The following is a 115,343-nucleotide window of genomic DNA, read 5'->3' as shown; positions in this document are numbered from 1 at the left end:
AAGGACAACAAGCAGTACCGACTGATAGGGTTGTTGATCGTGATCATCTTTTTCACCTCATCTGTATTGTTCAACTCGATCAAACAACCGCTCATCGTTATCTTTATCATCCCGATTTCCTTTATCGGCATCTTCCTCACCTTTTACTGGTTCAAACTGAACTTCGACCAGGGCGGCTTCGCCTCGTTTATCCTTCTTGCAGGCATAACGATCAACGCTGCCATTTATATCCTGAACGAGTATAACCTGATAAAGAAACGCAGACCCCTCCTCTCTCCACTGCGCACTTACCTGAAGGCGTGGAACGCGAAAATCATCCCGATCTTCCTGACCATCATCTCCACCGTGCTCGGCTTTATCCCGTTTCTGGTCGGCACGCAGAAAGAAGGCTTCTGGTTCCCGCTGGCAGCCGGCACTATTGGCGGGTTGATCATGTCCTTTATCGGCATCTTTATTTTTCTACCGTTGCTGATGGTGAAGGGGAAGCGATTAAAGTAACTGTATCTGTATCATTAACCTCAGTATCTTCTTGCATATATTTCAGTACATAATAATCATCCCCTTTTTTTGTGATGATACTGAATGCACATCCAACGTCCTTCAGATAATTTCTTAGTTTATTGATAGTACTCATTAAACTCTTATTGGCTGTATAAGGATGATCAGACCAAAGTGTTTCTTTAAGTAGTCGATCCTTAAAATAGGCATAATTATCTGATGAGCAGCAAAATAACGTTAGTATTTCTTGTGTGTTTTTGCCGTTTTTTGTATCTTTACGGTATGAAACCCTGCAAATTATGATAGGAAAATTACCGGAAAAAGGACAGCGCGATTTATTCCGTCCTATGCTGAAAGACTTTATCGACAGCAAGCACGAACTTGTTTTGCTTGCAGACAAAATAGATTGGGAATACTTCGAAAACGAGTTTTCCCCGCTGTATTCAGAAAAAGGGGCTCCAAGCGTTCCCATTCGTCTGATGGTGGGTTGTTTGATGCTGAAGCATCTGTACAATCTCGGCGATGAACGTATACCCGAGTTTTGGGTTCGAGACGTTTACTTCCAGTATTTTTGTGGCGGAGAATTTTTCGAACACAAGTTTCCTTTCGATCCGAGTGATTTTGTTCACTTCCGTAATCGTGTGGGAAAAGAAGGCACAGGCAAAATATTCGCCTACAGCGTGCATCTTCACGGAAAAGAAGTACCCAGGCAATCCAAGTTTGTTCTTTCGGACACCACAGTCCAGGAAAACAACACCACTTTTCCCACCGATGCCAAATTGTGTAAAAAGGTTATCGACAAATGCAATAAAATAGCCGAAGAATCGGGTATTAAGCAGCGTCAGCGTTATACACGGGAGAGCAAGCAGTTGGTTCGCGACACTTACAACGGCAAGCATCCCAAGCGGGCAAAAAAAGCCGGAAAAGCAAAGCGACGGTTGAAAACCATAGCAGGGGCCCTGTTGCGAGAACTTGAACGCAAAATGAGCGATGAGCAAAAAGCGCTTTACCGGAAAGAGCTGTCGCTTTACAAGCGTGTTATCAATCAACAGAAAGATGACAAAGACAAGATTTACAGCCTTCACAAGCCTTTTACACGCTGTATCTCCAAGGGCAAAACGCACAAACAATATGAGTTCGGCAATAAGGTCGGACTGATAACTACGGGAAAAAGAGGTCGAAAAGTTATCACGGCGATAAAAGCTTTTTTGGATACGCCTTATGACGGAGACACCATCGATCCTTTATTGGAACAAATGCAGCAGAACAAGCTGAAACTACCCCAAGAGCTGGCATACGATCGTGGCGGGAAAGGCAGAAAGCAGATTAAGGGAGTAACCATCATTACCCCCGACAAACCCAAAGCATCGGATACGGTTTATCAAAAACGGTGCAAACGCAACAAATGTAGAGCCAGAGCAGCCATCGAACCCATTATCGGACATCTGAAAAAAGACTTTCGTATGGAACAAAACTACTTGTGGGGCGAAAAAGGCATACAAATCAATGCTTTTATGGCTGCAACGGCTTGGAACTTGAAGAAAATGATGGAAAAACTCGTAAGAGAGTTTTTGGATTTTGTTCTCAGAATATTTTTCAAGCAGAGATTACAACTTGCGACCTGATAAAAGTGATTTATTAAGGAGAGACTAAGTACACTTTTTTCGACTACATGATCAGCACTTTTGAGAAACATTAAAAGCATTTCAGTAGGTTTCCTGGTAACAGGGATAACTTCACTCCTTTGTCCGATCAATTCATTTTTTCGGATGTCAAATACCGTCACACCGATATAATAATATCGCCCCCGTTTCGCTATTTTATCAGGTTTAATCTCACTTTTCTTTAAAAACAAATAAAAAATCGCAATCAACATCAATATTTCCAGCGTTAAAAGGACAATAATCTCACTTTTAGCCATCGACCGAAATACAGTAAAAGGAGAATAATCAATTAATCCTTCATAAGTAATTTCTCCGTATACTCCACCCCTTACAGCCGGTATACGATAATCAACATGGATTTGCGTAGTATCACCACTTGTCTGCACATTATGGTCGTACCGTACAAGGATTACTGATGCTATTTTTAGTCCATTCTCGTTCAATTTGGAATCGAATAGTTGTTGTAAGGTATCTGGCTGGATTCGCCTTCGAAGTAATAGATAGGATTGTGAACTTTTAAGTAATTCCAAATCCAAATCGTCACTTACCTCAGCTTCTTTCGTAATGGTAGTATCTGCTGTTACTATTGTCTGATTTTTTATTGTCTTTTTTTCTAAAGTTAAATCACTTCCCTTATGAATAAATACAAATTCTTCTGACATCTTTAATTTGATCTCCTCGTAGATTGACTGTTCAAATAAAGACGAAATTTTCTGCCGCAATTTATATTCGGATTGCCTATATTCAATGACTCCCAGAATTGACGACAGGAATAAAATAGAACCTGCAGCAACCATAAGATATAAATTTATCTTGGAATATGTCGAATTTATGAAAATCATAGCCTCCTAATTTAGTAACAAAGGTAGACAAAAACGGATAGTATACAAAATCTATCATATTTCAAGGTGATTATTGTATCATATATTGCGCTCATTATATGATAATTAATAAAAATGAGTTATAAATGAGTCAAGATAGATGTATAATATTTCATGAAATTATATTTTTACGAGAAATAATAAAAGATTCAAAGAAAGTATGAAAAAGAAAAAGATAATTACGATTTTTTTTACGGCTGTAATATTGCTATGTATTATCAATTTGAAAAGACAGCATATCTGTATAAATAACGAGTTGGCATTTTCAAATATTGAAGCATTGGCATCGGGGGAAAATTCCGGGTATTATCATTGTCTTGGAACAGGAAGTCTTGATTGTCCAAAAAGTTTAACTAAAGTTGCTTTCATTCGTGAAATTTAATGGATATGTATAAGCCACTTAGCCAATTTTTAGTGATACTTTTTTTGTTTATCGGCACCATAGGATGCAATAAACAAAAAAACAAAATCTTTTACGACTCGTTTTCAACTAATATTTCTCTATTAGGAGAAACGATGAAAACAGATTCTGTCATGCTTCGTTATCCATTCAGGGTTAGACATCAAGATAGCCTAGCCGTAATAATGGATCTACATCATCCTGAGTATTTCTATCACGCATTTACCTATCCTCACTTTAGACCTCTCTTCTCTTTTGGTAAGAGAGGCCAGGCTCCTAATGAAATTCTTTCGGCAGAGAATTTCAGGTTGATCAATGGCAGGATGTGGGGATTGGATGCCAATAAGCATCTAATAACGAATATATCAATGCAAGATATGTGTCACCCGGAGAATGCAAAAGAGACACAATTGGATAAAGAAATTATCCGTGCACTGGATTTTACCTTGTACGATGATTCTTGTTTTATTATTCCGGATTATTCGGGTAAATATCGATTCCATGTTATAGATAAGAATGGGAATATAAGATCCAGCCACGGCAAAATACCTACTTTTAAACGTAAGAATGAAAACATTGCATTGGCACAGGCGTGGAGAAGTTTTATTGATTATAATCCCAATAACCAAACACTTGCAATGGTAACCCAATTGGGTGAAGTACTTGAAATCTATAATTTAAAAGATAGTACCCATATTGTAAAGATAGGACCACATGGAGAACCGGAATTTAATGAATCAGGAGATATGGCAATTCCCTCGGGAATAATGGGATTCAGCGACATACAAGTAACAGATAAATATATTTACACCGTTTTTCATGGAAGAAGCTTTAAAGAGATCGCACAACAGCAACAACCTATAATTGACGGAGGACAGTATATCTATATTTTTTCGTTGAAAGGGGAACCGCTTTATAAATACACATTGGATCATTATATCTACGGTATAGACGTAAATGAGAAAACAAGGGAAATATATGCTCTTGACGTAAATTCCAATCAACCTATTGTGAACTTTAAATTGAAACATTGATAATATGAGATTACATTTCTTTATATTATTGCTTGGTACATACTTTCTTCTATTCTCCTGTAAAGAAGATTCGCAAAAGGAGATTGCTAAAATTGTCACAGAATGGCAGAACAAAGAGATCATTTTCCCGGAGGATATGGTTTTTACACGCTATGGGCAAGATACTATACAGTATGGGATACCAGGATCGGATTATAAAATTCTACTGTATGTAGATTCCGTGGGATGCACGGGTTGCAAATTACAGCTCCACAAATGGAGCGAGTTTATTGCAGAAGTGGACTCCCTGACATCCGGAAACGTACCGGTGTTGTTCTTTTTCCATCCGAAGGACATGCGGGAATTAACCTACCTGCTTAAACGGGATGCAATCACAATTCCGGTATGCATCGACGATAAAGACCAGCTAAATGCTATCAATCGTTTTCCATCTCGTGATGATTTTCAATGCTTCTTGCTGGACAAAGACAATAAAGTTGTCTATATCGGTAACCCAATTCATAATCCACGTATTAAGGAGATGTACTTGTCACGGGTCGCTCCGGAAGCCCATACCGTAACATACCCTTCACAAAATACAATCGTTCAGGCAGATCAAACGGAATTCAACTTGGGAACGCTGAAACGAGGTAATCCTACAAAAGTAACCGCATTGATCCGCAATGTAGGAGAAGTGCCTTTTGTTGTATATGATACCAAGGCATCCTGTGGTTGTACAAGTGTAAGGTATAAAAAAGAACCCACTGTACCCGGTTCGTCAATGGAAATAGAAATAACCTATAATGCCGAAGATTCAGGTTATTTTAACAGAACTATTTCCATTTATGGAAACATGGATAATTCGCCCTTGATCATAAGGCTAAAAGGAAATACAAATTAAACTCTCTGCAAAGAGATTGTTATCAATCAATTTATTCACTAATTTTATTTTTCAAAGTATGAAGAAAAAATTATTATCGGGCATATTTGCCCTTGCACTCTTGGTAGCCACAGGCTATGGAGTGAGTCAGAGCATGAAAAGTGATGCGAATCTTTCGGATTTGGCATTGAGTAATGTGGAGGCGTTAGCGCAGGATGAAAGTGGAGGAGGGACATTGTGGACCAGGACAGATGGTGACTGCACATATACTTTTACAGGCAGGGCAGGCTCAACAATTAGTATCACGATCGCCGGTATATCAGTCACTTTGACTATCGGAGCTGATGGAACAGCTACCTATACTTATGGTGATGGGAAAACGGATTGTGCATCAGGGGGAAATCAACAATGCACAGCCAGGTATTGTCCATCTATAACCTGAGGTCTTTATCTCATAAGGTAGGAGAAATCCTACCTTTTAACAAATAAATATTACGATATGAATAAAAATATTTTTTATTTGATAATGATCGTTTTTTTTCTGCCATATGGCTGTAAAAATAAATCAATAAAGAATGATCCTGAAGAAACCACATCTATCAAGTTTGATATTCAAAGAGAGCTAAAAAGTATTCACGATATAGGTTTAATAAAAGATGTCGAGATAATAAACCTTGATTGTGAGGAAGTCATCATTGGTAATATCGATGAAGTGATTAAATTCGACACGATCATCTACCTGATGGATAAGACCCAAAATATGAGTATTTATATATTTAATCTTGACGGTGATTTGATTCATTCTATCTCCAATTATGGAAATGGCCCAAGAGAATATATCCAATTGACAGATATGTTTGTCGATCCGGCGGATTCTTCCTTCAATATTGTAAGCAGGGTAGATAAAAAATTATTTAAATATGACTTGAGAGGGGAAGAATTGCGGGCAATAGAAAAAAATCCGAAATCTTTCACATCCATGAGAAAAATGGACGAAGGATATTTGGCTTATATGGGTAATTATAGTGAAGACAGGACAAAACCATACAATTTATGGTTATTAAACGAAAATTTAAAAACCGTAGATCATTATTTTGAAATAGATAAAATATGGGAAGGCCAATATTCCACAGACGGTGCAGTTTTTTCCGTTTATAGAAATATGTACTACTATATTACTCCTAGGAATTACAATATCTATTTGGTCGAAAACAACAAAATGACAACAAAATATAATTTCAATTTTGGCAAGCTGTCATTACCGAAGATAAATGAAACCGATGTGGTTAATGAAAAAAGGTTATTTGAATTGAAAAATGAATATATATATCGTTTTTATAACTTTCAGGAAACGGAGAATTACCTTATTGTAAAATTATTACATAAAGGACAATATCTATTAGGTGTTTATAATAAAAATAATAAACAAGCAAATATTGTGACATTAGATCCTTATGAAGGAAAATATTTTTTCTCTTTTGGTAATATCATTGGATTCGATGAAAAGACTATTTATACAATAATTGATGCGGCCGAGATTAAAAGATTTTGGGATGGAAAAGACCAATACAACAACTTTGAAGAAAAATATCCGCTCCAAATTGATCATTTGAGAAAAAGATTCAAGACAATCAGGGAAGACGGAAATCCTTTCTTAGTGATGTACACCCTTAATTAACTTTCAAGATTTAAATTCATAAACATTGGATATAAAATTTCCGAATGGGACAAATTAAAATTCTCTCTCTTTAATGATTGGAATAGGAAAGGGCAAAATTATACAATTATAAAATCTACAGAACTTATGAATACAAAGTATTTTTATATTGCAGGGTGCGTTGCGTTATTTTCTCTTACGTCTCCCAGATGTGCAAGTAGTACTCAAGAGAATACGAATAATATTATTATCAACCTTCCTTCTGGTCATAATCAGGAGTTAATATCTGACCATCTTCAATTATCTGATATTATATACCTGGAAACAATAGACTCGTCTTTGATCAAAAGTATTAGACGGTTAATCATACATAAAGATACAATCATCATTTTAAATGACAGGGAAGAAGTCTTATTTTTTGACATGAAAGGTAAATTTTTAAATAAAATACGCAATAGAGGGGCAGGTCCAGGCGAATATAATCATATTATCGACATAGCCATTGACTACGATAGAGACGATATTATTCTATATACCGATAATTTCAGCTTATTCATTTATAGTTTAGACGGAACATTTATCTCCAAAACAGACAACATTGATACCAACAATCTCTATGAGAAAATAATATATAATAATAATATTTTATTTTTTTACAATCCATTGAATACTAAAGATAAAAGCATTATTAGGAGTTTTGATCTTAATAATAGTAAATATATAAATAATAAATTCATTGGTAAAACAGCAGATTTTATTCTCAGACAAAGAGGAGTACCTATCGTTAAAAGCAAATCTATTTGGTATGTTGTCCCTCTCGGAAATTCCTTATTAAACTTAGACGAAACAGTTACTTATCAGATTAATTGTGATAACTTTGGCATTACTGATGCTATACTTGAAAAACAGTATACGGAACCGAGAAAACTTGTCAACGAAATAAATGAAAAACAAATATGTTATGGTTTTTCTTCGATAAGAGAAACAAACAGATTTATCTATTTTAAGTCAAATGTTCATGATTTTATCAGATTAGATAAAACAAATAATGAAGCAAAATGGTGTCAGTACGCCAGAGACTTAAAAAATGGTATTTCTGATATGAGTTATTTTCCTCATGATGCAGATGATCAGCAAATAATGTTTATTGTGGATTTCAATAGTTTAGAAAATTCAGATATACAAAAAAAACATACTGAAAAAATGGATGACACACATGATAAAGAACTAAACCCTGTTTTAATTTTCTATAAAGAGAAATAGTAAACAGCAAGCATTCAATATTATGCCCCTATAATCGTTTACGGCATTTACAAACACTAAATACTATTTGGGTAGATTGGCTGGATCAACATAAAATATTCAAACTCGTATTATCTGATACATATTCCATGCAACCTCACAAAAGAACTAATAATTATGAATTTTATTAGATGTATTTTCCTTATTTTAATTTGCAGTTGCACTGTAAAAGGGCCAAGCGAGTTGCAACAGGCCTTACTTTTTGCAAGAGACAACAGAGCCGAATTGGAAAAAGTCCTGAAGCGTTATTCCATTGATCCCGCCGACAGCCTAAAATACAGGGCCGCTTGTTTCCTTATAGAAAATATGCCGGGGTATCATTATTATGAAGGAGAAGCGTTGGAAAAATATGCAGACTATTTCAAATTACTGGGAGAAGACAAAAAAACGCCCGATCAAATCCTCGATTCGTTACACGGAAATAAATGGAACAACACCAGTATAGAACAAACAGCGGATCGGGCAAGCATGTTATATTTAAAAAAGTACCGAAAAGCGCCCTGTTCCTGTTAAAACATCAAAATTTCAATAACTCTCCCGGAGCCAGACTTTTTGTTTACCGGGAGAACGAAGTGTTGTGGTATTAAAACAATCCTGATTATGGATAAATTATAAAAAATGAGTTATAAATGAGTTATAAAAATTGGTTATAATGATCAGTTTCGGCATCTTTATGTTCACGATAATGACAAAAACAATTGATGAAAACTAAAGAACAAAATAAGGTAAGGTTAAAACTATTTCATTAAAAGTTGCGCCCGACACGTATTAGGGAAAATATTATGAAAAAGAAATTATTTTTTATCTGTGCGATAGCACTGGTTGTCTTAGCTGCTGTAAATGTGAATCTCGCATTCAATAGCAACTCTAATATTTATTTGTCTTTGACAAGTATAGAGGCTCTAGCAAGAGGAGAAACCCTTTATTGTTCGGTTTGTGGTGAGCAAGTTGACGCCTGTCGATGTTCACCTACTATAACATGCGACTATGGCAGTTGTCATGGAAAGGAGTGTCATGATTTCACAGGTAATTTGCTTTGTCCATGTAGCCCAAATGGGAATCCATTATCTATTTGTCCATTATAACAGCAATGCTAAAGATGTCCGGTTCAAAACCGCCGGACATCTTTTTAGAATTTTTAATAAATTAAAAAATGAAGAAAGTATTTATGCTACTGATTGTGATATGTTTCACAATGTGTAAACAAAAAGCACAAATTGAGGGTGCTATTTTCGTCGATATGGATCGACCGGAGAAAGTTTCTCTTTTCAATTACTTTCGTTCCATTGAATTAATTCCATTGGAAACTTCGCCTGATGCTCTTATTGTAGGTATCTCGAAAATGATTGTTCACCAAGATAAATATTATACGTTGGATAAAAATCAATGTATTATTTTTGTGTTTGATAAAACGGGAAAATTCCTTTTTAAAATAGGAAAAAAGGGGCAAGGTGCCGGAGAATATGTATTTATCCAGGATTTCAATATCAACCCTTTTTCAGGCAACCTTGAAATACTTGAACCTTATGGCAAGGTGCATATTTATGATTTATCGGGCAACCATATCGAAACAAAACAGATTACCTTCCCCGGTTTTCGGGCGGTACACACTCTTGCTGCTGTAAATAGCCACACACATGTATTTCATACGATGTTTGAACCTAGAAAAATTATTTATTTCAACCTTGATGAGCAAAAGTTGTTACATGAAGAATTTGAAGAAAACACGCGTCTTGGTAGTTTCTCAAATAATCCTTACCAGTACCAGGGTGACTGGTTCTTTTTTCGGCCTATCCATCCTGTAGTTTACAAAATGGGAAAGGAACAGCTTGAAGTTGCTTTTCGATTCGATTTTGGAACATATACCCGGGAAGGCACGACTGCCGTTTTCTCGAAAGAAGCAGATTATTCCTTATATAGATGTGTAGAAGAACTGTTTGATCAATTTCCTTACCTGATACACTCTGTGAGACACAACAGTAAATATGTATTTGTTTCGCTTTCAAGGAATGATCTGGATCACAAGGCAAATATAATATATGACAAATCCACCGGAGAATCAAAATATATCCTTGATTTTACCGAAAATGTACAGTTTAATTCGTATCGTGGGGAAGAAATAATTGTTACGGACAAATACGTTTTGATGCCTTCCCAGTGGATTGATTTAGAAAAACGTATTACAAAAGAAATGCTGGATGACAGACAAAAAGAAGTTTTTGATGAATTATTGCAGTCCGAAATGGAAGAAAATCCAATATTAATTAAATACTGGTTCAAATGAAACGAGCATGTAAACCATTTTCACCCAAGAATATGATTATAGTGAGTTCCATACACCTTGATGTAAAAAAATAATATAATCGTATGAAATATAAATCAACACAAATAGTTTTAATATGTATTGCAGTATGTTTTCTGCTATTTAATATCGGGTTACTATTTTTGCTCCAAATGCATAAATATGAGCTAAATAGTACAAAGCACAGGTTAGAACACTTGGAGAACGTTGAATTCATGTTTAAAGCATCCAAGGAAATAACCGTCACCAGATTCAAATATGAACAATACAGCATAGGTAACTCATATATTTATTCAGGCTCGGATAAGAGTGAGCTTATCCCTGTCCATTTTATTACAAATCAGCCAAAATTGGTACTAGGCTTGAATCAGAATATGTGCCGACCATGTGTCGAAGGAGTATTTGCTGATGTTAAGGAGATCTTTCCTGATTTTGAATCCAATCCAAACATTATATGTATTGCTGATATTGAACAACGATTTAAAGACGATTATTACGGTAAGAAAGTAATAAGTTTTCAACAAAAAGATGATTTTCTTTTGTATGAAATAGTAGCGATGCCATACTTTTTTATCCTTGATAAAGACTTATGTGTAAAACAATTGTTTATAACTGATAAAACAAGCCCTGAATTAACAAAAGAGTATCTGAAAACCATCAAAGAACGTTATATGGAAATTTGAAAATCAAACAATTATAAATCTGGAATTTCATGGAGAAACAACAAATTTCTAGCCTGAAGATGATGGAGTGAAACCTATTTCGATGGCCGTAAGCAAAAATTCAAGAATGAAATTCGTTGATTCATATTGCACCCGAAATATATACGATGCGTATCTTACGAATACGGTACTTGTTTGCCATAATATCCATGACAGGTCAGGGGGACAGACTTCTCATTTATAAGAATAATGAAGTAATTAGGGTACTAAAATAATTCTGATAACAAATGAAATATATTATTCGCTTTTCAGTCTTTTCTCTTATTCTGCTTTGTAGTTGCATTGGTAAAAAACAAAGTGAACTGGAGCAAGCCCTACTGTTGGCAGGAGACAACAGGGCCGAATTAGAAAAAGTCCTGAAGCGTTATTCAACTGACCCGGCCGACAGCCTAAAATACAGGGCCGCTTGTTTCCTTATAGAAAATATGCCGGGGTATCATTATTATGAAGGAGAAGCGTTGGAAAAATATGCAGACTATTTCAAATTACTGGGAGAAGACAAAAAAACGCCCGATCAAATCCTCGATTCGTTACACGGTGTATATGGTCCTTTTGATACATCAACCCTAACATTAAAGTTTGATATCAAAGAGATCGACTCTACCTTTTTATGCGAAAATATTGATCTGGCCTTTAAAGTATGGACTGAAAAACCATGGGGGAAAAATGTGACTTTCGACGATTTTTGCGAATATATTTTACCCTATCGTACAGGTAACGAAAAATTGACGAACTGGAGAAAAAACTACCTGGAAGAATATGGCACTTTCGCAGAAGGTATCACCACAGAGGATCCGGTTGAGGCTGCTATTATACTACGGCGTAATATCATAAAAAAGATGCGTCCGGAAAGATTCACCATGACGGAACCCGGTGGTTACCCGAGTCTCGATGCCATTACCGCCAAATACCTGACAGGATCTTGCGATAACATCAATCAGTTTGTCCTGTTCCTGTTAAGGGCAAATGGAATTCCTTGTGCTACGGATTATATGCCCCTCAAGAGTTATGTGAACGTAGGGCATTCATGGGTATCATTGAAGAACAAAAAAAACGAATATTATGCAATTGATTATTTTGGAGACATTACCTATATCTCCGGCACTGAACTCAACCGGAGGACAGCCAAACCCAAAGTATACCGCAAAACCTTTTCTATGAATACCTCCCGGTTTAATCTACTTAGTAGAAAATCAAAAGCAGTCCCCAGGGAATTCTCCAAATACAATTATAGATTTTATGATGTCACGGGTTTATATTCAAACCACTTGACAGACTTATCCATTCCCAAGAACCTTATATACAAGGATAAGTCGAAGAATACCAAGGTTTTTTATCTATGCATACTGTCAAAAATGAATTGGGTTCCGATAGACTGGACAGATGCATATAAGAAGGGAGTTGTCACATTCAAAAATATCGATGCTGGGGATATTTTCAGGGTTGCGGTCTATGAAAACGATAAATTTGTATTTATTACAGATCCGTTCAAATTGCATAACCAGACTTATAAAATTAATCTGCTCGAAAATTATGAAAGTGGCAGTGATAAGCCTTTTATTTTATATTCAAAGTATTCGCTGGAAGGAGAAATCCATTTCAGGGACCGGATGGTAGGAGGTGTTTTTGAAGGTTCGGACAATCCCAACTTCAAAAATCCGGATACGCTCCATATCATCAAGGACAGGCCGTTTCGTTTGTTCCATCATGTCACGCTATCTTCCGAAAACAGATACAGATATGTACGATATAAAGGACCTGAAGAGAGTTTCTGTAATGTTGCCGAGATTCAATTTCTCTCGGATACCCTGCTTTTACGGGGAAAAATTATCGGAACGCCGGGAAGCTGGCAAAATGACGGCTCGCATGAATATACCAATGCTTTTGACGGTTCAACCGAAACATCTTTTGATCATAACACCCCAAGTGACGGATGGACCGGTCTGGATCTCGGACAACCTCAGAGAATAACAGAAATCGTATATTCACCGCGGAATCACGATAATTACATCAAAAAAGGAGATATATATGAACTGTTTATGAGTGATCGGACGGGATGGAGTTCCATGTGGGTTCAGATTGCGTCTTCGGATTCTTTGCGATATGAAAATATTCCTGAGGGATGTCTTTTTTATCTGAAAAATCATTCGGGGGGAGTCCAGGAAAGACCTTTTGTAATAGAAGATGGCAAGACGGTCTTTCTGTGAATATAGTTTTAAGAGGGTAAATTGTAATTGTATTACACTGTTGTCCGATAAAAACTTTTTGAAAGAAGTACGAGGGCAAATTTAAGTTTGCCCGTCGTACTAATAATTGTAGCTTTGTATTCATCACAAAACAAGACTACAATGAACAAAAGTACACATTTTTTCGGACAGTCGGTTTTCGGACAGCTCATCTCTATGATCGATACAAGAATAATTTCCCGAAACAGCCAAAAGCATAAAGCGGACCACTACGTGAAGCGTTTTACAGCCAAGGATCACCTGATCAGCATGCTGTTTTGCGTGTTCGCCAAATGCTCCTCGCTACGCGAAGTGGCCGGCGCAATGCTCGGGTTATCAGGCAAGACCGGACATTTCCAGCTGACGCATATTCCTTACCGGAGCACCTTGTCGGACGCGAACAAGCGCAGGAGCGTGGATTTCTTCGCCGGTGTATACCACGATTTGCTCCGGGAGTACGAGCGCGTGATCTCGGACACCCGGTTTAAACAGGTGATAAACAAACAAATCGAGATCTTTGAAAGCACGGTTATCAGCCTGTTCCAAGATATTTTAAAGTGCGTGGGCAGAACTCCCTCCAATGGCAAACGCAAGGGGGGCATCAAGGTGCACACCGTGATTAATGTCGATGAGGCGGCACCCAAGATGGTTTGGTTTTCATCCGCCGCCACCCATGACCACATGTTGCTGGACAAGCTCTCCCCGAGCGACAATACTATTTACGTCTTTGACAAGGGATACAACGATTATAAAGCATTCAAACTCTTTGGCGAGAAAGGTGCCGGCTTCGTTACCCGCATCAAGGATAATGCCGTGTATAAACTGCGGGAAGAACTCCATATTGACGAGTGCATTCACAGCGGCGTGCTGGAGGACACTATCATTGAAGTGACCGTCAAGGAGGAGAATGGAGTTGAAAGCAAGCTCAGGCTGCGCAAGGTTGTCTTCTATGACAGGAAACTCAAGCGCGAGTTCGAGTTCCTCACTAACCTGTTCGAGATGCGTGCCGACTTGGTAGCGGCAATTTATAAAATAAGGTGGCAGATCGAACTGCTTTACAAGCAGCTGAAAGGCAATTTCCCGCTCAAGTACTTCTTGGGAGATAACGAGAACGCGATAAAAATACAGATATATTGCGTCTTGATCGTGAACTTGTTACTCACGGTCATCCAAAAGCGACTGGATCGACCCTGGGCGTTCTCTAACTTGGTCTCTTTTTGCAGGATACACCTGTTCAATTACCTGCACTTGATGAAATTCTTGGAAAACCCGGGGAGAGATTGGCGACGGGATGACCAAAAATTGGAGATGCTAACCCTTTTCAGGGGGGCTTACTTTTGAAAATGATGAAAATATAGAAAATAAACTCTGGTAATAAACCCGTTACAAAGAAATAAAATCAAAATGGGTTTTTATCGGACAGTAATGATTGTATTAAATTATTCCCGACACAACTTTAATGTATCTACAAAATAAAATAAACAGATCTATAATAAGTGATATAATAATATTGTTATTCACCGGTATAGTATTGGCAACTTATCAATATGAAAAAAATCTTTCCCCTGAGTTTTTCCTGTTTTTTATTCAGATAGTGCTCCTTTGGTTTATCCTAAAAATCATATACCGTTTCTTCCCCAAATGCAAGATGTTGGTGTTGGCCGCACTACTGATCTGGGGAGCAGTTGAAGCTATATGGGGACTGGGACAGTTATACGATTATTTTCCTTCAAGACATTCTCTTTTTAAAACCACCGGTTCTTTTTATAATCCAGGACCATACGGAGGATTCATTGCATTAATGTTTCCCTTAGTACTACATTATTGGTTGACATATAGATATAAAAACAAATATATCGGTTATCTTTTTCTACTTGTCGGGACTATTTGCCTGATAGTATTTCCCGCTACATTGAGCCGCACTGCCTGGATCGCAGCCATGGCTGGATGCCTGTTCGTACTGCTGTCAGACAAACGGTTTATTGCAAGGTTACGATTGCTCTGGAAGCGTCATAAAGGAAAATGCATCATTGCCATAACTATTTTAACTCTGTTTCTGGGGGTAATCATCTTTAGTATTTACCATCTTAAGAAAGACTCGGCGGACGGACGCCTGTTTATGTGGAAGATCACCGCCCTGTCCATACAGGAATCCCCGGTGAAAGGACCCGGAATAGGAGGCTTCCCTGCCGCCTATGCTAAAGCGCAAATGGAATATTTCAAGAATGGCAATGGATCCGATACAGAAAAATTAGTGGCGGGGAGTCCGGAATATGCTTTCAATGAATATTTGCAGATATTTCTGGAACAAGGGCTGTTGGGCTTTATCCTGTTTCTGATACTTTCCTATCTGATCATCAAATCAGGCATACAAAACAAACTGATCGGAGCGGCCGGTAGTTTTGTAACCCTATCGGTATTTGCTTTTGCCTCCTATCCCTATCAGTTGTGGCAATTTCCGGTTGTTTGGGTATTGTTGGGAACTGCTTGCACAGGAGAAACAGACAGTAATAATCGAATTTACCGGCACGGTTGGAAAAAAATAGTCGTTTTCATTCTACTGTTGGGAGCTTTGTGCTCTGTTTCTGTTATCACGGCCTCCAGGCAAAAGATATTCTATCAGGCAAAAAAGGAGTGGAAGAAACTTCAGCCTTTTTACGCCATGAAAGCATACGAAAACATGGCAAACAATTATGAACAGTTATATCCGGTACTGAATTACGAGCCGAAATTCGTCTTTGAATGTGGAATAATACTGAACGCCATAGGTCAACGGGAAGATGCTGACAGCATTTTCAACCGGGGGCTTGAGAAAAGTTGTGATCCAATGTTTTACAATGTAAAAGGACGTAATTACCAGGAAATGGGAGAGTATAGTAAAGCTGAAGATTGCTACATAAACTCTATATGGCTGCTTCCAGAACGAATTTATCCTTACTACTTACTCACAAAATTGTATGCTGATTCGCTCAACTATCAACCGGAAAAGATGCAGCGGTCTGCCTTTGCTGTCCTTGAAAAGGAACCCAAAGTCCACTCCATGGCTATCAGGGAAATGCGCGATGAAGTAAAAAAGATATTGAAAGAAAAGGAGGCAATGAATGAACAATAAAAATAAAATAATCCGCAAGATCGGAAATACCGTCCTCAATCTGTTTTATTATACTTCCATTGTAGTATTCGGTTTTATATTATTACGTGTGTTTGTCTTTGGCTCCTATAAGATACCCACGGATTCTATGGAACCCGCCATTGTACCGGGTGATTATGTGTTGGTAAACAAATTAGCATACGGGGCAAGGTTGTTCAACCTGTTCGATGCGGTGGAAGGAAAGCAGGTAAAAATTAAACGCATGCCGGGTTACACCCATATTAAGAATAACGATGTGGTCGTTTTTCATATCCCCCATCCCAATACATGGGATAAGATCGAGATGAACATGTCAAAATACTTTATCAAACGCTGTATCGGCCTTCCCGGGGATACCCTACGGATTGTGAACGGCATCTATACCCTGAACTCCGATACGTCGAAGCGGCTGGGGAACTATCAGGAGCAATTGGCTTTAAGCGGCAAGCCGAAAGACGCATTTCCGGAAGGCGTGTACAATACTTTACCCTGGGACACTATATTGAATTGGAATATCAAAGATTTCGGACCGATATATATTCCTAAGAAAGGAGACCATATTATACTGGACAAGGCAAACGCGTTGCTCTATAAAAAAATCATCGAGTGGGAAAAAGGCTATTCCCTTCCGTTCGAAAACGACTCGTTACGGGATAACGGAAAGCCTTTGCAGGTCTATACATTCTCCCACAATTATTATTTTATGGGAGGCGATAAGGTGGAAAATTCGCAGGATTCCCGTTACTGGGGACTGCTTCCCGACGACCTGATCGTGGGAAAAGCATCACTGGTATGGAAATCGATGAGTCCCTATTCTAATACATTCAGATGGAATCGGTTCATGAAGAGTATAGAATAAGCACGAAACAGAATTGAGGCAGAATCTTAACAATTTATTCTGAGTTGAGTAACTATTTTCCTGTTTACTTGTTAGTTAAATTCTGAGTGAAGTGTATCCAATTGAAACTTTTTTTTAGTTGGGCAATGTAGATCAATACAATCAATTCATCCTCAAATAAATACAAAAAATGAGTTATAAATGAGTTAGGAAAGTAGGATATTTCAATATATTTTGGCATCTTACATGAATCTTAAAGAGATAAGTAATAAAACCAAGAGAAGACATGAAAGAAAATTCCTTATGAGAGAGGAATCACAAATAACTATTTATTAAAACATTTAATCATGAGAAAGAAATTTTTATCGGGTATATTTGCCCTTGCACTTCTTCTAACCGCAGGTTATGGAGTGAACCAAAGTATGAAAAGTGACACTGGTCTTTCGGATTTAGCATTAGCCAATGTGGAAGCATTGGCACAGAATGAAAACCCTGGAGGACCGATTACTATTAGTTGTCGTTATGCAGATATCGCAAGTGATGTTTGGAGTGGGACTTTTCTTTGGCGTTGCCAAGGTTGTTCTTATTCTATCTGCAATAACATAAGTAGCAGCTCAACTTGTACTCGTTATTAGTAGAGAATCAACTAATTAATTATTCTTAATTGATAAGGGTGTCGCAAAATAAGAGCCCAGTATCTGTCTTTAAAAGATTTTAGTTCTCGGATTATTAATCTATAAAGAATTTCCTTTTCTACCGAGCTATTTTCAACAAAGGCGGAAACCCCTTTGTTTCATAGTTGGAAGCATAAACGGAACTGAGTCCTATTTTGAGATACTCTTATCTTGTTAAATACAAATTTATTATGAAATTAAATATCCTATCTATAATATTTCTCATCCTTTTTTGTTTTGTCTTTTCCTGTAAAGATAAAAAAGAAATGCCCAGTCATTTAATTCAGATAATAGACGAAAAAGAAACGGAATTAAGTACAGGGAAATTGGTTTTCGAAGAAGATATGCAGCAATTTTTTGATATGCATATCACGGACTCTCTCGTCTTTCTTACATCCCAGAGAAATAATAGTCCAGTCACAGTTTTATCATCAAAAAACTTCGAACGAGTTGCAGAATTGGGAGATAGGGGCCAAGGGCCCGAGAGCGTGGATTTTCCGCTTTTTCTGAAGGGTCTTTCGAAAAAAGGTGATGTAGAACTTCTCGATCTGAACAGGAGAAGCCTTATATATATTGGTTATAATTCTGAGAAGAAAAGGTATATAATAGAAAAAGAAATGATGCCGGATTCTCTTTGGCCAAGTATCAATCTGAATAAAATCTCAGACACTCTTTATTTCGCAAATAGTCTTGTACCTTTTAATAAAGGTCTTTATTTTAAATGGGATAAACAAACATCCACTAAAGAATGGATACAATATTATCCTGTGACCAAGAGAAAATATGATGAGGATGTTACTCATCTATACAGAAATACCATTCTGGCCAATAAAGAGAAAGCCATAGTGGTTTGCGCGTTGACATATTTCAATAGAATAGCCATATTCGATCTTAACGGTAATATCCTTAAAGATATACAAATCGGAAAAGAATTTATAGAACCGGTTCTTGAGAATGCAGAACTACAGAAATTTTCGGATGGTGCAGAGTTGTTCTTTCTAAACGTGGTGGGATCTGATAATTATTTCTATTGCTTGTGGAACCGAAGTGAAATAGGTCTTGATAAAGACAAAAGAAAAAATTCAAAAATATTTGTTTTTGATTGGGATTTGAACCATGTCTCAACAATTCAGGCAGACCAGCCACTTGTTGCTTTTGATGTTGATCCTTATGACAGATACTTTTTGGGACTTTTTTCAGATGATGAAGCAGATACAAGTATCTATAAATTCGCTATAGAATTGTAGTTTACAATCGAAAATTAAATAAATATTGATAATTAAACACGACAACCAGAACTTTAGAATACAAGAATTTGTCGATACTCCATTCTTCAAATCAACATTCTCCTATTGTTTTGGTGCTTATTCGAGAAAAGAAAGAAAGGATATTGATAAGTCGAGGTTTGATAGTTAAATGAAATGTTGCAAGGCTTTTTTACTATTTTCTCTTTTATTTATTTTCTGGACATCCGTGATGAATGGTCAGGAAATAAAAGATATACTCAAAGAGCGAATACGGAAGTCGATTATAACTTCTGGTATGCCACCTATTCAGAACCAACCGTTTCTAATAGAACAACAAAGGCATAAAGAAGATATACTGTAAGCCGTCGGTCATAGGCGTATTGGATTGCTTCGATTAAACCGTGATCTTTGTCAAAAAAAGATGAACACTAACAAAATGAATCGTCGTTTTACTCAACACGAAGCGTTTTCCCTGATCGAAGAGTACTTTCAAAGTGGTCAGCGGGCCACGGATTTTTACCGGTCCAAAAACATGAGTGAATGGCAGTTTTACAAATGGAGAAAATTGTATCTTGAAGTCCATCCGGAACATGAAGCCTCAAAAACACCCCCTGCAAAGGAGCCATCCCTCTTGCAGCCGGTAACTGTTATCGGCAAGCCGTCCTCCCGGCGGATGCCCCGGTTCGAGATCGCCTATCCCGGCGGGGTAACTCTTCGCGTGGACGAGGGGGTAACCGACATCACGCTACTCGGGGAACTGCTCACTTTTTAATTTCCCGGACGATGTTCTCACTTAACGAATCCCAGCGTTTTTACCTCTGCCTCTCACCCACCGACCTGCGTAAAGGATTTGACAGTTTATGCGGGCTTGTCTCATCGGAATTGGGACGCGACCCGTTAGGCGGGGAAGTGTTCATCTTTGTCAACAGGTCCAGGACGACCATCAAGCTGCTCCATTGGGAACGGGGCGGGCTCGTGCTGTACCACAAGCGCCTGGAAAGCGGCCGCTTTTCCCTTCCCCGCGTCCATTCTTCCGGCAAGGGATGCAGTATTCTTTGGCGCGATTTGGTCATGATGGTCGAGGGTATTTCCATGGAAAAAACCACCCGCCGGAAAAGATTCAATATTGCTCCAAAAACCGCGTGAATAAAGACTTTCGTGCTTGTTCATCTCATTGATAAGTTGTATCTTTACACCATGAAAACAAGCAATACGGAATTGAATGACCAGGTTGTTATTTCCCGCGGGGAATATAACGAATTGCTGTCCATCAAGTCCGATTGCGAATACCTGAGGTTTCAACTCTCCGAGCTAAAACGGATGCTTTACGGTGTGAGAAGTGAACGCTTCAGGTCGGAAAAAACCGATGACGGGCAATTGGACCTCTTTGCCGGCACGCGGGATTCACTTCGCGATATTCAGCCAAAAGCGGAAGCGAACAAGGAAACCATCACTTACGAACGCGAAAAGACACGCGAAAAGCCTGTCCGGAGCCGTCTTCCCGAGCACCTGCGACGGGAAGAGGAGGTGATTGAACCTGACCTTATCCCCGATGGAGCCGTCAAGATAGGGGAGTCTGTCACCGAGCTGCTGGAGTACAAGCCCGCCGACGTTTACGTGCGGGTTATTATCCGTCCCAAGTACGTGGTGCCGGGCACGGAAGGTGAAGGCTGCGTTACTGTAGCCCCCATGCCCTCGTTGCCCATCGTGAAAGGAAATGCCGGGGCGGGCATTCTCTCCCATATCTGCGCGAGCAAATTCATCGATCACCTCCCGTTCTATCGCCAGGCCGAGATATTCAAGCGGCAAAAGATACCGGTTGCCGAGTCGACGCTCAAGGGCTGGTACGCCGCCGTCTGCCGCTTGCTTGAGCCGTTACACGATACACTGATCCATGAAATAATGAAACGCGACTACCTTCAGGTGGACGAGCCCCCGATACCTGTTCTTACCTCGGATAAGCCCGGTGCCACGCACAAGGGGTACATGTGGGTGTTTCATGCCCCCGTGGAAGGCATGGCGTGCTTCAGGTACGGAAAATCCCGCTCGGGGGATGTCGCCGCCGGATTTCTTGACGGGTACCGCGGCGCGCTCCAAACTGACGCGTACGCGGGGTATGACCAGTATAAGGACGCGGAGCACATCACACTTTTGGCATGCATGGCCCATAGCCGGCGTTATCACAACTTTAATTAAATCAAAAGTAGCCTAAGGAAGTAAATTAACAATCAGTATTATCCAATCGCTACTTTCTAAAACTACTTCTGATAATATTTCAATCCAAACTTTTTAAAAAAGCTTTAAGCTTGGGATCTTTTTCCCAACTTTTCACATCCGGTTCAGTAATTCCAAGATCACTAAAAGCATTTTCTAAGGCTTCTCTCTTCAACTTCGAGTCCGCCCTTGCATAAATCTCGGTCGTCTGTATTGACACATGCCCCAAAAGATCCCTGATATATACCAGATTTACACCGGCCTGTAGCAGGTGCATTGCCCTTGAGTGCCTCAGCGTATGCGGAGTTGGTGTTGACGGGACCAGATCGGGATATGCAATATGTGCCAATGAAGCATATTTTTGCAAAATATAGGTAATCCCGGGATTGGTAAGCTTAGCCCTCCGGCTATTGAAGAAGAGGGGATGATGACCCATCCCGGGTCTGTCCAAGCCGTATTCCTTCAAGTAATTTCCAAGTAAATTCATCATATTGTCATCAATCGGCACCAATCGTTTTTTGGCTCCTTTACCAAACAACTCGATGACATAGGGCTTGCTTGTTCTTATCGATAGCGGTGTGAGATCTATAATTTCCTGTACCCTGGCTCCAAGATTATACATCAAGGACAATAGGGTCAGGTTTCTTCTTCCTTCACGGGTATTTGTATCTATCTGTTCGAAAACGGCTTTTACCCCGTCAACAGTCAGATATTTGACACTATTTCGCACCTCTCGTTTTATACGTATTGAGCATATTGATTTCCAGTGTGATAAATGGACGGGATCTTCATACATCATGTATTCATAGAAAGATCTTATTGTAGCGTATCTCTGGTTCCGCGTGGAAACGGCGTTGCGCTTGACATCCTGAAGCCAGTCCAGGAAGGAAAGTACCACACTCCTGTCTATGTCATCCAGTCCTAACTTGTCCGCCGGGATCTTCTTCTCTTTATTCATATATTCAAGAAGCAGAATGAAAGTGTCTCGGTATGAACGCACTGTATGGGCGCTGACGCCGCGCTCTTTTACCAGGTAATCGGTAAAATACTTTTCAATACACCCTGCAATATCTTTATATGTTCCCATGATCATCAACTTTAAGGAGTGATTTTGCAATAAGATTTCCAAGTCCGGCAGTTACGGATGCATCCATTTGGATAATTTCCGGATACATGTTTTGTGTAAGACGGAGATAATGCTCGGTGTCCATGACTTTTACATGTCCCATAAATGTAGAGAGTATAGGAAGGCAACAGTATATATCCCTGCCTTGCCTATGCATGCGGACGAGAGAGTGCACACAAGCGGTATGTCTTAGATTATGAAGGCTTGGGCCTTCTTCGTGTCCCTTATACGGGATGTTTGCCTCCTGCAGTAGTTTCCTAAAATATCTGCCTATACCCCTTTTTGACAGTTTATGCCCCAGCCCATTGACAAAAAGGTGACTCTCAGGAGCCATTACACCTTCGACGGGTAACATGTTTCTATAACGGATGTATTGCCTCAAAACTTTTTCTAAAGATTCATTTAAAGGGGCAAGTCTTTGACGGCCATTCTTTGTGTTATCCAAAACAATGACATGTTTTTCAAAATCTATGTCCTTGTTCCGAAGATTTATTGCTTCACCAATTCGTATTGCAGTGCTATACAAAGTCCTTAGCAAAACAGGTACAACCATCATTAATGAATTGGCATGATGCTCCTTTACCCTGAGATTATCGGCTGCGGCAAACAAGCCTTTGATTTCGTTTTCAGTAAAAATGTATGGCACATATTCAGATTTATGCTTCCTTGGCAATCTAGGGACATAACATTCAAGCCCCATATTGCCCATATATATCAAAAAACGTCTCATTACGGATACTTTTTGATATACGGTTGATACTTGTTTGTTGCCACAAGTTGCATGATACCAACTATCATAGGATATCCTGTCAATATAACAAGCCTGATGCCCCTTTTCTGCCAGATGTCGATCCAACTCGTAAAGGATCCACTTTATATCTTCTCCTTTTATCCCTTTTCTGGTTTTTGATTCTACGAAAGAGCTTATGTAGGGAGCCATGACACTTCTATAATTAAGATAATTAGGCATACAGCATGCCTCCTTTCTGCGAATAAAAATCCTCGGGGACATCCGGCACATTCTGGGAACATTCCAGTAGTGATTTGATATTAACACCAAGATAATACATGGTCGACCCTGTCGAACCATGCCCAAGCACTTCAGATATAACAGGCAAAGCCGTGCCATTTTCCAAAAGATTAGTCGCCAGGCTATGCCGTAAAGAGTGGGTGCCATGATGTCTTCCTTTGGGTGATACTCCTGCCGCATAAATATAATTAGTAACAATAGTACACAATGTCGATACTCTTATAGGTCTATAAGGTTGAATAAGTGACAAAAACAGATTCTTGGAATCATTATCTGGCCTGCCATTTTTTATATAATCAATAATGGCGTCTCCTATATCGGAAAGAAGCGGCAGTATAATCTCTCTTTTGGTCTTGTGCTGTTTGAGGATAATGACATTGTTATCCCAATTCAAACTAGCAAACTGGAGTCTTGTAATATCAGAAGCACGTAGCCCGAGTCTGGATGCAAGCAGTATCATCGCATAATCCCTTTTGCCTTTCCCCCCGGTTCTATCTATCACCCCTTCTATTTTCATTACTTCATCCCTGGTATAAAAGGAGGGTAATTTCTCACCCCGACGACACTTAAACCCCTCGAGTTCTTTACTCAGGTCTTCTTTTGTAAAGCCGGATTCGAAGAGATATTTTAAGAATATTCTGACAGGACCGCATTTGTATGGTGATTGATTTTGGGATGAAGCGAGAAAATAATTAATATCAGTACTGACCGACTAAAAAATGAAGAAAATATAGGGACTTAACCGAAGTCTCGTCCCTAAGTTGTAAATTTGGATTGTCAAAAACTAAATTTCCAACCATGGGCAAAGTTAGCGAAAATAAATTTGTCGGTCAGCCGATCTTAAGACAAATAGTGAATATTATCCCGAGGGAAAAGTTCGATGAGCTGGTAATAAGGCTCGGCAGTGATAAATATTACAAGGCGTTTTTTTCCTGGGATCAATTGATCGTGATGCTCTTTGGCATTTTTTCCCGTTGCGACTCGATGGGTGAAGTCTGTGACGGCATGCGTGCCTTGGGTGGCAAGTTGAATTACCTGGGCATGGAGAGTTCGCCTGCAAAAAGCACTGCCGGAGATGCATTGCGTGACAGGGACGAGGAGCTGTTCCGTCTGTTCTACTTTGCACTGATCGCCCATTTTTCCCCGCTTTTGTCGGTCAGCCGCAAAAAAAAGTGCCGGAAGCAGGGTGTCAGTTTCGAGGAGTTCTATGCCTTTGATTCGAGTACGGTGACGCTGTTTTCCGACGTGATGAAAGGCGTGGGCCGGAACCCTAAAGGCGACGGGAAAAAGAAAGGCGGCCTGAAAGTCCACATGCTGACCGACGTCCATGCTGACACGCCGCGATTCGTGAAGATAAGCGAGGCGAAAATGCACGACAAGAACTTCTTGCAATACCTGAATTTAAGTGAAGGCAGCATGGTGGTCTTCGACAAGGCATACAATTACTACCTGCAGTTCGCCAAATGGACGCGACAAGGCGTGAATTTCGTTTGTCGGCTGAAAGACAATGCAAGGTACGAGGTTCAGGAAGTCCTTCACGAGAAGAAGCTGGAAAAAGGGGAACATGCCGTTTACAAGGTGGAACATATCCACGTTCAATATATCGAGAAGGTCGAGACGGGGACCGAAGGCAAGAAAAAAAGGAAGAAAGTCAGACAGACGAGGACCTTATGCCTTCGTTTAGTTTGGTACAGGGATGAACAGGGGCGTAAATACAAGTTCATCACCAATAATTGGGAAATAACAGACGAGGAAGTTGCCTTGATTTATAAAAATAGGTGGTCTATCGAAACGGGATTCAAAAAATTGAAGCAAAACTTCCAACTCACCTATTTTTATTCCGACACTGAAAACGGGATAAAGACCCAAGTATGGTGTACCCTGATCGCGTATTTGCTTTTACAGGTGATTCAGACCAAGTCGGAAAGCGAAAAGGCGTTTTCAACCATAGCCGCGTTGTTGAGGATGCATTTGATAAGCCATCTGGATTTGACGTGGGTGGTGACCGAAGGCAGGCGCACTTATCCCAGACGACTGAAAAGTCGCAATAAAAGTCCCACGGCCGCCCAATTATCACTGTTTTGAGGGGGGGAGCACTTTTTGGAAATGAAAGACAGGAGCTGTAATGATCTACTTGTCAGGTGTTTAAAAATAAGAACCGATTGATTTTGATTTTAGTGGATAAAACGGTTTGATATGTGCCAGTGATTTCGGTCTATGTGGGTTCTTCGTCAAATTTGGTGCAGGTTATCCTGAGTTGGAAAGCACTACCTTTCGTCTTAACAGTTCAAATCCAGCCCTGCCATACATCTCTCTTTTCTTGTTTTTTAATCTGTTTACGTGACCCTCTACAACTCCATTACTCCAAGGGTATTTAATGGCGTTTTTTACTGCTTCCAAATCATGATTAATACCATTTATAAAACTTCTAATCCTCATTATTTTAGTCGATTTATACTTCTCGAGCCATTGGTCTAACCTAAGCTCATCTTTACTGTTTAAAATCTCTCTAAAAGTGTTGTATGCTTCTCTCATGTTTTTTAATAGAATAGAGGAGTTAATAATCTCTTCTGCCAGTATGTGAGACTTGCTACACTCGCCTGTTTCCTTTGAAACACCCCATTCACTATTTGTTAAATGAATGGCAAGTCTGTTGGGTGACATTCCGCTAAATCGAGTTACCTCATAAACTATCGGGGGAGGAACTTGGTAATCTTTTCTTACTCTGATATTCCGGGAAGTGCCTGTTGAACCACTGATAAAAGGATGTTTGATTACCCTTGAATCCCCGTTTTTTTATAGAGACAAATATAGTTCTTACATTTAACCCCTGATTACAACACTCCTTAATCAGATCCATAAAATCTCCATAATTATTGAAATAGATGATTGCGCGTGGCAACAACTCTTCCATTTCAAAATAATATTTTACAGTTTTACGATTAATATTTAAAGCCTTTGCAATTGCTCTTTGAGAGTAGTTGCTTTTTTTAAGCTCATGAATCCTATTAAACAACTCCTGTTTTCTATGGTTAACACTATTGGTGTGTTTGTTATATTGTGAATCGCTGGTATTTTCGTTATCTCCACTATTTAAACAGCTGTTATTTTCTTTGCTTTTATAAAGACTCTTCCTGTGAGACAACCAACTGCTTTTAATGGTTTTATACTCCATTCGTATTTCATGTGCTATGTGATCTCCCAGATTTTTCACCAAATGAAACCTGTCGGCTATTTGTGACGCCTTGGATGCCCCAGACTTTATAGCATTAGAATAGCTGCTTGATCGATCCCTGGTTACATACAGTATGGAGTTGTGTTTTTTAAGCCAATCTGCAACCTCCTCTTTGTCTCTACTCTTTAGTAGTTCCACGGGACGGTGGTTAAGTGCATTTACAATAATAGTACCATATGATTTGCCTTTCCTGTATGCCCAGTCATCTATACCGATGGTAGTCAGCTCCTGATAATCGGGCATTTCTATAGACTTAACGATTCTAAGACAGGTGGAACTGCTCTGCTTTATTGAGAAGAGATCGCTTATATACTCACCTTTACGGGATGAGACCTCAATGAGCAGCCTTTGCAAATAATGACTTGTGCGATCTGTTAGTCGTGAGTACTTCTGAGTTAAGGGCAGATGTTGCTCGGAGAAAACTGTTTGAGAACAACGACTGTTACGGCATCTAAACTTTCTGACTTTCAGTATAATTTTCACAGCCCTGCCGATTACTGAAAGATCGGTTAATTTGCGCGTATAGGATGAGTGAACGCTTTTACTCCTTTTACCGCAACAGGTACATTTTGCTGTCTTGCCTTTAAGACGGGCAGACAGTAGAATCAAATTATCACTTATAACGGAATCATAGAATACAACACCCGGGATTCCAAAAATAGCTTGGAGCGAATGTTTGTTTATAGAAAAGTTATTATCTTTGGGTTGGCTAGTGTAGTCAATCATCTTTAAAACCTTTAGTGTCAGAACCTTAAAGATAATAAAAATGATTCGATTATACTAGCTTTTTACTATTTATTTGCCTGTAAATCAGCACAATAAGTTTATTTTCTTAGGCGATTTAAGAACTATTACTTTGCACCAAATTTGACGAAGAACCACTTTTAAATTGAAATGTGGGGTACTTTTTAATTAATATATACATCTGCGCATATAATGACTTTATATCGATTTCCTGAACATCTCCTAATTTAAGTAGTGTTTCTTCTCTGGAGAAAAAGCTGTCTATCTCTTTTAGTCTAGCGTTTATTGTCTTGGCCGTTTCTCCTTTAGCATTCGTGCTGCCATTCTTTACTTTGCCATCATTCCACTTCTCAGTATTTACACTAAAACCTGTTGAAGTAACATAACGATTGCCGTTAATTGATATACTAACACGAATGGGGTGATCACCGTTTTTGTTTGGTCTATTGTCAAGGTAGAAACTTACTGCCATAATTGTGCGTATTAAAATTTACGCACGAATTTACGCACACTTTTTTGTTTATCCTAACATATCCAAATATATTTAATTAAATTTGTATACTTGAAAAACAGATAGTTATGTAGGAGGACTAAATTGAGACAAACTTCATTAAACCTATTGGGTAGAGCCTCTTCAACCGCCCTGTTGTGGATGGTGAGGTTGATGTTGAGACGGTCGATCAGCAACACGGAGATATTGCGGGCCGTACCCTTGAAGCTTTCGTAATACTTGATCATGAAGAGCACTTTCAGCACCCTTACGGCCATGGGATTGGAGGCACCGAGGTTGTTGTTGGCAACCAGTATCGCGTTCTGTGCTTCGGTGCGCAGGGTGCCGGCGATCCCTTCGAACATCTGGTCGAAGCTTACGAGTGAGTGGGTATTGGTCAGGTCCATCTCCTTGAGGATATGCTGGAACACACCCAGCATAGAGCGTTCGCCGACCGACTGGTGCTGCCCCTGGAATACGTTGTGGCGGGAGAGCGACTTGATGCACTGCTGGAAGAGGTCGAACTGGTAAGGGAGGAAGGGGTACTTGTTGACGAAGTCATGCTCATCCTTGTATCCCCTGAACTGGATGCCGCTGTTGGAGAATGAGATCAGCGTCCGGATATTCTCCTCTTCCCTTTTGAAGAGTCGGGTGAGCACAGGAACACCATCATCGCTTTTCTCCAGCAGACGTTTTTCAATCACCTCATCCACGCTGGAGGAGGTCAATGGCATGCGTACCTTGAACCGTCCCTGGATCTTGGAGAAGTCGTCGGACTGCACCTTGGAGTCATCTCCCACAAGGTTCTCAAGATCTTCCTGCGAGGTGACCATCACCCAGCTGTTGCCGTTGCATTTGGTGTAGAGGGTCTCGGCGAGGGTCTGCAGGTTGAGCATCAGCTTCGTCCTTTCGGCGATGAACTGTCCCACTTCATCCACGAAGAAGTTGAGCCGGAAGTTCTTACCCCGGGCATTGATGTAATCGCTTACCTTCATGGCGAAGTCCTCGATGGACTGTTTGTGCTGTGACTGCCACTTGAAGAGGTAGTTCTTGTATTGCTCGGGATCGGCGCTATAGACGACTGCACAACTCTGTGCGATGGCATCGTTGATCTGCGGCTTGATATAATCCTTACGGGCTTCCGTCCAGGGTTGGCCGTACACCTTCTCAAACTCCTGCTTGAAGGCTTCATACTTACTGTCCCTGACAAGACTCTCCTCAAAGGCTGCCACGTGGGGCTGGAAGCCGTAAAAGCCCTGGTGGTCGTAGAATACCTTGTAGAACACCTTCAGGATGGCGTTCTCATCGCTCTTGGTGGTGATCTGTGCCTGTTGGTCGATATTGAAAAGGATGCTTTCCGAGTTGATTTTTCTCAGACTGCTTTGTATATCACCCTTGAGCTTGATATCGTCGGTGATCTTCTCCGCGAATAGCTCACCCAGGTGATAACCGTTGTACTTCTTGTTCTCCAGCACATAGCTGAGGATCTTGAGCAGGTGGGATTTACCCGAGCCGAAGAAGCCGGAGATCCAGACTCCGTTGGTGATCCCGTTTTCGTTATAATACTCAAAGAAGTCTGCTAGCTTGTTGGATATCTCCCGGGTGACGACATACTCATCCACCTCCTGGAAGATGTTGGCCTGGTCGTCGGCCTTGATAACGGTATCGATTTTTCTGTTAACATCTTTGCGAAAAAGATTGACTGGCGTGATCATGATTTATATCTTTTGTGAGAAAATATTGTTGGCTCTGTAATAGTTATCGTCCTCCAGCAGATTGAACAGCTTCAGTGACTTGCCGGAATACTCACCGGGGAAGAACATCAGCGTGGGGATGTTCTTCACGGCACTCTGCAGGTTGTTGAGCACGATGTGGGAGCGGATGAAGGGGAAGACTTTCCCTACACCCTTGATGAACAGCATGGAGGGTTTCTCTGCCTCTATTCGTTCACTGATGGCGGGTATGAACCGCTCGTGGATGTTGATGGTGGACTGGAGCGCATCGATGAAGAATAGCTTCTCCATGCCCTGCTCGATTGCAAACATATCCTCCAGGCCGATGTTTTGTTCTACCAGCGCGCAACTCAGCTCAAACAGGTCGATACAAAGTGCCTTGATTCCTTCGTTGTGGAGCTTCCTGACCAGGTTGCCGATCTCGGTGTTGACCTGGTTCTCGGCTTTCACCTCGTAAGGGGCTATCCAGAAAGGGATCTCGCCCGAGAGCCCCTCCATCTTGATGAACCGTTCCTGCGATACTACCTTGCGGATGAAAGTGAATTTTTCATATATAGATTCTTCTAAGGTCATACCCTTTTCAGTTTAGTAATAGTCTTAAATCCTGTGGCCTGGTGGCCGAAATAAGTGAGGTGAACGCAATGCTCAACTGTGGCACCTGAATGATGCGCTCCTTCACGTTGTTGATAAGGCCTGCCTGCTCCAGCACCTTGAATGTATATTGTCGTACTTTTTTTTGCGTGAGAGATGTGAGCTTATCTGCCTCGGGATGGTCGGCAGCGACACGGCTGAAGAAGACGTTGTAGTCCAAATCGGTCAGCGTAATGTCGAAGAGCGCCACTTTCTCGACCACCACATCGATCACGAAATCGTAGAAGAACCGGTAGGCCCTGGCGAAAGCGACCATCGAGAGTAGTCGCTGCTCCTCATAGGAAGCCCTGGCGAGGTGGTTGATCTCATCATCCGACAAGGTGGCCAGACGTTTCTTCATTTCAATGAACTGCCTCTTATTGGTCTTCGCACGCTCCTTTCCGACATCCTCCGGCTTCAGCTCATCGAGGGAGAGCCCCTCGTTCACCATCTTCTCCGCAAGGCTGGTCATCACCGGCACCTGCAACGAGGCGGCGGTGAAGGAAAATTTATACCTCTCTATCTTCTCTTTATTCATCCGGATCAATCAGTTGTTGCATCTCTACGACAAAAAAGATAACCGGCAGGACCTGTGTCTCAACATCAATGGCAGCGGAACCACCAACATGTTACGACCGGTCTGCCAGGTATCCTTTTAGGCAGTTTTATTCACTTATATGTTCATTTCAGGCACTCATGGCTGTTGCATCACAAATATAGGAATTAAAACGGTTAAACGGCGAAAAAAGCTTGTAAAAAACAAGGTAAATTTTTATGCTTGCCAAATCGTCGTCGTTCCAATTCTGAGAACATCAGTGCTTCATTCCATTTTGGCTCTTTAAATACATGATATAAAATCGGTCAGGTGATTTGATCTTGAAGAAGTTGTATTTCTCCTCACTTTTCTCCCCACAGAACTCATCAGACTCATAATCCACGACCTCTTTCTCCGGGTAGTTGGTGATTTCCGAGACGTAAAACTGGTTCTCAAACTGAACCGGTTCTGCCGATTCCCCCACCCGGTAAGTAATCCGGTTACTGAAGACGAAGGGACTCTCCTCTTTCATGAAATGTAAAGTTTTCACCTGTTTTCTTCTTGGGTACTTCAATAGGTCGCAGTCGCGGTACAGACTTTCGTTGATGTTGTATTCCGAGATGAACTTGAGCGTGCCCGGAGGGATGGTGATGATCTTCTTCTCCTTAACCGATATAGATGAGCCAGAAGAAGTTATCAATGATTCACTCACCTCTGCTGCTGCTTGGTTGCTTTGGATCAGTCCCAGGAAATTGAGGCCGGTAAGTGCAACCGATGCTCCTTTCTTACGTGAACTTTTGGAACCCACATTGGATGTTTGGGTGAACTCCCGGTCGAGGTAATAGTCGTTCGCCACATCGTTTCTCACGAAGAAACACTCGTCAAGATTCAGGTAGATGTTCTCTTTCGTCTTGTTGAAGAAGCCGAACCCCATATTACCGCCGTGACTCCAGAGGTTGTAGGTAACTTCGCAATTTTCATCTTCATAGACCAGTGCCTCTCTATTGGCCATCGACCTGTCTGATGGTACGGCACGGTAAACCTGGTAATAAGTAGTCTTGCAGGAGGAGAGTGTTAATACTGACAAAGCGATGATAATCAGATAATTTAAAGTTTTCATAGATTTTAATTTATAATGAATGGTTCAAAAGTACAAGGTGGGTTTGACAATTTGTGTCACGATTAAAAAATCGATTGAAAGATACTAAACGCAGCCCAATCAAACTTTCTCAAAATTAAGATACCGGTCGTGGAACCAGTCGATCCATTTCAGATATTTGCCTGGACAATGCACCCGAATAGCGGTGGAGAATTCTTCAAGACTCAAAACAAAGACTCTTTTCAAGGCTTCTTCATTGAGTCGTGCCTGAAGTGATTTAATCTCTTTTTGGGTGGTGGGATGATCTGCGGGTGCCATCACAACAGAATAGACTCCTTTCAAGTCGTGAACCTTTCCATATTTTTCCGCAAGTATGAAATTGCGGAAGATCTGACTGATTACTATCTCACCTTCATTGATGCTATTAATGAACTCTGGTGTAAATATGTTTAGCTCACGCATTACTTCCAATTGATATTGTTGTACTTTACCTGATGCAGCATTCGTTCCCAGGCTGTCGGTATATTTCGTCTCTATCGCAATCAAATAGTTGTTGCCCCCCCTGTCCTGATACCGGATAAATGCATCCATAGCCGATTTGTCATGGGTATAGTTCTCTTTAGGTGTTGGAATAAACTCCAGTCCGATTTCCTGCACCCTGTAAATGGATGGGATTGTTGGAAAAGCACTTCTGATCATCAGATCGACCAGCGCAGGTTTCTCCGCTTTAAGCATCATCAGCGGATGAAACAGGTTAAACGCCATCGGCATGCTCGAAAGGAGGTTGTTAAACAGCCGATAAGCATCAATAGTTTCATCTTTAAGTCTGTTCTGAACCCTCCATTTTGCATATTCAAACGTTTCGGGGAAATAGAAATTCTTGCCACTTATCTCACCGTCGGTAATTATATTTCCGAATTTGGTTGGAATGCCTTTATTATTTGATTTCTTATTGGGTCCTACACCAATTTCTAAACCATTTACAACTCTCCACAACGATTGAAGTTTTCGTGCCTTGGCTGTAAATGGGTTGTCGGATTCAGATTGTGGGCCTAAATCAATTTCATCAAATACGTCTTTATTCAAATGTAAACCTGTCCTTTCATTGCCTACCTCAGAATGATAAGGCTTTTCGCTAACTTTATTTTTCATGGATGTGTATTTAGAAAGAATGATCAAACATCATCAAACTTGTCAATGATTTTTTTTGCTGTAATTGGATTTCCGAAACTGATGAGGCTTTCTATTACTGTTCCCAGGCTCAACCGGTTTTTTGTTTTAAATGCGAGCAAGTACAACAATGCCTCTGAAGTTAACAAAATGAATCGTTTGATGTCGGTATCCCAGGTAATGCTATTTACGAAATCATCAAAATTATCCCTGAAATCATTGCTTACTATTATAAATCCGATTTTCTTGTATCCATTTCTAAGTAGCTTTGGACAATGGTAATTAATATATTCCCTGATAGCTCTATCACTTGTCCCAAGTGAAAATCCACCATTGTATGCTTTCGCATCAACGATAAATGCAGTGTTTTCTTCTCTGAATTTTAGAATAGCGTCAGGATTTCTACCGGTACCCTGACCCAATGACTCCACTTCAAAATCTAATTGCCCGAATACTTCTGCCACTAATTTTTCATATTCATATCCTTTCTGAGTTGAGGATTTATCTGTTGCATTTCCCAGTTCAACAAGTTTTGATACCCTGGGTATGATGTAGTCTGAGAGATCAAAGCTTGCAGATACTAAAACATCATCCACTTCATCAATAGTATCAGGTCTTTCAATAATTTTTCTTGTAATCTTCTTGTCTCCCACCTTTTTGTTTGGATTGCCTCTGAAAAGCCAAAAAGCATGCTCAACATCCCAATTCGATATAGTTGATTTCGTTTGTTTACTTAGTATTTCTTTAATCTCTTCGTTCAGTTCATAGAATCGCTCGTAATTTTCACGTTGTGATAATTTTGCTTCCCACAATCCAATTTGTTCAAAAGATTGTAGGGTTGCTGTATAATAAATGGGCCATTGTGTATTATCGGCAATTTGCCAGAAGTATGAGAGAAAATAAGCAACCGATTTTGGATTTGCAACCAGCCTCTTGTCATTCGCTTTTGAGTAAATATTCAGACAATGCTTTTCCAGTTTATCAATTTTGGTTAAAGCATCTTTTAAATCTTTTGGTTCTGATATCGTATCTTTAAGCAGTAACTCGATTCTCCTTATTCCCTCATCATCCAGATTTTTAGTTAACTGATTGAAGAAAAACTGACCTTTAATTGCCGTGAAACCCCATAAATTATTTTTCTTGTTGTAACTATCAATACTTGTTTTGAATTCTCCGAGAGACAATGTTCGATTTTTGAATTGAGTAATGATCTTGGAAAGGTCCTTTATTGCTTCTTGACGAAGTTCATCGATGTTGGGTAGTTCATTACCTTTGGTATCGAGAACCATTTGGTTTGCACCCTGAAAATTATTCCAGATCTCCTTTATCTTTTCTGATTTATCGTTTGAAATCATGAGTATTATTGTTAATCAAGCATATAAGAAAATGCTAAGAACATTTTCATTACAATTCCGCAAATTAACATAATTTTCCTCAATAATAAAATTTTTTCATTACAAATTTATTCTCCTACTGTTTCATCTTCAGAAGTAAGAATTTACCCACCTTATACTATAAACTATAATAGCAGAAATTATCTATTTATAACCCTGATAATCAAAGTGATGATTTTTCATCCGCATTATTATTAACAGCGTTATGCTCTTTCATCATTTTCGATAATCTGGCTTCAAGAGAGTTCTCCGTATCGATTTCGGGTTTGAAGTCTACGGATCTCCTTTTGGGAATAACAAACTCCATTAACTTGATAAAGGTGTTTACCTTTTGATATGGATCTTCTATTTCTTCCCAGGCCTGGACCGCAGCTGCAAACTTCTCATTGATGAACAAACGGATAGCATTTTCCATCCCTACATTCTCCACCCGGGTCATCCTACCTTTAGTGGTAAACCCTTTTGGTCTACCAGCTTTAGTTGTATTGACTACATCATTGTCATTCTCTTTCATCTTTTTTTAAAATTAATTAATGAGCCAAAATTAAACAGTAACTTTTAGAGAAACATGCTAAATATTAACCCATATTTAAAATGGAGTCCATATTTTTTTAATTTCTACTTCAAACCCTCTGCAGCTGTATATAATAGTGATCTCGTGATCTGAAAATTTCAATTGTTCTCTACATACGTAAATCATTGCTTCAATCCTTTTCAGCTTCTCGCTTTTCTCATTCATAATTCTGTATGGATCTTTACCCAACTTCTTTGTCAACTGATAATCTTCAGTAAATTCCTGAGCTAAATTCAAATACTTTTCCAGTTGCTCTGCGACTAATTTTAAATTTTTCATAATTACATATTTTTGAAATAGTTACTATAATATTATTGTTAGAAAAACAGTGTTTCTTCTTTTTTATTATTGTTGAAAGTCTCTACATATCCCGCACGTACATAATTTGCTGTTGGTACCTCATCTTTGAAATTGGTAATACAGTTGTCGACCCAAATGTCAAGTTCTCCAGTTCTACCCTCTCTATTTTTTGCAACAATAACAGTACATTTATTTTTGTCTGTGTCTGACCTGTAGTACGTATCCCTATGAATGAAGATAACGGCATCTGCATCCTGTTCAATTGCTCCGGAATCCCTTAGGTCGGACAACATGGGTCGCTTGTCATTGCGCCCCTCTACAGCCCTGTTGAGTTGTGACAAGAGTATTACCGGTACATCCAAGTCCTTTGCCATTATTTTGATTGCACGTGAACACGCTGAAACCTCATCATTTGTTGATTTTCCATTATGCCGGCTCATATCCATCAGCTGTAAATAGTCAATCATGATAATATCACATTTACCTTTGCGTTTCATTTTTTTAGCTTGCGCTCTTATTTGTTGGATGGAAATAGAGGCAGTATCATTAATCGAAATTGGGAGTAGTGATAATTGCTCCAATGATTCTGCGAGACTGATGTATTCGTCCTGTGATAACCTACCTTCTTTGAATAATTCTGAATTAACCCCGGAGTGAGCGACTGCCATACGGTTAATTAAAGCCCCCTTTGGCATCTCCAAAGAGAAAATGAGTACACTGTTGCCTTTTGCGGCTGAAAGTCTTGCAGAATTGAGCAGAAACGCTGTCTTGCCCATTCCGGGACGCGCTGCTAGTACATAAACGCATCCTTTTTGAAATCCATGTAAAATATTATCCAGTCTTTTTAGTCCGGTATGTATTCCGATAGGGTTGCCTTCCTTGGCTCTTTTCTCCCTATCCCTATATGCCTTGTAAGCTTCAGCTGCTAATTTGTCGATTGAGATGGTAGCACCAACATCGGTTATATCCGATAAATGCTCTATCTGAGAGACATGATCGCTTATCAAATCGGCTACGTCTATACTCAAATCATTGCTATCACTCAAGGATTTTGAACATTTCAGTACAAAAGATCTTCGTATATAGTCCTGATAGACTATCATAGCGTGATTTTTAACATGAACGGCAGAGGATACATAACCTGAAAGATCCACAAATTGCGATATACATATTTTACTTTTTCGCTTCTTCAAGCCTTCATATACGGTGACAAGATCAACATCAGAAGTCGATTCAACTTCCAAGATTACACTATATATCTCATTAAGATCTTTATCGTAGAACATTTCAGGCTTAAGGAAGTCCATTACTTCATAAACGGCTGTCTTTTCTAAAAGTAACGCCCCTATGGTTGCTTTTTCAGCTTCCGGGCTATGTGGCAATTGCAACTCTTTAAAGCTTTTCATAGTGCGATGATTCATTAGTCGTGTTATTTCTATTATTAAAAGTGTTATCTCTATTCACCCAATTTGCTAACCTGCGTTCTACATCCCAGGTCTTTTCCATCTCATAACGTAATTTGGTTTTACTCTTATTCGGCTCGGACCAATACAAGTAGAAATTGTTACAAATGTCTTTCCCATATTTCTGAATGAATGGTTTAATTGATTCTTTAAACTCAGATTCTTTTTTGATTATATTATCTTTAATATCATTATCAATTTCATTATCAATACCATTATCGGCATCATTCGCATTGCGAATGATACGGTCGTTTGCGGTCGCATACGATTGCATATCTTTACTGTCTTTCTTTCTTGCTTTACCCCAACGGCTTAGAGCATTTTGTCTATTTTTTTCCTTTATTTCTTCATACTTTATCAAATCTCTTTTTAACTGTAATTTTATAGGTTCGAAAGCCATTTCAATTATGAAATTGGAGGGTTTCGGATCTTCATCATTCACATATTTCAGTATATGATAGAATAGTTCACCTGTATTATTTGTACCATCTTCTCTATCCTTAGTTATCAGTTTTTCAACTACTGACTTTAAATCTGTATAGAGTATGAATGATTTTTTATTGTCTGCCATGTCATTTGTTATGTACAATCAGTGAAATTCATCGTAAAACTGCCAAACTTATCACGCCGGAAATTCAACCCATCGATATTTGCGTTGTCCTCATCAATGATTGCCTGGACTAAATTCGCCCTAACTCCATCGATCATCGCCTCACCTCCTCAACATACTGATTTATGTTTTTTGGTTTGCGATCAGGAAATAAATAAACAGTGATTGTATGCGTGATTGGATCGGATTTAAAGAGCAAAAAACTCAGTTTCCCATTAACAGGGTTGTATAGATTCCCCGCAGAGATCATATCGTCTGAGGTTCTCCGCAAACCGGTGTGCAATACCTTAACTCCATTTTTGTGGCTCTCGACAACTTTAACCGCGCCCTGACCAATTAAATATCGTTCGCGGGGTTGTGCTATACGGAAATAACTAAACGGCATCTTATCGCCTGAAATGGTCTGCAAATCGTAGACCTCCGGGTGTGTGGTGTTGCGGAGGAAAGTTCCAATTATCTCCTGATTAATTAAACACTTCTTTGCCATCGTTACGCCCTCCGATACTTTAATGGTTCGACACTTTTCAGAGCATCGTAAACGGCGGTTCTTTCGTATCTGATACGCGATCCGATACGTTTGGCGGGTAATACTCCCTTTTTAGTCCATTCGTGCAATGTAGGCAATGAAACGCCCAAAATCTCGGCGGTTTCCTTTCGGGTGATCAACTCCGGTTCGATCTCCCTTTTTGTGGTCAGTTCACTAACGGCGTTCTTTAATTCCGCCGATACGATTGTTTTGATCGACTCTTGTAGCTGATCTAAACTAATTCCGTTTAATAAAATCTCATTCATTCTGTTCTGATGTTAATAAATTTACATCGCAAACTTAATGAACAATTATCTTATTAAACTGATATTAAGATACTTGTAGTATATAATGTAGTAACTACAATATATTTTATAATCCGATTTGAGCAAACATTTTTTTTATAAAATTGTCGTTTTTCATCTCATTAGACACTTGGTTCTTTGTGCCGGTTAATGACAACTTAACGCGTGTATTTTGTGGATCTCTATTGAGAATATTGGCAATCAACTTCGCGAGTGCCACATCTGTGATTCCCTTATATTTATTTTTCAAATAGTCAATAACGCCGGTTCGTTCTAATATGGAATACTGTTGATTGTGGGTGTTCTGTGGGCGTTTTAAATGTGGCTGAATTATTTCTTTTTCCTCAACATCAAAAGATACTTCTTCTCCACGATAGTAATATTTACCTGTGAGTTCATCCAAACTTACTCCCTCATACATGATATTCAGTTCTTGTGCCTTTTCATCGACCATTCTTGCATATTGTTCAATATAGTGTGATCCAAATTGTACATAGGATAGTTGCTCGTTACCATTCTCATAATCATCTGATGAATCAATTTCAAGACAGCATTCTTGCAGCTCTCGATATAAATCAAATAATCCGATTCCATAAATAAAATCATTTGGATTCAAATCATACTTTTTCAATAGGGTTTCATTGAAATATAGATCATGCAATGTCACTATATCTCCATCCCAACAGAATTCAATCTTTGGGACATATTCAATCATGTCCCTTATTAAAAGAGCAACATATATTGGGTCGAAATTATTAGTATTCGCTCTAAAATGATTGTATAAATCAATATATGCAATGTATGAATCACTTTCCAATTCGTATAGCTCGGATAATAATTCCGATACACTCAAATTTTGAATACTCTTTATTGTTTTCATTTTACTACTGCCATTTGAGTGAAAAACTTGTGTGATTGTAATTTGATCGCGTTATCTTTCGGACTCATCCGAATATATTTCATAAACGCCGACTCCGTTCTGTGTCCGGTGATCTGCATTATCGCGAGTGCCGGAACATCATTTAAAAACGCATTGGTCGCAAATGATCGCCTTGCGGTGTGACTGGTTACCAACTCCCATTTACTAACGGTGCGAGTTACTAACATACCTTTTACAGTCTTGGTGATTGTAACCGGTTCTTTAATCTCGGCATACCTCGCGATCTCTTTCAGGAATTGGTTAAACTTTTGGTTGCTGATCACTCTCGGCAACTTGTAATCGTATTTCTCAAATATGTTTCTCACTCTCGGCGTGATCGGAACAACTACTTTCTTGACTGTTTTCTGCGTGGTGATGCTGATCGTATTGTCTGAATTGATATTATCCTTTTTCAATCTTGAAAGGTCAGAAAAACGCAATCCGGTATCGCATCCTATCAGGAATAAATCGCGTACATTGTCTAACGATTTCGGCAATGTAAGATCATAAATCCGGCTCAACTCATCGGTGGTTAAATAAACGCTCTCGGTTTCCTCTCTCGGTTTGGCAAACGATTTCAATTTGTAGTCCTGACTAACCTCAACGCCTTTCTTCTCATTGGCATACGCTAAAACAGATTTAACGATCTTAATCCGCGTTCCGATTGTGTTTTTAGATAATCCCTTTCCGGTCAGGTAGCTGATAAATGAATTATAAAAATCTATGTTCGCGTTTTGTGGCGTGACTGATCCCTTGTGTTTTTTCTGATACTCTTGTAGGTTCTTTCTTACTACCAAATAACTTTTTATCGTTGTAAGTTTCAGGTCTGATTTACTCCTGATTAAATGATCAATGAATTGGATCAGGTCAAAGGATTGATAATCTATTTCGGTTACATTGGCTATTACCTTATCAGGATAATAAATTTTATCCAATTCTTTTTTTACTTGTTCGTGGCGTGGCAATCGGTTGTTTACAGTTAGTTTTGAAATGATCCGGTTCACGTTCAGTTCTAAAACCGCGAGTGAGTCATTAAACTTGTTCCGGTTCTCTCGTGCCGACTCATCGACCGCCGATTGACTGATTTCGAATTTATCGGCATCCGCCCATTTAATAGTTTCTTTCGCGCGATTATTCTCGGCGTTCCATAGTGCCGGTAATACCTGAAACGGCGTTGTGTATTTCAACGGTAAATATTTCTTTTTACCTTTCTCCTCAACATACAATCCGTAATTGATGAAACAATACAGTTTCGTTTCACCTTTTGCCCTTTTGTTGGTTAAATAAAATCTGATTTTTGCCATTGTGAAATTGATTGATTAAACACTTTCTCAAAGGTAAGAATCTTGGTAAGAATAATGGTAAGAATAATTGAGAAAAGTAAGAATTTTGGTAAGAATTTAACTTTATTTCACCTTATCAAATCTTACAGTTCTTAATCATATAGGTTATATATAGTTCTGTTTATCTGTCTATTTCAATATTCTCATTTTATCAAAATAGCAAAAAATAGGCAAAAAACTTGATGTCCTGGTAGGACAACAATAAAAACTCCCCTATTCTATTCAGAAGATAGTTTAGGGGAGTTTCTATTTACGTTGCAGAACCTCAGGAAAGCGTCTGATCGTCTACCTGCGCATCGGGAGCGTTGGTTTTTACCGATTTAATGCCGTTTTCCCTCGAAGCTTCGGTCTCGTACATTTCACTGTTGCCAATAACCTGTCCGTTGGAAGCTTTCAGATTAAAATAAAATTTACCGTTTTTTGCCACGTTTTTTTCAAAACGGGCATCCTCTTGCGAATTCTTCTTTACAGATTCCACGCCGTTCAAGCACGCGGTTTTGGTAGAGTAACCCTCACTCGATAAGATCACCTGTCCGTTTCCGGCCTTAAGATTGAACTGAAACTCACCACTTTTTCTGGTGGTAATAACAAATTTTCCCATAGTTTTTTTGTTTTAGTTAGATATAAATACCTTTTCTAAACGATTTACGAGTAGCTTTGTTCAACGTTATTAACAAAAAAATGCCTCACTTTCAGTCAGTGAGGCATTTTATGCAAAAGTCTTTTTATTTTTAATTAAAAATATATCTTAATCCAAGTTGTAGTCTCCAAGTCTGAGAGTTTACATCGTTGTATCTTGTATAAATTTCCGATACTTTCTCAGCATTAAAGAACGAGAAATAAGGCACTTTGTCATCAGCATTACCGGCTACTCCATCTTTGTTTACACCTTCAAATTTCAGAATTTGTCCCCTATTTGCTGCAGGTATCATTTGCTTATTAACTCCCCAAGTGCTGTTCAGCAAGTTGGCAAAGTTCATAATGTCTAAACTTACTTGCAACGTATTTGTCGTTTTACCTGTTCTCACAATGAAGTTTTGAGCGAAATGCAGATCGAAACGATGAACCATAGGAGCATAAGCGCCATAAGCATCTGCATATTTTCCTTTATTTTTGCTTAAATAAGAATCTTTTTCTACAAAATCCCAAAAACGGTCAGCATCCTCAGCTGTTTTCCATTGAATTTCATCTTTTGTTGCAGGAATATAAATCAAATCCTGATTGATAGCATCACCGTTCATATCGTTAGAGTATGTGTAGCTGTAGCGATATGGCGAATATGCCTGATAGAAAACACCAAATTCAGATGAAGTCCATCCACCCAGGTAATTGATCCTGTAGTTCAAAGAAGCAATAATACGATGAGGAGAAACGTATTGTGACCATTGTGCACCGTTAAAGTTTGGCCCGTTTACGGTAGGTAAACCCTGCCATGCAGAAGTAGCGTTTGAGCCCGGCATACCACTTACTTCGTAAGAAGCTGTATGGGTATAAGCTGCCATTAAATTCAAATTTCTGACAGGTTCTGCATTGATAGTAATGTTTCCAGTATACCCATACCCTTCACTTGTGTTAGTCAGCACACCTAGCACACCCACATTTTTTTTGTGGTCTGCATCGTAGCTTGCATGGTTTCTATAATAGTTATAGTTTGAAGGGTAAATAAACCGTTTGTCCGGACCTTCAAATTGAGTATACCCATTAGCTTGAGTTTGATCTTTGATGTTATAATTAAGTAAGCGGATATCGTTGATGTATTTGGTAAACATTCCTTCAACAGTTACCGATAACGGAAATGAAACCGGTATTTGATAATCTACAGCCAAAGAACTTTTCCAGACCTGAGGCATTTTAAAATTGTTATCCACTCCAGCCATGTTACTTTGCAGTGTGCCTTCTTCTTGGGTAATAGTCTTTTTTAAACCCAATTTTTCAATCATTTGGTTTACGTCCGTCATTAACTTACCGTCCACATACATTTGATCCAGTAAAGGATTACGGCCCGTTGCAGCACCGGTGTTTTTGTCATAAGTCGTATAAATCTGATTGCTTGCACCTTGAATCATACCGGAATTTTGGGGCATGTTGGTGAAGAACACCAGAGGAAGACGGCCCGTAAAAAGCCCGGTACCACCACGTACGACAAGTGCTTTGTCTTTAAGGACATCCCAGGTGAAACCTACACGGGGAGAGAATTGGAACTTAGCATCAGGCCATTTTCCGGTATCCACTTTCTTACCACCGAAATCAAGCGAATAAATAGCGTTGTTACGCAACATATCGTTTAGGAAGAATGTATTGTCCATACGGATTCCGTAAGTCAACTTCAAATTATCAAGTGCGTTCCACTCATCTTGAATATACGCGGCCAGCTGACCTAACGTCACTTTACCGGCAGGGTTCAATTCTCCGTCGTACCCGTAGGAAAGGGCAAATGCGTCGGGAGCAGCATTATTTTTGAAATCGGAGAAACTTTTGAAACGGTAGTATCCCGTTGCGTTACGCATATAAGAATTTAAAGCGGACTGATGTTCGTAGCTTAACCCAGCAGTCAACTTGTGCGATGTCAGGTAATAGGTAAAGTTGTCTGTAATACTAAATACATTATTCTTTACACCATTGTTCCAGGTAAACAACTCGTAACCAGCACTCATATATGGTTTAAAGTTCCTGTTGTTTGCTGGGTCTCCACCGGCAGCAACCACATCATCACCATCCATTATATCAAAAAACGGGAACGGAGAAGATTTACTGCCTCGCTGATCGTTGATATCGGTATACGTCAGCAGCAATTGGTTACTTATAGCGTCTGACAACCTTGAATTTAACTCAGTAGTAAACGATTTAACGATACTTCCCTGTGAATAGGTAGAGTTCATAAAAGCCATTGAATTAACACCAATCCTGTCGGTTCCATTTAAACGGTAGCCGGTATCGCTTGAGTTACCGTTGGTCGGAACCCAGTCGTCATTTTTGGTATAATTATAACGTAAGCTCAGTTTATGAGATGAGTTGATGTTCCAGTCAATACGTCCCAGGAATTTAAGGTTGGAAACGCCACCTGGAAAATCGGTTGATGATCCTGTATCGTACCCATAACGTTCTTTTAAAAGACGAGAAAATTCATCCAGATCAGACTGGCGTGCATGGGAGATAAATTCATCACCTTTGGCAACTCCATTTGAAGAACCCCTCCATTTTGTGATTTGTTGAGGGCTTTTTTCTGTTTCGAAGTTGGCAAAGAAAAACAGTTTATCTTTGATTATCGGACCACCTAATGTCGCTCCGTAAATTGTTTTTCCTTCTTTCGGTCGATCACCTTCCGGCGTAAAATCACCAATTGAGTTTCCACGCATGTTTTGATTGTAAAAATAGGTATATGCGCTACCTTTGTAAGTATTTGTTCCTGATTTGGTAATAGCGTTTACGCCGCCACCAATAAAGTTAGATTGACGAACATCAAAGGGGGCGATTACAACCTGCATTTCCTCAATAGCATCCAGTGAAATTGGGTTTCCACCACCAGGTAATCTGTCAGACAAACCGAAGTTGTTGTTCAAACGTGCGCCGTCTACGGTAAAATTACTGTTACGTCCATCACGACCTGAAAAATCCATCCCTGAAGATGCATACGGAGAAAGTCGGGCAATGTCTTGAATGTTTCTACTGGTAGTAGGCATCAGCGTAATTTGATCCGTATTGATATTGGTTGTGGCACCTGTTTTCTCTGTTGTAAATTTAGTTCTTTGTGCTGTAACGAGTATTTCATTAAGAACTTCTGAACTTTCAGACATTTCAACGTTGACCGGATAAGTTTCTCCAAGCTGCAATTGAATTCCTTCCAATTCTATTGTATTCATACCCACATAAGAAACTTCCACTTTATACGGTCCACCCACTCGCATACCGTTTAAACTAAAACGTCCATCTACGTTAGTGACAGTCCCATACGTGGTTCCCGAAGGAGTATGTGTGGCAACCACTGTCGCCCCGATAACAGCCCCCTCATTGTCGGTGACACGGCCGCTCATACTTGAAGTGGTCATCTGGGCGTTCACTACAGTGGCGAGCAGCAAGAAAAATACCACTGTTAAAAACTTCATCTTCTTAATCATAAATCAATTTTTAATGTTTTTGGATTATTTATTAAAAAATCTGTACAAAATTACAAAAATTTAATGTGAAAAACATTACGTTTTTGTTACATTTTTTAGTTATACAATATTTTAAATTTCAATTGATTGCATCGGTAACTTTTCAATAAATATGTAAGTAAGATAGTCATAAAACAATCAAAAAGAAACCACTTGAGGATTTAAAATAACAAACAAATATTATCGAACTTAACACATGTTGCGGCTATTTTATGTTAAAAATAAAATTCCGACAAGCAACCAACAAAAACGCGCGACCATGTGGCCGCGCGCTTTCCTTTCTTTATTTTTCAATGTGAGAGTATATCATGCATTAAAATTAAATTACATCATTCCTCCCATTCCTCCTCCACCCATAGGCATTTGCGGAGCAGGATTTTCTTCTTTCTTATCGGTGATCACGCACTCGGTTGTCAGGAACATACCCGCAATGGATGCTGCGTTTTCCAGCGCAACACGCGCTACCTTGGTAGGATCGATAACACCAGTCTCGTACAGGTTTTCATACTTATCGGTACGTGCGTTGTAGCCGAAGTCAGCTTTACCTTCGCGAACTCTCTGTACGATAACCGCACCTTCTTTTCCAGAGTTGGCAACAATCTGACGAAGGGGTTCTTCTATAGCACGTTTTACGATTTCGATACCGGTGGTTTCGTCTTCGTTTTCACCTTTAAAGCCCTCCAGCGCTTCGCTGGCACGAATATAAGCGACACCTCCACCAGGAACGGTTCCTTCTTCAACAGCAGCGCGTGTTGCCGAAAGGGCGTCGTTTACACGGTCTTTCTTTTCTTTCATTTCTACTTCCGAAGGAGCACCCACATAAAGCACAGCAACACCACCGGCCAGTTTAGCCAAACGTTCCTGTAATTTTTCGCGGTCATAATCGGAAGTCGTTTTTTCGATTTGTGAACGGATTTGTCCTATTCTGTTGGAGATGGCATCTTTGTCACCCTCGCCGTTAACAATAGTAGTTGTATCCTTGTCGATAGTGATTTTTTCGGCACTTCCGAGCATATCGAGTGTAGCGTTTTCAAGGGTAAGTCCTTTTTCGTCTGAGATCACGGTTCCACCTGTCAAAATGGCAATATCTTCCAACATTTCCTTACGACGGTCTCCAAAGCCCGGGGCTTTTACAGCAGCAATCTTCAACGATCCACGCAGACGGTTTACAACCAACGTTGTCAATGCTTCCGAATCGATATCTTCGGCAATGATCAACATCGGTTTGCCGGTTTGAATTCCTTTTTCGAGAATGGGAAGAAGATCCTTGATGGCTGAAATCTTTTTATCGTGTACCAATACCAACGGATTTTCGAACTGAACTTCCATATTTTCAGTATCAGTTACAAAATAAGGAGATATATATCCGCGATCGAACTGCATACCTTCTACTACATCTACGTACGTATCCGTACCTTTGGATTCTTCAACCGTGATCACACCTTCTTTACTCACTTTTTGCATAGCTTCCGCAATAAGCTTACCGATAGCCTCATCACCATTGGCAGAAATTTTAGCTACGTTTTCGATCTTCTTAAGGTCATCACCAATTTCAACGGCCTGTTCCCTCAGGTTTTCAACCACCTTGGCAACAGCCTTATCGATACCGCGTTTCAGGTCCATCGGATTAGCACCTGCAGTAACGTTCTTCAAGCCAACACCAATGATGGATTGTGCCAAAACAGTGGCCGTTGTTGTACCATCGCCCGCATCATCATTGGTCTTGGAAGCTACTTCCTTTACTAACTGAGCTCCCATGTTTTGGAAAGAGTCTTCCAACTCTATTTCTTTTGCGACCGTAACACCGTCTTTGGTAATTTGCGGTGCACCGTATTTTTTGTCGAGTATCACGTTACGCCCTTTGGGCCCTAATGTTACTTTTACTGCATCTGCCAATGAATCCACGCCTTTCTTAAGCAAGTCGCGTGCTTCCATTTCGAATTTAATTTCTTTTGCCATATTTATTATAGATTTTTAGATGTTTAGATTTTTGACTTCAGACCGTTACAGTCTTGAGTCCATTACTCATTACTACCTTTTAAGAAAGGATTGCCAGAATGTCCGATTGACGCATAATCAAATACTTTTCACCATCAAGTTCAATCTCCGTACCGGCGTACTTGCCATACAAGACGTTGTCACCGGCTTTCACGACCATCTCTTCGTCTTTTGTTCCATTTCCTGTTGAAATAACTTCACCTTTCAACGGTTTTTCTTTTGCTGTGTCTGGAATGATGATTCCACCTACTGTTTTTTCTTCTGCAGCTGCCGGTTTTACCAGCACCCTGTCTGCTAATGGTTTAATACTCATATTGATACAAAATTTAAATAAATTATATGATGTTAGTTCTAATATTTTGTCGTCAGACACAAGACTCTATGCGAATTCTGTGCCAAAAAAAATACATGTCAATTTTTTGATAAAATAACTTTTCAAACTGACAAATTTTCATATTCGCTGTCTTTTTAGAAAACATTTCATATCGTAAAATTACATTCTTTTACGATTGTCATCTCGGGTTAAAACCACAACCAATTCTACAACCTTCAAGGATACCTGCAGAAAATAATTGATATTTTGTACCTTTGTATTTTAAAAAAGAAAATGAAAGCATTTGTTTCCTGGAGCAGCGGCAAAGATTGCATGCATGCGCTGTATCATTTTTTGAAAAATCCTGAAAACCAGGCAGTTTGTTTATTAAATATGTCCGGCGAAGGAAACAGTCAACCGCATTCTCACGGAATAAGCAGCGCTATGATTCGCAAACAGGCAGCCCGGCTCAACATTCCTTTACTACAAAAAACCACATCAAGAGGCGATTACGAAAAAAACATGAAAGAAGCCATTGCCCGTTTAAAATCAGAAGGTGTAGATGCTGGCGTTTTTGGGGATATCTACCTGCAAGAGCATCGTACATGGATTGAGCGCGTTTGTGGCGAAGCAGGCGTCTCTGCCGTTTTCCCGCTTTGGGGCAAAAGCACTTCCGGCCTTATGGAACAATTTATTACGGAAAGATTTAAAACCATCGTCGTATCCGTAAGAAAAGAAAAATTACCTAAATCGTTTCTGGGCAGATTGATCGACAACGATTTCTTAACCGACATACATACATTTCCCGCCACCGATCCTTGTGGGGAAAACGGAGAATACCACACATTTGTCTTTGACGGACCTCTCTTTGCAGCACCGGTTCTTTTTGAGAAAGGAGACATAACCGAAGACGATAACCATTGGTTTTTAGAGATCAAGTAAAGATAACAGATATGAGAAAAAGATTTTTTTCAGGCATGCTCCTCCTTTTTTACGTTGTTGTTTCTTTTGCCCAAACCCCGTATAAAAGAATAGTATCGCTTGCTCCCTCTCTCACGCAGAGCCTTTATTACCTGGATGCCCAAGACAATCTTGTAGGCTGTACCAGCTACTGCATGGCGGCCAAAGAAGATAAAAAAGAGGTTGTGGCTTCTGCAGTAAAGGCCAATCTCGAAAAAGTCATTGCCTTGAAGGCCGATTTAGTATTGGTTTCGGGATTTACTGATCTTCAAGACATTGAAACGTTGAGAAAATTTGGAATAAAAGTAGAGGTTTTCCAGTCACCTAAATCGTTTCAAGAAATCTGCGGCCAGTTTATTCGTCTAGGTAAACTTATAGGAAAAGAGGAAAGAGCCCGCCAGATAGTGCTCGAAAGCGAGCAAAAAATAAAAAACATCTCATCCGGAATAAAATGGGGAAAAAAGCCCCGGATGTTTTTTCAAATAGGCGCTAATCCTCTATTCTCGGTGTTGCCCAATACTTTTATGGATGATTACATGAATTTTTTAGGAGCGGAAAATATAGCAAAAACCTTGAAACGGGGTTCGGTGAGCCGTGAATTTGTAATAGCCCAAAATCCCGACTATATTTTTATAGTCACCATGGGTATCGTAGGAAAAGAAGAAAAAGACACCTGGAGCAGGTACTCCCAACTGACAGCATCAAGAAAAAAACAGATACACATTATTGAGTCGGACATTGCTTGTCAACCGACTCCCATTACTTTTGTACAAACAATGGAAGTCTTGGAAAAAATAATAAACAAATAAAACTTCAGACTGTGAATAACTTAGGACTTATACATATTTATACCGGTGACGGAAAAGGAAAAACAACGGCATCGGTAGGATTGGCCATACGTGCATTGGGAAGCGGATTAAAGGTGGTTTACTGCTCTTTTCACAAAAAGCCTGAAAAATACGGATATACCGAAATTGATGGCCTGAAGAAGCTTGGCGCTCAGGTATTCACCTTTGCAAAAGGACATCCGCACCTGGATAAAAGTATTGACGAAAACGCAATCAAGCGCGAGGTTTCCGAAGCAATCGACACCCTTAACCGGATGCTGAAAAACGATCAGACAGACATGCTTATTCTCGACGAAATACTTATCTCCGTCAGGGATAATTACCTGGAAGAAAATACCTTAATTGATTTTATGAAAAACAAGCCTCCTCATACGGAACTCATCCTAACGGGAAGAGGAGCCACTCCGAATGTTATGGATCTGGCCGATTACGTGAGTTTCATCCGGAAAATAAAACATCCCTACGATAAAGGCGTTTTTAGCCGCGAAGGAATAGAGTATTGATGATTTGAGAATTGTAATAGCAAGAATATGTCTAAAAAACTCATTTGGTTCATCTACGTTCTTCTGTTTTTGGTAGCATTATCTGTTGTCATAATTCTATCGCTAAGCATTGGCGAAATCCCCATACCCTATAAAAAAATTCCGCAAATTCTCGCCGATAAGGAGAGCATGGAGTACGGCGTGTTGTTTTACATTCGTATTCCGCGCACATTGCTTGGCTTTGCCATAGGCGGGAGCCTGAGCCTGGCCGGCGCCATATTACAAGGAATTTACCGCAATCCCCTGGTGGAGCCCTACACACTGGGCATATCGGGGGGAGCATCCCTGGGTGTTACGTTTGCCATCGTGGCAGGATTACACTTGCTTAACATCCTACTTTTGCCGCTTGCCGGATTTATCGGTGCATTTACAACCATATTTCTGGTTTATACATTAAGTTTGAAAAAGGGTGCACTGAGTGTGAACAGGATGCTCCTTATCGGTGTTATGATCAGTTTTATCTCGTCCTCGTTGATGATGTTTTTAATGTCCATCACAGCGACAGAAAACATCCACGGCATTGTCTTCTGGATTATGGGATCGCTCAACGAATCCAATACCGCCATGATCGGAGCCATGGTTGTCTTGTCAATCGTTTGCCTGCTTATTTCTTATCTGTTTGTGATGCCACTCAATGCGCTACGCCTGGGGGAGGAAAAAGCCCGCCATTTAGGCATTAATTCCAATGCCACTATTCGTATTTTATTTGTTATTACCTCTGTCCTCACCGGTGCCTGTATCGCCGTTGGAGGAGTTATTGGATTTGTTGGATTGGTTATTCCTCACATTGTCCGCCTGTTTGTAGGTTCGGATTATCGCATTATGCTGGTTTCCTCTTTTTTAAGCGGAAGTATTTTTTTAATATTGTGTGATATTATTGCCCGGACCATCATTTCTCCTAACGAATTACCTATCGGCGTAATTACAGGAATTGTGGGTGGAGTAGTTTTTATTGTCTTACTAAGCCGTTCTCAAAAACGCTCTAAACTGCTGCGAATATGAAAGAATTACTCACATTAAATAATTTTTCGTGTGGTTACAAGAACGGCTTTTCTATAAACGGTATCAGCTTTTCTTTAATTGAAGGCACCTTTACCGGCATCATTGGCCCTAACGGATCGGGGAAAACCACACTTTTCCGCGGTATCTCCGGCGACCTTCCCGTACGCTCCGGATCTGTTCTGTTCGAAGACAGGGATTTATCGCTGTTGACGCTCCGCGAAAAAGCACAGAAAATCGCTATTGTATCGCAATTTACGGAAACAACCCACATCACGGTCGAAGAATACGTATTGATGGGAAGAATGCCCTACAGGAAACCGTTTCAGTTTTTCGACAAGGCCGAAGATATAGATATTGCACATCACTACATGCAGTTGACCAATACGTACCGGCTTCGCGACAAATCCATGGCTGAACTGAGCGGAGGAGAACAACAAATGGCAAGCATTGCTTCGGCACTCTGCCAGAATCCGGCGCTTTTACTGCTGGATGAACCCACGTCGCACCTCGACATCACCCACCAGGTGAAGTTCATGAACCTGATGCAAAAACTTAACGATGAGCTGAAATTATCCGTGATCATGATTGTGCATGACTTAACATTGGCTGCCGAATACTGCGATTACCTCATCATGATGAAAAACGGTAGAATCCACAGGAAAGGGAGTCCCGAAAACGTTCTTACATACGAGAACATCGAGCATGTTTACGATACCGTTGTGGTTGTAAAAATAAATCCCGTATCGGGAAAACCGGTGGTCTTTCCTGTCTCGGAGCGAAGATTAAGAGAACTAAACATACCATAAGGCCAGAACCACCAGGTTCTCTATTTAATAAAAAGGGTTTTCTTTCTGAAATTAAAATAAAACATTACCTTTGTACCCGCTTTTAGACATCATGGAATTTGGTAATCCCGCCTCAAGCGGAAGAATCCAAAGCTGTACCCGCAGCCGTATGTTTCAAAATGTTTTCTGAATTGTATTGTCACTGTTCCGTTGTCCGGGATGGGAAGGCATCAGAAAACAGAAACGAGCCGGAAGACCTGTCCGAAAGCCATCATCTATCATACGCTTTCGGGGATAAAAGCAAGGTGTTTTCTACAAGACCCAATCAGGTTATGGCATGCCTGCCATTCCCTTTTCCTTCTCGAAAGTTTATGGTTACACAAATCATTAATTGTTTAACTGTAAATTTTTTTATTTATGTACAAAAAAATTTTATCGGGAGTTGCGGCCCTGCTTGCTTTTGCAGGGATGCTACAAGCCCAGGAGACCGTTAAGGATTACGATCTCGACGAGGTTGTTGTTACGGCAACACGAATGAACTTGCCACTTAAAAGTATTCCACAAAAAGTGGAAATTATTGACAAAGACAAAATCCTGTCTATTCCTGCCGAAAATGCAGCTGAGCTTCTAAAGAGAGCAACAAATCTTGACATGATTCAATATCCCGGTGCGTCAGCCACCGTGGGTATGAGGGGATTTTCACCTACAGCGCACGCACGCAGCTATACCCTTGTAATGATTGACGGATTACCATCCGGGACAAGCAATTTGACAACCTTACCCACATCGGTTATTGAACGTATCGAAGTGATCAAAGGCCCCTATTCGGTTCTCTACGGAACCGATGCCATGGGAGGCGTAATAAACATCATCACAAAAAAAGCAACGTTACAAAAAACCGGGGAAGTTTCGCTCAAAGGCGGAAGTTTTGGCACAACTTCGTTCGATGCCAATGCGGCGGGCATGCTTTCTGACAGAGTTGGTGTCGTCGTGGGTTTTTCGAACCAGATACAGCAAAAAGATTACCGCATAGGCGGAAAAAATTTGTTGAAAATATCCAAAACGGAGAAGCTCATCCTCGACGAAAAATCATATGACGATGTGTATCCGAACACCACGTTTCAGATGTCTCAACTCTTTGGAAAACTAAACTATTCCGTGAACAACCAATGGAACGTGTCTGTATCGTCGTTCTACAACCTGGCTTCGGATGTGGAAACACCCGGAAATTACTTCACTCAGATTGCATCCAAAAAAGATATCGGCAGACTCAATCTGTTCAGCGAAATATCACACACGTCTGAAAACAACAAATTAATCATTGCACCTTACTATTCCAACGAAAAAAACTGGAATTACGAAACAGCAGCAAGCGACAAAACCAATTTCATCTCTTTTAAGGATGATGTGAGTGAGTATGGTGTGAGAACAAACAATACGTATTATCTCAATCATATAACCCTGTTGGCAGGCATGGACTATGATGTGCTGGATTATCAATCTACCCGCCAATCAAAAAAAGGAAATGAAGCAAGCCCCTATAAGCCAAACAACAGAAATCAACGGTTATCGGCTTTTGTTCAAACAAATTACGAGTTGGGAGACTTATCCATAAATGGAGGATTAAGAGCAAACTATATCCGGTATAAAATCTTCAAACATGATAGCCTGAGTAATAAGAGCACCTCGGACAATTATTTTTATCTGATTCCATCTCTGGGACTAAAATACAACCTGCCTAAAGGGTTCAACGTCCATGCAAGTGTGGGAAAAGCATTCAGTATTCCCGACGCATTTGCCACATCGGGCTTTTATGAGGTAAATACCATGGTTGGCGAGTGGCCATTCAGGATGGCCTATGTGGGAAATGCAGACTTGAAACCCGAAACGTCAATCACTTACGAAGGAGGAATGGGGTATTATCGGGATACATTTTATTTTGACCTAACCTATTTCAACACAACCCACAAAAATAAAATTGTAACACGAAGAACATCCGGTATGGGCAATGAAGCAGATTCCACTCATTATGAAAATGCGAAATCGGCATCAATGAGCGGATTGGAGTTTATAGGTTCGATAAATATAGGACAACTGGTTGGGTGGAACAACAAAGTGGAAATATACGGAGGATTAACCTACATGTTCAACAATATATTTACAGAATTCGCAACCGAGAAAGTGAAAGACCTCTTGTTTGTGAATAAAGCCAACGGTAATTTCGGAATCTCCTACGACAACCGCAAAGGTTTTACCACCCGCCTGCATGCAAGATATAAAGGGCGTCGGTTGGAAAGAGACGGTTTTTCGAGAGCAAGACCTCTGATTACGAAAGAAAACTACTATACAAAAGGGGGTTACAAAGAAACCGACAAGATATTACAATTTTCAGATCATCTTATTTTCGATTATTCGGCTTTCTACAATCTTACCCCCAAAGCCCGTATCGGCATCTCCGTTTCCAACCTTTTCGATGAAAACTACACCGAGAAAGACGGATACAACATGCCGGGACGGAACATTATGGGTCATGCATCTTATTTCTTTTAAATAAAAGCATCATGAAACTAAAAATTATTTCTTTACTGACAACAAGCCTGCTTGTCTTAACTCTACAAGCCCAGGAAAAAGTTACCGTAACCATAAATTACGGAGAAGAAAAGCTTTCCCAAGCCTTTCAGGTAAATTGGCAGGAAGGAATGACGGCCATGCTGGCCGTACAAAGTTGCGCCAATGTAACAACACATCCGGTAAAAGATTATATTTTTGTATCTACCATCAACGGAATAAGTACCGTTGCCGGTAAAAAAGCGTGGTACTATACCGTGAATAACGAAAGTACACATAAACTCGCTTTTCGATACCCTGTAAATCCAGGCGATACGGTGGAATGGATATACAAAAAAGATGTCTGCTCCGCCATAAAGCAAAAACAACCATGCGAAAAATAATTTTCATAACAGGCGGACAACGTTCGGGTAAAAGTTCATTCGCACAACGATTGGCAGAAAAATACGCTACCAATCCGCTATATCTGGCTACCGCCCGGCACTGGGATGAGGACTTCGAAAAACGCATCCAGAGGCACCAGGCCGACAGAGGCGAAACCTGGACTACCGTCGAAGAAGAAAAACTGTTGAGCCGTCACGATTTCAACGGTAAAACCGTGCTGATGGATTGCGTGACGCTGTGGCTCACCAACATCTTTCACGATAACGGGTTCAACCTGGAGACCTCATTGGAAGAAGCAAAAGCCGAATGGGATAGATTCATCAACCAGGATTTCACGCTTATCGCGGTAAGCAACGAGATAGGCATGAGCCTGCACGCTCCCGGTGAAACCGCCCGCCACTTTACCGATCTGCAGGGTTGGGTAAACCAACACATAGCCAGGACTGCGGATGAAGTGTTTTTTATGGTTTCGGGTATCCCCGTACAAATAAAATGATAAATCAAACAATTATGATACAGGAAGAATTACAAAGAAAAATAAACAACCGTACCAAACCACTGGGCTCCCTGGGAAAATTGGAAAAACTCGCGCTGAAAATCGGCACCGTCCAGAACACACTCACCCCGGAGCTGAAAAACCCCGCAATCCTTGTTTTCGCAGCCGACCACGGCATTGTCGACGAAGGAGTAAGCCCTTGTCCCAAGGAAATCACCTGGCAAATGGTCATGAACTTCGTGCGCGGCGGGGCGGGCATCAACGTGTTTTCCCGGCAGCACAACATCCGCCTGCGTGTCATCGATGCCGGCGTGGATTACGATTTTCCCGCAGGGTGTAACGTGGAAAACCGCAAGCTGGCCCGCGGCACAAGGAACATGATGCACGAGCCGGCCATGAGCACGGAACTTTGCCGGCAGGCAATGGACAAAGGCGCAGAATGTGTTCGGCAGGAATTTGAACGTGGCTGCAACATCATCGGTTTCGGGGAAATGGGTATCGGAAACACGTCGCCGGCTTCGCTGCTGCTCCACAAATTTGCAGGCATCCCGCTCGACGAGTGCGTGGGACGAGGTGCGGGGCTAAACGAAGAAGGGGTACAACACAAATACAATGTATTGAAACAAGTAGCCGCAAAATATAACCCAAGAACGCCGCTTGAGACCCTCGCCACGTTCGGAGGGTTGGAGATCGCCATGATCTGCGGCGGGGTATTGGAAGCCAAACGGCTGAACATGCTTATCATCGCCGATGGATTTATCGCATCCTCTGGATTTTTAACCGCTTACGAGATGCAGCCCGATGTACTCGACAACGTGATATTCAGCCATGCATCCAACGAACACGGGCACAAGGCCATGGTAGAATACATGAAGGGAGACCCTGTACTGCATCTCGACCTTCGCCTGGGAGAAGGCACGGGAGTAGCGCTGGCTTATCCTGTTCTGCAGTCGGCATTACTTTTTTTGAACGAAATGGCAAGCTTTGAAGATGCCGCTGTGTTTGACGTAGAGAAAAACAGGTAAGCCGGAACAATGAAACAGCAACTCAACCTCTTCTTTCACGCGCTGCAGTTCTACAGCCGCATCCCGGCAGGAAAAATCGACTACAGTGAAGAAAACCTGGCGCAATCGATCCGTTATTTTCCGCTGGTAGGCAGTGTGGTTGGGATTGTCGGCGCATCTGTATTTATGCTGTGCATGCTCGTTTTTTCACAGGGAGTCTCGGTCACGGCAGCCCTTATTTCTATGATAGCCGTAACCGGCGCCCTGCATGAAGATGGTGTTTCCGACTTTTTTGACGGATTTGGCGGAGCCTACACCCGGGAACGTATCCTGGAGATTATGAAGGATAGCCACGTGGGCGCCTACGGCGTTATTTCGCTCGTGCTGCTATTCCTGGCTAAGTTTTCGTTGCTGACATCCATCACCCCTGAAAAAGTTCCGCTGGTGCTGATCGCCGCGCACGCTTCCAGCCGTTTTGTGGCGGTGGCCCTGATGAGATCGTCTAGCTATGCCCGCACAGAAAACAGCAAATCAGCGCATTCCCGCCTGTCTTTATCGCGAACGACAGTGGTTACGGCGTTCGTTTTCGGGGTGCTGCCGCTGGTCTTTATTCCTCCGCTTGTAAGTGCCGTTGCAGCCATTGTCTACGCAATTATCCTCTTCGCGCTGAAACACTACGTGGAGAAGAAAATCGGCGGATTCACGGGAGATGTCCTGGGGACACTGCAACAATTTTGTGAAATTGCATTCTACCTTGTTTACACAGCACTGATTTCCTTAATTTAACCGATGAAACTTTATTTGGTAAGACATACCCGCGTAAATATGCCCCCAGGAATTTGCTACGGAAATTCCGATGTAGCCTTGGCCTATACTTTTCCCGAAGAGTTGTCCGCCATACAATCGGAACTGGAAGGTATCCGGCTTGCAAGAGTCTACAGCAGCCCGTTGAAAAGATGTGTAACGCTGGCCAGGGAGTTTTCCGGCAACGTGATTGTCGACGGAAGAATCAGGGAATTTGATTTCGGAAAATGGGAACGCCAGCCGTGGGACGATATTTATGCGCAGGATAAAGGAAAGGAATGGTTTGACGATTACGTGAACACATCCTGTCCCCACGGTGAATCGTTCCGCATGATGCTCGAACGTGTACGCCGGTTTATCGATTCGCTTCCGAAAACCGGTGGAAATATCCTGATTGTCACCCACGCCGGAATCATCCGGGCATTCCTTATCCTGCTGGAGGGTTATACGGTAAACGAAGCATTTGACCGGAAAATCGCATACGGTGAGATAATCATCCTGGAAAAACAAAAGAAGTAGAAAACAGATGCAAAAACTCCGTCCCTTAATGTTTGTCGGCACCGGATCCGATGTCGGAAAGTCGGTCATCAACACCGGTTTCTGCCGTATCTTCCTGCAAGACGGTTATAGTCCCGCGCCGTTCAAAGCGCAAAACATGTCACTCAACAGTTATGTCACCGCAGATAACCTCGAAATCGGCCGTGCACAAGCGGTACAAGCCGAGGCCTGCGGAATCGGCTGCCTCGTGGAAATGAATCCTATACTGCTTAAACCCAACGACGACCTCACATCGCAGGTGGTATTAAACGGTAAACCCGCCGGCAACAAGACAGCATCGGAATATTTCAATGAGGCCGGGCGCGACACTCTTTTTAACGAAGTAATGCACTCTTTCAACCGCCTTGCCGGACAATACAATCCCATTGTGATTGAAGGTGCGGGCAGCATTTCGGAAGTCAACCTGTGGGACAAGGACATCGTCAACATGCGTGTAGCGTTGCATACCCAGGCCGCCACGTTTCTGGTCGCAGACATTGACCGCGGCGGCGTTTTTGCGAGTGTTTACGGCACCTTGCAGCTCTTGCCGCAAGCCGAACGGGATGCGATAAAAGGCATTGTTATCAATAAGTTCCGGGGCGATTTAAAGTTATTTGAAGAGGGTAAGAAGATATTGGAGAAACTTACGGCAAAACCCGTAGTAGGAATTGTGCCGTATTTTCAGGGATTGTTCATTGAACAGGAAGACGGTGTGGTTATTGAACAGAAGAAGAAGAGTCACGAACACGGGAAAATCAATATCGGGGTAGTGTTGCTCAAACATTTATCGAATTTTACCGATTTCAACATGCTGGAACAGACACCGGGGGTGAACCTTTATTATACTGGCTGTCCCGAAACGCTGGCTAGAGCAGATATCATTATTATTCCCGGTTCGAAGAACACACTTTCCGATCTGAAAGCATTACGCGAAAAAGGCCTGGAAGAAGTTATTCTCGCACACCACAACGCCCGGAAACCTGTTTACGGTATTTGTGGAGGATACCAGATGATGGGGATAGAGGTGAACGACCCTAACGGTGTGGAAGGGAATGTACCCTCTCTGCCCGGGCTCGGAATTCTGCCCGTAACCACCACGCTGGCAAGCGGAAAGAAAACGCGGCAATGCACGTTTTCTTTTGTTCAAGGCAATGCGTCGGGCAATGGATATGAAGTTCATGCCGGACATACTCCTTCCATCCGTCCGCTTTGTCGCATGAACAACGGTGAATTTGACGGCTATTGCCTGAATGCCCGTACGTGGGGAACATACATCCACGGCATTTTCGACAATGCTTCGGTTATCAACCATGTATTGCGGCAACTAATCCCCGGGTTCACATCCACCATCGACTACAAGGCCCGAAAAGAACAGGGGTACAACCAGCTAGCGGATCTGATCCGGGAAAACGTGGATATGGAATACATCTATAAATGCCTGAAAACATAAGATTATGCTCTACGGCCACGGAAACGACCTGTACGACTACAGCGAAAAGATAACCGCCGATTTTAGTTCAAACATTCCTTACCGGAATGCTTCGGTTCAAATTGTGGCGCATTTGTCGGGTTGCCTGCACCTGATCAGTGATTATCCCGATCCAAATGCGCGCGCGCTCACACACGAGATTGCTGAGCACCACAACCTGTCTCCGGAAAACGTGCTGGTTACCAACGGATCGGCAGAAGCGTTTTATCTTCTGGCACACCTGTTTGCCGGGAAGCACAGCACGATAACCTATCCCGCTTTTGCGGAGTACGAGGATGCCTGTACCCTGTACGGGCATACCCTGTCGTTTATGCCGGTGAGCGAATTGTGTGGAAGCATCAATTTCACCAGTAACGAGACCGTTTGGTTCGCCTTCCCCAACAACCCCGACGGCTCAATCGTTTCATCTGAAACTATAGAAAACCTCTGTCTCAATAATCCGGACTCTTACTTCATCATCGATAACGCTTACGGTGAATTGTGCACGCAATGCCAGCCGGTTATACCGTTACACGCAAATTATCCGAACCTGATTTCGGTGCATTCGCTCACAAAGACTTTCGCTATTCCCGGTTTACGCTTGGGCTATATTGTCGCCGAAAAAAACATCATAAATCGGCTCCAACCCCTACGTATCCCCTGGACTGTTAATACGCTGGCACAGGAAGCAGGAAGTTTTGTAATGGAAAATTACAGCCGTTTACTACCCGATGCCGGCATATTATGCCGTGAATCGCAACAGTTCCAACAGCAACTTGCCACACTTTCACATCTTGAAGTAACGCCGTCGCCGTGTCATTTTTTTCTGATTCGGCTGAAAAGCGGTACGGCTTCGCAATTAAAATCCTATCTTCTCGAGAAACATGGTATCCTGATCCGCGACGCCAGTAATTTTCGCGGGCTGTCACCCTGTCATTTCCGGTTGTCCGTACAGGAAAAAACGGCAAATGACCGACTGACGGATGCCCTCCGCGATTTCTTCAAAATAACAGCATGATTCACGATTTTATCACAACACATTCCGGTTTCCTGATCCCGCTCGCGGGTGGTTTTCTGCTCGACGCCCTGTTGGGCGACCCTGCCCGGCTTCCCCATCCCATCCGGTTGTTCGGAAAAATGATTTCTTTCTGCGAGCTAAAATTCAACAAAGGCAAGCGGAGAAGGACAAAAGGCATTGCGGTTGCATCGATACTTGTTTTACTCATTTTCGGGTTTTTATACGGCATTCAGCTCGCGTTGCACGATTTTCCTGCGGTAAAAGTCGTCATAAACACCGTGTTCTTTTTTTACGCCCTCGGTAACCGGAGCCTGATTGAGGAGGCCTGGAAAGTGGAACGCCGGGTTCAAAAAAACGATTTGTCCGCCGCTCGCCGGCAATTGAGCCGGATTGTAGGGAGGGACACATCGCAGCTCTCGTTCCAACAGATCCGTACCGCCACACTCGAAACACTGGCTGAGAATCTGAGCGACGGTGTGGTTGCACCGCTGTTTTTCTATGCCCTCGGAGGTATTCCGCTGATGATGGCATACAAAATGATAAACACCCTGGATTCGATGATTGGCTATAAGAACGACCGGTACAACGATTTCGGATGGTTCGCCGCACATATACTTGATGACGGTGCGAACTATGTCCCCGCAAGGCTTACGGCATTTTTGATGATTTCCTTCCCGCCGTCATCCCGCGGGTTTCACTTTGTCCACAAATATGCGAGCCGGCATTCCAGTCCCAACTCGGGTTATCCCGAATCGGCGCTGGCAGGCATCCTGAATTGCCGTTTCGGTGGTTCGAACACATACGACGGGAAACGGGTGGAAAAGCCGTATATCGGAAAAAACTACCGGGAACTCACACACGACGATGTGGTGAAATCGTGCATCATTAATATCAGGACAAGCCTTCTTATGTTAATCTGCACATTGTCCATGTATTGTATTTTTCAAGAATTAACCGGTTTTTCGCATAATTTTTTATACTTTTGGGGGTAGTACTTGCGTTCTTGGTCCTAAATTTGATCCACACGACGCTGATAAAAAAATAGTATCGCATGAAATCAAAAAAATTGCTTATTATTGGGTTCATAGCTGTGGTAGCCGTTGCAGCCACCTTGTTTTTTTTGACACAAAAAAAAGACACGAAAATAACGGACGGTGGCGCTTTTGAAATTTCCTTCAACAAACAAGGAACGCTAGCGTTTTTGTCGGCGCAAAACAACGACACCCTCTCGGTTATCGATATTGAAGTAGCGGACAACAACCAGCGCCGGGCACGTGGATTGATGTACCGGAAGTCCCTTCCCGCCGATGCCGGGATGTTGTTTGTTTTCGATGAGGAGGAAATTCAGGGTTTCTGGATGAAAAACACCTATATTCCCCTGGATATGCTTTTCGTCAACGCCGATAATGAAATCATTACCATTCATACAAACACCGCTCCCTTAAAAGAATGGAACTATGCATCCACCCGGCCGGCATTGTACGTGGTGGAAGTAAACGCCGGATATTGTGCCCAAAAACAAATTACCGAAGGGGATAAAATTATTTTTGAGCTTTCAAGCCATTGAACCACCTATTTTTTATAAAATAACGATGCTGTTGCCTGCGCGGTTGGCATCACAATCATATCGTTGATGTTTACATGCGCCGGGCGGGAAACGGCAAATAGAATACAATCGGCAATATCATCGGCTAAAAGGTTATCAAACCCATCATATACTTTGGCGGCACGTTCTTCATCCCCGTGAAAACGAACGATGGAAAATTCCGTTTCAACCGCACCGGGACAAACCTGGGTAACCTTTATGTTGTGCTTCAGCATATCTATCCGCATCCCTTTTGTCAGCGCATCCACTGCATGCTTGGTAGCACAATAGACATTTCCATTAGGATAGACTTCTTTTCCTGCAATCGATCCGATGTTGATGATGTGTCCTTTCTCCTGTTTTATCATCAGGGGAGAAACGTAGCGGGTCATGTAGAGCAGTCCCTTAACGTTGGTGTCGATCATTCGATTCCAGTCACCGGTATCTCCTTCCTGCAGGGTACTTAATCCAGCTGCCAGTCCCGCATTGTTGACCAATACATCGATTTTTTTCCAGTCATCCGGCAAATTTTCAATCGCCGATTTTACTTCAAATTCAACACGAACATCAAAACAAAGGGCCAACACACGGGTCCCCGCTTTTTGAAGTTTTTCTTTTACATCTTTTAATCTCTCGTTTCTGCGTCCGGTGATGATAACGTCATAGCCATTTTCGGCTAATCTCCAGGTCGTAGCTTCGCCTATCCCCGATGTGGCACCGGTTATTAGTGCAATCTTTCTCTTCATAACGTATAAAATTATAATAAAATCAAAATTACATCAAAAAATGGAGTTTTTGACCCTTATCATCAAAAAATAAACTATTTTTGAAGTCTACTAAACAAATACCAGCTTTATGGAAGAAGAGTTTATTACCGTCAAAACATTTGCTTTCCCTGCCGATGTATCCATCGTTCAAACATTCATGGAAATGAAAGGTATTGAAGTATTTATGAAAAATTTAACAGCTAGCCGGCTGGCCTATAGCATTGGGGATATCGAGATGCAGGTAAAGGCTTCGGATTACGATGCTGCTAAAAATGCACTTATCGAAGGCGGTTTTGCCGAACCGGAAGACTTTTTTCTTTAAGTTGAATTTTTTTAATCACTAAAAATACATGATTGAGAATAATCTCCCTTATAAAAAGAAAGAATACAAATACATACTCATTGGGTTTCTGATCCTGCTCGGACTGATCCTTTTCAAAGAACTTCGCCTTTACCTTAGCGGTTTTTTAGGAGCTGCCACGCTTTATGTGCTTTTAAAAGGACAGATGACCTACCTGGTAGAAAAAAAGAAGATAAAAAAAGGGTTTGCGGCCACCCTCCTGACCCTGGAAGCCCTATTGTTGTTTTTAGGGCCACTTACAGGCATCGCCTTTTTGGTGATCGATACCGTATCGGGAATTTCTATTGACCCCAAAGCCATAATAGAGAACTTCAACAACTTCGTTAAGATGATTGAAGAGCGGCTTGATTTCGATTTGTTCACCCCCGAAAACTTGTCCAGCCTGCCCAAACTGGGTGGAAACATATTGCAATCGCTCGGTGCAAGTATCTACTCATTAATGATTAATTCCCTTTTTGCACTTTTCATCCTTTTCTATATGCTCTATAACTACGAAAGCTTTGAGAAGATGGTCAAGGAAATTTTGCCCTTTAAAGAAGAAAACAAACAAATCCTGGGTGAAGAAACCAAGATGATCATTCAGGCTAATGCTATCGGAATACCTTTGCTGGCTATTATTCAGGGCGTCTTTGCTTACTTGGGATATATGTTTTTTGGGGTGGATAGCGCCCTGTTGTACGCTATTCTAACGGGATTTACCTCCATTATCCCAATCCTGGGAACAGCTATCGTGTGGGTTCCCATTGCACTAAGTTTATGGCTTGCAGGTGATATCGGGAGCGGTATCGGAATGACTGCATACGGATTCATTATTATTGGCGGTGTTGACAATGTTGCGCGTTTTCTGCTTCAAAAGGTATTGGCCGATATTCATCCGTTGATAACCATTTTCGGAGTATTGATCGGAATTCCCATGTTCGGGTTCTGGGGCGTTATTTTCGGCCCCCTGCTGCTCTCCCTGTTTGTGCTCTTCTTCAATATGTACCGGCACGAGTACATTCCGGGCTCAACGGCACAACCACGTGTCACCACCCGGATGAAGTCCCGGAAATTCAGCATACCCCGATACAAAAAGACAAAAGAAAACAATCTTAAAACGTCGTAACCGTACTGATTTCGGATGTTCTAATCCAAAACAGGCAAAAAAAATTATCTTACGTGAACAATTCCTCCGAGAATTTGTTTTATGTAAGAATAATTCTTTATTAGGATTAAGATGCATGTAGATATTAAACACATTCAGGAGCTCATAAAAGAGAAAGATCTGAAAGTAACTCCCCAACGAATCGGGGTACTCGAAGCGATTTACACGTTACGTAATCATCCCACGGCTGAACAGATCATTGATTTTATTCATGACAAATACCCCAGCATAGCTATTGGAACGGTTTACAAAACACTCGACACTTTTGTCAAATACGGGGTTATCAATAAGGTCTTAACCGAAGGAGAAGTTATGCGTTACGATGGCGTCTTGAAACACCATCACCACCTGTACAATGAAGGCAACGAGGAAATTCAGGATTACATAAACGAAGAACTGGATGAAATGCTGAAAACTTATTTCGAAAAAAATGCTATCGAAGGTTATCATATAAGTTCGATCACCCTTCATATCAGTGGAAAATCAATAAACAAAAAATCAATAAACAAAAAATCAATTAATCAAAAACAATAAAAAATGAAAACAATGAAAACAACTGAATTTACAGGATTAAGAAATGTAGAAAATGTAACCAAGGGGTTACAGCAATTACTGGCAGACCTACAAGTTTATTACACCAATTTACGGGGATTCCACTGGAACATAAAAGGCAAGGATTTTTACCTTCTCCACGAAAAATTCGAAGAGATGTACAACGATGCTGCCGCTAAAGTAGATGAAGTTGCCGAAAGACTCCTTATGCTTGGTGAAACTCCGGCCCACACCTTCACAAAGTACTTGAAAACTGCCAACGTAAAAGAAACCGGCGTAGTTACCGGTACTGATGAAGCCATCAAAAACATTCTCGACACGCTCAAATTGCTCATCGCTTCCGAAAGAGAATTGCTTGCCTTGGCTTCAGAGATTGATGATGAAGTAACCGTAGCGCTTCTGAGCGACTACATCAGCGGACAGGAAAAAGAGGTTTGGATGCTTACTTCATTTTTGTCCTAATCTGCATCTGCTAAAAAAATTATTTTTTAGACATTAATCGTTAACAACAAACATTGTATGGTATGAACGCAGAAGAATTGAAGAAAAAAAGAGACAAAGAAAATCAAAAACCGATGACCACGGTTGCTGGAGCTCCGGTTGGCAACAACCAGGACGCAATGACCGCTGGTCCACGCGGGCCTATGATGCTGCAAGACGTGTGGTTTTTGGAGAAACTTGCTCATTTCGATCGCGAGGTAATTCCGGAGCGACGTATGCATGCTAAAGGGTCGGGTGCCTTCGGCACCTTCACCGTTACCCACGACATTACACCTTACACCAAGGCGAAAATCTTCTCCGAGATTGGCAAGAAGACAGAAATGTTTGTCCGTTTTTCGACCGTTGCCGGTGAGCGTGGGGCAGCCGATGCCGAAAGGGACATCCGTGGCTTTGCCATGAAGTTTTATACCGAAGAAGGCAACTGGGATCTGGTCGGCAACAACACACCGGTCTTCTTTTTCCGCGACCCCCTGAAATTCCCTGATTTGAACCACGCGGTAAAACGTGATCCTTACACCAACCTGCGCAGCTCCAACAACAACTGGGACTTCTGGAGTAGCCTTCCCGAGGCATTGCATCAGGTTACCATCACGATGAGCGACAGGGGGATACCCCGCTCCTATCGGCACATGCACGGCTTCGGAAGCCATACGTTCAGTTTGATCAACGCGGACAACCAGCGTTTCTGGGTAAAGTTCCATTTTGTAACCCAACAGGGCATCGAAAACTTGACCGACCAGGAAGCGATCGAACTGGTTGGGAACGACCGCGAAAGTCATCAGAGGGATCTGTTTGAAGCTATCGGCAACGGCAATTATCCGAAATGGAAGATGTTTATCCAGATAATGACGGAAGAACAGGCCGAGAGCATGCCTTACAACCCGTTCGACCTGACAAAGGTTTGGTATAAAGGCGACTTCCCGCTAATTCCGGTGGGAGAGTTTGAACTGAACCGAAACCCCGAAAACTATTTTCAAGACGTCGAACAAGCCGCCTTCAATCCGGCCAACATTGTTCCGGGAATAGGCTTTTCTCCCGACAGGATGTTACAGGGGCGTTTATTCTCATACGGAGATGCACAACGCTACCGGCTGGGAGTGAACCACCACCAGATTCCTGTAAACATGCCAAGGGGGGCTACGCACACCTACAACTCGTTCCACCGCGACGGACAGATGCGTGTTGACGGGAACCACGGCGCAACATTGCATTACGAACCCAACAGCTACAACATCTGGCGTGAACAACCCGAACACGATGAGCCGACCCAGAAAGTAAGCGGTGATATCAAACGATGGAACTTCCGTGAAGACGATGACAACTACTATGAGCAACCCGGCAAACTATTCCGGCTGATGACTCCCGATGCACAGCAACGGTTGTTCGAAAATACGGCGCGGAATATGAACGGTGTGGAAGAACATATCAAAATCCGCCACATAGGAAATTGTTTTAAAGCCGATCCGAATTATGGAAGAGGGGTTGCCGATGCCTGCGGAATTCCGTACGAGAAGGCAGGAATAAACTGACCGGTTTTCCATTATCCGCCAATTTGTCATCAAATAACTCCGGTCCGGATACCGTTGTGATTTTCCGGAACTGATCAAGGAAATGAATGAATTGTTACGCGAAATACGGAACTGTAAAGTCTGTGAAGCATTCCTTCCCTTAGGCCCCAAACCAGTAATTGCGGCACACAGCAAAAGCAGAATTGTGGTTATCGGACAGGCACCGGGCCGAATTGTCCACGAAACAGGAGTTCCCTGGAACGATAAAAGCGGCGATAATTTGCGTGAATGGATGGGCGTTGACAAGGCCACCTTTTACGATCCCGAAAAATTTGCCCTGATGCCGATGGGTTTTTGTTATCCGGGCAGGGGCAAATCGGGCGATCTGCCTCCGCGGCCCGAATGTGCTCCGTTGTGGCATAGCAAGTTGTTGGATGCGATGAAGGACGTTAGGCTTATTTTGCTTGTAGGCAGGTACGCGCAGCAATACTACCTTCGGGATACAGCCAAAGCCACCCTGACGGAAACCATCTTGCTTTTCGACGTGTACTTGCCTGATTATTTTCCGTTGCCTCATCCGTCACCCCGAAACAATATTTGGCAGGCAAAGAATAAGTGGTTTACCGAAAAAGTATTGCCGGAACTCAAAACAAGAGTTAAAGCGGCATTAATTTAGTCACAGGACCCAGGGATTAACTAACTTTGTTGGCATTGTTTTTGTTATTATACTAAATAAAAAACTATATTTGTAATCTACTATTTAGAAGATAAGGAAGTTAATAAATGGACAACAATTTTTCTCAACGGGTCAGGGACATCATGGCATACAGCCGTGAAGAAGCCGAAAGACTACAAAACAATTATATCGGACCGGAACACTTGATGCTCGCTATTCTCCGCGACGGGGACGGGATGGCCATCCAGGTGCTTCAGGATTTTGATGTGGACATAAAGCATTTAAAAAACTATATCGACGACCGGTTTCGCCAGATTCAGGAGCCGTACGACGAAACACGTGAATTGGTCATCAACAAAAGTACGGAAAAAACGTTAAAGATGAGCATACTGGAAGCCAGGCTCACCAAAAGCACAGAAACCGATTCGGAACATATCCTTTTAGCGCTGCTAAAGGAGAAAAATACTCCGATAAACGATATCCTGCAACAGTTTCATCTCGATTATTCCAGTGCTTTTCTGTATGTAAAAAGTATACTTGACGCACGTGCCGAAAGCAGTGCGGATTCTCCTTCAATGGGCCCGAACTTTACTGACGACGATGACGATGAACAGGCCGGAAAATCATCTTTCAATCCTGGAGGACAAGGCGGACAATCGCAGGCAAAAAGCCCGGCTTCAGACACACCGGTACTTGATAATTTCGGAACAGATATTACCCGTGCCGCCCTGGAGAACCGCCTCGACCCCATTGTGGGACGGGAAAAGGAAATCGAACGCATTGCCCAGATACTGAGCCGCCGCAAGAAAAACAATCCCGTGCTCATTGGCGATCCCGGTGTAGGAAAGTCGGCCATCGTGGATGGACTAGCATTACGTATCGTACAGAAAAAAGTTTCACGTGCCATGTTCGACAAACGCGTGATTGCGCTTGATATGGCCTCCATTGTAGCCGGGACCAAGTACCGTGGCCAGTTTGAAGAGCGGATCAAAGCCATACTGAACGAACTGTCTAAAAATCCGAACATCATTCTCTTTATCGACGAGATTCACACCATCGTCGGTGCCGGAGGAGCTGCCGGATCGCTGGACGCGGCAAACATGCTGAAACCTGCGCTGTCTCGAGGTGAAATTCAGTGTATTGGAGCTACCACGCTGGATGAATATCGCAAGAACATTGAAAAAGACGGGGCACTGGAACGTCGTTTCCAGAAAGTAATCGTTGACGCTACCACCCCCGAAGAGACCTTGCAAATCCTCCGGAACATTAAAGAGCGGTACGAAGAACATCACAACGTCCGTTATACCGACGAGGCGTTGGAGGCGTGCGTGAAGCTGACAGAAAGGTATGTATCCGACCGTACTTTTCCCGATAAGGCCATCGATGCCCTGGATGAATCCGGCGCGCGTGTTCATATTTCCAACATCTCCATTCCCAAAGTGATTGAAGAGATGGAGGAAGAGCTGAAAGTGGTGGAACAGATGAAAAACGACGCGGTGAAAGCCCAGAAATATGAATTGGCGGCAAGCTATCGCGACAAACAACGCCAGCTTTTGCTGGCACTGGAAGCTGAAGAGCAACGCTGGCAAAAAGAAATAAAGGAAAAACCGGAAATCGTTGACGAAGAAAAAATTGCCGAGGTGGTGGCCATGATATCGGGCGTGCCTGTTCAGCGGATTGCCCAGGCCGAAGGCCAACGCTTGCTGGAAATGAAAAATGAACTCAAAGCGCAGGTCATCGGCCAGGATGAAGCCGTGGACAAGATCGTGAAGGCTATCCAGCGGAACCGCGTGGGGCTGAAAGATCCCAACAAGCCTATCGGTACGTTTATGTTCCTGGGACCAACAGGCGTCGGGAAAACACACCTGGCAAAAAAGCTAGCGGAGTTTCTGTTCGACTCGCACGAAAACCTTATCCGCGTAGACATGAGCGAATATATGGAGAAGTTCAACGTTTCCCGCCTGGTAGGAGCGCCTCCCGGATACGTGGGGTACGAAGAAGGCGGTCAGTTGACCGAAAAAGTGCGTCGCCGCCCCTACTCCGTTGTCCTGCTTGACGAAATAGAAAAAGCGCACCCCGATGTGTTCAACATCTTGCTGCAAATTCTGGATGAAGGGCATATCACCGATAGCCTGGGACGTAAAATCGATTTCAAAAATACGATCCTCATCATGACCTCCAATATCGGGACACGACAGCTAAAGGATTTCGGCCGCGGAATCGGGTTCAGCACCAACAGCGATGTCTCCGACACCGAATATTCGAGAAGTGTTATACAAAAAGCGCTGAACAAAGCGTTTGCCCCCGAGTTCTTGAATCGGGTAGACGACATCGTGATGTTTGACCAGTTAAGCAAAGATTCTATCTTCAAAATTATCGACCTGGAACTTAACGGACTATACAAGCGTATCAAAGAGTTGGGTTACTGCGTTGAACTCACTACCGAAGCCAAAGAGTTTCTTGCCGACAAAGGTTATGATGTACAGTTCGGAGCCCGTCCGCTAAAACGTGCCATCCAGAAGTACGTGGAAGACGAAATGGCTGAAGTGATCCTGCGGACAGGCATCAAGGAAGGCGAGACCGTAGTGGTGGATTTCAACAAGGAACAACAAAAAATCGAGATAAAAATCGCCAAGCACGAGAAGATAGAACAATAATCCGCACAAGAGACGGGGCAGCCAACAGGTTGTCCCGTTTTTATCAATTGCTGGGCGTACAAACCCAGAAAATGGCTAAAGAAAACGGCCTGAAACCAGCCAAAGAACTCCGGAAATAAAGAGCAGCCTCTCAGGAGGAATCGAATAGTCGTTCGGCAAATTTGTTGTTTTAAATAAGTGTATTATAAAAAACAACACTGAATATATTAAGTAATTCAACTATATCAAAATAAGGAGAACTTGTATAGCTTTTTATCTATAACAGTTGTCCTTGTATCGAATATGCGAAAGAAAAATAATTCTGAAAATAATAGGTTTTCTAATTGTTTTGTGTTATTTTCGTCAAAATAAAAAAACCTTTTTTGACTGTCATTTTTTAAATACATATACCTTTACTGGCAAGCAATAAGATAAAAAATCGGATTTTGCAGGAATAATTCAAATCCTATCTTTGCTATTGAAAGATTACATCAACTTTATACCTAACCTAACGATTGATTTTGAATAGATTTAAGAATAAACTTACTTTTTGTCCTATATTATAAAGGATTCCAATATCCGACTACAGATGATATACAGAACAGAAATACTGATCAGAAAAATAAAATAATGAAATGAATAGGTTTAAACAACGGGGCATAATCTTACAAAACAAAATTCCATCTAAAAAAAGTGATGTTAGTACACAACATTTTTATAGTAAGGAGTTGTCCTTAAAAGCTAATGATATTGCGTCTGATTGGCATATCACAATAGATTGATAACATTTTCATCAGGCGGGCATAGTTGACTTTATCTCCCAGTGCTTTTGCGAGAAATAGATAATGATTTGGAGAAGCATAAAATCATAGATGGGTTGGCTTGTTTTTAAAATTAGATAAAATAAATATATTCGTGGATCAGAAATCAGAGATACATTTGATTCGATGGAGAGCTATTTTCAGGTTGAAATATGGGAGGATATCATTTAACACGCTTATGTTGTAGAAAATTTCATATAAGCATACAGGCATGAACACACTTTGTCTTTATACTCTTAATTATCCTTACGGACTAGGAGAACAGTTTCTTGAAACAGAAATAAAATATCTTTCAAAATCATTCAATCAAATCTATATAATTCCATTTCAGATATTCGGAAAAAAGCGTCATCTGCCCGAAAATACTAAGGTAATGAAACTTCATTTTGAACTGTATCCGAAATCTAAAATATTTGGAAATATTGGTAAATGGCCTATTTACTGTCTTAGTGATATTATACGCATTAAAAATATAAAAAACATAGTACATTTACTTTTCAAAATATCGTGTTATGCAGAATCTTTATATGTTTTTCTTGAAAAAAACAAGATAACAAATGCCATTCATTACACCTACTGGTTTGATCATTATGCTACATTATTGTCCATTTTAAGGTCAAAAAACAGAATACAATACTTCATTTCGCGCGCTCATGGCTATGATTTATACAATGAGAGAAGAGAAGAGGGTTATATTCCCTTTCGAAAACTGCAATTACAGTATGTAGCAAAACTGTATCTGATTTCAAGACACGGATTGAAATATATAACCGAAAAATACCCGAAATACAAAACAAAGTATAAACTTTCTTATTTGGGAATAGATAATATTATTAATTCAATAAAAGAGAAACAGACGCCATCTTACCTACTTGTAAGCTGTTCCAGGATAGTTGACATAAAGCGGGTTGATAAAATTATAGAATCGTTGGCCTTTATAAAGGATATTTCTGTAAAATGGGTACACTTTGGAGATGGCCCTTTATTTGGAGAAATAAAGAAATTGGCAGATCAACTTCTACCCGAAAATATTGAGGCTGTGTTCTTCGGACATGTAGACAATAAGGATATATATAAGTTCTATCTTACTGAAAAGGTGGACTGTTTTATCAATCTTTCTTCCACAGAAGGTTTGCCTGTTTCCATAATGGAAGCTATCAGTTTTGGAATTCCGATAGTGGCTACCAATGTTGGAGGTAGTTCAGAAATAGTTACGGCTAAAGTTGGGATATTGGTACAGGCAGATTTTGAGGTTGAGGATGTTAAAAATATAATTCTACAAATGCTTTTAGCCAAATCGAGAAATTCTCTTTTCCGAAATGGCATACACAAATTCTGGGAAGAGAATTTCAACGCCAGTAGAAACTATCCAAATTTTATCGATAATATTTTAAGTGATTATAAACCCTCTAAAAGTATTGAGAATCATGAAATATAATCCTCTCGTTTCAGTTATCATGCCCGTTTATAATTACGGACATTTAATTAAGGAAAGTATTGACAGCGTTCTCGCTCAAACCCTGCCCGATTTTGAACTGATCGTAGTTAATGACGGCTCGACGGATAACAGCAGAGAAATAGCGCATTCTTATCTCGATAAACGCATTAAAATTATTAATTTTCCTGAAAATAGAGGATGTTATCCGGCAATGAATGCCGGCATGAGAGTTGCTAAGGGTGAATATCTCTGCGTGGTTGGATCCGATGACATAAACTTGCCTAAGCGCTTGGAGAAACAATATCTTTTTTTGGAAGAAAATAAAGAATTAGGGATGATCGGAAGTGCATTTCAAATGCTTAATGACCCTCTTCCTTATTATAAAGAAACCGATTACGAGACTATTAAAGTATTATTTTTGCGTAATTGTTATTCGAGCCATGCTACATGTATGGTTAGAACTGCCCTTGTTCAAAAGTACGATTTATATTATAACGAATCATATACCTATTCTTCCGATTATGACTGGCAGGTAAGGGCATTATCCTTATTTCCGGCCAGCAATATTAATGAAATCTTTTATCAGATCCGGATGCATGAACAACAAATTACAAAAAGAAAAGGTAAAGAACAGTTTTTCTTTATGGTGCAAATTCGCATGAAACAACTTTCATTTTTTAGGATCAAACCTACTGAATCTGAGAAAGCATTGCATAATTCTTTCATTAATGGTATGGCCGATTGCCATTTTGATGAAAAATTAATTAACCAATGGATAGATAAACTACTGGAAGCTAATCGAGTAACACGATATTATTCACAGCAAAAATTACAGAATTTTTTGCAAGCACATTGTAATCAATATATTTTTCAAATGAAACAAACATGAACTCCTACAAGGAAATATCTTATACTCTTGACCTTTTAATCCAACAAATTGCAAAAGTGAGTACCCTTGTCCCACAAAATGGGTTAACGACAGGTAAAATCGGCATTGCTATCCTTTTGTACCAATACGGAAAATATAGGAATGATCTTAAAATGACTGATTATGCGGATATCCTGATAGAATTAATATTGCAGGAAATGAAACAGGGCGTTAAAAGAAGGTTTGATGATGGGTTGTATGGTATTGTATGGGGAATCCATTATTTGATCAAAAAAGGATTTGTTCAGGCTGATGAAGATATATTTGATGAAGTGGATAACATTATTTTTCGCGAGAACAATAAAGCATATTTTTTTAACGATCTTGGTGCTGAAGCAGAAAAAGCTTTGTATATATGGAATAGATTTATTTCAGTGACATCCTCTACAAAAAGTAAATGGGAGCAACATATCGAAAATTGCGTAAATCAATTTCATAAAATATTGATTTTAAAATACATTACTTATATATTACCGGTTTTTTCTTGTAGAACTTTAATTCGGTTTTTTCACATATGTCAAACTTTTTGGAAATATGACATGTTTCGACAAGAAATAGGTGTATTATATGAAGAATTACCTGAAATAGTGAGGATTTCTTTCAAAGAAGAGAAAAGTATTTCTGAAAAATATATATTGGCCACGTTAATTAATGAAATTCCGACACTTGAAGGATGTGTGTCCACTGTTGATCTTCCTCAATCGATGACATTGGTGGATGCTAATAATTTCTACCTAACCCAATGGATTTTAGATAAAAAGATTTCCATACCCAAAACAGTGGACAAAACTATATTATCCATCATAAAAAATCATCGACGAATTAGTGGATTAATAAATCAACTTAATTCGGATAATGCAGCACTGGGTAATGATGCTGGTGGTTTAGCTTGGGTAATTATGCAATGGTGTATCAATAAGGATAATATGCTGACTTCGAGTGATTAATAATAGAAAACGGGACATATCCAATCGATACACAACGAGAATTTTGAACACTTTCCATCATTGAACTTCTAAAACGATATCCTCTCCATCAACTGTATTCCGTTTAACACTCCCTCGTAATTCGGAAACATATCCCACTTTTTCTGTACAATATATTCATACATTGTATCGTGGCACTTCCCGTATTGATGGTCAATGGTGAAGTCTTTATCTGGTTTTTCCATATCATTTACATCCCAAAAATCAATACGGTTAAGATTAGTTCCACTTAGCCGTATGGTTCCCTTTTCACCGATAACGGTCAATTCAGTAAGATAATTGGAGCGAAACACGCTCACGGTTGCGTTTAAGGCACCTACAGTCCCGTTTTGCAGTTCGCATATTGCCGAAACAGTATCATAAACTTCAAATTTACGCATACGACCTCCTACACCATACGCATTTGTGATTTTTCCGAAAAGAAAATAAATCATATCTACGTAATGGCTCGCTTGCGTGTAAAATACGCCACCATCTGTAATCAGTAACTTCGCATGTACAATTTTCGGCAAGATTGAATGTACAGAAATTGGCAATATGCAATGTACATAAAAAGGGTTAAAGAAGAGTCTTCATATATTTGTAATTCACAAAAATACAAACACTATGAAGACTCAGATACATGACCTTAGAAAGGTACGTATGTGGTACGAAGTTAAAGAACTTTCCAGTAATCCGGGCAATTCGGACAGTAAAATTGCAAAAAAGTTGGGTGTTGATCGCAGAACTGTTTCCAGGTACAAGAAGATGAGTGAAGAAGAGTTTCATGAGTTTTCAATGAAACAACGTGTATACGAACTTGTTCTGTCGCCATATTACCCGGACGTTCTTTCCTTATTGAGTATAGACAATGGTTTGCCGGCGGCAGTGATAGAAGACCGGCTGAAGGAGAAATACGCCGACTTGCCGAAGGTGAACAGCAAGACTGTATACAACTTTGTCCAGCACGTGCGGCGTCAGGAGAAGATCCCTGTACCGGAGAAGATCCGCCAGACGGAAGCCCTGGAAGAGTTTGCATATGGCAGCCAGGCGCAGGTTGACTTCGGTACAGCACAGATGCGACGTTTGGACGGCAGTAGGCGCAGGGTTTATTTTTTTGCCCTTGTCCTGTCACGCAGTCGCTACAAATATGTGTTTTTCCAAACAACTCCCTTCACCGGGAAAACAGCCGTCCAGGCTCACGAGCAGGCCTTCAAGTATATAGAGGGTATCCCCGGGAAGCTTCTCTATGATCAGGACTCGGTGTTTCTGAAAAGTGAGAACCTTGGCGATTATCTCCTGGCTGATGATTTTCGTCGCTACAGGGATGAACGCGGTATCAGCGTTGAGTTCTGCCGCAAGGCCGATCCCCAGAGCAAAGGCCGGGTCGAGAACGTGGTAGGATACGTGAAAAACAACTTTCTTCGCGCGCGTACCTTTCACGATATAGATCGCCTCAACGAGGAAGCCCTGAGCTGGTTGGAGCGCAAGGCGAACGGCACCAAACATGCCACGACGAAGCGCCTGCCCCATGACGTGTGGTTGATTGAAAAGGAGCATCTCTCCTTTTTTCGCCCCTCACCGGCAATCCCCCGGGATGAGATTCCCACCTACACGGTGAGAAAAGATAACACAATCAGTTACAAGGGGAACTTCTACAGGGTCCCATATGGCACCTATAACGGGAAGGGACCGGAGGTATTACTCAAGGTCAAGGATGGCACCCTTTCGCTTTCCAACCGGCAAGGCATCCTTCTGGCCGAGCACCCCGTCAGTCTTGAAAAAGGCAAGGTAATCGGCAGCACAACTTATCGACGGGATCGGAACTCCAGGCTCGAGGTCTTCAAGCAGGAAGTCCTATCGATCTGGAAGGGCAACAACACTTTGTACCTGTTCATAGAGGAGATACACAAGTATAAGCCCCGTTATCTGAGAGACAATCTGAAAATGATAAGGGAGGTGATGGGCGAATATGGTGAGGAGATCGTTGGCAGCGCACTTGATTACTGCCTCGACAATGGGCTCCACAACGCCCTTTACCTGAAAGAAGCCGCATCACATTACCGGGAGTTAAAACGCCGGGAGAAGAAGCCCTTGCCTGTTGTAAGCGTGTTGCATGACGGTGTTCAAACAAGTCAGTATGACACGGATGCATACATCCCCGAGAGAAGCAAGATAAACCGGTACGATCAAATCATGGAGCTATGAAGCAGATAGAAAACATGAAGCAATATGCCGGCATACTTCGTTTGGGATACCTGAGCAAAAACTTGCAGCCGATGCTTCACCAGGCGAGCATAGATACACCGGGATACGCGGACTTCCTGGAGAACATGCTTGTAAAAGAGCTGGAGCAGCGACAGCTGAATGATTACCGGCGCAGGACTAAACTGGCCCGTCTGCCACGTGCACACGAGCTTGACGAGTACGATTACAAGGCCTCGAGCAGCATCGGCATAAGGCAGATGACACAGCTCAGGGAGCTGCTCTGGGTCGATCAGCTATACAACCTGGTGCTGATGGGTCCAAGCGGTACGGGCAAAACATACCTGGCCGGGGGACTGGTCAATGATGCCATCAAGAAAGGTTATAGGGCCTATTTTACCACCATGGCTGACCTGATAGGCGTGCTCAACAGGAAAGAAATCATCTCATCGGCAATGAGCACCTACAAGCGATACACCAAGGCACACCTGATTGCCATAGATGACATCATGATGTTCCCGGTGCAAAAGAGTGAAGCGGTGGCTCTGTTCAATCTGATCAATCACCTGCATGAGCAGTGCTCGATCATCATCACCACTAACAAGTCACCCAGCCAGTGGGCGGAGACACTGGATGATGAAGTGTTAGCCACAGCCATCCTGGATCGACTGCTATATCGTTGCGAGGTGATCAGGTTCGAGGGAAACGGTTACCGTATGGACAACCGGAAAACTTTCCTTGAGAAAGAATAAAAAAACAGTTGAATACAATAAAAAAGAGATAGTTAATGTAATGTTAAACCTGTACATTGGATATTGCCAAAAGTTGTACACTCAACATTGCCATTTTTTGTACATTGTAAATTTGCTAATTACACCATCATAAGCTTTGGTCCCATGCCAGTCTATTCCAAAATAATCATCGTCACGATTCCAAAAGATATTACATACAAACTGATAGATCATTCCCAGTTTGCAGGTATCAATCAGGTCTTTCAAAAACACAATCAGCGGGTTGTAGCGGTTTTGAAATACCGGCAATAATTTCTTCTCAGCCTTGTTCACCCTATCGTACATTTCATACAGTTCACGCTGTGTAAGCGATACTGGTTTTTCGCAAATGATATATGGAATATTGGTATGTTCGGCTATTTCAATGACATGGCGCGGGTGCATTCCCGATGGCGTCATCACGGATACCACATCCACATCTCTTAACTGTTTATAATCCGTAAGATAAGGAACAGACAGTTGCCCGGAAACCGTTTGCGCCTTTTTTTCATCGATGTCGCAAACCACCGAGATATCAATACCCTCCACAGCCCGGACCGCCTCAATATGGCGTTCGGATACTCTGCCGCAACCAACCAATGCCAGTTTCATCGTACTCATTTTATTTAATTCTTGTTACATTATTTTTCTCAATTCGGTATTTCTGCCCGCTTTCAGGACAAACCGCCATTCCATTTCCATCGAAATTCAGGCGATGCCCGTATTCGCTCATCCATCCGGTGTGACGGGCGGGATTGCCGACCAATAAGGCATAAGACGGCACATTTTTGGTAACCACCGCTCCCGCGCCGATGAAAGCATAAGCGCCAATGTCGTGTCCGCAAATGACGGTGGCATTCGCGCCGATGGTTGCGCCTTTCCCTACACGGGTTTTAGCAAACGACCCATGGCGGTTGATGGCACTGCGGGGATTAACCACATTTGTGAAAACACACGACGGGCCGAGAAAGACATCATCGTCGCAAGTTACTCCGGTATAAACCGATACGTTATTCTGTACCTTGACGTTGTTGCCCAATATCACACCAGGTGAGATTACTACATTCTGCCCGATATTGCAATTATTCCCGATCACGCATCCGGCCATCAGATGCGAAAAGTGCCAGATTTTGGTTCCTTTGCCGATTTGGCACCCTTCATCGATAACTGCCGTGGAATGTGCAAAATAATCTTTCTCCATCACTTAAAAAATGTTTGAATAGATGTGATGATATGCTTTTGCTCTTCTTCGGAAAGTTCAGTGTGCATTGGTAATGACAATACCGATTGAGCTAATTCGGTTGATACATTCAACTGCTCAGAAGTGGGAACAATATTTTTGAAGGCGTTCTGCTTGTTAAGAGGCAACGGATAATAAATCATAGAGGGTATACCCTGCTTCAAAAGATGTTCTTTTAAGGCATTGCGCATACCATCCTTTACTTTGAGAGTGTATTGATGATAAACATGTGTGGAGTACGACATTTCTTCAGGAAGCGTTATTCCATCTATATTCTTCAAACCTTCGGAATAAATTCTTGCTGCACGTTGACGGGCTTGTATGTATTCGTCCAGATGCTGAATCTTTACATTAAGAATGGCAGCCTGGAGGGTATCCAGACGTGAGTTGCATCCCAATATTTCATGGCAATACTTCTCAATTTGCCCGTGTACCGTCATCGCTCGCAAACGCTCGGCAAGAATGTCATCGTCAGTCATCAGAGCGCCGCCATCGCCAAAACAGCCTAAATTCTTGGTCGGGAAAAACGAAGTGCAGCCGATATGTCCGATGGTTCCGGTTTGTTTTTTGGAGCCGTCGGAAAAAGTATAATACGCTCCGATTGCCTGCGCGTTGTCTTCCACCACGAACAGCCGGTGTTTCTGCGCGAAGTTCATGATCTCTTCCATCGGACAGCTCTGCCCAAAAAGATGAACGGGAATGATAGCTCTGGTTTTCGGTGAAAGTCCCTTCCCGATGTTACCCAATGTGATGTTAAATGAATGGTAGTCCACATCCACCATTACCGGCACTAACCGTAACAGGCCAATCGCCTCGGCTGCCGCCACATAAGTAAATGCCGGGACGATCACTTCGTCACCCGGCTGCAGGTCCAACGCCATCAATGCCAACTGCAGTGCGTCGGTTCCGTTGGCGCAAGGGATAACATGTTTAGTACCTGTATATTGTTCAAGGCTGGCTTTGAACTCATTGATCTGAGGCCCGTTGATAAAGGCGGAATTGTTGATTACCTGCGATATCGCATCATCCACTTCCGGTTGAATCTTTCTGTATTGATCGATAAGGTCGCACATTTTAATTTCCATAGGCGATCAAATGAAGTTACAATTTATCAATATTTTCGCCGCCCTCACTATATGCGTTCTGCAAATCAACAATCAACCCTGCATGTTTACGTATCATTTCGAAATCATAAACGGCATGTTTGGTTGCAACCACCACTACATCGGCATTTGCGAGTATCTTGGGTGACAACTCCACCGATGAAAACAAATGACCCTCGTGTGTGGTAATGTGCGGGATATACGGGTCGTTGTAGGAAACAATTCCGTTTTTCTTTGCTACTTCATCAATTATTTCAATAATAGGGGATTCGCGTTCATCATTGATATTTGGTTTGTAAGCTACGCCCAAGAAAAAGACTCTACTACCGTTTATTGACTTCTTTTTCCGATTGAGCGCCGAGTTGATTTTGATGTACATATAATACGGCATCCGCATGTTAATATGTCCGGCAGTATGTATCATGCTCAAGTCAAAATTATAAATCTTAGCGATATATTCTAAATAAAACGGATCGAACGGGATACAATGGCCTCCGATACCCGCCCCGGGATAAAACGCTTGAAATCCGAATGGTTTGGTTTTGGCAGCTTCGATCACTTCCCAAATATTGATATCCATTTTACCTGCCAACAAGGCCAATTCGTTGATGAGGCTGATATTGACCAGACGGTAGGTGTTTTCAAGAATCTTGACCATTTCGGCTACACGTGGCGAACTTACCGTATGAATTTTTTCGATAGCTTTTGAATAAATACTTTTTCCTATTTCCAATCCCTCCGGTGTGATAGCTCCAATTACTTTCGGGATATTTTTAATATGGAAGAAAGAGTTGCCCGGATCAATCCGTTCGGGAGAAAATGCCAACCAGAAATCCTTGCCGTGCTTCATACCCGATTCCTTTTCAATAATCGGCATCATGAACGTTTCGGTAGTGGTGGGATAGGTAGTGCTTTCGAGGCATATGAACACTTCACGTTTCATGTATTGCCCAATACTGACACATGCCGATTCGATATAACTCATATCGGGCTTTTTAAAACGGTCTAACGGTGTCGGAACGCAAATTAACAAAACATCACAGTAATTAATTTTCGAGAAATCGGTTGTAGCTTTTAAAAACTCATTACTAATCGCCTCTTTCAACGCAGCATCACGGATATCCTTAATATAGTTTTCACCCTGGTTGATTTTATCAACATATTCCTGAGATTTGTCGAAACCAATTACATGCAGTTCAGCTTCTGCAAAAGCCACCGCTAAAGGTAAGCCCACATATCCCAAGCCGACTACCCCAATAACTTCCTTATTGTTATCGATTTTCTTCCGTATGTCCACTTTGTTATTTTATAGAGGTAAAATTTTATTTTGCTTCATAAACTATTCTTTAATATTTTTTTTACCGGCATAAAAAAACGCTCTATCAACCGTAGATCTTCAGTAATAATATCAGCTGTACCCAGTATCTGTTGGGTTATGGGTAGTGTTTTTTCATAATTGGTTTTCATCCCGTTTGGGAATTGAATTTCCACCACGTAAAATCCTTCGGCGTCTGGAACACTTGATATGCTTTCAATTCTTCCAATTAAATAACCAAACTCCTGGTCCGGGAAATTGTTGATGCGGACATTTGCTCGCTGCCCTATCCTGACCTTCCCTGCGCCCTGAACAGGAAGCATGGCTTTACCTTTAGGTGTATCCTGTTGGGACGGGATAACCGTAAAAACGGTCTCACCAACATTTACGTTTTGATTGCTGCTCCAAATTCCCATTTGCGTAACAAAACCGTCGATGGGGCTCACTAATAGATAATCGCGCTCCCACTCTTTTATCTGAGCATTGAGTGCTTCAGCAGCATTTTGTAACGAAAGCTGGTACTTTCGCTCCAATTCTGTAGCCTGTTGCTGAAGATCCAACAGGTTTTCTTCGCCTTGCATGAGCTGTAATTCTGACTGTTTGAGCGATGCATTAAAGGAAAGATACACTTGCTTGTTTTGTAAAAAGCTGCTTTTAGATAAATCGTATTCATTACCCGAAATTACGTTTTTTGATAAAAGAATGGAGTCGCGCTCGAAAATACTTTTTGATGTCTTGAATTGTTCATTTACGACCGGCTCCTGTTTGATGATGCGATCGTAATATTCTTTTTGAGTTACCAACTGTTGTTTTTGTGAAGCAATTTTTTGAGGATAATAATTTAATGTTTTATAATTCTGATAATCGCTCAAACTGTTGAGAAAAGCGGCATAAACGGATTGGATGCTTCCCAAGGCAAACGATTTTTCTGCAAAAACGGACAATGCCGTTTCATCGGAATAGTCCGATGCTTCCCATCGTTTTATCGTTTGGATAAGCAATAGCATATCTTCGCTGTTTGCCGGATTCTGGATAACCGCCAGTGGCGTTTGAGCTCCAACCGCCTCGTTGTTTCTAACGAATATTTCATCAATCTTTCCCGTGGATCGGGCAATGATGCTCGCAGGAGGTTCTAATGAAGTTACAGTAATTTCGGCCGTTATTACATCGGGATACTTAAAGAACCAACTGCCAACAAGTAATAACAAAACAATAGTGAACAATGTAGTTATTCCTCTTCTTAATATCCACGATGGAATTTGACTCATCACCTCCTGGACTTCCTCGCTGCGAAGCTCTATTTCCTTGTATTTTTTAATTTTTTCACCCATGCTTTGCGTATTATTTCCAAGTTTCAATAGGCTCTTTACCAATTCGTAATATTTCACTTTCAGAACTGTAAGTTAATCATGTGTACCTTCTCCGACAACTTTTTTCCCTATTATGGACCTACTTAAAAATGGCTTTATATATATGTAGAACAAAAATCTTTCGTTTACTAACTGTTAAAACAAATCATTAACCTCAAATACGTGGAACCCATATGCTTTGTATCATAGCATACTTAATATTGATATAACTTCTTGAATCAGGACAAAACTATTTTTAATTTGTAATGTTTTTTAATATATAGTTGATACATAACATAAAGTCATTTTCAAACAAACTGAAACGCTGTCGCTAATTCCTAATTAACTATAAAATTAAAATAATACTATTTTTCTCAACTTTACATTCTTTTAATTTATATCTTTTCTTAGTTTATTGAATATCATTCTAATCTCCTCAGTATTAGGCGATGGGGCATTACTATTTATAAGGTTACCCTTTGGATCGTAAATTATATATCTAGGAATTGTATTAACTTTCAATTTACTTAAGTATGAAGAAGTTTTTGAATTTATAATGGAGTAACTATTCGCGTCGATTTTTTCATCCTTACAAGCTTTTAGCCAATTGCTTTTAATATCATCTTTTGCCAAATATATAAAAACAACATTTTTATCTTTAAATTCTGATTTTAACTTTCTGCTATATTTGAATGCTTCTCTGCACGGAGCACACCAACTTGCCCAGAAATCAATATACAAAATAGATCCCTTATATTTATTTAATACAGACTGCAAAGTATAAGTATTACCATTCATATCTTCAAGAAGAAGTTCATTTTTTTGAGAAAAATCAATTTCGTATTTTCTCAATAATTTTTTTGTAAATATCGAATCGCCAAATAAATTTATGAATTTTCTATTATATTCTTCGATACTAAAAACATTGCCATTCTCAAAGATCTTATCTAACTCCAAAGCCATAAAATGACGTTTGGCATTATTAGTCAAGAAATCTAGGCTAAAGATGGTATCAAATCTTTCTTCATAATTATGACGTTGATAGCCTTCACCTCTAATCATCGGTATAGCATTTAATCGTGTATTTAGTTTATAAGACAATATGTCTCTGTAATTTTTGTAATTTAATAAAGAGTCTTCATTTTCTGAAAAAAGCACAGTGTCAGAAAGTAACTTGTTGAAGTTATTATCAAAGGGTAATAGGCCATTTTTCTTAAAAGAAATATATATTTTAGATACTAAATTGTTGTAACGATATTGAAAACTATTTATTGACAAAACATTCCTTTTTTGCAAAGAATCTAGTAAATACTTTTCAGTTTGTAGTTCACTAATTAATAATTCTCTAAATTTTTCTTTACTAATTTTCGGGATTGTGTTACTAAAGTATTGATACCTGTATAAGGCTTCAATCGGAATATTGTCTTCTTTTGTTATTTCTAAATTATAATTTACCTCTTGTCTATTAGTTGATCTATTCATTATTTCAGCAAAAGGCTTATCATCTTCGTAATTAAAAATAATAGTATCACCTTTCTCAAACAAATACAAGGCTTCATTTACGGCATTATATTTATGGGATAATTCAACATGTTTTCTTTTAGTGTTAATTCTAAGAGTGTCGGATACACTTGGCCTTATAGAATAAAACTTTTGGTATAATGAGTCGTTGACGTAGAAAACATCATATTCCGTTCTTATTTTTAAGTTTCCATCGAGCATTTTGAAATTGATACTATCTGGACAATTTTTAAAAATAAGAACAATATTTTTTTCTTTTTCTTCAATATTTTTATCGTTTTTGTTGAAACAACTTGTAAATAAAATAATCAAAGAGAAACTAAATAATAAAAGAAAAAGATGTTTATAAATTTTCAATATAATATATTTCATTAGTAATTTATTATTTAAATTTTGAGCTACTTCAAAATTTTTACATATATAAATAGATTTATTAAAAACATACTTAAATAGTAAATTTTGAAGTAGTTTAAAAATCACAGAAAATCAATTAAATAATTGGGATTGATAAACTTCCATAGATGAATCGAGTATAAATGGTTAATTATTAAAGTAATTCCATTTATATTTCTATATTTATTTAGCAATCCCAAATAATTCATTATTATCCGCAATAAGATGTTGTCGAACAACTGTCACAGCACCAATTATATTCAAGACCCAGTGCCCAAGCATGAGCAATCGCATTATCTACCTCTTGAAAAGATAGATTACATTTGATGACAGTTTCGGCTGGATCAATGTAAACTATCCTGTAACCGCATGTTCCTGATACTCCAGATCCTCCGAAAATAGCTTTCATTTCTCGGTTTTCAAGAACAACCGCATCCTTCAATTTAATTTTACTTAATTTTTTCATTTGTAAAAATTTAAATTTGTACCAAAGATTATTTCCAATTGTTGATTTAACAATTATTACGACCCTTTGATTTAGCAGTAATTTTATAGCTTATATTCACCATATTCCGTTATCTTTTAGAGATTCATTTACCCAACTCCAACTGGTTTTTAACCAATTCGTAATATTTGCCACGCAAAGCGGTCAGTTCTTGGTGTGCACCTTCTTCCGCTACTTTTCCCTGGTCTAACACCACTATTTTGTCGGCATTGCGTACCGTGCTTAATCGGTGTGCCACCACAACTACCGTCTTCCCTTTATAAAACTCCTGTAGGTGTTTCATGATTTCTTTCTCGTTATTGGCATCTAAAGCATTGGTGGCTTCATCGAGAAAGATAAATTCCGGGTTTTTATATACGGCCCGGGCAATCAGGATGCGTTGACGCTGGCCTTGGCTTATTCCGCTTCCCTCCATTCCGATCTTGGTATTGTAACCCAAAGGCAGGGAATCAATAAAATCACGAATATTGGCAACTGTTACGGCATGACGAAGTTTCTCTATGTCAACATAATCATTTCCTACACCGATGTTTTGTGCGATAGTGTCCGAAAAGATAAATCCGTCCTGCATGACCGAGCCGGATTTGCTCCGCCACAAGTGCGGATTGATTATGCTTAACGGTGTCTCGCCCACTTTGATGGTTCCCTTGTTGGGCTCGTAAAAACCCAACAATAGTTTTATTAACGTGGTTTTTCCGCTTCCGCTAGCTCCCACTATGGCGGTTACTTTTTCCTGAGGAATAGTCAGATTGATATTATCCAACACATAATCACGGTCGGCGCCGTCGTAACTGAATGAGAGGTTTTCGATGGAAATGTCGCGTTTATCGGGCAATACAGTCAATTTGTTTTCAATGGTTTCTTCTTCGTCTTCTTTGCCGTGAACTTCGTTCAACCGCTCCAAACTGATTTGGGCATCCTGGAATGAACGGGCGAAACCGATAAACTGCTCCACCGGCGCGGACAGTTGTCCGATGATGTAGGTCAGCGCCATCATCATTCCCAGTGTCATTTGTCCTTCCACAACAGCTTTGGCAGCTATAAACGAAACAATGATATTGGTGGTCTGGCTGAAGAACACGGAACCGACCTGTTGGAGTTGACCCAAAACCAATCCCTTTATCCCGATCTTGAACAGTTTTACCTGGATGCGTTCCCATTGCCAGCGCTTTTGCTTTTCACAATTGTTCAGTTTGATTTCCTGCATTCCCGTAATCAGCTGGATGATGTTGCTCTGTTCTCCGGCCGACTGGGCGAAACGTTTGTGGTCCAGCTCGCGGCGGTATTTCATAAAGAAGAGTATCCAAGCCACATACAAGGCGTTTCCGGCAAGGAAGATACCGAGGATGATCAAGTTGTAATACGCCAAGACAAAGGCGAACACGAAGAAGTTGACAAACGAGAAAAGCGTGCTGATGGAATTGCCCGTAAGGAACGTTTCGATGCGTCCGTGGTCGCCGATACGTTGCATGATATCTCCCGTCATTTTCGTGTCGAAATAACGGAGCGGCATTTTCATCAATTTAGCCAAAAAATCGGAAATAAGAGCAATGTTTATCCTTGTGTTCATGTGCAACAATATCCAGCTCCGGATAAACTCCACGGAAAGGCGGGCGACGAAGATAACAAGCTGGGCAATCAGTATGAGCGTGATAAAACCCAAGTTTCCATCGCGGATACCCACGTCCACCAAGGATTGTGTAAGAAACGGAAAAATCAGTTGCAGGATACTCACAACCAACATTCCCAACACCAATTGTACCAACTGGCTTTTGTAGGGTGCAAGGTAACGCAGGAAATAACGTAAACTGCGGTTGCGGTTTTCTTTTTCGTCTTCTCGGTCGAAAAACTCGGGACCGGGTTCTAAAAGCAGTGCCGTTCCTTTTTCCTCCTCGTCTTTTTTGGTACTGTACCAGCATTTCTTGAAATCGACTTCGTCATATGTTACCAAACCCAACGCGGGATCCGCCACGTAAATCCGGTGTCCTGCTTTTTTATCCTTCTTGATGTTGTGAACTACCACAAAGTGGTTCTGTTTCCAATGCACGATGCAGGGTAACGGCGCGTCTTTTACCAGCTGCTCAAATGAAATCATCACTCCCGATGTGCGAAACCCGATATGTTCCGCTGCATCGCTTATTCCCAACATGGATACACCTTCACGTGTAATAAACGAATATTGACGAAGTGTTTCCAGGCTGTAGTGTCTGCCGTAGTGTTTGGCTATCATGCGCAGGCAGGTGGGGCCGCAGTCCATGGCGTCAAGCTGGGTGTAAGTTGTAAATAAATTTAATTTCATTAATTTCAATGTTGATGATTTCCAAAGTTCAAGCATATAAAAAACGTCTTATTTTTAAATTGCAACAATCTCTCTCAACAAACAGTACTGTTTTTACTTTTTATTTAAGATTAGTAATTGCATAAATTAATTTTCTATCTTTCTCTTCATAAAGCTGAAGACGTTGTATTTTCCCGTTTGGAAAAACTAAAAAAGCCATCGGAATGGAATGAATATAATATTTATTTTGCAATCCTTTTACATCATCTTTAGCTAAAAGGCTTCGCCAGGGTATCTGCTCTCTTTTCATTAATTTTTTCCATTCTTCAACTGTTTCCGGTTCGTCAATTGAGACATAAGTCATATTCAGCTTTTCTTGTAAATCATTATGAATTTTTTTAAGATTGGGTATTTGTTTATGACAGGGTCCACACCAAGAGGCTGAAAAAATTACGAGATTATATTTTGTAGTGTCTTGAATAATTGGTTCGAGTTTATTTGTTTGCCAATCCGGGAGAGTGGAATTTTCAAAAAAATTCATATTTAAATACTCTTTAATTTTATTCCCGTAGTATGAATTTTTATTTTCAACAGAGAAGTTATTAAATATGCGTGCAATATCTTCTTTACTTTTGTATCTGCCAATAGATCCGTATAAAGCAGACATCAGATGATGTGAATCAGGAGAAAGCGATACTATTTTCTCATATTTACTTATGCGTTGGTCATAACTTAACGTGTCTCTCCAGAAAAGACTAAATCCCTCATTCAGTGCTTTTGCCATTAAATACATTGTTTCATCGTCTTTATTTGAAAAAAGGAAATCGTCAGTATAGAATTTTTTACCTTGATATTCAAAAATATCAGATTTGATAAATGAAGCTGAGAGCTTAGACTCTTCTCCGACTGTGAAACTATCATATTTTAAAGTATCTAACTCCAAAGGCATATACACAACAAATTTGTATTCTATGCTGTCATTATTTTGTTTGCCATACAGTTTCATCCCGGAATGTTTCTTATACACTGTATCGGAGTATTGAAATATCCAATTCTGCTTGTCGATAGAACTGCCGATCACATTGTGCTTTTCTAATCCCGATAAAGCTATTTCAAGACGAACTTGATCGTACTCTTTACCGTTGAGTTTAAGTTCAAGAGAGCAATTCTTGTTAATTTGTGCCTGCAATGTAGGTACACAAGAAAGAAATGAAAGTAAAATAATCAAATTAAATTTCATAATTTAAAAAAGTATAAAAATGGGGGTTATTTCAGAAACATGACTAGCTCATCATTCTGTCTTTGTTCCATTCAACAGAATAGTTGACAAACTAATTTTACTTCTGAGACACCCCCACTTGATTTTCAATTAATTAGAAAACACATGCACATGAACTATCTCCAGGTACCAAAACTCCACTTGAACAATACCCTTTTGTAAGTTTATCATTCACAATACCCCAACATTCAGCTCCGACTATACAGGCTAATTCAGTACAATCGGCATTGTTGTCGCCACTTCCACCGTAAATCATTTTCATTTCACGGTCTTCCAAGATAACTGCTTCTTGCAGTTTGATTTTACTTAATTTTCTCATAAGCATATAATTTTTAAATTATTAATTATACCTGTTGTCGTTTTAAATAACAACAGCTTTCTATATCCTAAAACCGGATAATATTTTCAATTTATTAATTTTCAGAGTAATCACGAAATAAAAATAGGGCTGTTCTAACTTCGATTTTATTTCCATTTGTTCAAGTCTATACGAATATTTTCTAAATCAACTTAAAATTTCCATTATCCTTTTCATTCTCATGTTAAGGTCAAAAATGGATGATCTTTCAAGGGCTTTTTTAGACAAATCATCTCTTAATTCTTTATTGGTAATTAATTCTCGTAATGCTTCGTAAATTTCACGGTAATCATTTTTAACTAAACATCCATATCGCCCATCATCGAGTAATTCAGAAGGGCCTACCGTATTGGTGGCAAGAATTGGCTTACCTAAACAGATGGCTTCTGCTACAACGTTTGCATACCCTTCCGCTATGGATGTATGCACAAACACATCACACCCCTTTAGATATGGGAAGGGATTATCACAAAAACCTAATAATGTGACATTCTCTTCCAAAGAAAGTTTTCTTATCGTTTCTTCTAGGGAAATTCTTAAGCTACCTTCACCAATGATCCAGAGGTAAAAGCTCAACCCGTTATCCTTCAAATCACCCAAAACGAATAACAGCCTGTCATACGCTTTTTCCGCATCCAGCCTTCCTATGCAACACAGTGTAATTTCATTATTTCTTTTTACCGAATATTCATTACTTAAACGAATTATTTTTTGTCTGTCTGTCAGATTGTATACAACTGATTTATCTACCGGTATATCTCCAAATCTCTCTATAAAACGCGGTAATGTTTCCTTTGTATTAAATAAGATCTTATCAAATTTCAAATAACAAGATATCTCTTCTTGTAAATCTTTAAAAAACACACGTGTATAATGTAAATTATATAAATCAGTCCTCACCCATGCATGTTTTTTAGCATTTGTTTTTCTATTTGCAATAAATTTTGTCGCGCTACCCTCCAAAAAGGCTACTTCAATATCGTACTCTTTTATAGTATACTTCTCAAAATAATCTAAGGTAAACCAGTTAACTTCCGTTGGAATATCTTTCAAATAAACTCCATACTTGTTAAAAAGGAGCAAATCGATCTCAAAGAGACTATAGTCTAAATTTTCAAGCCATGTTATTAACTGTTTCTCTGCACCTCCATGACTTAAATTGGGTATGCAAAACAGTATTTTCCTTTTTGATTTTGGTGGTTTTGATAATATGAATTTCGATTTATATAATGTTGCTATTTTTAATCTTAAAGAATCAAAATCTAACTGTCTGTTTTCAAATAAGGCAATATACTCGTTTATCTCATCTATCGCATTACTATCCAATAAAACTATTTCTGACGCAATATAGTTTAAAAATTCTGTTTGAATCATCATTATTTGCAATTTAAAGTCTGCGTCCGGTACTCTTTGCTGTAGTTTACATGAAACCAAGTATTCACCAAGAGATCCAATCTTGAAATTATTCATAATCATGTCTGCCAATAACGCATAGCTATTGCTGAAAATATTGCTCCCTTTATACAGACCGGATGAAAAATTAAATCTCATTAAGGAAGATTTTCTAAACATCAACGAAGAGAAAAAAACAGGATTACAAAAAATGATTTCGTATATTAGTTCATTGGAAGAATAACGGCCTTCAATTTTGAAATTACAATAGTCATGAAAATTCACACCGGTACAAACACAATCATCGTCCAAATTACTTTTCAAATAATCATACTGTTTTTTCAATTTATCTGCACTTATCACACAATCTGACTCTAAAAAAGAAATATATTCTCCTTTAGATTGCGAAATTCCCTGTTTAAATAATTCAACGAACCCGGATGAGGCTTTAATGTATCTGACACTATTATCCTGAATATCATGAATAACATCGATAGTCTCATTTGAATTGCTTAAATCCAGTACAATGATTTCAAATAAGGACAATGTTTCTTCTAAAATACTTCTGATACCGTATTGGCATGGACATCCTGTATCTTTAATAATATAAACTATGCTGACTTTAATATCTTCCTTATCCATGCATACACAATTATCAAATTTTTATACTTTTTCCAAGGATGAATCAGTTTTGTTTTAACAATTACAACCGAAACGAGCAATGAATTATTTTATTTCAGAAACACATTGTTATAAAGGTCATCTATAAATTAATACAGGGATTCGATTAACGCCCTGTAATTCTCTTTCATATGGTGGATTGAATACCTGTCTTCATACGTTTTTAAGGCTCCTGCACTTAACCGATTGCATAAATCCTGAGAGTCTAATAGCTTTGTTATTGCCTCAGCCAAATTTCGTGAGTATTCTTCTGGCTTGTTCCTGTTGCCTATTTTCGCAACCAAACCATTGATCTCATTTTGAAACATATTTCTAATCCCGACACCATTCGATGTGACAATGGGTAAACCGAACATCATCATCTCAATTCCCACAAAACTGCATTGTTCGTAATAGGAGGGAATTACTCCTATGTCTGCAACGGATAGCCATTTGTATATATTGTCCTTATCTAACAGGCCTGTAAAGGTTATGGATAAAGTACACGATGATTTGGCCTGTATCAGCTCTCTTAAAGACTGTTCATTGGCATCACCGATAATCACAAGCCTTACATTCCGATTTGTTTTTAAAATTAATTTCATTGCCTCCATTAAGGCAAATATCCCTTTTTGTTTAGTCGGCCGTCCAATGACCACAAGGATCTTTTCATCATTTCTTATATTCAACGAATTTCTTATTTCTTCCGAATTTTTCCGTTTTGAGACAATGCTGGATTCCCGCAATCCGTTTGGGATAAATGAGATTTTTTTCTTATTCAATTTATAAACGGAGCGCAAAACAGCATAAGAATCCGGCGATAAACAGATAATCCGATCCGCAAATCCATACATCCTTTTTTCTTCTTCATAACAATTAGAAAAATCCCTTTTTGCATTTCTTGACTGGTCGGTACTAGAAGATTTATTTTTGGTCAGCTGCTTGTACTCTTTTAAATTCCCCATTAGAGGTGCCGTCCATCCGAAATCATGGATGGTAAAAATAATTTTGGACAAGGGAAATGTTTTCTTCAGCGATTCCATAAGATCACCGCACGGCGAGTGATTTAAAAAGAAAATATTATTAGGATCGTCTTCAATATATAATCTCAAAAACTTATCCATCACCTGCACATGATGCAAAAAATGGCCTTTCATAACGGGAAAAAGTAACTTTTTAGTCTCTTTTTCTTCAACGATACTGAATTCTTCCGTGTCGGCGTTAAAAATAATCAGACAGATGCTATGTCCGGATGATTTAAAACAATGCAATAATTCCCGCAGGTACGTGCCGATTCCATTCTTTTGGGAACTGATATATTCATCGAAAATATAAATGTTTTTCATTTTGCGAATATGATTTTTAATAACTTTCCGGCCAAGCCATCTTTTAATCCTAACGGATAGGAAGATATTTCATTGGATATGTCTGTTGACTCCATGATAACAAAATCAATGACGGATGTATTGTAATCCTTGATGTTCCCGGTATTATAAAAATTTCTAAACACATCCAGCAATATACTTATCGATGTATCTTTTATCCGTTCTTTTAACAATGAGCATATTGCATATATATCCGATAAATACCTGTCGTCAAAAGGTAATCCTGTATTTTGATCAAGCGCTCCTTTTACATGGTATATCACGTAATGCAGCAGTCCTTCAAATCCTGTCTCCAACGAAAGATCTGAAATTCTTCTCGGATCCACTTCCATAATTTTCTTATCAATCTCATCGCATATTTCAACACCGGACCCTTCTACAAATTTATTCTGGATTAAATATTCGATTCCCCACCCAATTCCGGCTAATCCGTTGCCCAATGAAAAAGGCAAACCTTTATTTACTTTCGCTATAATATTTTCGAGTAAATCAAATGCAAAATCGGAAAATATTTCATTTTCTTTTTTTCTGGAATATTCGGATAACGCTAGAACAATTCCCATTTGTCCTTCGAGAAGTCCAATATCAGTCATAAAAAAAGATTGTAGCATCAAAGTATGTGCTATCCTATCAGAATCAATGAAATTTATACCACATTTTTTCATTACTTTTTAACAGAGAAAATTTATTTTTCTAATTCAATTATTTCAATAGGATTCTTAGCACCATAATAAACCACTTTACCTTCTTCTACAAATCCATAACTTACTCTTTGAAATCGATTCTTCCTTATTTTCTGTAATTGCAAATAGTTCTCACATTCAATAATATTTTTTCGATTGGGCATTTCAATGAATTGATTTTTTACTTTATTCAGGCCAATCGCTTCAAAACAGAATATTTTTTCCGAATCTTCTACTTTCAATATCAGTCCAGGCAAGCCATACAATTTCCAGGGGCCATCATTTATGGGGATATCCGTCGTAAACCACACCGAGTATGTTCTACCTCTGAACTCAGTAACACCTTTTTGACAAACATAATTCAATAATGTTAGTGTGTCGTCGGTAATTATCCATTCATGCAATACCGGTTGTTCTTGTAACCGAAAGAAAGTATCAGAATAGTCATCAGTGATTACTATTTTTTGTTCAGATCGGTTCTTATAAATTTTAGCGGATTCTCCTTCACTTGCATCAATCATATGATAAATTGACATTTTTTTCTCTAACTTTAGCTGAAGTTCTTCAGGATCCACTCGAAAGCTGATCTTTCGATATACAGGATTCATCGCTAAATTAGCACCATCTATCGAATCACGTTTTTTTTTGTTCCAATCATAATATACCGACCAATCATTGCCAACAGCTAAGACCATAGTGTCTGTTTGTATTATCACTTCTTCCTGTTTATTTGCTTGATGTTTAAATACAAATAGAACATTTAATAGTATTGAATCCAGCCTATTCTCATTCGAAAAATTCCTTGTCGACGAAAGCACCATAACGGATAATGAATCAAAACCGTACATCATCAAGAAAAGGGAGACGCAAAAAAAAAGTTTTTTCCACCCATTGACCATTTTTAATTTTGTTTAAAGTATAAATTGAATTAATCCATAACTTTTTTAAATACAACTTTTTCCATATAATGGAGAGGTACAATCTTAACTCTTTCTTATTATTAGTTTAATTTAGATATTTAATTCTACAGAATTCGGATAATCCTCTCCATTAAAAGGCGAAATCTATGCCCCTTAAGCGTGATTAGCAATTTAAAATGGAAACCTGTGTACAATCTCCATTAGTTGCACATCTAGTATTAAGATCTGCGTGCATAGTTGATGTGCTTGCATAGAATTTTGTCCAACTTGAAGCATAGGGAGGATTGGTTTGTCCTATACAACTACAACTAAAACATCCTCCAGTTAATCCGCCACTTCCACCAGAAATCAATTTCATTTCATGATTGTCGAGGACAACTGCCTCCTCTAGTTTAATCTTACTTAATTTTTTCATAAAACATAATTTTTTGTCTGCAGCAAGGTTTATTAGACATGCCAACAAATTATTTTATGCTGCCTCGTAATTTGTTAGTCACTGTTTATTTATAGAATCTTAAATCTTATTCTTAGCAGAATCTCCGACGGACGAAGCATATATACCGAATAATAACTGCTGATATCGCTGTAGGAATAGGTTATGAACTTGTTTGTATTAAAAATGTTTGTCCAATCCAGCATTAAATCCACGTTTTTTAACTTGTATTTTACACCCAGGTTCCCAAACCAAGATGACCGGGCTTCAGACTCTATCAAGCTGTTGAAATAATGATTGAACGATATATTGAAAATCAGTTTTTTTACCGGAATTATTGAGGTGCCTAGATTTTGTGCAACATTATGAACGGCCGGCATGGATTGATTGCGGATTTTACTTCGGGTATGGCGATAAGAAATGTCGTATTTGAGGACCATAAATCTGCCAATATCCGTAGTAATGGAAGGGGATAAGGAGTAAGAGTCAAAATTCAAATTCGAAACAATGCCTTGATTTAGCGACAGGGTTTTGCTTTTATTATAACTTGCAAACAACTTCATTTCCGATTTTATCGCATCGATACTTTGGCCGAAAGAATAATCCAACCCGTAGTAATGCGAAGTATTAGTATAAGGAATACTCGTGGAACTGCTCATTATGCCGTTATAGCGGACATCTCCAAGTGTATTGCGCCATATATTGGAATAGGATAACCTGAAAGATGTAAATAATGTTGTAAAGGGATTTTTGTAACTGAAATGCACGAAAGTGCCGGTTTGATGGTTTTTGCCGAGCAATCCGTTACTTCTGTTCATTCCCCGGTAATTAGCCATGATATATCCCAGATAATCTTCGTTAATACCCCCGAATTGATTTGAAAAACGTACGTTTGAAAACAAGTCCCATCGCGAACTGATAGGATATTGAATGATCAGGAGTGGTGAAATAAGCACATGCCCCCCGTTTTTTGAAGTATTTCGAATGTGGTCGTTCCGATTGATAAACAGATAACTAACCGGAAAAGAAAGAATCGGTTTGAAATTTTCCGAAAAACGATAAGACAGGCTCCCATTAAGGCGAATACCAATTTCGTTTCGATGTAATCGGTTTCGTAAAGTGTCTGCCGAAACTGATGAAATCGCATCAGACACAAAAAGGCCGGACTGCATAAAGTAATGATCGGAAAATACATTGGTGCTGTAGCCAACCGTAAAACGCTTGCCCAAGTTTCCTCCAGATACATACAGATTAGTTTTTAAATGGTTATAAGAAACCTCTTGCCGGATTAATGTATCTGATTCTTTTAAGTTAGTAAAAACTTCATCGAACAAAACAGGTGAAACGCTCAGTGAATGATTCTGCATAGTGTAGGATATTTGAGAGCCAACCCTGAAATTTTTATTCTCTTTCCGGCGCAGGTACTCGAAATCGTTGCCAATGTTGAACGATGGAAATTGTAGAAATTGGGATATGTCGCGTACAGCGGCAATTTTACCGGTATGCTCGTTCCATCTGGAAGATACATTGAGCTTGTTATTCAGGAAATATTCATCGGTATTCCCCTCCAGTGTAAGTGTTCCCTCCAGCTCACGCTTTAATAATTGGGCATTCATATCTTCGGTTATGTGGATGTTTCCACCGTCAGCCACAAATATATCTCGTTTTGAATAACTACTGCTTTTTTGTTGATCGTATAAATAATTAAGGTTCCCGGTCAGCGTAAGATCTTTCTTTAATGCTTTCAGGCTGTTGAGCGATCCCAAGTGTGCATTATTAAACAGATGATGCTGTTCTCTTATGGCAGGCGGAACGGGTGCAATTACCGACATGAAGTTTACCGGGCCTCCGCCGGATCCACCGTAAAAAGACGTCAACTCCCGCACGATATCCCGTCCTGTATTATCGCCCTTATAGACCGACATATCTTGTTGAGTCGCCGAGAAACGCATTCCTACCAATTCGTTGCTCAATAACATAGGTGGAAGTCCCGCTCCGGCTTGCGCAGTAAGAAAAAAAGCACCGTGTGCCGATTTTTTTAATTTAAGATTAATGGCGGCTGCTTCGGGAATTTCCATGTCTTTTAGCGCCTTGATGGGTTGGTGGTTCTCAAGCACTTGCACGGATGCCACTTTTGTAGCATCGACATTATTGGTGGCGATACCGTATTTCCCTTTCAGCAGGTCCAATCCTTCTACATAAAATTTGTTGATAGCTTTGTTCTGATAGAGTATCTGTCCCGAAGATAACACTTGGATTCCGGGCAGTTTTTTTAATACGTCGCCAATGCTGCGGTCGGTTTCGTCCAGAAAACTCGCTACATCGTAATGGATAGTATCACCCAACTGACGGATTTTAGGCGCCTGGACAATAACTTCTTTTAGCTCCATTGTTTTTTCAACTACCAAGAATTCCACGAACCTTATATCGCTTTTTACGTGTTTTGTCTGGCTTTCCAATGTCATGGCTTTCACGGATATTTCTACCGAGTCGGGCATATTGGCGCTCCTTAGCGTGAACGTCCCCTCTTTCGAAGTCATCGAATAGGATATAATTGATGTTGAGCCTACAGGATGCATTGTAACGGCAGCATTTGCAACAGGCTCCCGGGTTTGTTGGTCAAGTACTCGGCCTTTGATTTCTTTCTGGGCGAAGATTGCACTAAAAGAAAGTAAAAATAATAGAACAAAAAGTGGTATTCGTTTATTCATTTTGAGATTTATACTAGATACATAGTATTCAATTTTCGAATTCTAAATTTGATAACGTGACTGGATTTCCTGTAAGGTAACCTTTTGCTGAAACATTTTTTCTATCATAAGGAAAAGCGATAGTTGTATTTTTGATATGTTGTAATCCTATAGTTTTAAACTGAACATGACGCCTATTATTTCGGCTTTAAAAATCAACTCAGGTAGTCCGTAAGCTTCCAAGGGCCATCGTTGACAGGCATCGTAAGTGCGCCCACGGAATGTGGCGGTAGCTTTAGTGCATAAATAGCCTCACCCTGTGGGAGTATCAGTTAGAAATAGTCCAATCCATTGGCACAGCTTCTTCCAATACCAGATAATAAGTAGATATGAAACTTGTTCCAAAAGGGCATAGTCAAAAGTGGTTGTTTTTTGCTCTACACGTTCTTTGTATACACTTGCAATTTCTGGCTTGCGAGGAGTATTAATTACTTCTGCTCCACCTTCCAATAGAGAGCTTAACTCGTTATCATTCATTTTTAAAAATATCAAATTAAAGCGGGGAAAATAAGCTGTGCCGATAAATCAAGTTTTACTTTATGTCAATTGTAATATTCCGACCAATTTGTTTCAATGTTTAGAGCCACACACATTATTAATTAGTCCTTATTTTCTTCCTCCATGAATATGATATCTTTTGATAATGGTTTCTCATAAATAATAACATTTCCTTTATCTTCTATTAAATAACTATTTCTTTTGTTTCGGATAAACTTATAAAACTGATTCAACTCTTTGCAAATTTCAGTATTCTTGCCATAAGAAATATCTATTGGAGTATTTTTAATTTTTTGGATGCCAATAGCCTTGACGTGGAAAATTCCGTCACTCGTTTTAGCCTCTAGAATAAGACCCGGTAAACCGTATAGTTTCCACGGGCCATCATTAACCGGTAGTTCCTGGGTAAAATAGGCGTCATATTCTCTTCCCCTGAATTTTGTTGTTGCCTTATGACATGGATAACCCAATACCCGACAGGTGTCACTACCAATCACCCATTGCTGTGGTAACAAATCTTCTGATAAAAAAATTGAAATATCTTCTCCATTCGCCTGATTTTGATCTAATGTATAAACTCGGTTTTGTTCACGGTTTTTGTAAGTTTTGGTTGAAATATAATTATCCAATTTGAAAACATTGTGTTGATATTCATTTTTTCCTATAATTATATTTTCCAGATCATCGGATCGAGTGTACTCTATGGAAAGAGACTTAATCTGCTCAGGCTTTATAAACTTATCGATTGTTTTATTCGGCACTGTCATGTCATAAAATACAGACAACCTATCGCCTATATCCAGTGCCATTGTATCTGCTCTCGAAAGACTCTTATTTAAGTAATTATTTTGACTAAAATCATACACAACACGTAAACGTGCTGTATCCCCATCGATTTTGACATCCGTGTTTTGGGCATTACCATTTGTTATAAATGCAAATGCCACAGCAATTTCAAATACTCGTATTTTCATATTAATATTTTCCTCCTTTCCTTTGGGACCACTCATCTATGGTGGCAGTTTTATATCTCAAATAAATAAATATTGAAAAATGTAATTGTTCTGTATAGAGAACTTAGATTACCGTTTTAATTTGATGATTCTTAATCTTATGATCTTTTAAAGGTCATATTAATGCTGTGATTTTACTGCTATTATAGCTATAAAGAGTAAGGAACGAACCCTCACTCTTTATAATTCTAGTTATAACTTAGAACACTTAAAGTTGGACACATCCACACTTATTAAAAATTCTCGGAATTTTTCGGCAGACACCGCCTAGTCCATTATCTGTCAAACAAGCACCATAGCATAGAGTTGCATCAGGGTCACACGAAAGGGAGCCACTTCCACCAACAATCTGTTTCATTTCACTGTCTTCCAACACAACTACTTCTTGCAATTCGATTTTTTTTAACTTTTTCATAAGCATAAAAATTTAAAATTATTAATTACACCTGTTGCCTTCTTATATATGCAACAAGCTTTTCATATCTCAATATCGGAGAAAAAATGCAGATCTTCAATTTTAAAATTCTCTGGCAACTTATAACCGTTCACCAAGATTGTGGGAGTTGCCCTTAGACCCGATTTTTCCTTCCATTGCTCATGCCTGGCAAATTCATTGGCTATATTTGGTTCTTCTATCTTTACAGGGTGCTTTTGAAAAATGGTTTCTTTATCATATTTTCCCTTTTCGAACCATTCATTATAAATTGTTTTAAACTCATCGTTTTTTTGCCGGTAAACCCCAATAAGAAATTGATTGGATATGTCCAATTCCTTATGGAAAGATGAAAAAATATATTGCACGCAAAGGTTTTCATTTTTATTTAACAAATCATTCACTCTTTTATGCATTCTAGCACACGGATTACAATGGGGGTTTGTAAATATTGTTATCAAAAATTTAGAATTTAGGTTACCTAATAGAATGGACGATGTCTCTCTTGTTACAACATAATAAGGTTGTTTTTTCAATAGTGATTTAAAAACGTCTTCATCGGCCTTGATGTTGTTTATTTCATAGTTTATATTTTCAACTTGTAAACTTTTCATCAGAATTGATAAAACCAAATTGGTGCACAATATAAAAAGCAAATATGATAATCCCGTAATGGACAATTCCGACATTGACAGGGTTGAAACAAGAAGAAATCTAAAAGATAAGTTAATTACAAACAGTCCCCATAATAAAATGATCACAATAAGGCACAAGGGGCACCATTGCCTGGCTTTGAATTTCTGATACCAAATACTCCAAAAACTATATGGCAAACAAAAGACATTGATTAATGCAAGGTAAGGAATATATGAAGGTAACAAACAAATAACAAATATATTAGTCACAAAATAACTTAATCCTATTTCACTCCAGCTAAAAACTCCAAAAAGCTTGGCCGCATTAGACTCAAGTATATTATTACAATCGCTGTGTTTAAATAATGAACAAAGCCTATCACTATAAGTGCTTTGGATATTTAATTGTTTAAGAACTAATAAATAACCTATATAGACACCTATTGAATTTATTAACAGCAGTAAAATAAGTCCAACATCAAAATAACTCTTATTCTGAATAAAAGAAATAAAAAGCAAAAAAAATAAAATCAGGAGGATAGATATTTTTTGAAGATACTTAAGAATTTGAATTTTGAAATGTTTATTGTATTCCGGTTCAATTGAATCCTTATTTCGTTCAGCGATAAGCACAATCCCTGTCCATATTTTATTAAACTCTTCTATCGGAATTTTTATACTTTTGTCTCTTTGGGTGAATTGGATTTCATCCTCTAATATTTTTTCAATAATAACGAAGTCGTCATTGATATGGGCAATAAAAGGAGTTTCTATTAATCGTATATTATTTTTGTCTATAAGTTTAAGTCCGGCATTTTCCACACCGTATTCTGAAAGCATAGAAGACAAACCAAATAAATTGTATTTATGAGGGTGCTCGTTGAAGAATTGATTCGAAAAAAGATGTGTATGCCTTACCCTCAACAACTCTAATAAAGATATGAAAATGTTAGTTTTCATATTAATTATGTTTCATGATTGAAAAGACATAAATAGTTATTAAATAATTATTTATGCGTTAAAGTAACGTATAAATTTTCGATAAAAAAAATAAAATTTTATGTTTTAAAACATAAAACCAACTAAAAGTTTTCTATACAATCATTATGAGTTTTACACTCATAGGAAATTACCTTTTATTTAATTTACGCTTTCACTTTTCAAGTGGCGATACAGTGTCAATTTACTGATATTTAAAATATCGCAAATCTCATTTACATTATTTTCATTGCTTTTATACAACGAAACTGCTGCTTTAGCTGTTTTTTTGGCTTCAGGACTGAGGCCCTTCTTTCGGCCACCCAAACGTCCACATTCTTTGGCAGCCAATAATCCGGCCTTGGTTCTCTCTATAATTATTTCGCGTTCGTACTCGGCCAACACCGCGAAAATAGCAAACTGATACCTGCCTAATGGAGTTCTGGGATCAATCCCGTCTTGAATGCTTCTGAATCCGACACCTCTTTTATAAAGGGTGTCTACAATGTTGACAAGATTTCTTAAGGATCGGCCAAGGCATTCTCCAGTTCGGGGCGTTCTTTAGTGGCGGATATTTTTCAGAGAAAATTTCAGTGCATTCAGCTTTTTTCAACGCATCCAACTGTAAATCTAAATTTTGTTCTTTGGTGCTAACACGGGCGTAACCCATTATTACCATATTATTTACGGTAGTTTTATGAAATTACAATTTCGCTAAGATAATACTCGAAAAGTAAAATTTCTCGGTAGGTTTTTTAAGATATGGGAGCGGCAAACCTAGATACAAAAACAGGAAATTTATTGTATTGAGCTCCCTATTAGTCAGGCTTAGCCTCCCGCAACCGTATTAATGACGAGTTGCTCCTCAGCATTGCTCGTTTTCTCTTCTGTCTGCACTACAAGTTAGATAATTATAAGAATAAAACATCACACTATTTTTATTTTATAAATATCCCAGGTTGTCCCGTTTTTATTTCTCTTTCACAACCAATTCATACCAGTCACTACCCTTTTCAGTAGAAACTGTAAAGTCGCATCCCACTTCGTTCAGATAATTGCGTAAACGGTTTATAGAACCGGTCATACTGTTGTATCCCGTGAAGCTTCCCGCCCAAAAAGTTTCCTGTAATACGATTTTTTCTATGCGATGATTTTCATCTTCGAGTAACCATTGAAAGATTTTGAGTTGCTGGGCAGGCAAACTGACGGTTTTTTCTTCGCACCGCAATTTGCCCGACACGGGATTAAAGAAGGTGTATCCGATATTCCACGTTCCGTTGCGATGACGGACAATGGTATTTCTCCGAATCCCATACTTTTTTGTAAGTAGATAAGCAAATAGCATCAACAATAATAAAACAATAAGTAGAAGAACATGTAAAACACCTTTGGACATTTCTTTGAAAACAACCGACGGAGAATAACAAACCAGGCCCCGATAACTTATTTCGTTAAAAACTTCCTGATGTAAAACAGGTGTTCTATGCCGTATGCTACAACTTAGCGTGTCATCGCTCACACTGCTGTTACCTCCGTAATCCACCAGCACATAAGAGCGGACAGCCGGTATCCTTTCCCGCAATCTCTGCCGAAAGACCCGATTAATGGTATCTGCATTCACCCTATCCATCAACAGCTTGTAATCCTGTGAAACATATATCTCGGAACTTCTGGTGGATTTTGAAGATGTTTTCGCGGGCACGGAGATGGTCACACCCCTGACGTCAGGCTTGTTCACTGCCTTCAGTCGCACCGCATCTTTAACCGATTGTACAAAAATAGAATTTATCGTTTCTTTAAGAGCAACTTCGGTCTTCCAATAGCCTTGCCACCCCTTTGCGATAATTACAAGAATCACGACAGCAAGGCCAACTCCGGTTATGCGGAGTCCTTTTACCAGTTGCCTTTGTTGTAAATTCGTCATTTCTGCCAAGTAGATAGTGCAAAAATAGTGCTTTGATTTGATTATTGGAAATACAAATACGATTTTATCGTAAAAATATCTGCTTGAAAACGCCACATAAACAGAACACTGTAAAATGTGAGGTAAATGTGAGGCAACTTTTTCTTTAGGAAGAAGATGTAAAAGCTATCTTTACCCATAAAACAAAAAATAATTTTATGAAAACGGCAACCATTTTACTTACGACGTTCATCACATTATCGGCAATGTCTTGCTCGCAGCCCAAAGGAACAAAAGATTACCTGAAAACCGTACTGGATAATCTGGAAGAGATTCAATCGGCCACCTACTACTCAAGAGTAGAAACGTGGCACCCCGGTGATACGGCAGTCGTTTATGACCTGACCTATTTTATCCGGGAATACGATAACCCTTCGGATACAACCATCGGGGCAATCGAAATACAGACATCAGCTGACAACCATTCTCATTTATACTACGCTTACGACGGGAAAATGAAAGCGTCGGTATTTGAAGAGCACAAAGGCATAATGATTGACAGTTTCAAAGTGGACCGGAACCTGCCGTTCCGTCCAGTCGGACCTCCTTTCTACAACTATACCAAAAGCATTTTGCGGTATATTCTTACCACGAAGGACAGCATCACGCTCGAAAAAAGGGGTAACGAAAACACATTCCACTTGAAACTAACCATCCACGAAGACAGGCAAGTGGAGTTCTTTGGCAGGGCGTATAAAATTCCCGATCCGCCATTTAGGGATGAAGACCCCACGTCGAGATACGAAATCTGGATAGATAAAAAAACAAACCTGCCGTATAAATACCGTAGGGAGATGTCTCACAACATCAGTGCTGAGACCGTGAGCGATGCCACATTCAACAACAATAAAATAGAAGATGTGGATGTTACGGGCTATTTTCCGGAAGGTTACGAGATACGATACTACGGCGATAAGAAAAAAACATCAGGCGATGACGTTGATAACCTGATAGGCAACCCTGCGCCTGGATGGACGCTTACCCAAACCGACGGTCAAGAGATTTCACTCAACAACGATAAAGGCAAGGTGGTTTTGTTACAATTTACAAGTGCGGGCTGTGGCCCTTGCCGCGCTTCGGTTCCGTTTCTCAATAAATTGACGCAAGAATACCCAAATGCCGACTTTGTTTTTTATGCCATTGAACTCACGTGCAAAAATATCAGCGGAGTACAGGCATACAAAAAACGGGTAAATGCAGGTTTTAACTTCCTACACGGGACAGAAGCCGTAAGAGATGCTTATGGCATACAAGCTTTCCCTGTTTTCATTTTAATGGACAAAAACCATATTGTACACAAAAGGATTACGGGTTATCAGGCTTCAGTGGATAATGAAATCAGGGGACTTATCCATGGCTTATTGAAATAATAGTTAAAGGGAACCCGTTTTAGAACATTTTTCCTATCTTTAAAGCCTAAACTACGAAAAAATAATAGGCATGAAAACAGTATATTATTTACTATCGACCTTTTTCGCAATACTTGCTTCCACCGCTTGCAACCAACCGGGCAACACATTTAAGATTATCGGACAAATTGATCATGTTGTCGATGGCGATGTTGCCCAGTTATTTACCATAGAAGGTAATGTTGGAACCCTTTTTATGAAAGACACTGTCCGTAACGGGAAATTTAGCTTTGAAGGAAATACAGATTCGCTCCAAATGCTTAGTTTTATGGTTTATGGCAATAATTATCCCATGACAACAGCCCTTATATGGATTGCCCCTGGTTCCAGAACCAAAATTACGGGAATAGGATATTATCTTTCTTCGTGGAATATTGAAAGTAACGTCAAGGAACAACAGGAAGAGGAAATATATAGGAATGCCCTGGGTGTATTATCTTCAACGTCCGACTCGTTACTTCTACTCTATTATCGTTCCATTGACCGAATGCAGCAAACCAACAGCAATGAAATGGAATCTGTTCGTAAGGAATCCCGTCGGCTTCGAGATCAAATGGACAGTATCGGTTTTATTCAACACCGTGTTATCTTTGATGTTATGGCAACACAACCTGTCACAAAAAGCTGGATAAACAAGCTGGCGGACTATGCAGGTTATGCCGTATCCTACAAAAACACCGCCTCTTATCCCGAAAGGAACATAAAACGGCTCCAGCACCTGTACAACCGCCTTAGCGATGAACAAAAGCAAAGCCCCAAAGGGCAACTCATTCATCGCTATATTTTCCCCATGCAGCTTGTTCAGGAGGGACAACCCATGGCCAATGCCGAGTTATATGACCCGCAAGGTAATCCGCACAGAATTGCCGAAGATTTCCAGGGGAAATACCTGTTACTAGACTTCTGGGGCGTGGGCTGCGCGCCTTGCATTGCCGCTTTCCCCGAAATGAAAGAAATTCACGAAGCCCACAAGGATAAATTGACCATCATCAGCATCACCACCGACACGGAAAAAATATGGAAAGACGGATTGGAAAGACATCAACTCCCGTGGGTAAACTTAACCGATAACTTGGGGATGGAGGGTTACGTAAGTCGTTACGGCATTCGCGGAATACCCTTTTATATTCTTATTTCGCCCGACGGCATTGTCCAAAAAATGTGGTCGGGCTACGGAAAAGGATCGTTGAAAGAAAAATTGAAAGATATATTACAGTAGCTGCTTCTTCAAAAGCAGCCGCTACTTAAACGAAAAAAGTAAAAAATAATATTAAATGAAACCCAAAACAATCCTCTTCCTCTCCCTTATTCTTATTCTCTCCGTCTGCCAGCGGCAGAAAGAGAACAGAATGCCGCCCATATTCACCGGAGAGAAAACAGACTTGGGAGAAAAGGCCATTATTACCGGGAAAATAATCAACAGGGATGTCTATCCGCACGTGAAACTGCTCGAAATAACATTGCCCGATTTCTACGGGAATGAAGCCATGTACACCGTGCCCCTTACCGAAGACGGATTGTTCCGTTTCGAAATTTACCCCATCACCACCCGTGAAATATCGTTCGTTCCGGTGGAAGACCGCATCGTTATCGCTCCGGGTGACAGCTTGTATATCGAAAAGGATTTCCAAAACATCACACATACCGTTTTCAGGGGAACGAGCGCAGAGTTGAACAAGCACATTAACGCATTCCGCAACCAATACCTGGGACGTTATTCGCAACTGTATGAACTCTCGTTTTCGGATTACAAAGCAGAAACCAAAAAACAATACGACGAAACCTTACAAAAACTTGCCGTTTTTCAACAAGAAAACAGCACATCGGAAACATTTAACACGTGGGCAAAAAAGCAAGTGGCGTTGGATTATTACAACGCGCTGTTCTTATATCCCTATCAGCACACCATCCGCACAAAAAAAGAACCGACGGGCAAAGAACGGGAAATGTATTACGATTTTGTGAAAGAATTTGAAAAGGGAGTGGATAATTCCATAATCATGGCGGATAATTTTAAGGCGGTGAACGGATTTTCGAGATATGTAATAGAAGAAAATTATCCCGAATTCTACCCCAAAACAAACGAAGCTCAGTTAAACAACGCTCAGTTATTGAATAAGATACTGGAAAAATTAAAATCAAGTTCAAAAAACGTCTATTTGTCTCAATTCGCCTTCGCCGGTTTCCTGAATATTATTCATCTTCAAGCTCACAAAACGGACTGGATCGATAGTAACCGCGTTATGATAAACAAAACAATTACCGATCCATTTTTGCGTACCACACTCAACAACCAATACAATCAGGTGAAAGCCTACAACGCCAATCCGCGCGTGTATTCCGATGCCGTTTTAGGAAGAAACGCCGTTGAATTACACGGAAGAGGTTCGCTGATAACCGATTCTGCCAATATCGTAAAACAGGTTCTCGACTCCAATCCGGGGAAGGTAGTGTATGTGGATATCTGTGCGACGTGGTGCGGACCGTGCATGAGGCAAATACCATACAGCAAACAGCTCCATGAAGAACTTGCCGACAAACCCATTGTGTTTGCGTATCTGTGGCTGGACGGTGAAACCGAACGCGGGAAAAACATCATTGCAAGTCTCGATCTTCCCGGCATTCACATTGCCCTTTCCGACAAGGAATGGCAGGACATCAACAAGCGTTTCAACACAAAAAGCAGCGTCCCTTATTTCCTGCTCTTCGACAAAAACGGCGTAATGGTGGATTTTGGCAACCATATACTTCCTTCTTTACCGGGAACCAAGACGAAAATTGATAAATTATTGGAAGAATGAAAACCAGCCAAAGAACTCCGGAAATAAAGAGCAGCCTCTCAGGAGGAATCGAATAGTCGTTCGGCAAATTTGTTGTTTTAAATAAGTGTATTATAAACAAAAATTCAGATCGGGTGTTTAAAGGGTTGTAAAAAGCAATTATTAAATAAAACAGATGAAAGTTGAAGTTTGGACAGATATCATGTGTCCCTATTGTTACATAGGCAAGATTCATTATGAACAGGCCATGCAGCAATTTGCGCACGCCGATGAAGTTGAATTGGTCATAAAATCCTTCCGGTTAAACCCGGATTTGCCCGGTAAAGGAAACGGCTACTCGGTAGTGGATTATTTATTAAAAACCGCCGGACTTCCGGAAAACAAGTTAAAACAGATGTTTGCTTACATCGAGCAACTGGCAAAAAACGCGGGAGTGAGGTTCAACCTGCCAAACGCTTTCGCAGCGAATACACTCGACGCACACAGGCTGGTAAAACTGGCTGCAAGGAGAAACCTCTCCTCGAACGTTTTATCGCTCATATCGAAAGCATACTTCGAAGATGCACAGGATTACAGCGATATCAAGATCCTGACGGAAATTGGAGTGAAAGCAGGACTTGATGCAACAGAGATAGCCCGGCTCTTTGCCGGAGACGACTTTATAGCCGAAGTGGAACAGGATGTTCAGGAGGCGCATCAACTGGGAATAGATACGGTCCCTACTTTTCTGTTCGAACGTAAACAGGCCATCATCGGGTCGGAACCGGTACAGGTTTTCCTGGATACACTCAATCAGGCTTACGAAAGCTGGAAAAAGGCAAATACCACCCTGGGCAATATGGAGGTAAAGAAAGGTAAATCGTGCAATGCAGACGGGACATGTGAAATATAGAGTAAAAATAATTAATCATGGAATTTTTACGCATAGAGCAATCGGACAAAAGCAGGTGGAACAAGGTCTGGGAATTGTATGAGTCGAGCTTTCCCATCGCTGAAAGGCGCAAAATGAAAGATCACGTCCGTGCCTGTTCCGATCCGCAATTTCATCCGGTATCGGCGTGGGAAGACGGTGAACTGATAGGGTTGTTGTTTTATTGGGAATGGGACATGTACCGGTACCTGGAATATTTGGCCATTGCCCCCGGATTACGCGGACACGGTTTTGGGTCTCAACTGCTTCGTTATTTGCGCGATTCCAACCACACCATCATTCTCGAAATAGATCCGTTGATAAATGAGTTGTCCGTAAGGCGGCTCCAATTTTACGAACGTGCCGGATTTACCCTTACGCCTTACCGGTTTATGCACCTGCCTTACCGGTTGGAAGGGCAACCCATTGAGCTACTCATCCTCAGTTATCCGAAGATGATTACCAAGGAACAACATAACGATTTCTTGAAATTTCTGGGCAAACGCGTTATTCTGTATTGTGAAGGGTATCCGTTTGATCGGGGATAAGTCAACTGCCTTATAGGTTATCCCTGCGGGTTCAGCACCGATTTCAATAACCGGAGCGTTTGGAGCAAGATCTTCTCTTCTCTTTTTGAATCCGCATTCATTGGGTAGACAATCGCTTCCGCCTTGCCATCGTCCAGAAGCCTGACATATCCGCAAACGCCCCACGACATAATCCGGCAATCGGTCCGGAACTTGACAACACGTGCCTCTTTGTCGGAATAGGAAACAATGAAACTTTTGTCAATCTTTTGCAACATTTCAGCATAAAGATTGTTCGACCTGGCCCTGAAGGCCAGCAGGGCCTTCTTTTGCCCCGAAAATGCCGGAGGATCCGGATTTTCGGATTCCATATAATCCAATCTTTTATAGAAGAACCACGTTATGACTGCCGGAGGCAAAACACCTGCAATGAAAAAAACAAGCAACAGTTGCCAAAACTGGATGCGAATACCCCAGAACAAACTGATGATAGCAATTACAGTAATGTAAAATATCAAAAAAATAAACATCCAGGCAAGAAAAAGTTTTGTCGTAAATTTCATAGTTATTTGATTTTTATTTTGTCAATGCAACTCCGGAATAACAACCTCCAACGTAATGTGAATATTTTTGAAACCCATTTCCTGCAACAGTGATTTTACCGCAAGCTCAGCCTGACTATTGGCATCATTCAATACCCCTTGCCGGATAGCGTCCTGTCTCATCGTTTCTTTCTCACCGATCAGGGCTTTGTTGTAATCCGATATTTTTATAGGATTAAACGCATTTTCACTTTCATTGTAAACCTTTACGCTGTTTTCATCAATAACCACATCGAAAATTTGAGCACGGGGCATTGAAACGTGAACATTTTCACCGTTAATATTCACTTTTACCCGGCTGAAATCTACGCCGGCCTTCAGGTATCCGTTGTATTTCAACAGGAAATACTTGTCGGTAAGCGGAACACTGATGTTCAGTATTTTAAAATTATCTTTGAAGCCAATCACTCCCGAATAGCTGTATTTGACCGTAGCAAGCTCCTGAATATGAACAATTTTACTAAGAACTGTGGATGTATCGTATTTTTTAGTCCGGGTTCCGTTGATTCTATTTATTCCCAGCAAGAGAGCCAAAATAATTGTAGTACCCAGGAAGAAGTAAGTCGGATAACTTATTCTTCTTACCGGCTCGTTAATCTCTCTGTCAGCAGCATTTAATCGTTCCATAGACCAGCATGTACTTTATATTTTTACAAAAATAACAATTAAGTGCTTATTTACTAAAGATTGTCGGGTTATTTCTTCCTCAGGGCTTGTCCGATATCTTCCAGCAGTCGGTTCACACTCTCCAGCCCCACCGATAACCGTATGGTTTTATCATGTATTTTCATTGCCTCTCTCTGAGCTTGGGTCAAACTGCCGTAAATGGTGCTGGCAGGATGAATAGCAAGGCTTTTGTTATCAAACAGATTGGTTGCCCTGCGAATCACTTTCAGGTTATCCAGAAATTGGAAACAAGCACTCTTGGATACCAGATCGAACGTCAGCATCGCTCCCGGACTATTGCCGAACTGACGGAGGCTGACGTTATAATACGGATTACCGGGCAGCCCGGTGTAGTTGACCGATTCAATACCTTCCATCGTTTGCAAACGCTTTGCCAGCTCAAGACAGGTATGGCTTTGCCTTTCGTACCGCAAGTGAAGGGTCTCAAGCCCGATCGTCTGCAGGTGTGCTGTCCTCGGATCCATATACGCGCCGAAATTTCGGTGAATTTCCTTGCGCAGTTTATAATTAAATGCGTGGTTCCTGTGTTCTTTGGCCAATTCGTTAAGCCTTTTGTTTCTTGTCCAGTCAAAAGTGGCATAGTCGATAATAAGTCCGCCAATACTGGTAGCCCCACCCGATATATATTTTGTACTGGAAACCACTTCAATATCTATCCCAAAATTATCGGCCTTGAAAACAGAAAAAGGCACCAGGGTCGTATCCGCGATCAACGGTACATTTTTTTCTCGTGCCAACGCACTTAAAAAGGAAAGATCGACAACCTCCATTTGCGGATTGGTGATAATTTCCAAAAAAACGGCGCACGTATTTTCATCGATATGTTCACAGACCTCTTTTTCGTTCGTCAAATCACAAAACCGGACTTCCACGCCAAAAGCTCTTATCGTATTTTCGAAAAATGACCAGGTGTTTCCGAACAGATGGGGTGAAACAACTACGTTGGATCCACTGTAGGCAATGGACATGAACACATTACTCACGGCTGCCATCCCCGAGTTAAGGGCTGTAACATTAAAAGCTCCGGTAAGCTGTTTCACCCGTTCTTCAAAAAAGTGGACGGTGGGGTTTGATATGCGTGAATAGGTGTGATCCGTTGTTTTTCCACAGAATGCGGCTTCCATTTCTGAAGCACTTTTAAATTCGTATGCAGCTGTGTTATAAACCGGCATCGAAAGCGAACCGTAAACATCCGGCCGAGGATAAGGGATATTTAGTAAATAATCTTCAAAATCCAAATTGTTCATCTTTTCATAAATTAAGGTTACAAAGATACAAAAATGACAGGCCTGGCGATATCCCGGCAAAAAAATGATTAACCTGAAACAAAATCCGATACTACCTGCCAATAAAGATCAGTCACTTTTTTTGCTTTTTCATCCCAGGAAAGCTTTTGTTGTAAATATTTACAGCTCAGGGACATTTTCTCCAGCAACTCCCGCTTACTACAAAGCACATTCAATTGTTCGGCAAAATCACGAACCGATTCACGGGGATTGGCAAGTGGAATTTTTCGTCCAACGGTTTCATCGATCACGGCTCCAAAGCCACAGGCATCGAAACACAAGACAGGTAAACGGTTGCTTATAGCCTCCAATATAACGGTAGATGTATCCTCGCTTACGCTCGTAAAGAAAAAGAGCTGTGCTTCACGCATGGCTTGCTGGACGACTGCATGTGATTGGTTACCGTGCCATACCACCTGATCGGAGATACCCAATTCCGACACCAGCTGTTTCGCTTCTCTTTCCTGAACCTCATTTCCCTGGCCATAAACATTTAAAATGATTTGCTTGTTGTTCGCTGCCGCCAAAGCATTCAAAGCCAGTGGCAGTTGCTTGCGAAAATCAAATTTCCCAACCCACATCACGTTAAACTCCCTGTTGTAGAATCTTCCCGTTGGAACATTATCCGTGATAAAACAGCCGGTTTCAGGGATCAGGACAGACTCCAGTTGCTTATACTTTTTCAAGGCGCGGTAAGAATCGGGTATGGAACTGATCAACAAACCAGCCCGTCTCAGCGCTTTGTCCACCCGGACATCATACTTGATCTGCAAGGTATTGATGAGGTTTTTCAAACGAATAAAAAAGCGCATCTTAAGTCCGGCATCTTTCAGGTAGGCAAGGGGAAATTGTTTCAATCCGCCTACAGGCCCCCATACAAAAGGAATACCTTCTATTTTCCACAAGTAGCCTGGCTCCCGGAAACCAATCATGTTCAATTGATGCAAAACATCTATCTTGTGTTCGGCAATAATTTTCCGGGCTATGTTGAGTGTCTCTTTTTGCCAGTTTTTATAATGGGCATAAAACCTCCAGTCGCCCTGCTTTCTACACATCTCCCTCACCTTCTCCGGTATTGGATTGTAGTAAAAATGCATATTTCCCGCCTGTGGCAAAGTTGCCAGAGCAGCTTCTATACTCTCCCGGTACTCCCCTTCGCTGATGATATATAATTCACAATGGTTGGCCAGGTGTACGCACCAGTTCCACCCCATCCCAGGCTCACTTCCCCTATCCGGTGAACAGGCGTAAGCATTAATGAGTACTTTTAGCTTTTCCATTTTCCGGCTGACTTAGTTTACCCTGTACCCTTTTAGCTGGTATGTATTGCCATAAGGTGTTTCATCGTCTTCAAACTGTATCTCCAGATAAATGCTGTCAGAATCAATTATTTTTCCGTTAAATACCTTTATACCAATCCCGTAGCTGCAGTGTTCACAAATAGATTTTTGCGTTTCAAAGGTTCCGTTCTCGTGATCAGCTGAAACCTTAACCTGAAAATTCCAAAAATATTTTGATGTATCGTTAATCGTGATAGAATCCGTTTTCAATGGAAAGTCACTGGAAATAATTAACGGAAACGCTCCATCGTGGATAGGAGTATCACCCAGATAAGCCACGACCTCCCACTCTCCGTTTAAGGCACTGGTTAATTCTATTTTTTCTTCGTTCCGTTCACAGGATACGACAACAAACGCTACTAGCAGTAAAATAATATATATTGTTTTATTCATTTTCTCTCGTTCTCTAGCTAAATTAGTTAATCACAATTTTTTTGATTTGCAAGCGGGCATCGTTTTCAACCATCACGGTATACGTTCCCGAGGGGATTGGGTTGTCAATAGTAGTGTGATAACCGATTATAGGTATGCTGAGTATTTTTTGTCCGTTTTGGTTTAAGACCGATAGTGATGCAGAAGAAGATATAGAGCCTTTACAATTGGCGCAAATACGGTCAAATGTATCTTTATAAATACTTATCGAAGGATCCAACACTATGTCATCGGGCTTTTCATCCGGATCTGGTTCCGGCTGCGGTTCTACCGACATCCTTGCCCGTCCGATGATCTGTTCGGGGAGTATCGACGGAGATAGGGCGGGGTCATACCTGTTGGTTTCCTTACCGCTTACCGGCTCCACGTTGGAAGCATACCACCAATTACTTATGTTGCCTTCTTTGTTCCTGTAATTGACAACATTACCTGCTACGGTGATGTTATATGACTTGCCTAAATTTTCTTCATACCAGTTACAGGCATAAAGTCCTACGTTCGTGAAGTAATTTTTGCTGCCGTATATCTTGTTGTTTCTTAAAGCTATATCGTGGCCGCCTGCAATAGAGATTCCGTACTGTCCTCCGTCCACAACAATATTGTCTTCAGCCACCTGATAAGAACCGCCAATATCGCCTAAAATAATACCTCCTCCCGATGGAGACGGGCCGCCCCCCCTGATCCAGTTCCCTTTCACTACAATCGGGCTCTGCGCCGTACCGTTTGACTGATTCAGGTTAATAAGGTCACCGGGCGAACTTTGCCCGAAAATATTCTCCGATACATTGTAACTTATACTATTCCCTTCGCCGTTTACCTTATCGAACAACGCGACAAACCCGTTGTTTTTGTCCTCTTCTTTCATAGGGCCGCCAACATTTTTCACGTCGTTGTATTCAAATTTTATTCCGCGGGAATTGTGTGCTACTAATCCGGTATGCACGTTATCAAAGGTGTTGTCAATAATTGTAATGTTCTTACAGTTATCCAGGTATATACCTCTCTTTGCGGGAGATGCCACAAAACTATTGTTTTTAATTACCACATTTTCGCAACTGTACAAAACAATAAGGTCCCTATCGTTGCTTGTGAATTCCAATCCCTCTATTACAAAATTGCTTTTCCCTACGTGCTGTATCGTGGAGGATTTAATGTAAGAACCGGTATACCTGGAACCTTGTCCATAAGACGAATGAACGGTAAAGCATACGAACAGTATATTCAGTACGATGAGTAGATTTTTTTTCATTGAATGCTTTTTGATTTTATTCATACAATTCACTGAGGCAGCCTGCTTTTCCTGTGCAATTTACAAAAAGAATGGATTGTTGTATCTTTAAAATAGGAAAATATATGCATGAAGAACAAAGAATTGTATCAAATGATTTATTACGCTGCAAAATTACGTACAAATTTCTTATTATAGTACTAAATTACAACCAAATAACACTATTTAGGCAAAATTAAAAGCTGTTGCCCTTAATTAACAATGCGCATATTTTACCAATTATTTTTACCTGTTTAGAATCGGTATAAACACTTTTTTGAGGGATGGTTTTCTGGTGGCGTTTTGAAGGTAAATTTCCGGTTTCAACGAATTTTCTTGTAGACAAAAATGAAACGAATTAGGACAATTACAGCATGAAGCTGCCCGACAATTAACTAAATTAGATAAAAAAGGTACGGCTTCAGAAAAATGGATGGGCAAATGATGAATTCAGGTTGTTGAATATATATATAATTGATTATATGTATTTTATCCTATAATTATAAATTTTTCACGCAGCGTGCTCCTCGGTTCTCTCTTTCCTGTTTTTTAAATTTGGCGGGTAAAAGCTTTTTTAAAAATATAAATCTCATTCTTAATGGATTGTAAATTCAATATGCCCGTGTAGTTATAATTTAACAATAAAATTAATCCGGAAATACAAAAAAATGTTCATATAGTCCTAACATACCCCTTCCTTTCTTTCTTAATTTTGTCAGCAGTGTAAACAAGTTGTCACAAAATTGTTGCACAAACTTAATGTTTAGCATAAAAAGGTCTGCTTAAAGCAGAAAGTCGTTCTGAAAATCTTAGAAAAATTACAACGGATAACTACAAAACAGTAGGAATCTGCTTAATGATGCTAACAGAGACGATACAGCTCAATTAAAAATCACAGTATGAAAAAAAACAGTTTCTTGCTTATCCTCATAGCGGGGTTAACTATCTCTTCCTGCTCGCCGGTAAAAGACATAGCCTATTTCCCTCAATTCCAGAGAGAAATAACTACCGTCAATGAATCGTTGTACGATGCCCGCATAAAGCCCAAAGATTTACTCTCAATTACCGTAGTCAGCAGTGAGCCTGAAGCTTCGCGAAGATACAATCTTTTTACTCCCCAAGCACAGGACCTTACCAACTCGCTGAATTCACAACCCACCATTCAAAGCTACCTAGTTGATAACGAAGGGAATATAGAACTTCCCATACTGGGAATCCTGAATGTGAAAGGATTAAACACGAAGGAACTGGAATCCCTCATTGAGAAGCGGTTAACCCCGTTTTTTACGGGAGAAATGCCCATTATAACCATTCGCATTTTAAATTATTCGATAAACGTTTTGGGTGAGGTCCTTCGTCCGGGAAAATTTGTAACCGCTAACGAACGGATAACTATTTTTGAAGGATTGGCTTTGGCAGGCGATATGACTATTTACGGCAAGCGTGATAATGTAAAAGTATTGCGCGAGGGAATGAACGGGGAAAGGAAAATTTACACCGTAAACCTCAACGATAAAAATGTTTTCGATTCTCCCGCTTATTTCCTCGAACAAAACGATGTGGTATATGTAGAGCCCAATCAGTCCCGGGCAAACTCTTCCCGATTTGGCGCGGCGGAAACTTACCGGATTTCAACGTTGTCTGTCCTGATCTCGTTAGCCACTATGGCAGCCACAATCTACAGCATCACCCGGTAATGAAAGGCCTTACCGGTATAAAGACTTTATAAACAAAACATAAACAATGAAGAACTACTCCACAGTTGAAGAAGAATACGGTATGCTGGCTGAAAAACCAATTGATGTCGTGGGTATACTGATGAAATACCTCTCTTACTGGAAATGGTTTTTAATTTCCCTGTTCCTCTGTCTGGTTGTTGCCGCTGTCTATCTTTTTTACACGTTGCCGCAATACAAGGTAGAAACTTCAATTCTGTTCAAAGACGATCAACGGGGAGGGGGAGCTTCTGAAATGAATGTGTTTAAGGAAATGGGAGTCATCCGGCAAAAGAACAACGTGGATAATGAGATTGAAATCTTAAAGAAATCATTGATCGTTGAGCGCGTAGTGAGGAAGCTCGGGGTTTACGCCTCATACACAGAAATAAAACCGTTTAAGATTATTCAACTGACGGGACTGGACAAATTCCTCCCGGATTTTCCAAAACGAAAAATGAGAATTCTATACGGGGATGAGACCCCTGTTCTTATTAACATAGCTGAAAATACACTCAATAACCTGGAAAAAAACATCGTTTTTGACGTATGGATAACGCCCACCGGCGATTATGAATTCTTTGGCGATTACAACGATAAAAAGTACCGTGTAAAAGCTTCATCGTCCGACAGTATAGTGGCTTTCCCGTTTGGTAGTTTAAAATTGGTTAAGCGTAACCCAGGTCCCGTAGA

The 115,343-nt window shown here is 40.3% G+C and carries 107 protein-coding genes, 3 pseudogenes and 1 riboswitch (2 of these 111 only partly in view); of the genes and pseudogenes, 55 read left to right on the top strand and 55 right to left on the bottom strand.

The window, feature by feature from the left end:
• Positions 1 to 498, top strand: partial view of an efflux RND transporter permease subunit gene (locus tag KCV26_12755; protein WZX36162.1) — the 3' end only. 2,688 nt of this gene lie to the left of the window's left edge; only the last 498 of its 3,186 coding nucleotides appear in the window; its start codon lies beyond the left edge, outside the window; the stop codon is at positions 496 to 498.
• A gap of 299 nt (positions 499 to 797) precedes the next feature.
• Positions 798 to 2,057, top strand: a pseudogene (locus KCV26_12750) (IS5 family transposase).
• Here KCV26_12750 and KCV26_12745 read toward each other — a convergent pair.
• Entirely contained in the window at positions 1,973 to 2,824 is an 852-nt protein-coding gene (locus KCV26_12745) for a hypothetical protein (GenBank protein ID WZX36161.1), read from the bottom strand. The pseudogene KCV26_12750 and the gene KCV26_12745 sit on opposite strands and share 85 nt — an antisense overlap.
• 379 nt (positions 2,825 to 3,203) lie before the next feature.
• Here KCV26_12745 and KCV26_12740 point away from each other — a divergent pair, with 379 nt between their 5' ends.
• From KCV26_12740 to KCV26_12655, 18 genes and pseudogenes are all read left to right on the top strand, one after another.
• Positions 3,204 to 3,425, top strand: a complete 222-nt coding sequence (locus KCV26_12740; protein WZX36160.1) for a hypothetical protein — start codon at positions 3,204 to 3,206, stop codon at positions 3,423 to 3,425.
• A 5-nt stretch (positions 3,426 to 3,430) separates the two neighbouring features.
• Positions 3,431 to 4,477, top strand: coding sequence for a hypothetical protein (locus KCV26_12735; GenBank protein ID WZX36159.1), 1,047 nt, complete (start codon positions 3,431 to 3,433; stop codon positions 4,475 to 4,477).
• A gap of 4 nt (positions 4,478 to 4,481) precedes the next feature.
• A complete protein-coding gene (locus KCV26_12730) occupies positions 4,482 to 5,357 on the top strand; it encodes a DUF1573 domain-containing protein (protein WZX36158.1) in 876 nt (291 codons plus the stop codon).
• A gap of 58 nt (positions 5,358 to 5,415) precedes the next feature.
• Positions 5,416 to 5,559: pseudogene (locus tag KCV26_12725) on the top strand (NVEALA domain-containing protein).
• Positions 5,560 to 5,835: 276 nt separating this feature from the next.
• The gene (locus KCV26_12720) at positions 5,836 to 7,014 is read left to right on the top strand and encodes a 6-bladed beta-propeller (GenBank protein ID WZX36157.1); all 1,179 of its coding nucleotides are present in this window, start codon (positions 5,836 to 5,838) and stop codon (positions 7,012 to 7,014) included.
• Positions 7,015 to 7,140: 126 nt separating this feature from the next.
• Positions 7,141 to 8,256: a 6-bladed beta-propeller gene (locus KCV26_12715; protein ID WZX36156.1), complete on the top strand. Its 1,116-nt coding sequence runs from the start codon at positions 7,141 to 7,143 to the stop codon at positions 8,254 to 8,256.
• A 156-nt stretch (positions 8,257 to 8,412) separates the two neighbouring features.
• The gene (locus KCV26_12710; protein WZX36155.1) at positions 8,413 to 8,808 is read left to right on the top strand and encodes a hypothetical protein; all 396 of its coding nucleotides are present in this window, start codon (positions 8,413 to 8,415) and stop codon (positions 8,806 to 8,808) included.
• Between the two features lie 640 nt (positions 8,809 to 9,448).
• On the top strand, positions 9,449 to 10,579 hold the full coding sequence (locus tag KCV26_12705) for a 6-bladed beta-propeller (protein ID WZX36154.1): 1,131 nt from the start codon (positions 9,449 to 9,451) through the stop codon (positions 10,577 to 10,579).
• A gap of 83 nt (positions 10,580 to 10,662) precedes the next feature.
• The gene (locus KCV26_12700; protein ID WZX36153.1) at positions 10,663 to 11,280 is read left to right on the top strand and encodes a hypothetical protein; all 618 of its coding nucleotides are present in this window, start codon (positions 10,663 to 10,665) and stop codon (positions 11,278 to 11,280) included.
• A gap of 266 nt (positions 11,281 to 11,546) precedes the next feature.
• Positions 11,547 to 13,526: a transglutaminase domain-containing protein gene (locus tag KCV26_12695; GenBank protein ID WZX36152.1), complete on the top strand. Its 1,980-nt coding sequence runs from the start codon at positions 11,547 to 11,549 to the stop codon at positions 13,524 to 13,526.
• Between the two features lie 141 nt (positions 13,527 to 13,667).
• Entirely contained in the window at positions 13,668 to 14,885 is a 1,218-nt protein-coding gene (locus tag KCV26_12690) for an IS4 family transposase (protein WZX36151.1), read from the top strand.
• Positions 14,886 to 15,003: 118 nt separating this feature from the next.
• Complete coding sequence (locus tag KCV26_12685) at positions 15,004 to 16,656, top strand: O-antigen ligase family protein (protein WZX36150.1); 1,653 nt, start codon at positions 15,004 to 15,006, stop codon at positions 16,654 to 16,656.
• The gene (gene lepB, locus KCV26_12680; GenBank protein ID WZX36149.1) at positions 16,646 to 17,533 is read left to right on the top strand and encodes a signal peptidase I; all 888 of its coding nucleotides are present in this window, start codon (positions 16,646 to 16,648) and stop codon (positions 17,531 to 17,533) included. The genes KCV26_12685 and lepB overlap by 11 nt, the downstream gene beginning before the upstream one ends.
• 326 nt (positions 17,534 to 17,859) lie before the next feature.
• Positions 17,860 to 18,147 carry an NVEALA domain-containing protein gene (locus KCV26_12675; GenBank protein WZX36148.1) on the top strand — a complete coding sequence of 96 codons (288 nt, stop codon included), beginning with the start codon at positions 17,860 to 17,862 and terminating at the stop codon, positions 18,145 to 18,147.
• A 230-nt stretch (positions 18,148 to 18,377) separates the two neighbouring features.
• Positions 18,378 to 19,433 carry a hypothetical protein gene (locus KCV26_12670; protein WZX36147.1) on the top strand — a complete coding sequence of 352 codons (1,056 nt, stop codon included), beginning with the start codon at positions 18,378 to 18,380 and terminating at the stop codon, positions 19,431 to 19,433.
• 421 nt (positions 19,434 to 19,854) lie between these two features.
• Entirely contained in the window at positions 19,855 to 20,205 is a 351-nt protein-coding gene (locus tag KCV26_12665; GenBank protein WZX36146.1) for a transposase, read from the top strand.
• Positions 20,206 to 20,216: 11 nt separating this feature from the next.
• Positions 20,217 to 20,579, top strand: a complete 363-nt coding sequence (gene tnpB, locus KCV26_12660; GenBank protein WZX36145.1) for an IS66 family insertion sequence element accessory protein TnpB — start codon at positions 20,217 to 20,219, stop codon at positions 20,577 to 20,579.
• A gap of 12 nt (positions 20,580 to 20,591) precedes the next feature.
• The gene (locus KCV26_12655) at positions 20,592 to 21,629 is read left to right on the top strand and encodes an IS66 family transposase (GenBank protein WZX36144.1); all 1,038 of its coding nucleotides are present in this window, start codon (positions 20,592 to 20,594) and stop codon (positions 21,627 to 21,629) included.
• Between the two features lie 79 nt (positions 21,630 to 21,708).
• On the opposite strand, the gene KCV26_12650 is transcribed toward KCV26_12655, so the two are convergent.
• Genes KCV26_12650 through KCV26_12640 form a run of 3 tightly spaced genes read right to left on the bottom strand, consistent with a single transcriptional unit; the run spans position 21,709 to position 24,320 of the window.
• A complete protein-coding gene (locus KCV26_12650; GenBank protein ID WZX36143.1) occupies positions 21,709 to 22,734 on the bottom strand; it encodes a site-specific integrase in 1,026 nt (341 codons plus the stop codon).
• Entirely contained in the window at positions 22,721 to 23,713 is a 993-nt protein-coding gene (locus KCV26_12645; GenBank protein ID WZX36142.1) for a tyrosine-type recombinase/integrase, read from the bottom strand. Before KCV26_12645 ends, KCV26_12650 begins: the two co-directional genes overlap by 14 nt.
• Before the next feature lie 22 nt (positions 23,714 to 23,735).
• The gene (locus KCV26_12640; protein WZX36141.1) at positions 23,736 to 24,320 is read right to left on the bottom strand and encodes a tyrosine-type recombinase/integrase; all 585 of its coding nucleotides are present in this window, start codon (positions 24,318 to 24,320) and stop codon (positions 23,736 to 23,738) included.
• A gap of 281 nt (positions 24,321 to 24,601) precedes the next feature.
• Between KCV26_12640 and KCV26_12635 the strand changes: the two genes are divergently transcribed.
• Positions 24,602 to 25,888: an IS4 family transposase gene (locus KCV26_12635; protein ID WZX36140.1), complete on the top strand. Its 1,287-nt coding sequence runs from the start codon at positions 24,602 to 24,604 to the stop codon at positions 25,886 to 25,888.
• 162 nt (positions 25,889 to 26,050) lie between these two features.
• Here KCV26_12635 and KCV26_12630 read toward each other — a convergent pair whose 3' ends face one another.
• The 21 genes from KCV26_12630 to KCV26_12530 all read right to left on the bottom strand — a co-directional run bounded on the left by KCV26_12630 (position 26,051) and on the right by KCV26_12530 (position 47,338).
• The gene (locus KCV26_12630; GenBank protein WZX36139.1) at positions 26,051 to 26,467 is read right to left on the bottom strand and encodes a transposase; all 417 of its coding nucleotides are present in this window, start codon (positions 26,465 to 26,467) and stop codon (positions 26,051 to 26,053) included.
• Between the two features lie 19 nt (positions 26,468 to 26,486).
• Positions 26,487 to 27,764 (bottom strand): ISL3 family transposase, encoded by a 1,278-nt coding sequence (locus tag KCV26_12625; protein ID WZX36138.1) that lies wholly within the window; start codon positions 27,762 to 27,764, stop codon positions 26,487 to 26,489.
• Positions 27,765 to 27,879: 115 nt separating this feature from the next.
• A complete protein-coding gene (locus tag KCV26_12620) occupies positions 27,880 to 28,254 on the bottom strand; it encodes a hypothetical protein (protein ID WZX36137.1) in 375 nt (124 codons plus the stop codon).
• A gap of 53 nt (positions 28,255 to 28,307) precedes the next feature.
• Positions 28,308 to 29,987 carry a BREX system P-loop protein BrxC gene (gene brxC / locus KCV26_12615; GenBank protein ID WZX36136.1) on the bottom strand — a complete coding sequence of 560 codons (1,680 nt, stop codon included), beginning with the start codon at positions 29,985 to 29,987 and terminating at the stop codon, positions 28,308 to 28,310.
• Positions 29,988 to 29,990: 3 nt separating this feature from the next.
• Positions 29,991 to 30,578, bottom strand: a complete 588-nt coding sequence (locus KCV26_12610) for a DUF1788 domain-containing protein (protein ID WZX36135.1) — start codon at positions 30,576 to 30,578, stop codon at positions 29,991 to 29,993.
• A gap of 7 nt (positions 30,579 to 30,585) precedes the next feature.
• Complete coding sequence (locus KCV26_12605) at positions 30,586 to 31,173, bottom strand: DUF1819 family protein (GenBank protein ID WZX36134.1); 588 nt, start codon at positions 31,171 to 31,173, stop codon at positions 30,586 to 30,588.
• A gap of 274 nt (positions 31,174 to 31,447) precedes the next feature.
• Positions 31,448 to 32,290 (bottom strand): hypothetical protein, encoded by an 843-nt coding sequence (locus KCV26_12600; protein ID WZX36133.1) that lies wholly within the window; start codon positions 32,288 to 32,290, stop codon positions 31,448 to 31,450.
• A 99-nt stretch (positions 32,291 to 32,389) separates the two neighbouring features.
• On the bottom strand, positions 32,390 to 33,421 hold the full coding sequence (locus tag KCV26_12595; protein ID WZX36132.1) for a hypothetical protein: 1,032 nt from the start codon (positions 33,419 to 33,421) through the stop codon (positions 32,390 to 32,392).
• A 23-nt stretch (positions 33,422 to 33,444) separates the two neighbouring features.
• Complete coding sequence (locus KCV26_12590) at positions 33,445 to 34,794, bottom strand: hypothetical protein (GenBank protein WZX36131.1); 1,350 nt, start codon at positions 34,792 to 34,794, stop codon at positions 33,445 to 33,447.
• A 202-nt stretch (positions 34,795 to 34,996) separates the two neighbouring features.
• Positions 34,997 to 35,347, bottom strand: a complete 351-nt coding sequence (locus tag KCV26_12585) for a hypothetical protein (protein WZX36130.1) — start codon at positions 35,345 to 35,347, stop codon at positions 34,997 to 34,999.
• A gap of 75 nt (positions 35,348 to 35,422) precedes the next feature.
• Positions 35,423 to 35,686 (bottom strand): hypothetical protein, encoded by a 264-nt coding sequence (locus tag KCV26_12580; protein ID WZX36129.1) that lies wholly within the window; start codon positions 35,684 to 35,686, stop codon positions 35,423 to 35,425.
• A gap of 38 nt (positions 35,687 to 35,724) precedes the next feature.
• Positions 35,725 to 37,113, bottom strand: coding sequence for a replicative DNA helicase (locus tag KCV26_12575; protein ID WZX36128.1), 1,389 nt, complete (start codon positions 37,111 to 37,113; stop codon positions 35,725 to 35,727).
• Positions 37,100 to 37,741 carry a hypothetical protein gene (locus tag KCV26_12570; protein WZX36127.1) on the bottom strand — a complete coding sequence of 214 codons (642 nt, stop codon included), beginning with the start codon at positions 37,739 to 37,741 and terminating at the stop codon, positions 37,100 to 37,102. The genes KCV26_12575 and KCV26_12570 overlap by 14 nt, the downstream gene beginning before the upstream one ends.
• 133 nt (positions 37,742 to 37,874) lie before the next feature.
• Positions 37,875 to 38,267, bottom strand: a complete 393-nt coding sequence (locus KCV26_12565) for a hypothetical protein (GenBank protein WZX36126.1) — start codon at positions 38,265 to 38,267, stop codon at positions 37,875 to 37,877.
• Positions 38,268 to 38,269: 2 nt separating this feature from the next.
• The gene (locus tag KCV26_12560) at positions 38,270 to 38,572 is read right to left on the bottom strand and encodes a helix-turn-helix domain-containing protein (protein ID WZX36125.1); all 303 of its coding nucleotides are present in this window, start codon (positions 38,570 to 38,572) and stop codon (positions 38,270 to 38,272) included.
• A 106-nt stretch (positions 38,573 to 38,678) separates the two neighbouring features.
• Positions 38,679 to 39,491 (bottom strand): hypothetical protein, encoded by an 813-nt coding sequence (locus tag KCV26_12555; GenBank protein ID WZX36124.1) that lies wholly within the window; start codon positions 39,489 to 39,491, stop codon positions 38,679 to 38,681.
• Entirely contained in the window at positions 39,488 to 40,834 is a 1,347-nt protein-coding gene (locus KCV26_12550; GenBank protein WZX36123.1) for a site-specific integrase, read from the bottom strand. Before KCV26_12550 ends, KCV26_12555 begins: the two co-directional genes overlap by 4 nt.
• A 304-nt stretch (positions 40,835 to 41,138) precedes the next feature.
• Positions 41,139 to 41,474, bottom strand: coding sequence for a YegP family protein (locus KCV26_12545; protein ID WZX36122.1), 336 nt, complete (start codon positions 41,472 to 41,474; stop codon positions 41,139 to 41,141).
• Positions 41,475 to 41,604: 130 nt separating this feature from the next.
• Positions 41,605 to 44,988, bottom strand: coding sequence for a TonB-dependent receptor (locus KCV26_12540; protein ID WZX36121.1), 3,384 nt, complete (start codon positions 44,986 to 44,988; stop codon positions 41,605 to 41,607).
• 363 nt (positions 44,989 to 45,351) lie between these two features.
• Positions 45,352 to 46,986, bottom strand: a complete 1,635-nt coding sequence (gene groL, locus KCV26_12535) for a chaperonin GroEL (protein ID WZX36120.1) — start codon at positions 46,984 to 46,986, stop codon at positions 45,352 to 45,354.
• Between the two features lie 79 nt (positions 46,987 to 47,065).
• The gene (locus KCV26_12530; GenBank protein WZX36119.1) at positions 47,066 to 47,338 is read right to left on the bottom strand and encodes a co-chaperone GroES; all 273 of its coding nucleotides are present in this window, start codon (positions 47,336 to 47,338) and stop codon (positions 47,066 to 47,068) included.
• A 294-nt stretch (positions 47,339 to 47,632) separates the two neighbouring features.
• On the opposite strand from KCV26_12530, the gene KCV26_12525 reads away from it, so the two are divergent.
• The 15 genes from KCV26_12525 to KCV26_12455 all read left to right on the top strand — a co-directional run bounded on the left by KCV26_12525 (position 47,633) and on the right by KCV26_12455 (position 61,321).
• Positions 47,633 to 48,280, top strand: coding sequence for a diphthine--ammonia ligase (locus KCV26_12525; protein WZX36118.1), 648 nt, complete (start codon positions 47,633 to 47,635; stop codon positions 48,278 to 48,280).
• Between the two features lie 11 nt (positions 48,281 to 48,291).
• Positions 48,292 to 49,107, top strand: coding sequence for an ABC transporter substrate-binding protein (locus KCV26_12520; GenBank protein ID WZX36117.1), 816 nt, complete (start codon positions 48,292 to 48,294; stop codon positions 49,105 to 49,107).
• A gap of 11 nt (positions 49,108 to 49,118) precedes the next feature.
• On the top strand, positions 49,119 to 49,649 hold the full coding sequence (locus tag KCV26_12515; protein ID WZX36116.1) for a cob(I)yrinic acid a,c-diamide adenosyltransferase: 531 nt from the start codon (positions 49,119 to 49,121) through the stop codon (positions 49,647 to 49,649).
• A 27-nt stretch (positions 49,650 to 49,676) separates the two neighbouring features.
• Positions 49,677 to 50,690 (top strand): iron ABC transporter permease, encoded by a 1,014-nt coding sequence (locus tag KCV26_12510; GenBank protein WZX36115.1) that lies wholly within the window; start codon positions 49,677 to 49,679, stop codon positions 50,688 to 50,690.
• Positions 50,687 to 51,496, top strand: coding sequence for an ABC transporter ATP-binding protein (locus tag KCV26_12505; protein WZX36114.1), 810 nt, complete (start codon positions 50,687 to 50,689; stop codon positions 51,494 to 51,496). The genes KCV26_12510 and KCV26_12505 overlap by 4 nt, the downstream gene beginning before the upstream one ends.
• Positions 51,497 to 51,551: 55 nt before the next feature.
• Positions 51,552 to 51,755, top strand: a riboswitch (cobalamin riboswitch).
• Between the two features lie 137 nt (positions 51,756 to 51,892).
• Complete coding sequence (locus tag KCV26_12500; GenBank protein ID WZX36113.1) at positions 51,893 to 54,025, top strand: TonB-dependent receptor; 2,133 nt, start codon at positions 51,893 to 51,895, stop codon at positions 54,023 to 54,025.
• Positions 54,026 to 54,036: 11 nt separating this feature from the next.
• Complete coding sequence (locus KCV26_12495; protein ID WZX36112.1) at positions 54,037 to 54,426, top strand: DUF4430 domain-containing protein; 390 nt, start codon at positions 54,037 to 54,039, stop codon at positions 54,424 to 54,426.
• Complete coding sequence (locus KCV26_12490; protein WZX36111.1) at positions 54,414 to 54,923, top strand: bifunctional adenosylcobinamide kinase/adenosylcobinamide-phosphate guanylyltransferase; 510 nt, start codon at positions 54,414 to 54,416, stop codon at positions 54,921 to 54,923. Before KCV26_12495 ends, KCV26_12490 begins: the two co-directional genes overlap by 13 nt.
• The gene (gene cobT, locus KCV26_12485) at positions 54,920 to 55,948 is read left to right on the top strand and encodes a nicotinate-nucleotide--dimethylbenzimidazole phosphoribosyltransferase (protein ID WZX36110.1); all 1,029 of its coding nucleotides are present in this window, start codon (positions 54,920 to 54,922) and stop codon (positions 55,946 to 55,948) included. Before KCV26_12490 ends, cobT begins: the two co-directional genes overlap by 4 nt.
• Before the next feature lie 9 nt (positions 55,949 to 55,957).
• Complete coding sequence (gene cobS / locus KCV26_12480; protein WZX36109.1) at positions 55,958 to 56,713, top strand: adenosylcobinamide-GDP ribazoletransferase; 756 nt, start codon at positions 55,958 to 55,960, stop codon at positions 56,711 to 56,713.
• A 3-nt stretch (positions 56,714 to 56,716) separates the two neighbouring features.
• On the top strand, positions 56,717 to 57,250 hold the full coding sequence (locus tag KCV26_12475; protein ID WZX36108.1) for an alpha-ribazole phosphatase family protein: 534 nt from the start codon (positions 56,717 to 56,719) through the stop codon (positions 57,248 to 57,250).
• A 7-nt stretch (positions 57,251 to 57,257) separates the two neighbouring features.
• Positions 57,258 to 58,718: a cobyric acid synthase gene (locus KCV26_12470; GenBank protein ID WZX36107.1), complete on the top strand. Its 1,461-nt coding sequence runs from the start codon at positions 57,258 to 57,260 to the stop codon at positions 58,716 to 58,718.
• A gap of 4 nt (positions 58,719 to 58,722) precedes the next feature.
• On the top strand, positions 58,723 to 59,754 hold the full coding sequence (locus KCV26_12465; protein WZX36106.1) for an aminotransferase class I/II-fold pyridoxal phosphate-dependent enzyme: 1,032 nt from the start codon (positions 58,723 to 58,725) through the stop codon (positions 59,752 to 59,754).
• Positions 59,751 to 60,746 carry a cobalamin biosynthesis protein CobD gene (cobD, locus tag KCV26_12460; protein ID WZX36105.1) on the top strand — a complete coding sequence of 332 codons (996 nt, stop codon included), beginning with the start codon at positions 59,751 to 59,753 and terminating at the stop codon, positions 60,744 to 60,746. The genes KCV26_12465 and cobD overlap by 4 nt, the downstream gene beginning before the upstream one ends.
• 59 nt (positions 60,747 to 60,805) lie before the next feature.
• Positions 60,806 to 61,321, top strand: coding sequence for a DUF192 domain-containing protein (locus KCV26_12455; protein ID WZX36104.1), 516 nt, complete (start codon positions 60,806 to 60,808; stop codon positions 61,319 to 61,321).
• Between the two features lie 5 nt (positions 61,322 to 61,326).
• Here KCV26_12455 and KCV26_12450 read toward each other — a convergent pair whose 3' ends face one another.
• The gene (locus KCV26_12450; GenBank protein ID WZX36103.1) at positions 61,327 to 62,085 is read right to left on the bottom strand and encodes an SDR family oxidoreductase; all 759 of its coding nucleotides are present in this window, start codon (positions 62,083 to 62,085) and stop codon (positions 61,327 to 61,329) included.
• Between the two features lie 109 nt (positions 62,086 to 62,194).
• Between KCV26_12450 and KCV26_12445 the strand changes: the two genes are divergently transcribed.
• From KCV26_12445 to KCV26_12400, 10 genes are all read left to right on the top strand, one after another.
• Entirely contained in the window at positions 62,195 to 62,428 is a 234-nt protein-coding gene (locus KCV26_12445; protein ID WZX36102.1) for a DUF2007 domain-containing protein, read from the top strand.
• A 28-nt stretch (positions 62,429 to 62,456) separates the two neighbouring features.
• Positions 62,457 to 63,572, top strand: a complete 1,116-nt coding sequence (locus KCV26_12440; GenBank protein ID WZX36101.1) for an AI-2E family transporter — start codon at positions 62,457 to 62,459, stop codon at positions 63,570 to 63,572.
• Positions 63,573 to 63,683: 111 nt separating this feature from the next.
• Positions 63,684 to 64,145: a transcriptional repressor gene (locus KCV26_12435; protein WZX36100.1), complete on the top strand. Its 462-nt coding sequence runs from the start codon at positions 63,684 to 63,686 to the stop codon at positions 64,143 to 64,145.
• Positions 64,146 to 64,157: 12 nt separating this feature from the next.
• Positions 64,158 to 64,625 carry a DNA starvation/stationary phase protection protein gene (locus tag KCV26_12430; GenBank protein WZX36099.1) on the top strand — a complete coding sequence of 156 codons (468 nt, stop codon included), beginning with the start codon at positions 64,158 to 64,160 and terminating at the stop codon, positions 64,623 to 64,625.
• 62 nt (positions 64,626 to 64,687) lie between these two features.
• Entirely contained in the window at positions 64,688 to 66,193 is a 1,506-nt protein-coding gene (locus KCV26_12425) for a catalase (protein WZX36098.1), read from the top strand.
• Between the two features lie 82 nt (positions 66,194 to 66,275).
• Complete coding sequence (locus tag KCV26_12420) at positions 66,276 to 66,848, top strand: uracil-DNA glycosylase family protein (GenBank protein ID WZX36097.1); 573 nt, start codon at positions 66,276 to 66,278, stop codon at positions 66,846 to 66,848.
• A gap of 107 nt (positions 66,849 to 66,955) precedes the next feature.
• Positions 66,956 to 69,505, top strand: a complete 2,550-nt coding sequence (locus KCV26_12415) for an ATP-dependent Clp protease ATP-binding subunit (GenBank protein ID WZX36096.1) — start codon at positions 66,956 to 66,958, stop codon at positions 69,503 to 69,505.
• Between the two features lie 1,173 nt (positions 69,506 to 70,678).
• Positions 70,679 to 71,743, top strand: coding sequence for a glycosyltransferase (locus KCV26_12410; protein WZX36095.1), 1,065 nt, complete (start codon positions 70,679 to 70,681; stop codon positions 71,741 to 71,743).
• Entirely contained in the window at positions 71,733 to 72,632 is a 900-nt protein-coding gene (locus KCV26_12405) for a glycosyltransferase (GenBank protein WZX36094.1), read from the top strand. The genes KCV26_12410 and KCV26_12405 overlap by 11 nt, the downstream gene beginning before the upstream one ends.
• Positions 72,629 to 73,618 (top strand): hypothetical protein, encoded by a 990-nt coding sequence (locus KCV26_12400; protein WZX36093.1) that lies wholly within the window; start codon positions 72,629 to 72,631, stop codon positions 73,616 to 73,618. Before KCV26_12405 ends, KCV26_12400 begins: the two co-directional genes overlap by 4 nt.
• A 68-nt stretch (positions 73,619 to 73,686) precedes the next feature.
• Here KCV26_12400 and KCV26_12395 read toward each other — a convergent pair whose 3' ends face one another.
• Positions 73,687 to 74,169: a hypothetical protein gene (locus KCV26_12395; protein ID WZX36092.1), complete on the bottom strand. Its 483-nt coding sequence runs from the start codon at positions 74,167 to 74,169 to the stop codon at positions 73,687 to 73,689.
• A 94-nt stretch (positions 74,170 to 74,263) separates the two neighbouring features.
• Between KCV26_12395 and istA the strand changes: the two genes are divergently transcribed.
• Together istA and istB are read left to right on the top strand one after the other, a co-directional pair.
• Complete coding sequence (gene istA / locus KCV26_12390; GenBank protein ID WZX36091.1) at positions 74,264 to 75,844, top strand: IS21 family transposase; 1,581 nt, start codon at positions 74,264 to 74,266, stop codon at positions 75,842 to 75,844.
• Positions 75,841 to 76,593, top strand: coding sequence for an IS21-like element helper ATPase IstB (istB, locus tag KCV26_12385; GenBank protein ID WZX36090.1), 753 nt, complete (start codon positions 75,841 to 75,843; stop codon positions 76,591 to 76,593). The genes istA and istB overlap by 4 nt, the downstream gene beginning before the upstream one ends.
• An 81-nt stretch (positions 76,594 to 76,674) precedes the next feature.
• On the opposite strand, the gene KCV26_12380 is transcribed toward istB, so the two are convergent.
• From KCV26_12380 to KCV26_12275, 22 genes and pseudogenes are all read right to left on the bottom strand, one after another.
• The gene (locus KCV26_12380) at positions 76,675 to 77,232 is read right to left on the bottom strand and encodes a Gfo/Idh/MocA family oxidoreductase (protein WZX36089.1); all 558 of its coding nucleotides are present in this window, start codon (positions 77,230 to 77,232) and stop codon (positions 76,675 to 76,677) included.
• A 1-nt stretch (position 77,233) separates the two neighbouring features.
• Entirely contained in the window at positions 77,234 to 77,812 is a 579-nt protein-coding gene (locus KCV26_12375) for an N-acetyltransferase (protein ID WZX36088.1), read from the bottom strand.
• On the bottom strand, positions 77,812 to 78,936 hold the full coding sequence (locus KCV26_12370; GenBank protein ID WZX36087.1) for a DegT/DnrJ/EryC1/StrS family aminotransferase: 1,125 nt from the start codon (positions 78,934 to 78,936) through the stop codon (positions 77,812 to 77,814). The genes KCV26_12375 and KCV26_12370 overlap by 1 nt, the downstream gene beginning before the upstream one ends.
• 16 nt (positions 78,937 to 78,952) lie before the next feature.
• Complete coding sequence (locus KCV26_12365; GenBank protein WZX36086.1) at positions 78,953 to 80,251, bottom strand: nucleotide sugar dehydrogenase; 1,299 nt, start codon at positions 80,249 to 80,251, stop codon at positions 78,953 to 78,955.
• Between the two features lie 35 nt (positions 80,252 to 80,286).
• Positions 80,287 to 81,600: an HlyD family efflux transporter periplasmic adaptor subunit gene (locus tag KCV26_12360; GenBank protein WZX38391.1), complete on the bottom strand. Its 1,314-nt coding sequence runs from the start codon at positions 81,598 to 81,600 to the stop codon at positions 80,287 to 80,289.
• 408 nt (positions 81,601 to 82,008) lie between these two features.
• Positions 82,009 to 83,511 (bottom strand): TlpA family protein disulfide reductase, encoded by a 1,503-nt coding sequence (locus KCV26_12355; protein ID WZX36085.1) that lies wholly within the window; start codon positions 83,509 to 83,511, stop codon positions 82,009 to 82,011.
• Between the two features lie 232 nt (positions 83,512 to 83,743).
• Entirely contained in the window at positions 83,744 to 83,998 is a 255-nt protein-coding gene (locus KCV26_12350; GenBank protein ID WZX36084.1) for a TIGR04149 family rSAM-modified RiPP, read from the bottom strand.
• 124 nt (positions 83,999 to 84,122) lie between these two features.
• A complete protein-coding gene (locus KCV26_12345) occupies positions 84,123 to 86,336 on the bottom strand; it encodes a peptidase domain-containing ABC transporter (GenBank protein ID WZX36083.1) in 2,214 nt (737 codons plus the stop codon).
• Positions 86,337 to 86,436: 100 nt separating this feature from the next.
• On the bottom strand, positions 86,437 to 87,555 hold the full coding sequence (locus tag KCV26_12340; GenBank protein WZX36082.1) for a thioredoxin family protein: 1,119 nt from the start codon (positions 87,553 to 87,555) through the stop codon (positions 86,437 to 86,439).
• A gap of 133 nt (positions 87,556 to 87,688) precedes the next feature.
• A complete protein-coding gene (locus KCV26_12335) occupies positions 87,689 to 87,913 on the bottom strand; it encodes a TIGR04149 family rSAM-modified RiPP (protein ID WZX36081.1) in 225 nt (74 codons plus the stop codon).
• 186 nt (positions 87,914 to 88,099) lie between these two features.
• Complete coding sequence (locus tag KCV26_12330; GenBank protein WZX36080.1) at positions 88,100 to 89,986, bottom strand: glycosyltransferase; 1,887 nt, start codon at positions 89,984 to 89,986, stop codon at positions 88,100 to 88,102.
• A gap of 128 nt (positions 89,987 to 90,114) precedes the next feature.
• Positions 90,115 to 91,350 (bottom strand): glycosyltransferase, encoded by a 1,236-nt coding sequence (locus KCV26_12325; GenBank protein WZX36079.1) that lies wholly within the window; start codon positions 91,348 to 91,350, stop codon positions 90,115 to 90,117.
• Positions 91,347 to 92,054, bottom strand: a complete 708-nt coding sequence (locus tag KCV26_12320) for a hypothetical protein (protein WZX36078.1) — start codon at positions 92,052 to 92,054, stop codon at positions 91,347 to 91,349. The genes KCV26_12325 and KCV26_12320 overlap by 4 nt, the downstream gene beginning before the upstream one ends.
• Before the next feature lie 20 nt (positions 92,055 to 92,074).
• On the bottom strand, positions 92,075 to 92,971 hold the full coding sequence (locus KCV26_12315; protein WZX36077.1) for a GLPGLI family protein: 897 nt from the start codon (positions 92,969 to 92,971) through the stop codon (positions 92,075 to 92,077).
• Between the two features lie 184 nt (positions 92,972 to 93,155).
• Positions 93,156 to 93,407: a TIGR04149 family rSAM-modified RiPP gene (locus KCV26_12310; GenBank protein WZX36076.1), complete on the bottom strand. Its 252-nt coding sequence runs from the start codon at positions 93,405 to 93,407 to the stop codon at positions 93,156 to 93,158.
• A gap of 89 nt (positions 93,408 to 93,496) precedes the next feature.
• On the bottom strand, positions 93,497 to 96,136 hold the full coding sequence (locus KCV26_12305; GenBank protein WZX36075.1) for a hypothetical protein: 2,640 nt from the start codon (positions 96,134 to 96,136) through the stop codon (positions 93,497 to 93,499).
• A gap of 291 nt (positions 96,137 to 96,427) precedes the next feature.
• Positions 96,428 to 96,652, bottom strand: a complete 225-nt coding sequence (locus tag KCV26_12300; GenBank protein WZX36074.1) for a hypothetical protein — start codon at positions 96,650 to 96,652, stop codon at positions 96,428 to 96,430.
• 122 nt (positions 96,653 to 96,774) lie between these two features.
• Positions 96,775 to 97,683, bottom strand: a complete 909-nt coding sequence (locus tag KCV26_12295) for a GLPGLI family protein (protein WZX36073.1) — start codon at positions 97,681 to 97,683, stop codon at positions 96,775 to 96,777.
• A gap of 211 nt (positions 97,684 to 97,894) precedes the next feature.
• Positions 97,895 to 98,101 (bottom strand): TIGR04149 family rSAM-modified RiPP, encoded by a 207-nt coding sequence (locus tag KCV26_12290; GenBank protein WZX36072.1) that lies wholly within the window; start codon positions 98,099 to 98,101, stop codon positions 97,895 to 97,897.
• Between the two features lie 62 nt (positions 98,102 to 98,163).
• On the bottom strand, positions 98,164 to 99,714 hold the full coding sequence (locus KCV26_12285; protein WZX36071.1) for a thioredoxin domain-containing protein: 1,551 nt from the start codon (positions 99,712 to 99,714) through the stop codon (positions 98,164 to 98,166).
• A gap of 180 nt (positions 99,715 to 99,894) precedes the next feature.
• Positions 99,895 to 100,411 (bottom strand): annotated as a pseudogene (locus KCV26_12280) (recombinase family protein).
• Positions 100,412 to 100,702: 291 nt separating this feature from the next.
• The gene (locus KCV26_12275) at positions 100,703 to 101,656 is read right to left on the bottom strand and encodes a hypothetical protein (protein WZX36070.1); all 954 of its coding nucleotides are present in this window, start codon (positions 101,654 to 101,656) and stop codon (positions 100,703 to 100,705) included.
• A 197-nt stretch (positions 101,657 to 101,853) separates the two neighbouring features.
• Here KCV26_12275 and KCV26_12270 point away from each other — a divergent pair, with 197 nt between their 5' ends.
• From KCV26_12270 to KCV26_12250, 5 genes are all read left to right on the top strand, one after another.
• On the top strand, positions 101,854 to 103,065 hold the full coding sequence (locus KCV26_12270) for a TlpA family protein disulfide reductase (GenBank protein ID WZX36069.1): 1,212 nt from the start codon (positions 101,854 to 101,856) through the stop codon (positions 103,063 to 103,065).
• A 70-nt stretch (positions 103,066 to 103,135) separates the two neighbouring features.
• The gene (locus KCV26_12265; GenBank protein ID WZX36068.1) at positions 103,136 to 104,323 is read left to right on the top strand and encodes an AhpC/TSA family protein; all 1,188 of its coding nucleotides are present in this window, start codon (positions 103,136 to 103,138) and stop codon (positions 104,321 to 104,323) included.
• Positions 104,324 to 104,378: 55 nt separating this feature from the next.
• Positions 104,379 to 105,905 carry a TlpA family protein disulfide reductase gene (locus KCV26_12260; protein ID WZX36067.1) on the top strand — a complete coding sequence of 509 codons (1,527 nt, stop codon included), beginning with the start codon at positions 104,379 to 104,381 and terminating at the stop codon, positions 105,903 to 105,905.
• 154 nt (positions 105,906 to 106,059) lie between these two features.
• Entirely contained in the window at positions 106,060 to 106,776 is a 717-nt protein-coding gene (locus tag KCV26_12255) for a DsbA family oxidoreductase (GenBank protein ID WZX36066.1), read from the top strand.
• A gap of 17 nt (positions 106,777 to 106,793) precedes the next feature.
• Positions 106,794 to 107,342: a GNAT family N-acetyltransferase gene (locus KCV26_12250; GenBank protein ID WZX36065.1), complete on the top strand. Its 549-nt coding sequence runs from the start codon at positions 106,794 to 106,796 to the stop codon at positions 107,340 to 107,342.
• Positions 107,343 to 107,359: 17 nt separating this feature from the next.
• Here the strand turns inward: KCV26_12250 and KCV26_12245 are convergent, their stop codons facing one another.
• The 6 genes from KCV26_12245 to KCV26_12220 form a co-directional block, all read right to left on the bottom strand.
• A complete protein-coding gene (locus KCV26_12245; protein ID WZX36064.1) occupies positions 107,360 to 107,884 on the bottom strand; it encodes a hypothetical protein in 525 nt (174 codons plus the stop codon).
• 21 nt (positions 107,885 to 107,905) lie between these two features.
• Positions 107,906 to 108,550, bottom strand: a complete 645-nt coding sequence (locus tag KCV26_12240; GenBank protein WZX36063.1) for a DUF4230 domain-containing protein — start codon at positions 108,548 to 108,550, stop codon at positions 107,906 to 107,908.
• Between the two features lie 68 nt (positions 108,551 to 108,618).
• A complete protein-coding gene (locus KCV26_12235; GenBank protein ID WZX36062.1) occupies positions 108,619 to 109,857 on the bottom strand; it encodes an O-acetylhomoserine aminocarboxypropyltransferase/cysteine synthase in 1,239 nt (412 codons plus the stop codon).
• Positions 109,858 to 109,925: 68 nt separating this feature from the next.
• A complete protein-coding gene (locus KCV26_12230) occupies positions 109,926 to 111,176 on the bottom strand; it encodes a glycosyltransferase (protein ID WZX36061.1) in 1,251 nt (416 codons plus the stop codon).
• Between the two features lie 12 nt (positions 111,177 to 111,188).
• Positions 111,189 to 111,629, bottom strand: coding sequence for a hypothetical protein (locus KCV26_12225; protein ID WZX36060.1), 441 nt, complete (start codon positions 111,627 to 111,629; stop codon positions 111,189 to 111,191).
• A gap of 22 nt (positions 111,630 to 111,651) precedes the next feature.
• Entirely contained in the window at positions 111,652 to 112,917 is a 1,266-nt protein-coding gene (locus tag KCV26_12220) for a right-handed parallel beta-helix repeat-containing protein (GenBank protein ID WZX36059.1), read from the bottom strand.
• Between the two features lie 917 nt (positions 112,918 to 113,834).
• Here KCV26_12220 and KCV26_12215 point away from each other — a divergent pair.
• Together KCV26_12215 and KCV26_12210 are read left to right on the top strand one after the other, a co-directional pair.
• Positions 113,835 to 114,632, top strand: a complete 798-nt coding sequence (locus tag KCV26_12215) for a polysaccharide biosynthesis/export family protein (GenBank protein WZX36058.1) — start codon at positions 113,835 to 113,837, stop codon at positions 114,630 to 114,632.
• Positions 114,633 to 114,678: 46 nt separating this feature from the next.
• On the top strand, positions 114,679 to 115,343 hold the 5' portion of the coding sequence (locus KCV26_12210; GenBank protein WZX36057.1) for a polysaccharide biosynthesis tyrosine autokinase. It continues 1,723 nt past the right edge of the window; only the first 665 of its 2,388 coding nucleotides appear in the window; it begins with the start codon at positions 114,679 to 114,681; the stop codon falls past the right edge of the window.

Origin of the sequence: Petrimonas sulfuriphila, assembly GCA_038561985.1 — a bacterium.
Lineage (GTDB): Bacteria > Bacteroidota > Bacteroidia > Bacteroidales > Dysgonomonadaceae > Petrimonas > Petrimonas sulfuriphila.
Note: the sequence above shows the minus strand (reverse complement) of the source record. Positions and strands in the feature narration are given on the sequence as shown.

Coding starts and splice junctions, on each gene's coding strand:
- KCV26_12270 (WZX36069.1), top strand. CDS start 101,854: ATGAAAACGGCAACCATTTTACTTACGACGTTCATCACATTATCGGCA.
- KCV26_12340 (WZX36082.1), bottom strand. CDS start 87,555: ATGAAATTTAATTTGATTATTTTACTTTCATTTCTTTCTTGTGTACCT.
- KCV26_12315 (WZX36077.1), bottom strand. CDS start 92,971: ATGGTCAATGGGTGGAAAAAACTTTTTTTTTGCGTCTCCCTTTTCTTG.
- KCV26_12675 (WZX36148.1), top strand. CDS start 17,860: ATGAGAAAGAAATTTTTATCGGGTATATTTGCCCTTGCACTTCTTCTA.
- KCV26_12705 (WZX36154.1), top strand. CDS start 9,449: ATGAAGAAAGTATTTATGCTACTGATTGTGATATGTTTCACAATGTGT.
- KCV26_12370 (WZX36087.1), bottom strand. CDS start 78,936: ATGGAAATTAAAATGTGCGACCTTATCGATCAATACAGAAAGATTCAA.
- KCV26_12585 (WZX36130.1), bottom strand. CDS start 35,347: ATGAAAGAGAATGACAATGATGTAGTCAATACAACTAAAGCTGGTAGA.
- cobS (WZX36109.1), top strand. CDS start 55,958: ATGAAACAGCAACTCAACCTCTTCTTTCACGCGCTGCAGTTCTACAGC.
- KCV26_12735 (WZX36159.1), top strand. CDS start 3,431: ATGTATAAGCCACTTAGCCAATTTTTAGTGATACTTTTTTTGTTTATC.
- KCV26_12320 (WZX36078.1), bottom strand. CDS start 92,054: ATGAAAAAATGTGGTATAAATTTCATTGATTCTGATAGGATAGCACAT.
- KCV26_12400 (WZX36093.1), top strand. CDS start 72,629: ATGAACTCCTACAAGGAAATATCTTATACTCTTGACCTTTTAATCCAA.
- KCV26_12255 (WZX36066.1), top strand. CDS start 106,060: ATGAAAGTTGAAGTTTGGACAGATATCATGTGTCCCTATTGTTACATA.
- KCV26_12330 (WZX36080.1), bottom strand. CDS start 89,986: ATGGATAAGGAAGATATTAAAGTCAGCATAGTTTATATTATTAAAGAT.
- istB (WZX36090.1), top strand. CDS start 75,841: ATGAAGCAGATAGAAAACATGAAGCAATATGCCGGCATACTTCGTTTG.
- KCV26_12665 (WZX36146.1), top strand. CDS start 19,855: ATGAACACTAACAAAATGAATCGTCGTTTTACTCAACACGAAGCGTTT.
- KCV26_12415 (WZX36096.1), top strand. CDS start 66,956: ATGGACAACAATTTTTCTCAACGGGTCAGGGACATCATGGCATACAGC.
- KCV26_12495 (WZX36112.1), top strand. CDS start 54,037: ATGAAACTAAAAATTATTTCTTTACTGACAACAAGCCTGCTTGTCTTA.
- KCV26_12475 (WZX36108.1), top strand. CDS start 56,717: ATGAAACTTTATTTGGTAAGACATACCCGCGTAAATATGCCCCCAGGA.
- KCV26_12465 (WZX36106.1), top strand. CDS start 58,723: ATGCTCTACGGCCACGGAAACGACCTGTACGACTACAGCGAAAAGATA.
- KCV26_12510 (WZX36115.1), top strand. CDS start 49,677: ATGTCTAAAAAACTCATTTGGTTCATCTACGTTCTTCTGTTTTTGGTA.
- KCV26_12220 (WZX36059.1), bottom strand. CDS start 112,917: ATGAAAAAAAATCTACTCATCGTACTGAATATACTGTTCGTATGCTTT.
- tnpB (WZX36145.1), top strand. CDS start 20,217: ATGTTCTCACTTAACGAATCCCAGCGTTTTTACCTCTGCCTCTCACCC.
- KCV26_12570 (WZX36127.1), bottom strand. CDS start 37,741: ATGGCAGACAATAAAAAATCATTCATACTCTATACAGATTTAAAGTCA.
- KCV26_12260 (WZX36067.1), top strand. CDS start 104,379: ATGAAACCCAAAACAATCCTCTTCCTCTCCCTTATTCTTATTCTCTCC.
- KCV26_12545 (WZX36122.1), bottom strand. CDS start 41,474: ATGGGAAAATTTGTTATTACCACCAGAAAAAGTGGTGAGTTTCAGTTC.
- KCV26_12470 (WZX36107.1), top strand. CDS start 57,258: ATGCAAAAACTCCGTCCCTTAATGTTTGTCGGCACCGGATCCGATGTC.
- KCV26_12350 (WZX36084.1), bottom strand. CDS start 83,998: ATGAAAAAATTAAGTAAAATTAAATTGAAGGATGCGGTTGTTCTTGAA.
- KCV26_12690 (WZX36151.1), top strand. CDS start 13,668: ATGAACAAAAGTACACATTTTTTCGGACAGTCGGTTTTCGGACAGCTC.
- KCV26_12455 (WZX36104.1), top strand. CDS start 60,806: ATGAAATCAAAAAAATTGCTTATTATTGGGTTCATAGCTGTGGTAGCC.
- KCV26_12245 (WZX36064.1), bottom strand. CDS start 107,884: ATGAAATTTACGACAAAACTTTTTCTTGCCTGGATGTTTATTTTTTTG.
- KCV26_12710 (WZX36155.1), top strand. CDS start 8,413: ATGAATTTTATTAGATGTATTTTCCTTATTTTAATTTGCAGTTGCACT.
- KCV26_12600 (WZX36133.1), bottom strand. CDS start 32,290: ATGAAAACTTTAAATTATCTGATTATCATCGCTTTGTCAGTATTAACA.
- KCV26_12580 (WZX36129.1), bottom strand. CDS start 35,686: ATGAAAAATTTAAAATTAGTCGCAGAGCAACTGGAAAAGTATTTGAAT.
- KCV26_12525 (WZX36118.1), top strand. CDS start 47,633: ATGAAAGCATTTGTTTCCTGGAGCAGCGGCAAAGATTGCATGCATGCG.
- KCV26_12265 (WZX36068.1), top strand. CDS start 103,136: ATGAAAACAGTATATTATTTACTATCGACCTTTTTCGCAATACTTGCT.
- KCV26_12500 (WZX36113.1), top strand. CDS start 51,893: ATGTACAAAAAAATTTTATCGGGAGTTGCGGCCCTGCTTGCTTTTGCA.
- KCV26_12505 (WZX36114.1), top strand. CDS start 50,687: ATGAAAGAATTACTCACATTAAATAATTTTTCGTGTGGTTACAAGAAC.
- KCV26_12650 (WZX36143.1), bottom strand. CDS start 22,734: ATGGGAACATATAAAGATATTGCAGGGTGTATTGAAAAGTATTTTACC.
- KCV26_12670 (WZX36147.1), top strand. CDS start 18,378: ATGAAATTAAATATCCTATCTATAATATTTCTCATCCTTTTTTGTTTT.
- KCV26_12290 (WZX36072.1), bottom strand. CDS start 98,101: ATGAAAAAGTTAAAAAAAATCGAATTGCAAGAAGTAGTTGTGTTGGAA.
- KCV26_12295 (WZX36073.1), bottom strand. CDS start 97,683: ATGAGTGGTCCCAAAGGAAAGGAGGAAAATATTAATATGAAAATACGA.
- KCV26_12630 (WZX36139.1), bottom strand. CDS start 26,467: ATGTCACCCAACAGACTTGCCATTCATTTAACAAATAGTGAATGGGGT.
- KCV26_12605 (WZX36134.1), bottom strand. CDS start 31,173: ATGAATAAAGAGAAGATAGAGAGGTATAAATTTTCCTTCACCGCCGCC.
- KCV26_12335 (WZX36081.1), bottom strand. CDS start 87,913: ATGAGAAAATTAAGTAAAATCAAACTGCAAGAAGCAGTTATCTTGGAA.
- KCV26_12590 (WZX36131.1), bottom strand. CDS start 34,794: ATGATTTCAAACGATAAATCAGAAAAGATAAAGGAGATCTGGAATAAT.
- KCV26_12440 (WZX36101.1), top strand. CDS start 62,457: ATGATTGAGAATAATCTCCCTTATAAAAAGAAAGAATACAAATACATA.
- KCV26_12595 (WZX36132.1), bottom strand. CDS start 33,421: ATGAAAAATAAAGTTAGCGAAAAGCCTTATCATTCTGAGGTAGGCAAT.
- KCV26_12420 (WZX36097.1), top strand. CDS start 66,276: ATGAATGAATTGTTACGCGAAATACGGAACTGTAAAGTCTGTGAAGCA.
- KCV26_12215 (WZX36058.1), top strand. CDS start 113,835: ATGAAAAAAAACAGTTTCTTGCTTATCCTCATAGCGGGGTTAACTATC.
- KCV26_12345 (WZX36083.1), bottom strand. CDS start 86,336: ATGAAATTAAATTTATTTACAACTTACACCCAGCTTGACGCCATGGAC.
- KCV26_12715 (WZX36156.1), top strand. CDS start 7,141: ATGAATACAAAGTATTTTTATATTGCAGGGTGCGTTGCGTTATTTTCT.
- KCV26_12745 (WZX36161.1), bottom strand. CDS start 2,824: ATGTCAGAAGAATTTGTATTTATTCATAAGGGAAGTGATTTAACTTTA.
- istA (WZX36091.1), top strand. CDS start 74,264: ATGAAGACTCAGATACATGACCTTAGAAAGGTACGTATGTGGTACGAA.
- KCV26_12730 (WZX36158.1), top strand. CDS start 4,482: ATGAGATTACATTTCTTTATATTATTGCTTGGTACATACTTTCTTCTA.
- cobT (WZX36110.1), top strand. CDS start 54,920: ATGATAAATCAAACAATTATGATACAGGAAGAATTACAAAGAAAAATA.
- KCV26_12410 (WZX36095.1), top strand. CDS start 70,679: ATGAAACTTCATTTTGAACTGTATCCGAAATCTAAAATATTTGGAAAT.
- KCV26_12425 (WZX36098.1), top strand. CDS start 64,688: ATGAACGCAGAAGAATTGAAGAAAAAAAGAGACAAAGAAAATCAAAAA.
- KCV26_12275 (WZX36070.1), bottom strand. CDS start 101,656: ATGACGAATTTACAACAAAGGCAACTGGTAAAAGGACTCCGCATAACC.
- KCV26_12625 (WZX36138.1), bottom strand. CDS start 27,764: ATGATTGACTACACTAGCCAACCCAAAGATAATAACTTTTCTATAAAC.
- KCV26_12555 (WZX36124.1), bottom strand. CDS start 39,491: ATGAAAACAATAAAGAGTATTCAAAATTTGAGTGTATCGGAATTATTA.
- KCV26_12355 (WZX36085.1), bottom strand. CDS start 83,511: ATGAAATATATTATATTGAAAATTTATAAACATCTTTTTCTTTTATTA.
- KCV26_12540 (WZX36121.1), bottom strand. CDS start 44,988: ATGATTAAGAAGATGAAGTTTTTAACAGTGGTATTTTTCTTGCTGCTC.
- KCV26_12240 (WZX36063.1), bottom strand. CDS start 108,550: ATGGAACGATTAAATGCTGCTGACAGAGAGATTAACGAGCCGGTAAGA.
- KCV26_12565 (WZX36126.1), bottom strand. CDS start 38,267: ATGGCAAAGAAGTGTTTAATTAATCAGGAGATAATTGGAACTTTCCTC.
- KCV26_12310 (WZX36076.1), bottom strand. CDS start 93,407: ATGAAAAAATTAAGTAAGATTAAACTAGAGGAGGCAGTTGTCCTCGAC.
- KCV26_12550 (WZX36123.1), bottom strand. CDS start 40,834: ATGGCAAAAATCAGATTTTATTTAACCAACAAAAGGGCAAAAGGTGAA.
- KCV26_12235 (WZX36062.1), bottom strand. CDS start 109,857: ATGAACAATTTGGATTTTGAAGATTATTTACTAAATATCCCTTATCCT.
- KCV26_12490 (WZX36111.1), top strand. CDS start 54,414: ATGCGAAAAATAATTTTCATAACAGGCGGACAACGTTCGGGTAAAAGT.
- KCV26_12380 (WZX36089.1), bottom strand. CDS start 77,232: ATGAGTACGATGAAACTGGCATTGGTTGGTTGCGGCAGAGTATCCGAA.
- brxC (WZX36136.1), bottom strand. CDS start 29,987: ATGATCACGCCAGTCAATCTTTTTCGCAAAGATGTTAACAGAAAAATC.
- KCV26_12560 (WZX36125.1), bottom strand. CDS start 38,572: ATGAATGAGATTTTATTAAACGGAATTAGTTTAGATCAGCTACAAGAG.
- KCV26_12360 (WZX38391.1), bottom strand. CDS start 81,600: ATGGGTGAAAAAATTAAAAAATACAAGGAAATAGAGCTTCGCAGCGAG.
- KCV26_12285 (WZX36071.1), bottom strand. CDS start 99,714: ATGAAAACTAACATTTTCATATCTTTATTAGAGTTGTTGAGGGTAAGG.
- KCV26_12695 (WZX36152.1), top strand. CDS start 11,547: ATGAAATATATTATTCGCTTTTCAGTCTTTTCTCTTATTCTGCTTTGT.
- KCV26_12305 (WZX36075.1), bottom strand. CDS start 96,136: ATGAATAAACGAATACCACTTTTTGTTCTATTATTTTTACTTTCTTTT.
- KCV26_12435 (WZX36100.1), top strand. CDS start 63,684: ATGCATGTAGATATTAAACACATTCAGGAGCTCATAAAAGAGAAAGAT.
- KCV26_12430 (WZX36099.1), top strand. CDS start 64,158: ATGAAAACAACTGAATTTACAGGATTAAGAAATGTAGAAAATGTAACC.
- KCV26_12325 (WZX36079.1), bottom strand. CDS start 91,350: ATGAAAAACATTTATATTTTCGATGAATATATCAGTTCCCAAAAGAAT.
- KCV26_12620 (WZX36137.1), bottom strand. CDS start 28,254: ATGGCAGTAAGTTTCTACCTTGACAATAGACCAAACAAAAACGGTGAT.
- KCV26_12300 (WZX36074.1), bottom strand. CDS start 96,652: ATGAATGATAACGAGTTAAGCTCTCTATTGGAAGGTGGAGCAGAAGTA.
- KCV26_12645 (WZX36142.1), bottom strand. CDS start 23,713: ATGGCTCCCTACATAAGCTCTTTCGTAGAATCAAAAACCAGAAAAGGG.
- KCV26_12640 (WZX36141.1), bottom strand. CDS start 24,320: ATGAAAATAGAAGGGGTGATAGATAGAACCGGGGGGAAAGGCAAAAGG.
- KCV26_12375 (WZX36088.1), bottom strand. CDS start 77,812: ATGGAGAAAGATTATTTTGCACATTCCACGGCAGTTATCGATGAAGGG.
- KCV26_12520 (WZX36117.1), top strand. CDS start 48,292: ATGAGAAAAAGATTTTTTTCAGGCATGCTCCTCCTTTTTTACGTTGTT.
- groL (WZX36120.1), bottom strand. CDS start 46,986: ATGGCAAAAGAAATTAAATTCGAAATGGAAGCACGCGACTTGCTTAAG.
- KCV26_12700 (WZX36153.1), top strand. CDS start 10,663: ATGAAATATAAATCAACACAAATAGTTTTAATATGTATTGCAGTATGT.
- KCV26_12250 (WZX36065.1), top strand. CDS start 106,794: ATGGAATTTTTACGCATAGAGCAATCGGACAAAAGCAGGTGGAACAAG.
- KCV26_12530 (WZX36119.1), bottom strand. CDS start 47,338: ATGAGTATTAAACCATTAGCAGACAGGGTGCTGGTAAAACCGGCAGCT.
- KCV26_12720 (WZX36157.1), top strand. CDS start 5,836: ATGAATAAAAATATTTTTTATTTGATAATGATCGTTTTTTTTCTGCCA.
- KCV26_12610 (WZX36135.1), bottom strand. CDS start 30,578: ATGACCTTAGAAGAATCTATATATGAAAAATTCACTTTCATCCGCAAG.
- KCV26_12230 (WZX36061.1), bottom strand. CDS start 111,176: ATGGAAAAGCTAAAAGTACTCATTAATGCTTACGCCTGTTCACCGGAT.
- cobD (WZX36105.1), top strand. CDS start 59,751: ATGATTCACGATTTTATCACAACACATTCCGGTTTCCTGATCCCGCTC.
- KCV26_12225 (WZX36060.1), bottom strand. CDS start 111,629: ATGAATAAAACAATATATATTATTTTACTGCTAGTAGCGTTTGTTGTC.
- KCV26_12685 (WZX36150.1), top strand. CDS start 15,004: ATGTATCTACAAAATAAAATAAACAGATCTATAATAAGTGATATAATA.
- KCV26_12635 (WZX36140.1), top strand. CDS start 24,602: ATGGGCAAAGTTAGCGAAAATAAATTTGTCGGTCAGCCGATCTTAAGA.
- KCV26_12450 (WZX36103.1), bottom strand. CDS start 62,085: ATGAAGAGAAAGATTGCACTAATAACCGGTGCCACATCGGGGATAGGC.
- KCV26_12575 (WZX36128.1), bottom strand. CDS start 37,113: ATGAAAAGCTTTAAAGAGTTGCAATTGCCACATAGCCCGGAAGCTGAA.
- KCV26_12405 (WZX36094.1), top strand. CDS start 71,733: ATGAAATATAATCCTCTCGTTTCAGTTATCATGCCCGTTTATAATTAC.
- lepB (WZX36149.1), top strand. CDS start 16,646: ATGAACAATAAAAATAAAATAATCCGCAAGATCGGAAATACCGTCCTC.
- KCV26_12445 (WZX36102.1), top strand. CDS start 62,195: ATGGAAGAAGAGTTTATTACCGTCAAAACATTTGCTTTCCCTGCCGAT.
- KCV26_12740 (WZX36160.1), top strand. CDS start 3,204: ATGAAAAAGAAAAAGATAATTACGATTTTTTTTACGGCTGTAATATTG.